We start from the raw sequence: 114,769 nt of genomic DNA on the forward strand, positions 1-114,769 counted from the left end.
CGGTGATCCGCTCCCGGTGCTCGCCGTTCGGCACCACCACGAGGAAGCAGCCCGAGCCGGGCCGCAGCGCCGCCGGCACGTCCAGCAGCGCCGCGCCGCGTACCAGGACCGCCGCCAGGTCCCGGTCGGCGAGCCGGATGCCGAGGCAGTGCCGGCGGACGTGCCGGCCACCCGCCAGCAGCGCGGCCCGCCAGGCCGCCGCGGCCAGCCGGGGCCGCCACAGCCGCCGCGGCGCCGAGGCGCCCGGGAACGGCCCGCCGAGCAGCTCCCGGCGGCCCTGCCGCCAGCCCGCGGTCAGCAGATTCGCGTACGCCGCCCGGTGCTGCGGCGGCACCGACAGCCGGTGCAGCTCGTAGCGGCGGCGCAGGCCACCGGTGGTCAGCTCGTGCTCCACCGGCACGTCGAGGCGTCCCAGCAGCTGCCGCATCCGCTGCGCCGCGTCCTCGCGGTTGAACTCGGCGATCCCGCCCCGGTGCGGTCCCGAGTCGAGACGGCGGACGTCGGCGGCCGGCGGCGGCGTGCAGCGCACCATGCAGGCGACCTCGAAGGCGTCGGTCAGGGTCAGCCAGTCCAGCGGCGGCGGCGACGGGCGCGGGCGGTCGAGCAGCGTGGTGAGCATCGGCGCGGCTCCTCGGTCAGAGTCGGGGTACCTCTACCGTCGCTGCCGAGCGCCGGACCGGGAACCGATGCGCCCCAGCCTTGAGCAAAATTTGCGGGAAGCCCGCGGCTCAGAGTTCGGTGACCACCAGGTCGACCTGCCGGGGCCGCCCGGCCGCCCGGGGCGCCTCCTCGACCGTGTACTTCAGCTCCCGCAGCGCCCCCACCAGCGCGTCGGCGGTGCGCGGCCGGGCGTCGGCGAGCAGCAGATCCCGCACCAGCCGGCCCTTCGTGGCCTTGTTGAAGTGGCTCACCACCGACCGGGTCGGCGTGCCGTCCACGATCCGTTCGTGCAGCACCCGTACCGTCACCGTGCGTTCGGCGAGCGCGCCGCGCGGCGTCCAGGTGGCCGCGTACGCGCCGGAGCGCAGGTCCAGCACCGGGCCGCGTCCGGCGGCGGGCTCCAGCACCGGGCCGAGCGCCTCCCGCCAGTACGCCGACAGCGCGCCGAGCCCCGGCAGCCGCGCCCCGATCGGGCAGCGGTACGGCGGGATCCGGTCGGCGAGGCGTACCGCGCCCCACAGGCCGGAGCTGATCAGCACCTGGCGGCGGGCCGCCCGCTGTGCCTCGGGCGGCAGCGTGTCCAGTCCGAGCGCCTCGTAGAGCACGCCGGTGTAGAGCCGCCCGGCCGGTGCGGTGGCCGCCTCCCGCAGCCGGGCGTTGCGCCGCAGTTCGCCGCGCTGCCCCTCGGTGAGGCCCAGCGCGGTCCGGGCCACCGTCTCGTCCGGCCCGGCGCACAGGTCCACGAGCGCGGTCAGGACCGCCTCCCGGGCCGGGTTCAGCTCGGTCAGGGACAGCCGGGACAGGTCCAGCCGGCGGCCGGTGCCGGCCTCGGCCTTCCCCTCGGACGGGGGCAGCAGGATGAGCACCGGCACAGCGTACGGGCCGGGCTCAGCGCCACGGCCGCACGGCACGGTCGGGGTGGTACACGCGACTGCCGCCCACCTCGGCCACCACCGCCGCGTCGGCGCGGTCGCCCAGCAGCCGCCGCAGTGTGCGCTCGGCGGGGGAGCCGACCGCCACCACGTACCCGGGCCGTTCCGCGCGCGCCACCCGCTGCCAGTACGCCGGATAGCGGTTCTGCCCGGGCGAGAGCGCGCCGTCGAGCACACCGCAGGCGACGGTCTCCCCGGTGTTGAAGATCAGCCGGTTGCAGGTCCAGTAGTCCCCGTACACCTCGTGCAGGCCGGCCTCCCGCACCGTGTCGGCCAGGCGGCGGGCGGTGCGCTCCTCGTCCCGTACGCCCGGCACGCCGCCCAGGAACGCCACGGTGCCGGCGACCGTGGCGGCGGCCAGCCCGGCCAGCACCACCGCCGCCGTGGCGCCGCCGAGCCGGGCCGCCCGTCCGGCGGTGCCCCGCACCGCGCGCGCGGAGGCCAGCCAGAGCGGCCACAGCACGGCCGGCAGCGAGATCTGGAGCACCGACAGGTAGCGGGCGTTGCCGAGCGGGTCGGTCGCGGCGAGCGGGCTGCGCACGTACGCCAGAAGTGTCAGCGCCGCGCCCACGACCAGGGCGAGGATCGCCACGGTCCGGACCCGCGCGGCGTGGTCGGCGGCCCGGCGGTACGCGCGCAGCCCGAGCGCGGCGGCGGCCACCAGCAGCACCGGGTAGAGCACGCCGAACCACTGCGCCCAGCGCGCGCAGCCGTCCATCGGGCACATGCCCGACGCCAGCGGCACCCCCTCCAGCAGCCCGCCGCGCAGCCGCTCGGCGAGCGACGGCGCGACCCCCTCCTTGGTGCTGATCTCGCGGAACACCGACAGCGAGTCCTGCCCCGGTGGCGCGACGAGGTTGTCCTTGACCACCGGGGCGATCCCGGCCAGGAAGCCCACGACCAGCAGCACGCCCGGCCAGCCGATCAGGTCCCGGGGCGCCGCCACCGCGAGCACCACCGCCGCGACCAGCAGGTACGGCGCGATCAGCCAGTCCGACCACAGCGCCAGCCCGGCGAGCAGCCCGAACGCGCCGGTGGCCAGCCAGTGGTGCCGGATCCGCCGGTCGGCGAGGGCGACCGCGAGCAGCAGCATCGCCAGCACCGCCGGCTTCACCTCGGGACGGCCGCCGACAACTGTGAGCTGGTCGCGGACCACCCGCTCCGAGCCGAGCGCCAGCAGGCCCACCACGGCGACCGCCAGCCAGGGGGAGAACAGGCTGCGGGTCAGCCGGTACGCCAGCCACAGGAAGACCGCGAAGAGCGCGAGCAGCGGCAGCCGCAGTACCGGCCAGCTCGGCCCGGCCCAGCCGACCAGCGGCGCGGCCAGGTACGACTCCAGCACGCCCATGTAGCGCTGGCCGTAGAGGAAGACCGGCCGCTCGTCACCGGCGGCGATGTGCAGCGCGGCCAGGCCGAACGTGGCCTCGTCGCTGTTCGACGCGGGCACCGTGAGCAGTGTCAGCACCAGCCGGTAGCCGACAGCCGCGGCGCCGAGCAGCAGCGCCACCAGCGCCGGCGCGTCCGGACGCGGCCGTACCCGGTCCCGCTTCGTCGTCGACACGACCAACGCCCCCGTCGTCGTCCCGACCGAAGTCTGTCACGGCGGCGCCCGGCCTTTGGGCGGATCGGCGCGGATCACTCGCGTGGCCCGGCCGGGCTGGTTGTGGCACTGTTGCCGTGTGCCACCCACACCACCGGACCAGCTGGCCGTACCGCAACTGCACCGCGCCGCGCGCTTCGAGGACGCCGTGCACGGCCTGGTGGAGCGCCGGTTGCGGCGCACCGGGTGGCAGCCCAACATCATCGCGTACGCGGGCTACGGCGCCCCGGGCTGGGCGCGCGTGCTCTGCCGGGTGCTGCTCGGGCGTCCGGACACGCGGCGGCGGGGCCGGCTGGACAAGGTGCGGGGCTGGCGCAGCTTCGCCACGCTGCCCGCCAAGCACGTGAAGGTGACGATCGAGGCCGACGGCGTGCGCCAGGAGGTGACCGCCGACCGCAGCGGCTTCGTCGACACCGTGATCGAGGCCGACTTCACCCCGGGCTGGGGCTGCGTACGCCTCAGCGTCGCCGACGCCGAGCCGGTGGAGGCCCTGGTCCGCGTCCTCGACCCGGCCGTCCGGTTCGGCATCATCTCCGACATCGACGACACCGTCATGGTGACCGCGCTGCCCCGGCCGCTGCTCGCCGCGTGGAACACGTTCGTGCTGGACGAGCACGCCCGCACGGCGGTGCCCGGCATGGCGGTGCTCTACGAGCGGCTGGCCACCGCCCACCCGGGCGCGCCGGTCTTCTACCTGTCCACCGGCGCCTGGAACGTCGCGCCGACGCTCACCCGGTTCCTGTCCCGGCACCTCTACCCGGCCGGGCCGCTGCTGCTCACCGACTGGGGGCCGACCGCCGACAGGTGGTTCCGCAGCGGCCGGGAACACAAGCGGGCCACGCTGGCCCGGCTGTCGCGGGAGTTCCCCGAGGTGCGGTGGCTGCTGATCGGCGACGACGGGCAGCACGACCCGGAGATCTACCGGGAGTTCGCCGCCGCGCACCCGGACCACGTGGCAGGGGTGGCGATCCGGCAGCTGTCGCCGACCCAGTCGGTGCTCGCCGGCAGCCTGCCGGCACCGGCGGGCCGTTCGTCATCCGGCCCGATAGGCCAGAAGTGGCTCAGCGCCCCCGACGGCGCCGGCCTCTGGAAGCTCCTCCGAGAAGCCGACCTGGTCTGACCTTCTTTTGCTTCTCCGCGTCGATCATGAGGTTGACCGCCTTGTAGAGATCCACAACTGCCGTCAACCTCATGATCGGCGCGAGCGGCACGTGCGCACCTCGCCGACTGTCACGGCGTCACCACGATCTTGCCCGCCGCCGTTCCCTTCTCCAGATACCGGTGCGCCTCGATGATGTCGTTCAAGGTGAACACCCGGTCCACCATCGGTTGCAGCACGCCGGTGCGGACACCAGCGGCCAGGAACGCGGCGACGCGCCGGGCGGTCACCGGGTCGACCATGTCCGCAAAACTCATGTAGCGATAGATGGTCAGTGACGGATTCGCCGGGAACGACGCCGGGCGCGGGTCCAGCCAGCCCACCGTGGCCAGGGTGCCGCCGAGCTTCGCAGCCAGCGACAGCTCGGCCAGGCCCGGGCCCATGACAGCGTCCAGGATGATGTCGGCGCCCGTCCCACCGGTGTGCCGCCGGGTGGCCTCCCCGATGTCCTCCCGGTCGGTGGCGATCACCGCGGCGGCTCCGGCGGCCAACAGGCTCTCCACTTTGGCGCTCTGCCGGGTGACCGCGATCGGCACGGCGCCGATCTGGTTGGCGATCTGGATCGCGGCCCGCCCGACACCGCCCGACGCCGCGGTGATCAGGACCTGGTCCCCGGGCCGCATCCCGGCTCTGTCCACCAGCGCGCCGTAGGCGGTGAAGTACGACACCCAGAGCGCCGCCGCAGCGACTGGCTCCAGCCCGGCGGGCCGTGGCACCACCCGGTCGGCCGGCAGCACGGTGTACTCAGCGTACGCACCCCTGGTCTCGAAGTCGGGTATCGCACCGAGGATGACCGGGTCGCCGACGGCCAGCCCGGTCACCCCGGACCCGAGCGCGTCGATCACACCGGTCCCCTCGACGCCCAGCCGCGCGCGCGGCAACGGCACGGGCTGCGGGGACTGACCGGCCCGGACCATCTGGTCGAGCGGGTTGACCGCGAAGGCTTCGATCCGTACGCGTACCTCGTCGGCCGCGGGCTCGACGACCGGCTCATCGATGACGCGCAGCACGTCCGGACCGCCGGTCTCGTCGAACACGACTACTCGTGGCATGAATGGCTCCTTGTGTTCCTGAAGGGCTTCATCGCACAACGCTACGGAGCCGATAGGAACCCGCTGGTACCTTTTGACTTTGTGCACGACACTCCGGGCCAGGTCTTCCTCGCCGATTGCCCCACCCGCCTGGCCGTCGAGATCATCACCGAGAAGTGGGCGGTGATCGTGCTGTTCGCACTCAGCCTGCAACCCCGACGCCCCGGCGAGCTGGCCCAACTCATCGGCGGCATCTCCCACAAGGTCCTCACCCAGACTCTGCGCCGCCTGCAGGCATACGGCCTGGTCGTACGCCACGCCTACGCCGAGGCGCCCCCACGCGTCGAGTACAGCCTCACCCCACTCGGGCAGACCCTGGTCGAGCCGATCAAGGTTCTCACCGAGTGGGCTCGGGACAACGGCGCGGCGATCATCGACTTCCAGGAACAGAACGAGCGCTGAACCGGCCCAACCCCACCGAAGACGCTGTCTGTCGGTATGCGACACATCGTGTCACCAGCAGCCGCACCTCAACCGCGCGAAACAGGGGCTAGGAGCCAGAGCACGCCCAGCGGCGGCACCCGTAGCGCCACCGACGCGGGCAGGCCGTGCCAGGGGATGCTCTCGGCGTGCACCTCACCCAGGTTGCCCACGCCGGAACCGCCGTAGTGGTGGGCGTCGGTGTTCAGCGCCTCTGCCCACGTGCCGGCCGCCGGCAGGCCGATCCGGTAGTCCTCCAGCGGGGTCGCGGAGAAGTTCGCCACGCACACCAGCGTCTGCCCGTCCGGGGCGATCCGGATGAACGAGACCGTGTTGTTTGCGACGTCGTCCCCGGCGATCCAGCGGAAACCGGCCGGGTCGGTGTCCTGCGCCCAGAGCGCCGGGCTCTCCCGGTAGACCCGGTTCAGGTCGGCCACCAGCCGCTGCACGCCGGCGCGGGCCGGATCGTGGGTCAGGTACCAGTCGAGGCCGCGCTCCTCGCTCCACTCCCTGTCGTCGGCCAGCTCGCAGCCCATGAACAGCAGTTGCTTGCCCGGGTGCGCCCACATGTACGCCAGCAGCGCCCGCACCGTCGCCAGCCGCTGCCACGTGTCGCCGGGCATCTTGCCGGCGAGGGAGCCCTTGCCGTGCACCACCTCGTCGTGGCTGATCGGGAGCACGTAGTTCTCGCTCCACGCGTACGCCAGCGAGAACGTGAGCTGATGGTGGTGGTGCTGCCGGTAGATCGGGTCCTTCGAGGTGTAGAGCAGGGTGTCGTGCATCCAGCCCATGTTCCACTTGAACCCGAACCCGAGCCCGCCCTCCGAGGTCGGCTTCGTGACGCCGGGCCAGGCGGTGGACTCCTCGGCGATCATGAGTACGCCCGGGTGGTGCCGGTAGACGGTGGCGTTCACCTCCTGGAGGAACGCGATGGCCTCCAGGTTCTCCCGGCCGCCGTGCACGTTCGGCGCCCACTGCCCGTCGGAGCGGGAGTAGTCCAGGTAGAGCATCGAGGCGACCGCGTCCACGCGCAGCCCGTCGATGTGGAACTCGTCGAGCCAGTACAGCGCGTTGGCGACGAGGAAGTTGCGCACCTCGTTGCGGCCGAAGTCGAAGACGTACGTGCCCCAGTCGGGGTGCTCGCCGCGACGCGGGTCGGGGTGCTCGTACAGCGGGGTGCCGTCGAAACGGGCGAGCGCCCACTCGTCCTTCGGGAAGTGCGCCGGCACCCAGTCCAGGAGTACGCCGATGCCGGCGGCGTGCAGCCGGTCCACCAGGTGGCGGAAGTCGTCCGGGTCGCCGAACCGGGCGGTCGGCGCGTAGTAGCCGGTGACCTGGTAGCCCCACGAGCCGCCGAACGGGTGCTCCATCACCGGCAGGAACTCCACGTGGGTGAAGCCCATCTCCAGCACGTACGCGGTGAGCTGCTCGGCCAGTTCCCGGTAGCCGAGGCCGGGCCGCCAGGAGCCCAGGTGCACCTCGTACACGCTCATCGGCTCCTGGTGCGGCGCCTGCCGGGACCGGCGCGCGAGCCAGTCCGCGTCGCCCCACTCGTACCGTGACTCGTGCACCACCGACGCGGTGGCCGGCGGCACCTCGGTGCGCGCGGCCATCGGGTCGGCCTTGTCCCGCCACCGGCCGTCGGCGCCGAGGATGCGGTACTTGTAGCGGCTGCCCACCGGCAGGCCGGGCACGAAGATCTCCCACACGCCGCTGGATCCGAGCGACCGCATCGGCCACCCGTCGTCCGGCGCCCAGCCGGTGACGTCGCCGACCAGCCGCACGGCGCGGGCGTTCGGTGCCCAGACGGTGAACGCGACGCCCTCGTCGAACACGCGGGCGCCGAGCGCCGCCCAGAGCCGCTCGTGCCGGCCCTCGCCGATCAGGTGCAGGTCGAGGTCGCCGAGCGTGGGCGGATAACGGTACGGGTCGTCGTGCGTCGTGCCGTCCACCTCGACCCGGTAGTCGAGCACCTCACCGGGGAGGACCGCCTCGAAGACACCGGCGTCGTGCACCCGCTTCATCGGGTGCCGTTCGCCGTCGGCGAGCACCGCCACCTCGCCCGCGCCCCGGCGCAGCGTCCGGATCGTGGTGCTCCCGTCGGCCGGGTGCGCGCCGAGCACGGCGTGCGGGTCGTGTACCTCGCCGGCGATCAGCTGGTCCATCGGGCGTCGTCCTTGTCGGCCGGTGCGGTCGGGGCGGTGCCGCCGGAGAGGTCGGCGGGTACGTCTTCCACTGTGAGGTCGGGCGCGGCCGGCTGCTCCGGTTCGGCGGGGGCCGGTGCGGCCGGGCGGCGCACGGTCAGCACGTGCGCCGGTTGCAGGTACGGGTCGAGGCGTACCGCGTTGCGCTGCCCCCAGTCGTACTCGGCGCCGGTCAGCTCGTCGCGCACGGTGAACCGCTCGTGCCAGTCCAGGCCGAGCGCCGGCATGTCGAGCGTGGTGTTGCCCCACTGCACCTCGCGGGAGTCGAACGAGCAGACCACGATCACCGTGTTGCCGGTCTCGGGGTCGTGCTTCGACCAGCACAGCAGCGCCGGGTTGTCGATGTCGTGGAACCGCAGGTTGCGCAGCCGGTGCAGGGCGGGGTTGTCCCGGCGTACCCGGTTCAGCGTGGTGATGAACGGCGCCAGCGACCGGCCCTGCGCCAGCGCGGCGTCCCAGTCCCGGGGCCGCAGCTCGTACTTCTCGTTGTCGAGGTACTCCTCGGCCCCCGGGCGCGCGACGTGCTCGAACAGCTCGAACCCGGCGTACATGCCCCAGGAGGGGGACAGCAGCGCCGCCAGCACCGCCCGGATCTTGAACATCGGCGGGCCGCCGTGCTGCAACGACGAGTGCAGGATGTCCGGCGTGTTGGGCCAGAAGTTCGGCCGCATCCAGTCGACCGAGGCGACCAGCTCCTCGCAGTACTCCCGCATCTCGGCCGCCGTCGTGCGCCAGGTGAAATAGGTGTACGACTGGGTGAAGCCGATCTTGCCGAGCCCGTGCATGATCGCCGGCCGGGTGAACGCCTCGGCCAGGAACAGCACGTCCGGGTCGACCTTCTTGACCTCGGCGATCAGCCAGTGCCAGAAGTCGAACGGCTTGGTGTGCGGGTTGTCGACCCGGAAGATCCGGATGCCCTCGCCGACCCAGTGCAGCACCACCCGCAGCACCTCGGCCCGGATGCCCTCCGGGTCGTTGTCGAAGTTCAGCGGATAGATGTCCTGGTACTTCTTCGGCGGGTTCTCCGCGTACGCGATGCTGCCGTCGGCCCGGGTGGTGAACCACTCCGGGTGCTCGGTGACCCACGGGTGATCCGGCGCGCACTGCAACGCCAGGTCCATCGCCACCTCCAGCCCCTGCTCGGCGGCGGCCGCGACGAAGTCGCGGAAGTCCTCCGGCGTACCCAGATCGGGGTGGATGGCGTCGTGGCCGCCCTCGGCCGCGCCGATCGCCCACGGCGAGCCCACGTCGTCCGGCCCGGCGGTGAGCGCGTTGTTGCGGCCCTTGCGGTTCACCCGGCCGATCGGGTGGATCGGCGGCAGGTAGAGCACGTCGAAACCCATCGCCGCGACACCCGGCAGCCGCTGGATCGCGGTGGCGAACGTGCCGGAACGCGCGGGCGCGTCGACAGTGGCCGCTATCGCGCCCTCGGAGCGGGGGAAGAACTCGTACCAGGCGGAGAAGAGCGCCCGGGGCCGGTCCACCCACAGCGTGCGCTCCTCGCCGGTGGTGACCAGCTCGCGCACCGGGTGTTCCCAGAGCAGGTCGGCCAGATCCAGCGCCGCGCTCACCCGCCGCGGCAGGTCCAGGTCGTCGTCGGCCAGGGCCCGCACGGCTTCGCGTACGCGAGCACGGTCGGCCCTCGGCACCAGGTCGAGCGCGGCGGTCAGCACCCGTAAGCCTTCGGCCAGGTCGTTCGCCAGCTCGGCCGCGCCCTGGCCGGCGGCGAGCTTCTTGGTGACCGCGTTCTGCCAGGTGAGGTACGGGTCTCCGAACGCCTCCACGGCGAAGCGCCACAGGCCCACCGCGTCCGGGCGGATGGTGGCGTGCCAGCGGTCCTGGCCGGGCTCGCCGGGGCGCATCCGGGTGAACGGGCGGGCCGCGCCGTCCGGGCCGAGCCAGACCACGTTGCACCCGAGCGCGTCGTGGCCCTCGCGGTAGGCGCGCGCCGACACCGGTACGACCTCGCCGACCACCGCCTTGGCCGGGTAGCGACCGCAGGAGACGACGGGGGAGACGTCTTCGATCGGGAACCGTCCAGTCACCCGCTCAACCTACTGCGCGAGATCCTCTCGCGCTCGGTTGCGCGCTGCTTCCACGGCGACGCGCCCGCCCGGGTGGGCGGGCCTGCCGGGTCAGCGCCGGGCCCGCCACGCCTTCGCACGCCGCATGTAGCGCAGCACCCCGGCCGGCCCGGTGGAGACGGGCCAGTCGTCGGTGCGGAAGTAGGCGTCCGAGCCGCCGTCCAGGAAGATCACCGACCCGCAGAGGAAGTCGGCGGCCGGCGACAGCATGAACGCCACCCACTCGCCGACGTCCGCCGGCCTGCCGCGCCCGCCGATCGGCACCGGCAGCCCTTCGACCGCCTCCTTCTCGCCCCGGGCGATCTGCTCCTCCAGCAGCGGGGTGGCGATGATGCCGGGGGCCAGGACGTTCACCCGGATGCCGGCGCCGGCCCACTCCGGCGAGATCGCGGCGCGGCGTGCCCACCGCGTCACCGCCAGCTTCGAGCTCGCGTACGCGAACGGCGCCGAGCGCTTGCCGAAGCGCCCCACCACCCGCAGCGCCCGGTCGGCGTCGCGGTCGAGCAGGGCCCGTACGGCGCGCTCCGGCACCATCGGGGTGAGCGTGACGGAGTTCGAGCCGAACACCACGACCTTGCTGTTGCCGGCGGCGGCCAGCGCCGGTCGCCACGCCTCGAGCAGCTCCACCACGCCGAAGAAGTTCACCTGCTGCACGAGCCGGTCCCGGCCGGGGATGCCGCCGAGCCCGGCGGCGCACACCGCCCCGTCGAGCCGCCCTCCGGCGCGCTCCAGCACCTCGGTGGCCGCCGCCGCACGCCCGGTCGGCGTGGAGAGGTCGGCGACGACCTCCACGTCCCGCAGGTCCACGCCGACGACGGTGTGCCCGTCGCGCCGCAGCCGCTCGGCGGACGCCCGGCCCATGCCCGAGGCTGCGCCGGTCACCGCGTACGTACCCATGTCGGTTCCTCTCCGCTTCGCCGGCGGTCGGTCCGGGTCGGCCCCGTGCGTCTGCCGGATGCTGGCACGCCGGGCGGGCCCGGGTGCGACAAAACCGTGCCTATTCCGCCGTCCGGCGGCCCTCGGCCCGGTCGGCGGCGGGGAGCTTGCCCGCCGCGTGCCGCCCGACGATGTAGCCGTAGACCAGGCCCTGGCCGATGGTCGCCCCGGCCCCCGGGTAGGTGCGGCCGAAGGCGTTGGCGGCGGCGTTGCCCATCGCGTACAGCCCGGGGACCGGGGTCCCCTCGTCGGACAGCGCCCGTCCGAGGCCGTCAGCCCGGATCCCGCCGCAGGTCCCGAGGTCGGACAGGACGACCCGGACGGCGTACAGGGTGCCGGCCAGGGGCCGCAGGTTCGGGTTCGGCGTCACGGTCGGGTCGCCGTAGTAGCGGTCGTACGCGCTGGCGCCACGCGCGAAGTCCTCGTCGACGCCGGCGGCGGCGAGCTGGTTGAACCGCGCCAGGGTGGCGCTCAGCGCGTCGGCGTCCACGCCCATCGACCGGGCGAGGTCACCGGGGGTGTCCGCGCGGTGCGCGATGCCCGCCGCGTACCAGGACTTCGGCAGCGGGGCGCGGGGGAAGTGCGTGCCGGCGAAGACGTAGCTGTTGCGGTACCGCTGGTCGAAGACCAGCCACATGGCCGGCAGCGTCGCGCTCTCGCGGGCGAGGCCGAGCACCCGCTGCCCGAACGTCATGTAGTCGCAGGACTCGTTGACGAACCGGCGGCCCGTGCCGTCCACCATGAGCGACCCGGGCAGGGAACGCTCGGCGAGGAGCACCGACGGCGCGGCGTCGCCGACCGGCGCGACAGCGGGGAACCACCACGCCTGCTCCATCAGGTCGGTGCCGGCACCGGCCTCCTGGGCGGCGCGGATCCCGTCGCCGGTGTTGCTGTCCGCGCCGAGGCTCCAGTCGCCCAGGTCGCGGTGGTGGTGGACGTGCCGCAGCGGCAGGTCGTGGTCGAAGCCGCCGGTGGCGAGCACGACACCCCGCTCGGCCCGTACGGCGAACGTCGTCTCCCCGTGGCGCAGTTCGGCGCCGACGACCCGGTCCCCCTCGACCAGGAGCCGCTCCAGCGCCGTTTCGGTCCAGACCGGGATGCCGGCGCGGCGGACGCCGGCGAACAGGCCGGCGGCGATGGCCTGGCCGCCGGCGGCATACTCGCGCCCGAGCGCGAGGCCGCCGAGGCCCTGGGCGAGGCGGCTCACGATGCGGGGCAGCGCGCGAACCGGGGTCTTCGCCATCAGGTTGAGCCACTTGTAGTCCGCGCCGGTGACCGGCATGGGCACTGGCGCGGAGAGGACGGCGGGACGCAGCCGCGCGCGGTCGGCGCCGAGGACCTTCAGGTCGAGCGGGCGGCACTCGCAGCTGCGGCCCTCGGCGGTGCCGCCGGGCAGCTCCGGGTGGTAGTCGGAGTAGCCACGGGCCCAGAGGAACCGCATCGGGGTGGTTCGCGTGAGCATCTCGATAGTGGCGGTGCCGTGCTCCAGGAAGCTGCGCCAGCGCTGCTCGGGCGCGGAGCCGTCCACGAGGGCCTCCAGGTACGCCGCGCCGCGCTCGGGCGTGTCCCCGGAGCCCTCGGCGGCCAGCACGGGATTGGCGGGGATCCAGAAGGCGCCGCCGGAGCGCGCCGTGGAGCCGCCGACCCAGCGCGACTTCTCCACGACCACGACGGAGAGGCCGGCCTCGTGGGCGCTGAGCGCGGCGGCGAGGCCGGTGCCGGAACCGATCACGACGAGGTCGACCGAGGTCGGCCGGGGCTGCCGGGGTACGGACATCGGGGGGACTCCTTGCTACGGGGCGACGACGGGCCGGGTACCGGCGGCGACGAGCGCCGCCGTCCCCTCGGCGTCCAAGGGGCAGTGGGTGCCGGTGAAGATGCTGGCCGCGCAGAGGTTGCAGTGGGTACAGCGCGACCGGGTGGCGGCGTCGCGGCTGATCTTGTTGATCAGATCCGGCTCCCGGAGCAGGGCGCGGGCCATCGCGACGTACTCGAAGCCGTCGCTCATGGCCGTGCGCATCCCGTCGAGATCGGTGACGCCGCCCAGCAGGATCAGCGGCATCGACAGCTCGCGACGGAACTGGAGCGCGAGGTCGCGGAAGTAGAGCGGCTGGTAGGGGTAGTCGCGGAACAGGAACCGGCCGAACGTCTTCATCCCCAGCCGCAGCAGCGGCGGCTGGGGCGCGGCCATCGCCGACAGCGGGATGTCGCCCCGGAACAGGAACATCGGGTTGAGCAGCGAGGACCCGCCGGTGAGCTCCAGGGCGTCCAGGTGCCCGTCAGCCTCCAGCGTCCGGGCGAACGGGATCGACTCGTCGAGGTCGAAACCGCCGGGCACGCCGTCGCGCATGTTCATCTTGGCGATGACGGCCACGTCGTCGCCGACGGCCTCCTTGACGGCGGCCAGGATCCGGCGCGGGAACTCGGCGCGGTTGGCCAGCGCACCGCCGAACTCGTCCCGGCGCCGGTTGAGCTTCGGCGACAGGAACGATCCGGCGAGGTAGGTGTGGCCCAGGTGCACCTCGACGGCGTCGAAGCCCACCTCGCGCGCCGCCGCGGCGGCGCTGCCGTGTGCGGCCACGACGCGGTTGATGTCGTCGTGCGTCGCGGCGCGGTCGAAGCCCATCGCCAGGGGGTTGAACCGCGCCGACGCGGCGAGCGAGGGCAGCCCGTTCGAGCGGGAGTTCGCCACCGGCCCGGCGTGCCCGATCTGGGCGCTGACCTTGGCGCCGGTGGCATGCACCGCCTCGGTCAGCCGCCGCAGCCCGGGCAACGCCTCGGGCCGCCAGTAGACCTGGCCCCGTTCGGTGCGCCCCTCGGGCGCGACGGCGAGGTAGGCGACAGTCGTCATGCCGACGCCGCCGCGGCCCACAGCGGTGTGGTACTCGATCAGGCGGTCGGTGACCAGGGCGTCCGGGGTCGCCCCCTCGAAGGTGGCGGACTTGATGACCCGGTTGCGCAGGTGCACCGGACCGAGGGTGGCGGGGGCGAGCGGGTCGGGAATCGGGCGCGTGGTGGTCACGGGGCTTCCTCGGGTGTGGTGATGCGGATGTCCAGCAGACGCAGCAGGGCGTCGACGGCGTGGGCGGGCGAGCCGTCGGGGCCGCCGCGGGCCCAGTCGTACAGCGCGGCCTGGGCCGCCTCGCGGTACGCGGTGGCGACGGCGTGGCAGATCGCGCTCGGCGCTCCCGGCCGGCGCCGGGCGATCTCCCGGGCGAGGGCCTCGGTCCAGGGCGCGTAGGCGCGGGCGGAGGCTTCCGCCAGTTCGGGTTCCTCGGCGACGACCCGCATCCAGTACCCGCCCGCGCTGAGCACGAGCGCGTCGTCGGAGACGGAGGCGACGACGGCGGCGCGCAGCGCGTCGGACAGCGGGACGTCGAGGGGCAGCGCGCGGAACGTCTCGGTCAGCCGCCGCGTGGCGGCGGGCACCCCCACCCAGGCGAGGGCGGCCTTGGACGGGAAGTGCCGCATCAGGGTGCGGGCGCTGATCCCGGTGGCCGCGGAGAGGTCGTCCCAGCCGGTGGCGCCGTAGCCGCGCTCCGCCCAGAGCCGCAGGGCCGCGGTGCCGACCGCTTCGGGATCGAGCACCGTGGGCCGGCCCCGTCGGCGCTGCGCGGGCGGGGTGTCCGAGGCCATGCGACCAGTGGAACATTTTTGGCGGGAACCGTCAATAATCGGTGACCGGCCGGCGACGTGACCGCCCGCTCCGCCTCTAGCTCGCCCGCTGCGCGACGAACACGAACTCCCGATCGGGGCGATCAGACGCCTGCCGCACGTCGAGCACCCGGTATCCGGCGGCGGTCAGGCTCGACTCGACCTCGTCGCGGTCGCGGAACCGCAGCGTCGAGTCCGACGTGACCACCGCTCCGTCGCGCAGGAACCGGTACGTGAAGCGGAAGGAGACGAACGGCAGGTCGATCGCGGTGACCCGGAGACGCCGTTCCACCCGCCCGATGCCCGGGACGGCTCGGATGACCGGACCGGTGTCCGTCGCCCACTCCTCCCAGGCGCGATGGCCGGGGCGCCGGGTCTCGAAGACGAGATGCCCCTGCGGCCGGAGCGCGGCGTGGATGCTCCGGAGCGTCAGTCCCCAGTCGGCATCGGTCAGGAAGACCTGCGCCACGTTCCCGGTCATCGTGGCCAGGTCGGCGTCGAGCGCGGGCAGCGCCGTGGCGTCGCCGTGGATCCAGTGGACCGGGCCGGCCCCGTCCTCGGCCCGCGCGACGTCGAGGGACGCCCCGGCCGGGTCGACGCCGACGACCGCGTGCCCGTGCCGGGCCAGCAGGACCGCCAGCGACCCGGTCCCGCAGCCCACGTCGAGCACTGTGCGCGCGCCCAGCTCACGGGCGAGCGCGAGGTAGGCGGCCAGGTCGTCCCGGTCGGAGTCGAAGGCGTCGTAGACCGGCGCGAGGCGCGGATGGGCGAAGATCGCATCGGGCACCCGACGACTGACTTCCTTACACGCCCACCGAGCGGTACACCTCGATCGTCTGCTCGGCGATCGCCTGCCAGGAGAAGTGCTCCACGGCCCGCCGCCGCCCCGCCGCCCCGAACGCCGCGATCCGGTCCGGGTCGGCCAGCAGCTCGTTCATGCGCGCGGCCAGGTCGGCCACGAAACGCTCCGGGTCCAGCGGCGTGCCGGAGCCGTCGCCGGCCTGCTCGATCGGCACCAGCAGCCCGGTCTCGCCGTCGGCCACCACCTCCGGGATGCCGCCGGTGGCGGTCGCCACCACGGCGGTCTCGCAGGCCATCGCCTCCAGGTTGACGATGCCCATCGGCTCGTAGACGGACGGGCAGGCGAAGACCGTGGCGTGGGTGAGCACCTGGATCACCTCGTGCTTGGGCAGCATCGCCGCCACCCAGACCACCCCGGACCGGGTCGCCCGCAGCTCCGCCACGAGCCCCTCCACCTCGGCGGCGATCTCCGGGGTGTCCGGCGCGCCGGCCAGCAGCACGAGCTGGGTGTCGGCGGGCAGCTCCCGGGCCGCCCGCAGCAGGTACGGCAGGCCCTTCTGCCGGGTGATCCGCCCGACGTAGACAACGCTGGGCCTCCCCGGGTCGATGCCGAGCCGGTCGAGCACGTCGGTGCCCGGGTCCGGGGCGTACTGCGCGGTGTCGATGCCGTTGTAGACCACGCGTACCCGGTCGGGGTTCACCGCCGGGTACGCGGTGAGCACGTCGCGGCGCATGCCCGCGCTCACCGCGATGATCGCGTCGGCCGACTCGAACGCGGTCCGCTCGCACCAGGAGGAGAGCGCGTACCCGCCGCCGAGCTGCTCGGCCTTCCACGGGCGCAGCGGCTCCAGGCTGTGCGCGGTCACCACGTGCGGCACCCCGTGCAGCAGCTTCGCGGTGTGCCCGGCCAGGTTGGCGTACCAGGTGTGGCTGTGCACCACGTCGGTGCCGGCCGTACCGGCGGCCATCTCCAGGTCGACGCCCATGACGCGCAGCGCGGCGTTGGCGCCGGCGAGCGCGGCCGGCTCGGCGTACGCGGTCACGCCCTTCTCGTCGCGGGGCGCGCCGAAGCAGTGCACCCGCACGTCGGCGAGCCGGCGCAGCTCACGGGCGAGGTATTCCACGTGCACCCCGGCGCCGCCGTACACCTCCGGCGGGTACTCGCGGGTGAGCAGGTCGACGCGCATCGGTGCCATGCCCGCACCCTAGTGCAGAGCGCCGCGTCGCACGCGGTGGCAAGTGTGGGCGTCCGAGTGGTGAAGTCGGTTCGAGGTGGTTAGCGTCTGAGCATGGCTGCCAAGGTGCTCGCGATCGTCCTGGCCGGCGGGGAGGGCAAGCGCCTGATGCCCCTGACGACCGACCGGGCGAAGCCCGCCGTCCCCTTCGGCGGGATGTACCGCATGGTCGACTTCGTCCTGTCCAACCTGGCGAACGCCGGCTTCCTCAAGATCGTCGTGCTGACCCAGTACAAGTCGCACTCGCTGGACCGCCACATCACCAAGACGTGGCGGATGTCGACGCTGCTCGGCAACTACGTCACGCCGGTGCCCGCGCAGCAGCGCCGCGGCCCGTGGTGGTTCGCCGGCTCGGCCGACGCGATCTACCAGAGCTTCAACCTGATCAACGACGAGCAGCCCGACTACGTGATCGTCTTCGGCGCGGACCACATCTACCGGATGGATCCCCGGCAGATGGTCGAGGACCACATCGCCTCCGGCGCCGGGGTGACGGTGGCGGGCATCCGGCAGCCGCTGTCGACGGCCGACCAGTTCGGCGTGATCGAGGTCGGCGAGGACGGCAAGCGTATCCGCGCGTTCCGGGAGAAGCCCACCGACGCGGTCGGGCTGCCGGACGCGCCGGACGAGATCTACGCCTCGATGGGCAACTACGTGTTCACCACCAAGGCGCTGTGCGAGGCGGTCGAGCGCGACGCGGCGGACAAGACGAGCAAGCACGACATGGGCGGCAGCATCATCCCGATGCTCGTCGAGCGCGGCGAGGCAAACGTCTACGACTTCAAGGACAACGAGGTGCCCGGCAGCACCGACCGCGACCGCGGCTACTGGCGGGACGTGGGGACGCTCGACTCGTTCTACGACGCGCACATGGACCTGATCAACGTGCACCCGGTGTTCAACCTCTACAACTTCGAGTGGCCCATCTACACCGAGCAGCCGCCGTACCCGCCGGCCAAGTTCGTGCACGCCTGGGGCGAGCGGGTGGGCCGCGCGGTCAGCTCGATGGTCTCGCCCGGCTCGGTGATCTCCGGCTCGCTGGTGGAGAACTCGATCGTGGCGCCGAAGGTGAAGGTGCACTCGTGGGCGCACGTCGACGGCGCCGTGCTGATGGAGGGTGTCCAGATCGGCCGCCACGCGGTCGTCCGGCGCGCGATCCTGGACAAGAACGTCCACGTCCCGGAGGGCGCCGAGATCGGCGTCGACCTGGAGAAGGACCGCCAGCGCTACACCGTGTCCGACAACGGCATCGTCGTCATCGGCAAGGGCCAGCGCGTCGAGCCCTGAGCAGTCCCCACCGCATCACCGAGGAGGATCCCGCAGTGGCCCACCCCCGTGCCGGCCAGCCCGCCCGGCCCGCCGACCTGGTCGACGTGCCCCGGCTGGTCACCGCCTACTACGCCGAGCACCCGGACCCGGACGACCCGGCGCAGCAGGTCTCCTTCGGCACCTCCGGGCACCGCGGTTCCAGCCTGCGCAACGCGTTCAACTCCGACCACATCCTCGCCGTCACCCAGGCGCTCTGCGACTACCGGCGCGAACAGGGCCTTTCCGGGCCACTGTTCCTCGGCCGGGACACCCACGCGCTCTCCGCGCCCGCCGAGGCCGACGCGCTGGAGGTGCTCGCCGCCAACGACGTCACAGTGCTGCGCGACAGCCGCGACGGCTACACCCCGACCCCGGCGGTCTCGCACGCCATCCTCACCCACAACCGGGGGCGCACCAGCGGCCTCGCCGACGGCATCGTGATCACCCCGTCGCACAACCCGCCGTCCGACGGCGGGTTCAAGTACAACCCCACCCACGGCGGGCCCGCCGACACCGACGCCACCAAGTGGATCCAGGACCGCGCGAACGCCATCCTCGCCGCCGGGCTCAAGGAGGTGAAACGCATCCCGTACGCGCGGGCGCGCGCCGCCGCGACCACCGGGGAGTACGACTTCCTCGCCCGGTACGTCGACGACCTGCCCGCCGCGCTGAACATCGACGCGATCCGCGACGCCGGGGTGCGCATCGGCGCGGACCCGATGGGCGGGGCGAGCGTGGCGTACTGGGGCGAGATCGCCGAACGGCACCGCCTCGACCTCACCGTGATCAACCCGCTCGTGGACCCGACCTGGCGGTTCATGACGCTCGACGGCGACGGCAAGATCCGGATGGACTGCTCCTCACCGAACGCGATGGCCTCGCTGATCGCCGCCCGGGACGACTACGCGGTCTCCACCGGCAACGACGCCGACGCCGACCGGCACGGCATCGTCACGCCCGACGGCGGCCTGATGAACCCCAACCACTACCTGGCCGTGGCGATCGGCCACCTGTTCCGTACCCGGGAGCAGTGGGGCCCGGCCGCGGCGGTGGGCAAGACGCTCGTCTCCTCCTCGATGATCGACCGGGTCGCGGCCGACCTCGGCCGCCCGCTGCTGGAGGTGCCGGTCGGGTTCAAGTGGTTCGTGCCCGGCCTGCTCGACGGCACCGTCGGCTTCGGCGGCGAGGAGAGCGCCGGGGCGTCGTTCCTGCGCCGCGACGGCGGCACCTGGACCACCGACAAGGACGGCATCCTGCTCTGCCTGCTCGCCGCCGAGATCATCGCCACCACCGGCCGGACGCCCAGCGAGCACTGGGCCGAGCTGGCCGACCGGTTCGGCGCGCCCGCGTACGCCCGGATCGACGCCCCGGCCGACCGGGCGCAGAAGGCCGTCCTGGCGAAGCTGTCGCCGGAGCAGGTCACCGCCACCGAGCTGGCCGGTGAGCCGATCGCCGCGATCCTCACCACCGCACCCGGCAACGGCGCCGCGATCGGCGGGCTCAAGGTGACCACCGAGTCGGGCTGGTTCGCCGCCCGCCCGTCCGGCACCGAGGACGTCTACAAGATCTACGCCGAGTCGTTCCAGGGCCCGGAGCACCTGGCCCGGATCCAGGAGGAGGCCAAGGCGCTTGTCGACGGCGTGCTCGCCACCGCCTGACCCGGCTCAGCGGGGCGGGGGCAGCTCCCGGCGGTTGAGCTGCTCCCGCAACCCGTCCGGCAACAGCTCCCGCAACTGGTCCGGCAGCAGCGGCAGGTCCAGCAGGCTCAGTTTGAGCTGGTTGCGCTCCTGGTAACGGCGGGGGTCGAGGCGGACCACCCGGCCGGCGTCCTTGACGTACCGGATGTGCACCGAACCCTCCGTCGCCGCCTGCCGGATCAGCAGCCCGTCCATCTCCACCGCCACCGGCGCCGAGTCCGCGCGCAGCTCCAGGTGCACCGTCTCGTGCGCGGAGAGCAGCACCGAGCGGGAGATCCCGGCCATCGGCGCGGACGGCGTCACCACCATCGCCTCCGTGGCCGGTGAGATCAGCGGTCCGCCGGCGGCATAGCTGTACGCGGTCGACCCGGTCGGCGTGCTCACCACCAGCGCGTCGCACCGGTAGTAGCCGTACCGCTGGCCGTCCACCGCCAGGGTGGCCGTGACGAACCCCGCGCCGGGCTGCCGGACCAGGGCGATGTCGTTGAACGCCACCACGTCGTCACCGCAGACGTCGCAGGCCAGGCAGGCGTGCGACTCGACGGTGAAGTCGTGCTCCACCAGCCGTTCCAGCGCCCGGGGCAGGTCCGGCGGCTCCACCTCGACCAGGAAGCCGACCCGGCCCAGGTGCACGCCGAGCACCGGCTTCGGGTCGCGGACGGCCATCCGCAGCGCGCCCAGCATGGTCCCGTCGCCGCCGATGCTGATCAGCGCGGCACAGCGGTCGGCCAGTTCGTCCGCGGCGACCGCCTCCACCGACGCCGGTACCCGCGCCCGGTCCTCGGCGCGTACCGCGAGGGTGATCCGGTGCCGGGCGGCCCAGTCCGCGATGATCCCCACCACCTCGGAGACGTCCCGGGTGGGGTGCAGCACCAGCCCCAGCACGTCACCCGCCACCGCTACAGCTCACCACACCGGGACCGGACCAGGACCGGAGCGGGCGGCGGTGATCCGAAATCCCCCTTTGGGGTGGTAGCGGCCACTATGGTGTGAACATGCCGGTCCCGTATGGTGTCCAGTCGATCGTCCCCGCCGCCGGCGTGGGAGTGCCGTCCCGTGCGGACGCGCCGGGTCTCCGGGTCCGCCCGGCCACCGTCGCGGACGCGGAATGGCTGGCCGAGGTCAGCCGGTCGTCGTTCGCGCGGCATCTGCACGACTACCTGACCTCGGCCCAGCCCGGCGTCGGCCGGTTCTGGGAGGTCGTGCTCGCACACCCGCAGTCGTTCCCCGGCCGGTGTTTCCTGGTGGCCGAGGACCAGGACGGCCGGCGGCTGGGCTTCGCCGACCTGACCCGGGTCGAGCCGGGCCTGGCGCACCTGTCCTACATCTGCGTGGTGGAGGCCGCCCGTGGCCGTGGCGTCGCCCGGGAACTGCTGCGCGCGTACGCCCGCGCCCACCCCGACCTGCTGTCGATGCGGCTGGACGTGTTCGCCGACAACGCCCCGGCCCGCGCGCTCTACGACCGGCTCGGGTTCGCGGGCGACTCCACGACCACGTGGTGGGTCGCCGACCTCGCGCTCGGCGGGGTCGCGCCCGCAGCCGACGTCCGCTTCGACGGGCTGCACGCCGCCCGGGCCTGGCTCGACACGTACGGCTTCGGTGAGCTCACCGTCGTCGCCGGAGACGCCACCCACGTGCTGGGGCGGCCGAGCCCGCGGGTGCTGCGGTGCTTCGACCCGGCGACGCTGCGACGGCCGGCGGTGGTCGCAGCCGTGGTCCGGGCCTTCCCCGGCATCGACCGCGTCCTGGTCATGACACCCGGCGAGGACGCGCCGCCCAGCGCGGTCGGCCCGCTGCGGGCCGTCAACCGCTCGCTCAGGATGTCCACCTCCGAGATCCGCGCCAGACTGGAGCTTCCGTGACGCAGACGATCCCCAAGACCGCCACCGACCCGGGTGCCTTCCGCACGCCGAGCCTGTTCTACCGGGCGGCCCGGGAGGGCATGCGCGACCTGCTCGCCCAGCCCGAGGTCTGGCGCGGCGACCGGCGCGACATCCTGCTGCCGTCGTTCATCGGCTGGTCCGCCAACGAGGGCAGCGGCGTCTTCGACCCGGTGACCGAACTCGGGCTCGACCCCGGCTTCTACGACCTGACCGAGGACCTCGCCGTTGACCTGTCCTCGCTGGAGGCACGGCTCGCGGACCGTCCCTACGACGTCGTGGTGGTCATCCACTACTTCGGCCGCACCGAACGGGCGATCGGCCGGATCCGGGAGCTGACCGACAGGCACGGCGCGCTGCTGCTCGAGGACCTCGCACACGCGTGGTTCACCCACGCGCTCGGCGGTCCGGCCGGCCGCACCGGCGAGGTCTCGCTCTACTCCCTGCACAAGATGCTGCCGATGCCCGGCGCACGCGGCGGGATGATCACCTACCGCGACCCGGGGCGGCTCACCGGTCAGCGGGAGACCGAGCCGGACCTGTCCCGGCACGTGCTCGACCACGACACGCTGGGCATCGCCGTGCGGCGGCAGGAGAACTTCCGCGCCCTCACCGCGTTGCTGCGCGACCTGCCCGAACTCGGCGGCGCGTTCGAGCTGATGTGGCCCGAGCTGGCGCCGGACGACGCCCCGCAGACGCTGCCGGTGCGGATCCTCGGGACCGGCCGGGAGAACCGCGACCATGTCTACGCCGAGATGAACCGCGAGGGCTTCGGCATGGTCAGCCTCTACCACACGCTCATCGAGCAGTTGCGCGATCATCCGTCGATGGCACGGCTGTCCCGGCGGATCATCAACTTCCCCGTACACCAGGACGTCGCACCGGCCGACTACCCGGCACTGGTCGCGAGCTTCCAGCGGGCGCTGGGCACACTCCCTGAGCGCGGCGCGCTCGCACCGGCCGCACGTCCGGCGGCACCGGCCCAGAGCGGCGCTGCGGCGCCGCGACCGTCCGGCGTGCCCACCGGCTCGGCCTGACCGCGTGTCGGTGCCCGCCCGTGCCGGGCGGGCACCGACGGGCTCAGCGGACGCCGGTGAGGCGCCGTTCCTGGTCGAGGTCGAGCATCTGCGCCGACGGGTCGACCGCCACGCCGGACGCGCGCAGGACCTTGCCCGCCGTCCGCGCGAGGATGCGCAGGTCGAGCCAGAGGGACCAGTCGAGAACGTAGCGGACGTCGAGTTCCAGGCGCTCGGTCCAGGCCAGGTCGTTGCGACCGTTGACCTGCGCGAGCCCGGTGATGCCCGGCCGGACCTCGAACCGCTTGCGCTCCCGGTCGGTGTACCAGGGGTCGTAGCGCAGCAGCAGCGGCCGGGGACCGACCAGGCTGAGGTCGCCCCGGAGCACGTTGACCATCTGCGGCAGCTCGTCGATGCTCAGCCGCCGCAGCGTCCGGCCGACGCCCCGGCAGCGGACCCCGTCGGGCAGCAGCCGGCCCTCCGCGTCGCGGTCGTCGGACATCGTCCTGAGCTTGAGGACCCGGATGCGGCGCTCGTACCGGCCGGTGCGTTCCTGGCGGAAGAAGACCGGGCTGCCGAACTGGGCCAGGACGAGCAGCGCGGCGACCGCCACCACCGGCGCGGTCACCACGAGCACGACGAGCGCCACGGTGATGTCGAGGAGCCGCTTGAGCCGTAGCTCGATCGACCGCCGGCCGGGGCTCACCGGGAGTGCGCCTTCCCGGCGGCCTGCGGGGCGTACTCCCCGGGTGGTCCGCCGACGCCCGCGGCGTACTCGATGACCTCGGCCATCCGCACCGCGGAGATCCGGTTGTCGAAGTGCCGGTGCGACCGCTCGCGGGCGCGTACGCCGCGCTCGGCGAGCCGCCCGGACCGGAACTCGGCGTACGCGTGCTCGATGGCCTCCGCCAGGGCGGCCGGGTCGTCCCGGGGAACCACCCACCCGCAGCTCTCGTCCACCGTCTCCGGCAGCCCGCCGGCGTCGCTGACGATGCTGGGAACGTCCAGCAGTGCCGCCTCGGGCGGCGCGCCGTGGCCCTCGCTCAGTGACGGGCTGACGCTGAGGTCCGCCGCCCGGTAGTAGGGCCGCACGTCGTCGGCGGTGTCGATCCAGCGGACGGAGTGGTCGTCAGCGACCCCGAACCGGCGGATCAGCTCCTGCCGGTGGTCCTCGCCGGCCTGGTCCGAGCCGCCACCGACGAGCATCAGCACCGCCTCGGGGTGCCGGGACCGGATCTCCTGCCACGCGGCGAGCAGGACGTCGTGGCCCTTGAACGCGCGGTCCCGGTGGGCGGCGAGCTTCCGCGGGGGATAGACGTACGCCACCATGATCACGACGAACTGGTCCGGGCTCAGCCCGAGATCCGCCCGGCACTTCGCCCGGGCCTCCGCCCGCGTCGCCGCCGTGTCGTCCGGCAGGTCCGCGGTCGCCCAGGCCAGGTTGAGCCCGCTGGTCACGGCCGGCCGGCGCGCCGCCGGTACGCCCAGCTCGCCGTAGAGGCGGGAGGTGTAGCGGGTGCCGCAGATGATCGTGCGGTCCAGGCGCCAGAGCAACCGCTCGACCATCCGGACCGCCCGCGACTCCAGGAACGCGGGGCCGGCGACGAACTGCACCCGAGCCAGCGGCAGGCCGACAGTCGCGAGCCGCGCGCCAAGCGTGGCCGCGTACAGGTGGTGGTAGAGCACCTGGGGGCGCAGACGGCGGACGAGGCGGCGCAGCCGCCACAGCTCGGACAGCGTGCTCAGGCTGGGCCGGAAGCGGAACGAGAACGGCGACGCCACCGTCCGGATCCCGGCCTCGGCCAGGCGGTCGTTCAGGCGCCCGCCGGGTGGGCAGATCACCACCACCTCGTGGCCGCGATCCCGCAGGGCGCAGGCCTGCGGGATGGTCCAGAGTCCGCCGTAGTTCGTCTTGACGATGACGGCGACGCGCAGTGACCGGCGCCCGGGCGGGTCGCCGGCGACGCCGGACCGGGGATCGTGCCTCACGTGTTCGCCTCCAACAGTCGGCGCGACGTCGTTCGCCGCTCCACCCAGGGCAACGAGCTTTGTGGTGTTTAGTAACCAACGTCGGATTCTCTCGTTGGCCCTGCGGAGAGAGCACCGGCGAGCGGTAGGAGCGCACGTGAGAGTCGTCGTCACGGGGGGCGCCGGTTTCATCGGTTCCAACCTGGTGCGGGCCCTGTCGGAAACGGGCCGGGTCGCCGAGATCGTCGTCGTCGACGACCTCTCCACCGGGTCGGTGGAGAACCTGCGCGGGCTGCCGGTGGAGCTGCTGATCGGGACCGTCCTGGACCCCGCGCTGCTCGACCGCGCGATGGCCGGCGCGTCCAGCGTGGTCCACCTCGGAGCCCTCGGCTCGGTGCCCCGCTCCATCGACGACCCGCTGCGCAGCCACCACGCGAACGCCACCGGCACCCTGACCGTCCTCGACGCCGCCCACCGCAACGGCGTCCCGCAGTGCGTGCTGGCCTCCTCGTCCTCGGTGTACGGCGCCAACCCGGTACTGCCACGCCAGGAGGGCCTGCGGCCCATGCCGGTCAGCCCGTACGCGGTGTCGAAACTGGCCACCGAGGCGTACGGGATCGCCTTCGCCAACTGCTACGGCATGGCGGTCCTGCCGTTCCGCTTCTTCAACGTCTTCGGACCGAGGCAGGCGGCGAACCACGTGTACGCCGCGGTGGTCCCGCGGTTCGTCACCGCCGCCCTGGAGAACCGGCCGTTGCAGGTGCACGGCGACGGGCGGCAGTCCCGGGACTTCACCTACGTGGGCAGCGTGACCTCGGTGATCGTGGACGCTGTGCTGCGGCAGGTGGCGGCCCCGGACGTGGTGAACCTCGCGTTCGGCGCGCGCATCTCCCTGCTCGACCTCATCGCCGAACTGGAGACCGTGCTGGGGCGGACGCTGGACGTCGTGCACGTGCCGGCGCGGCCCGGTGACGTCCGCGAGTCCCAGGCCGACCACACACGACTGCGCGAGCTGTTCCCGGCCGCGTCGCCGACGCCCTTCGCCGAAGGGCTGCGGGCTACGGTCGAGTGGTTCCGGTCGGGGGAGGCCCTGACAGCAGGCGCCGTGCCGGCGCAGGGGCAGTCCGTCAGCGCGCCTCTTTCCTGAGGCGTATCACACGCAGCGTGCTCAGGGCGGCCCGTCGTTGAGACGGCGGCGCCAGAGCCGCGGGCATCCTGTCCGCCGCTTTGACCGTCACGCTGGACAGCCGCGACTGCTCCCGGCACCGCCGGCCCCCGGTCCATCGAAGGTGCACGTGCGCCGGCGTTCGGCCCGACTACCCCGATGTCCGGGCCGGATGGCGGGGGGTGTCGGTCGACGCGAACGTCGGCTCCCGCCGCACAGCGGCGTGCATCGGAGCTGGCATGGTGCCGCCCCGCACGAATCCCAGACAGATGACGGCGTAGAAGACGGCACCGTACAGAAGGGTGTTGAGGAAGGTGATGCTCTCCCCGCGGAAGCCGTACATCCAGTCGACGGTGTAGAGGATGCTCGCGTAGGCGAACACGTGCCCTCGTCCGGCTCGGAGGAGGATCAGCCGGTGGCCGAGGGTGATCGCGGCGAAGACGAACGGGATGCCCACCAGGCCGAAGTTGAGGTACGCCTCGGCCGTCAGGGAGAATCCGTAGCCCGACGTGGATCCGGGGGCCCACTGGTCGACGAGCCAGTTCATGAGCATGGGACGATCCGGCACCAACGCTGACGGCAGTAGGGCGAGTAACGCCTCCGCATAGCTCTGGCCCGGCCACAGTCGGAGGCTGCTGTCGCCGTATGTCATGACGTAGGTGTCCACGAACATCGTGGAGCCCTCGTTCAGGGCCTTCCCGATGTTCAGTGTGCCCCCGCTCCGAACAGCGCTGAGGTAGGTGGCCGCCACGGCGAAGGCGACGCCGGCCAGTCCGAACTTCGGGGGAATGCGCCTCCGCTGGAGCAGAAGAATGTGCATCGCCACGGCGAAGGCGACGAAGAGGAAATCGCGTTCGTTCGTGGCCAGGCAGTAGACCACGTAGAGGCCGAAATTCAACCAGTACGGCAGTCGCGCCGAGGGCACCGCCCTGGTCAGGAAATAGAGCGAGCAGGCACAGATCTCGAGAGCGAGGTAGCGGTAGTGCAGCGGACCGGCGAGCTGGATCCGTTCGAGTTTGTTGCCGGTGATCATCGCCGGACCGCGCAGCAACAGGATGACGGCCGCGTAGGACGCCATGGTGTAGAGCGCCGCCGGAACCAGCGCGTTCTTCCGCGGTGAGCGGAGTACAGACAGGTCCGGCAGTCGCTCGCGGATCGGCATGAGGAGGGCCACCGCCGCTACGCCGGCGAGGGCCAGCAGTAGCGCGAGGCAGGCCTCATTGATCTTGTCCGGGATGATGCCCACGTAGATCTCATTGCCGAGGGCGTAGTTGATCGCCGGGCCGAGGCCGAAGAAGATGAAGTAGGCGAAGAGGTAGGGCAGGAAGTCGCTCCGCCCTGATCGGAGGAAGACGGCGAGCAACATCGCCGCGCCGAGGGCGAGGGACAGCCAGACCACCAGGCTCGTGCTCAGTTCCACGGAGTCTCCAACTTGGTGCGCGACCGGTGCGACGCGTGTCGTGCAGCGGGTCGACTTCGGACTGCCGGCGGCGAGAACGCCGGCGCGTGACTGTGGCGCCCAGCGGGCACTACGGCGCAGCGACCCCACCTCTCGAAGTGGCAGGTGTGCGCGAAGGATCGGCGACGAATGCAACAGTTCACGACGTTCCAATGCCCCAGTGGCTCGCCGTCAATGATGCACCATGACGTCTTCTCCGGGGCGCTGACGCCAGAACAGCACAAGATTGATTTTCGAAACTCGAATGAATCGCCGGGCCTCCCGTCTTGTCGAATATTCTTCGTGCCGCCGACTCGGCGAAAATTGCCTCCATCTGCTGGATCACGCCCTGTGCCGCGCCGTGGCTGACAGATCGGCGGGCATCGCGAGCGCGTGGCGGAACATCACCACTTTCAGCACTGCCTCACATCCGAGTGCCGCAACCAGTGCCCAGGCCGCCCCGGTCAGGCCGTGGGCCGATATCAGGGTCAGGCTGACGACCACGTTGACGACAAGCATGGTGAGGCTCGCCGCGAGTTGCCGGCCGAACTTGCGCGTCGCGGAGATCGCGCTGTTGAGGAAGAACAGCGCCCCGCTGAAGCCCACCGAGACGGCGAGGATCGCCAGCAGGTGGCCCTGCTGCGCGTAGGTGTCTCCGTAGACGAGCCGAAGTGCCGCATCCCCTCCGAGCAGCGCGCCCACGACGGCGCCCGCCCCCAATGCGAGGGACCCGAGGACGAGACGGGAGGTCAGGGTGGACAGGGCGCGGAGGGCGCCGCGGGAGTAGAGCTCCGACATCTTCGGCAACGCTGTCTGGGCGATGCCGGCGAAGAGAATGTTGGTGACCACGGTGGCGTAGGCCACGACTGCGAAGATGCCGAGAGCGCCGGTGCCTGATCGGTGTTCCAGGAGGTAGCGGGGCACGTTGCCGCTGAAGGAGTTCAGCCCGGATGCCAGGCCGACGGGTAGCGCGATCCGCACCAATGTGCCGGCCCTTCGGATTCCTCCCGGCGGCGTGGGACGGGGTGTGGGCGACGGCCCGCCCGGTTCCAGACGGCGCGCAGCCCACCGGCAGTAGAGCAGGGAGCCGAGCGTCGAGCCGGCGACGGATCCCGCGGCGGTCCAGGCGATGTCTCGGGTGAGGCTGAGCAACGCCGCCATGAGTAGCAAGGTCGCGACATTATTCATGATCATCGAAGTGGCGATCAGCCGCATGCGCAGCAGTTGTTGGAATCGGCCGCAGTAGATGTCGCCGACGCCGTCGATGGCTTTGGCGATTCCGATGAGCATGATCACTGTGCCGTCGCCCGAGCCACGAGTGGCAGCGATGACGCCGACAGCGGTCACCGCCACCACCATCGCCGCGGTCCGGAGACGTAGGTACTCCCGAAAGGCGAATCGCCCGGACGTGTCGGTCACCAGCACGACCCGCAGTCCGAGACTGGCCAGAAGAATCACCGGTGCGGTGGCGGCGAGGCCGAGTGCGTACTGGCCCACCATCGTGGGGCTGCCGAAACGGGCCAGCAGGGCGATGATCCCCCACTGGGTGACAGCGCTTCCGAACAGGCCGAGCAGGTTCCAGGCAACGTTGCTGGTCTGACCGGGAAGGCGTAGGCGGACCCGGCGGGGGGCCGGCCTAAGCGGTTGCGCGGTGGTCTCCACGATCGCCGGCTCGTCGGTGGGGCTCTGGCTACGGGCCACGGTTGTCTCCCGACGTGGTTCGCGTCGGACCGTGCCTGCCGAATCGGCTTCCGGAGGCCGACGTGAGCCGCGGATCATCGAGCGGGTTCCCGACCGGCCCGTTCGGCGGATCGGTCACCTGCGCCGAGCTGGCTGCGGACCAGCGGGCGCCGGCCGGGACATGCCCCGGATGGCACTCTCGGTCGCTTCCCGGACCGAGCGGTAGAAGTCGGCGCGGCGCGGCGTGAGAACGTCCCGCGAGTAGCGCCTCGCCCGGTCGAGGTTGCGACCGGAGGCCGACGCCATCCGCTCGGGATCGCCGATCATTCGGCGCACGGCCTCCGCCAGGGCGTCCGGGGAGTTCGGTTCCACCAGATCGTCGGGGGGTAGGAGCTCGGGGATTCCGCCGACTCGGGTGCCGAGCGCCGGCAGCGCCCGGGCCATGCCCTCGATGAGCGCCTTGGGGAGGCCCTCGGTCCGGGAGGGCATCACGATGACGTCGGCCTCGTCGAGCCGAGCGTGCAGCGGTTCGCCCGGAGCAACCCAGCCGGCGAAGGTCACCCGCTCTGTCACGCCGTGCGCGGCGGCCAACCGCTCCAGATCGGGTTGGTACCGGCCGCCGCCGAGGTGCGTCAGCCGGACACGGACGCCGGACGCGGCCAGGCGGGCCACCGCCAGGATGAGGCAGTCGATGCCCTTGTACAGCTGGTCGAGGGTGCCGACGCTCACCAGGTGGGCCTCGGCGGTGCGACATCGGGCGACCGGACGCGGAGCGGCGACGAAGGCGGTGGGCGGAAGGTCGATGGTGGAGATCGCGGCGGTCACCGCGTCGGGGGCGGCTGGATAGCGGCTCTGGAGGTGCTGCTCCGTCACGTAGGAGACGGCTGCGGCCGATCGGCAGTTCCGGCGTAGCTGGGTGCTGAACTTCTGCCGCAGCAGCGGGCGCAGCGGATGGCTGAGGACACCGGGCCCGAGCACGTCGTACGGATCCCCGATGACCTCCAGCGCGTAAGGCAGCCCTTTCCGGCGGCGGTCCCGGGCGAGCAGGGATCCGAACGCGGACGGCGCCCGCACGATCACCGCGTCGGACGGCCCGGCCGCGGCGGCGACGGCCTGGCCGATGCGCCGGCGTTGCCGGAGGTACTGCCGGGATCCCAGGTAGTGCGGCAGGGCGTGAACGTCGACCTGAGGTCCGTCGACGCGCACCATCCCCTCGGGGACGCTGTCCTGGTTGGCGATCCGAGCCATGATCCGGACCTCGTCGAAGGCGCTCAGGTAGCGCTGCCAGAAGCCGTAGCCGGGCACGTACATCGTCCACACCCGCCCGTCCGGCGTCCGGACGAGTCGGGACTCCGTGCTGACGACAACCCTCATTGACGGAAACCTCCAAGAGCGGGCCGTGGCCCGGCGGGGTGGGAGCAGTTCCTGGCCGAGACGTCGCGCGTCGCCGGGAAGCGGTCAGCGCTTGGCGAGGAAGCTGCCGAGCGTGTCGAAGAGTCGCTCGGCGGCCCCGCCGACCAGGGTCGACCCGCTCGGCAGTGAGATGCCGGTGGCGAAGAGCCGGTCCGCGGCGCCGGTCACGACGGCTTCGCGGCCGAGGTGGGCCGGCTGTCGATGCATCGGCTTGAACATCGGGCGGCTTTCGATGTCATGACGCGCGAGGTGCTCGGCCAACTCGTCCGCCCGCCACCCCGCCTCGCTGGGCTCGACGATCAGCGAGGTGAGCCAGCAGTTCGATCCGGGATCGCCGTCACCGAGGATGCGTGTGCCCGGGACGGTGGCGAAGAGTTCGGCGTACCGCTTCCGGATCGCCCGGCGGCGCTCGATCATGCCCGTCAACCGTCGTAGCTGTGCTCGCCCGAGAGCGGCGAGCAGGTTGCTGAGCCGGTAGTTGTAGCCGATCTGCTGGTGCTCGTAGTGTGCGACCGGCTCTCGGGCCTGGGTGGCGAGATGACGCGCACGCTCGATCAGGGACGCGTCGTCGGAGATCAGCATCCCACCGCTCGACGTGGTCATGATCTTGTTTCCGTTGAAGGAGAAGACCCCCACCTGGCCGAAGGTGCCGGCATGCCGGGCGTTCCGGGTCGCGCCGAGAGCCTGTGCGGAATCCTCGACGAGCGGCACCCCGAACTCGGCGCAGACCGGCGATATCCGCTCGTAGTCGGCGCAGGAGCCGTTGAGGTCCACCGTCACCACGGCCGCCACTCGGCGTCCCTGCGCCCGGAGCCTGCCGAGCAGCGGTGGCAGCAGGCCGGGGTCGAGGTGGCCGCTGGCGGCATCGCAGTCCACGAAGATCGGTTCGGCGCCGGTGTAGGTCACGACGTTGGCGGTCGCTACGAACGTCATGGTGGGCACCACGACCACGGAACCCGGGCCGGCGCCGGCCACCGTCAACGCGAGGTGAAGGGCGGCGGTGCCGGAACTCACCCCGACCGCGTGCCCACCACCCACCCGCTCGGCCACTTCACGTTCGAAGGCATCGAGATCGGGCCCGGCGGGCGCGACCCAGCCGGAGCGGACCGCCGAAAGGATCAGTGCTTCCTCGGTCGGACCGACATCCGGCGGGGAGAGGTATATGCGTCCCAGGCTTCTCGCCCCGTCCTGGCGCGGAGCGGATCGAGCTGCCAATGGATGGTTCTGGGCCACGGTGCTGGTCTCCGTCACGAAGGTGAATGCTTCGGGCAGCACGCTGGGAAGCGTTACCACACGTGAATCGGGCCGTTGCGACGTCGGTCGCGCCCGGTCCATTGGTTCAACGTGCCGGCGGAGGTGGCGTTACGGTGTCCGGACGGATCGCGTCGGCGTACCCCTCGGAGGGCTCAGCGGGCATCGGGCAGACTGCTGCGGTACTCGGGGAAGAACTCCGAGGAGGCCGACCACGCCGGATCCCGCCGCATGCCCTCCTGCCGATGCGCGGAACACAGCCGTCCGTACGTCTGCTCGTCGATCACCCTCGTGCCGAGGTGGAACGGCACCAGCCCTCCGGGGGCGAAGGCCCGCTTGTACCGGAAGATGCCGTCGCCGGGGGTGTAACCGCCACCCAGGACGAACCTCGTCCGGCCCCGGGCGCGCCCCCACCGGCAGACTTCGACCTTGAGTAGATCGTTGGGCCGGAGATCGAAGGCGGCCTGGTCGGTGCCGCCGAGATACGAGTAGAGACTCAGTGCGGACACCAGCACCAGTTCCGTGGAGATGACCTTCCCCTCGTGGATCGCGTGGAAGAAGGCGAACTGCCCCGGCAACTCGTCGACGATCCGGGCGAAGAAGTCACGGGGGAAGTAGTAGCCACTGGCAGCGGCCCGCCGGTCCATGGTGCTCTCGTAGATGCCCACGAAGTCGTCGAGCCGCGCGCCGTCGAGGTCGACCTCGACAGTCACTCCGTTCCGGCGGGCCTTGTTGACGTTCTTCCGCACCTTGTGGTCGAACTCCCGCCACATGTCCTCGTCGCTGGTCCGCAGGTCACGCACCACGTTCAACTGCTTCTCCTGGACCGGGCCCGGCGGGGAGAGCCGCTCGTCCTCGAACAGCGACAGTCGGGTGACCTCGGACACCACGTGGCGGCGGGCGCAGAAGGCGTCGAACGACTCCCAGAACTCCTTGGCCTCCCGCTCGTCCGTGTCCTCCTGGAAGGCGCCGCCGTAGCCGTACGGACTGGTGATGTCGTGATACCGGCCAGGTGGCAGGCCCAGGTGCGGCGCGTCGACCGGGCGGAGCAGGAACGGATACAGCACGAAACCGTGCTCGGTCCGGGCGTACGCGGCCAGCGGCTCGTCCTGCGGCCCGGCGAACAACCGGAGGTAGGCCGGGTGGGCGAAGACCTCACGCCGGTCCCAGTCCCGGTGCAGAGCGCGCCAGCGCTCGTCGTCCGCCGGCTTGCGGGCGTCCAGGATCTCCAGTCGCATCTGCGCTCCCCGTCGCCTGGCCACGGCCGCCCCGATGGCGGCCGGCCACGTGTCGTCCGCTCTGGGTAACGAGGATCGGCCGGGACGGTGTCGACAGGGGCCGGGCCGGGTCAGGGCCAGTCGTCGCCCGCTTCGAGGCGCGCGCCGAGCAGCGCCGTCAGCGGAAGGGACTCCCCGTCGCGCCCGCCGCGGCCGATGACGAGTGACGGCGTGGACGGCTCCGGCCGGGCGCCGAGCAGCCGGGCGCGCAGCCCGGCCGGCACGGTCAGCAGGTAGTAGCGGCCCTCGGTGTCCACCGCCCGGCTCCGGGCCCGGTCCACATACCAGCCGACCAGCGGGGTGCGGTAGCGGCCGCGTCCGCTGTAGGGCGTGGCCACGAGCCGCTCGGTGCGCAGGCCGCGCCGGGCGGCCTCGGCCGCGAACCGGGCGACCAGCTCCGCGGCCTCGGCCTGCTCCGCGGCGCGCTGCCGGGCGTCGGCCTCGGCGTGCGCCCGCACCGCGTGGCGTCGCCGCTCCCGCCACCGCTCGTCGTCGTCGGCACCCACGACCGCGAGGGTACGCCCACCGCCGCGCCCGCCCGACCCGGCCGCTCCCGGGCCGGGCGGAGAAGGCGTGCCGGGCCGTCGCGCGACCACCTGCCGCCCTCGCGTCGATCGTCTAGAGTGCTGACGTCCGTCGCGCCCATCGAGGAGCCTGGTTCGTGCTGCACATCCGGGTGATCGCACCAGCGGACCGCACGTCCGACATCGCCGACATGCTTGCCGCGGACCCCGGCGTGACCCACCTGGTGGTGTTGCCGGGCGCGGCCCGTCAGCCGGCCGGCGACTACCTCACCTGCGACGTGGTCCGGGAGAGCGCCGACGGTGTCCTGCGCCGGCTGCGGGAGATGGGGGTCGAGGCGCGCGGGGCGATCGCCGCCGACGACGTGGAGCTGACCCTCTCGGCCGCCGCGGACCGGGCCGCCGAGGCGGCCCCGGGCCACGGTGACGACGCGCTGATCTGGGACGAGGTCGCCGCGAAGACGGGTGAGCAGACGGTGCTCACCGGCATCTTCCTGGCGCTGATCGTCGTCGCCACCATGATCGCCGGCATCGGCGTGCTGCTCGACCAGCCCATCCTCATCGTCGGCGCGATGGTCGTCGGCCCGGAGTTCGGCCCGCTCGCGGCGCTCTGTGTGGCGCTGCTGCGCGGCAAGGGGGGTGTCGTCGTCCGGTCGGTGCAGGCGCTCGTGGTCGGCTTCGTGGCGGCGATGCTCGCCACCGTGGTCAGCACCTGGGCGCTGGACGCGGCCGGTCTGGTGAGCCGGGAGATGCTGCTGGCCGAGCGGCCGTTGACGGACTTCATCTGGCGCCCGGACGCCCTGTCGTGGGTGGTCGGCCTGCTCGCCGGCATCGCCGGGATGCTGTCGCTGACCTCGAAGAAGTCCGGCTCCCTGGTCGGCGTCCTGATCTCGGTGACCACCGTGCCGGCGGCCGCGAACGTGGCGGTCGCCGCCGCGTACGGCGTCTGGCACGAGGCGGCCGGTTCCGCGCTCCAACTGGTCGTCAACCTGGCCGCCATCGTGCTGGCCGGTCTGCTCACGCTGCTGGTCCAGCGCTCCTGGTGGCGGCGTGTGGCGCGGCGGTCCCGGCAGCCGGTGCCCCGCCAGCGGGCCGACCGTGACCCGGCGTCCGCCCGGACCGATCCGTCGTCGGGCGGGCACCGGCCGAGCTGACTCGTTCGTGACGTCAGCCCGACCGGCGGCCGCAGACCGTCAGGCCAGACCGGCGCGGCGCAGCGCCTCCGCCATGGCGTCGTTCACCGGCGCCGCCGATCCGCCACCTCGTCCCTGCCGCTGCGACGGGCCACCGCGTGAGCCGCCCCGCTCACCCTGGCCGCCACGCCGGGCGCCGGCGTCGCCGCGCTGCCCGCCGCGGTCACCGCGCTGCCCGCCGCCGTCGCCGCGCTGCCCGCCACCGCGCCGGCCGCCGCGCTCCTCGCCGCCCGGACCCCCGGCGGCGGGACGGCCGCCGGCCGGCGCCTCGTCGTCCAGCCGCAGCGTCAGCGAGATCCGCTTGCGCGGCACGTCCACGTCGAGCACCCGGACCTTGACCACGTCGCCGGACTTCACGACGTCGCGCGGGTCCTTGACGAAGGTGTGCGACATGGCCGAGACGTGCACCAGTCCGTCCTGGTGCACGCCCACGTCGACGAACGCGCCGAACGCGGCCACGTTCGTCACCACGCCCTCCAGCACCATGCCGGGCGTCAGGTCGCTGATCTTCTCCACGCCCTCGACGAACGTCGCGGTACGGAACTCCGGACGCGGGTCACGGCCCGGCTTCTCCAGCTCGGCCAGGATGTCGGTGACGGTGGGCAGGCCGAACGTCTCGTCGACGAAGTCGGTCGCGCGCAGGCCGCGCAGGATGGCCGACTTGCCGATCAGCGCCCGCAGGTCCTGCCCGGTGGAGGAGAGGATGCGGCGCACCACCGGGTACGACTCCGGGTGCACGCTGGAGGAGTCGAGCGGGTCGTCGCCGCCGGGGATGCGCAGGAAGCCGGCGCACTGCTCGAACGCCTTCGGCCCGAGCCGGGGCACCTTCTTCAGCTCCGCCCGGGTGCGGAACGGCCCGTTGGCGTCGCGGTGCAGCACGATGTTCTCGGCCAGCCCGGCGCCGATGCCGGACACCCGGGTGAGCAGCGGCGCGGAGGCGGTGTTGACGTCCACGCCGACCGCGTTGACGCAGTCCTCGACCACCGCGTCGAGCGAGCGGGACAGCTTCACCTCGGACAGGTCGTGCTGGTACTGCCCGACGCCGATCGACCGCGGGTCGATCTTCACCAGCTCGGCCAGCGGATCCTGGAGGCGGCGGGCGATCGACACCGCGCCGCGCAGCGAGACGTCCAGGCCGGGCAGCTCCTGCGAGGCGTACGCGGAGGCGGAGTAGACCGACGCGCCGGCCTCGGAGACCACCACCTTGGTGAGCTTCAGCTCGGGGTGCCGCTTGATCAGGTCACCGGCGAGCTTGTCGGTCTCCCGGCTGGCGGTGCCGTTGCCGATCGCGACCAGCTCGACGCCGTGCGCGGCGGCGAGCGTGGCGAGCGTGTGCAGCGAGGCGTCCCACTGCCGGCGCGGCTCGTGCGGGTAGATGGTGTCGGTGGCGACCACCTTGCCGGTGGCGTCGACCACGGCGACCTTCACGCCGGTCCGCAGGCCCGGGTCGAGGCCCATCGTCGCCCGCGCCCCGGCGGGCGCGGCCAGCAGCAGGTCACGAAGGTTGGTGGCGAAGACCCGCACGGCCTCCTCCTCGGCCGCCTGCCACAGCCGCATCCGCAGGTCCGCGCCCAGGTGGATGAGGATCCGGGTACGCCAGGCCCAGCGCACCGTGTCGGCCAGCCACCGGTCGGCCGGACGCCCCTGGTCGCTGATGCCGAAGCGTCCGGCCACGGCGGCCTCGTACCGGCTCGGCCCGGTGGCGTCGGCGTCGCCGTCGGCCTCCGGGTCCATGGTCAGCTCCAGCACGCCCTCCTTCTCGCCGCGGAACACGGCGAGGATGCGGTGCGAGGGCAGCTTCGGGTACGGCTCGGCGAAGTCGAAGTAGTCGGCGAACTTCGCGCCCGCGGTCTCCTGGCCGTCGCGTACCCGGGAGACCAGCCGGCCCCGCGACCACATCTGCTCGCGCAGCGTGCCGATCAGGTCGGCGTCCTCGGCGAAGCGCTCGATCAGGATGGCCCGCGCCCCGTCCAGGGCGGCCGCGGCGTCCGCGACGCCCCTGTCCGGGTCGGCGAACCCGGCGGCGACCGCCTTCGGGTCCTGCGCCGGGTCGGCCAGGAGCGTGTCCGCGAGCGGCTCCAGCCCGGCCTCGCGGGCGATCTGCGCGCGGGTGCGCCGCTTCGGCTTGTAGGGCAGGTAGATGTCCTCCAGGCGGGACTTGGAGTCGGCGGCGAGGATCTGCGCCTCCAGCGCCTCGTCGAGTTTGCCCTGACTCCGGATCGACTCCAGCACCGCCGCGCGGCGCTCGTCCAGCTCGCGCAGGTAGCGCAGCCGCTCCTCCAGCGTGCGCAGCTGCGCGTCGTCGAGCAGGCCGGTGGCCTCCTTGCGGTAGCGGGCGATGAACGGCACTGTGGCGCCGCCGTCGAGCAGCTCGACTGCCGCCCGCACCTGCCGTTCGGCGACGCCGAGTTCCTCGGCGATCCGCTGGTGCACAGACTGGGTCACGATCTGATCCGCCTTCTCGGGTGGGTTCCGTCGTGCATTCTGCCGGTTGCCGTCGTACGCGCCGCACCGGCCGGACGGCGGGGCGGGCCGATATCCCGAAAACGGACTTCCGGCCCCAGAAACCCCTCTAGCCTCCAATCAGGTGATTTCCTACGGTTGTCTGGAGCCCGGGTGAGCGCTGAGAAAGTGGTCGTCATCGGTCAGGGGTACGTCGGCCTCCCGCTGGCCATGCGGGCCGTCGAGGCCGGCTTCGACGTGGTCGGGCTCGACGTCGACGCCGACCGGGTCAAGCGGCTCGCCTCCGGCGAGTCCTTCGTGGAGGACATCCTCGCGGACCGGCTGGGCCGGGCGCTCGGCAGCGGTCGCTACCTGCCGAGCACCGAGTACGCCGACGCCGAGGGTTTCGACGTCTGCGTGATCACGGTGCCGACGCCGCTGCGCGACGGCACGCCGGACCTGAGCTACGTGGAGCAGGCCGGGCGGGGCATCGGCCCGTACGTGCGGCAGGGCAGCACCGTGGTGCTGGAGTCGACGACCTACCCGGGCACCACCGAGGAACTGCTGCGTCCGCTGCTCGAGACGGCCAGCGGGCTGCACGCGCCCGGCGACTTCCACCTCGGGTACAGCCCGGAACGCATCGACCCCGGCAACCCGACCTGGCGGCTGGAGAACACACCGAAGGTCGTCTCCGGCGTGGACGAGCCCTCGCTGGAGCGGGTGGACGGGTTCTACCGCCGGATCGTGGACCGGACCGTGCCGGTGCCCTCCACCCGGGTCGCGGAGCTGACCAAGCTGATCGAGAACACGTTCCGCCAGGTGAACCTCGGCCTGATCAACGAACTCACTGTGCTCTCCCACCACCTGGGCATCGACGTCTGGCAGGCGATCGACGCCGCGGAGACGAAGCCGTTCGGGTTCATGCCCTTCCGGCCCGGCCCCGGGGTCGGCGGACACTGCCTGCCGATCGACCCCTGCTATCTGTCCTGGCAGGTCAAGCGGCGTCTGGGCCGCCAGTTCCGGTTCATCGAGCTGGCCAACGACGTCAACCACGAGATGCCCGAGCACGTGGCGCAGCGGGTGATGACCGGCCTGAACCGCACCGGCCGTGCCGTCAAGGGCGCGCGCCTGCTGATGCTCGGCCTGGCGTACAAGAAGAACACCGGGGACATGCGGGACTCGCCGGCGGTGGACGTCGCCCGGCGGTTGTGCGACCTCGGTGCCGACGTCCGCGCCGCCGAGCCGTACGCCGAGGCGCACCAGATCCCGGGTGGGGTGCTCGTCGTGCCGCTGACCGAGCAGGAGGTCGACGCGGCCGACGCGGTGGTCGTCGCGACCGACCACGACGTCTTCGACTACGAGATGGTGTCCCGGCGGGCCCGCTACGTGTTCGACGCCCGCAACAGGTGCTCCGGGCCGGTGGTCGAGCGCCTCTAGGCACACCCTGCCCGGCCCGCCGCCGGCTGCGCTAGCGTGGCGATCATGGAGGCACCTGCGGATCCGCGGGCCCGGCGGCTGTTCGGCGGCAGCGCCCGGGCGCTCGGCGACCTGGCCGCCGGCCCGTTCCGGGCCGACCGGGACCGGATCGTCGGCTCGCCGTTCTTCGCCCGGCTGGGCGGCGTGACCCAGGTGATCAGCCCGGGCGGGTCCGGGCTGCTCGTGCACAACCGGCTCACCCACAGCCTGAAGGTGGCCCAGGTGGCCCGGGCGATCGCCGAGCGGCTCATGGCCGACCCGGCGCACCGGGACCTGCTGGACAAGCTCGGCGGCTGCGACCCGGAGGTGGTGGAGGCCGCCGCGCTCGCGCACGACCTCGGGCACCCGCCGTTCGGGCACCTGGGGGAGCGGGTGCTCGACCGGCTGGCCCGGCAGCGACTCGGGCTGGCCGACGGCTTCGAGGGCAACGCCCAGTCGTACCGGATCGTCACCAGCACCGAGATCCGTGGCGCGGCGACCACCGGGCTGGACCTGACCGCGGCGGTCCGGGCCGCCATGCTGAAGTACCCGTGGACCCGGCTGGACCATCCCGACCCGCACCCGCGCCACCTCGAACCGGCGCCCCGGGGCGCGGCGGCCCCGCCGGAGGACCCGGAGAGCGGTTCGGTGAAGTTCGGCGCGTACCGCACCGAGCTGGACGACCTGCGCCAGGCACGGGAGCCGTTCGCCGGGCGGATCCCGGACTGGCAGCAGACGCCCGAGGCGTCGGTGATGGACACCGCCGACGACATCGCGTACGCGATCCACGACGTGGAGGACTTCTACCGCGTCGGGGTGCTGCAGCAGGGCACCGTGGCGGCCGAGCTGATGGCCTGGCAGCGCGAGTGCGGGCACCTGCGGTCGATCACCGCCTCGGCGCTGGAGGCGGCGGGCCGGCGGCCGGGCGCGGCGATCGAGCGGCTGCGCCGGCAACTGCACCGCAAGGACGGCTGGATCGCCGACGACGAGGCGTTCGCCGCCGCTGTCGAGCACGTCCGCGAGGAACTGGTGGAAGGGCTGCTCGCGCTGCCGTTCGACGGCTCGATCGAGGCGGAGCAGTACGTGGCCCGGTTCTCCGCCCGCTGGTCCACCCGTTTCGTGGACGCCATCACCGTGACGCCGGACCCGGACGTCCGCTCCGGGTACGTGCTGCTGGCGAAGGCGCAGTGGCACGAGGTGCAGGTGCTCAAGTTCGTGCACCACCGGTTCGTGCTGGCCCGGCCGGACCTGGCCCTGCACCAGCGCGGCCAAGCCCGGCTGCTGGGCACACTGGTGGAGGCGCTCTGGGAGTGGCTGCTGGACCCGGACGAGGAGTCGCGGCTGCCGCGCCGGCTGCACGACCTGGTGGAGCTGGCCGAGGCGGAGCTGCACCCGCGGACCCCGGACCGGATCGGCCGGGCCCGGGGCCGGGCGATCATCGACTTCGTCGCGCAGCTCACCGACGGTCAGGCGGTGGCGATGCTCGACGCGTTGTCGGGCCGCTCGGGCGCGCTGTGGACGGACGCCTTCGTGCTCTGAGCCGGCCGAGAGCACGACGGCGACCACGCCACCCAGGGGTCGCGCCGGGTCAGGCGACCGACTGCCACCAGCCGTCCACCGCCGGCGGCTCGTCGACCACCACCCGCTCGCCGGGCCGTGGCACTGCGAGCCGCACGTCGCGCGCCTTCGCCTCGGCCCAGAGCCGGTCCACCGGTTCGGACCAGTCGTGCAGGGCCAGGTTGAACGTGCCCCAGTGCACCGGCACCAGCAGTCCGCCGCGCACGTCGAGGTGGGCGGCGACCGCCTCCTCCGGGAACATGTGGATGTGCGGCCACGCCCTGTCGTACGCGCCGATCTGCATGAGCGTCAGGTCGAACGGGCCGTGCTCGGCGCCGATCGCGGCGTACCCGTCGAAGTAGCCGGAGTCGCCCGTGTAGAAGACCTTCCGGTGCGCACCGGTGATCGTCCAGGAGCTCCACAGCGTGCCGTCGCGGCGCAGCCCGCGCCCGGAGAAGTGCTGCGCGGCGGTCGCGGTGAGCGTCAGCCCGCCCGCCCGGTGGCTCTCCGACCAGTCCAGCTCGACGATGCGGTGCTCGGGTACGCCCCAGCGGGCCAGGTGGGCGCCGACGCCGAGCGGCACCACGAACGGCGCGGACTGGAGGTCGGCCAGCGCGCGGACGGTCTCCATGTCGAGGTGGTCGTAGTGGTCGTGCGAGATCAGCACCGCGTCGAGCGGGGGCAGGTCGGTGAGCCGGACCGGCGGCTCGTGGATGCGCCGGGGGCCGACCAGCCCGGACGGGGAGCACCTGTCGCTCCACACCGGGTCGAGCAGCACCCGGTGCCCCTCGATCTCGACGAGCGTGGAGGCGTGGCCGTACCAGACGACGTTCAGCTCGCGGGCCGGGTCGGCGGCCGGTGCGGCACCGGGGCGCAGCAGCGGCACCGGGCTGCCCGGCCGCCGCTTCTGCTTACCGAAGACCAGCTCCCGGAGCAGGTTGCGGCCCGGGTCGGCGACCATCGTGGCGCTGGCGCCGGCCGGGTTGTGGAACGTGCCGTCGCGGAAGCGCGGTGACCGGGCCGCCCGGTCCGCCCGGGCGCCGGTGAGTCGGCCGCCGAGCTGGGCGGGCACGTCCCGCGCCGCCCAGGCCAGCCCGGCGACGGCGGCCAGCCCGGCGAGCTTCCACACCCGCCCGCCGCGCGTCCGGTCCGGTTCCCGCCCCGTTGGTTCCCGCATACTCGTCCCTCCGCCGTGTCCCGTCGTACACGGTAACCACCGTCGTCCCGGTCCGCCCGCGCGACGTCCCGCCCACGGGACGGCCCGCCCCCGCACGGCAGCCACCCACGCGGCGGTCAGGGCAGCCGGCGGCGTACTGCGGACGCCACAGTCGCCGCGCGTCCGCCCACAGCCCGGACCACCTGGGACACGTCGGGCAGCCACCCGCCCCGGACCGCCTCACCGGCCGGGTTCGGCGTGAACACGATGCCCTCGTGCGCGGCGACCGGCTGCCGGGTCAGCCCGGCCAGGCGCATCAGCGGCCCGACCAGCACGTCGTACACGCCGGGCAGGACGGTGAAGCCGAAGCGCATGACCACGTTGAGCCGCCCCACCGACACCTCCCGGCGCGGCCGGTCGAGGCAGTGGACGATGGCCCGCGCCACCCGTTCGGGCGAGGCGATCGGGGGCGGCGGCCGTCCGATCCGGCCCAGGTAGTTGGCCGCCTGCCGGTAGACGGGCGTGTCGACGCTGCCCGGGTTGACCAGGCAGATCGCGACGCCCGGCGTCTCCCGCGCCTCCTGCTGGAGCGTGCGGGCCAGTCCCTGCAGGCCCCACTTGGCCGCCACGTAGCCGCTCATGTAGGGCGCGGTGATGTGCCCGAGCACCGAGCCGGTGAGCACGAGCGTGCCGCCGCCGGCGGCCCGGAACCGGCGCAGCGCCTCCCGGGCCACCCCGGCGGCGGCCAGCAGGTCGGTGCGGACGACCTGCTCGAACACCTCGGCCGGGGTCTCGTCGAAGCGGCCGTAGGACATCACCGCGGCGGTGTGCACCCAGGCGTCGACGCGGCCGTACTCGGCCCGCGCCGCGTCGGCCAGCGCGGCCACCGCGCCGGGCTCGGTCACGTCCGTCGGTACGGCGATCGCCCGCGCACCGGCCGCCCGGCACTCGTCGCGTACCTCGTCGAGCGTCGCGGGGGAGCGGGCCGCGAGGACCAGCCGGTCCCCGCGGCCCGCCAGCTCCCTGGCGGTCGCCCGGCCGATCCCGCTGGTCGCGCCGGTGACGACCACCGTCCGGGTCACGGCGCCAGCACGACCTTGACGCAGCCGTCCTCCTTCTTCTGGAACATCTCGTACGCGCGCGGCGCGTCGGTCAGCGGCAGCCGGTGGGTCCGCAGGTCCTCCACGCCCAGCGGGTCGTCGTCGCGCTCCAGCAGCGGGATGATCTCGTCGACCCAGCGCCGCACGTGGCACTGGCCCATGCGCAGCTGGATGCCCCTGTCGAACATCTCCATCAGCGGCATCGGGTCCTGCTCGCCGCCGTACACGCCGGAGATCGACACGGTGCCGCCGCGCCGCACGGCCTTGAGCGCGGCGTGCAGCACCACGAGCCGGTCCACGCCGGCCTTGTCGGTCATCGCCTGGGCCAGTTTGTCCGGCAGCAGCCCGGCGGCGGTCTGGGCCATCTTGCCCAGCGGCGCGCCGTGCGCCTCCATGCCGACGGCGTCGATCACCGCGTCCGGGCCGCGCCCGTCGACCAGGTCGATGAGCGTGCCGGGCACGTCGTCGAGCTGGCTGACGTCGAGCACCTCGATGCCGTGGCGGCGGGCCATCTCCAGCCGCTCGGGCACCAGGTCCAGCCCGATCACGCGGCCGGCGCCGAGGTGGCGGCCGATCCGGGCGCTGAACTGCCCGACCGGGCCGAGCCCGAACACGGCGAGCGTGCCGCCGGGCGGGGTGTCCGCGTACTTCACCGCCTGCCAGGCGGTGGGCAGGATGTCGGACAGGTAGAGCCAGCGCTCGTCCGGGCCGCTGTCCGGGATCGTGATCGGGCCGAACTGGGCCTGCGGCACGCGTAGGTACTCGGCCTGGCCGCCGGGGATCGAGCCGTACAGCGAGGTGTAGCCGAACAGGGACGCGCCCTTGCCCTGGCTGGTCACCTGCGTGGTCTCGCACTGCGCGTAGAGCTGCCGCTCGCACATCCAGCACGAGCCGCAGGAGATGTTGAACGGGATGACCACGCGGTCACCCTTCTTGAGCCGGGTCACGCCGGACCCGACCTCCTCGACGATGCCCATCGGCTCGTGCCCGAGGATGTCGCCGGGCTTCAGGTACGGCCCGAGCACCTCGTACAGGTGCAGGTCGGAACCGCAGATGGCGGTCGAGGTGATCCGGACGATCGCGTCGGTCGGCTCCTCGATCCGGGGGTCCGGGACGTCCTCGACGCGAACGTCCCGCTTGCCGTGCCAGGTCAGTGCCTTCATGCCTGTCTGTCCCCTCTCCGGTGCCGTCCATCGGACTGCTACCCGGCAGGGGGCCGTTGAATCGGCGGCGGCGGTCACCGTGGCGTGAGGTCGACCGTCAGGGCGATGGTGCTGGTGCTGGCCGCGGTGACGGCGAGGGCGCCGATGTCGAGGCGGCGGCCGGTGCGGTCGGTGACGGCGCCGGCCGCGAGCCGCAGGCCGGCGACGGGCGTGCCGAGCGCCGCCGACGCGGCCTCCAGCAGCCGCCGCCGGGCCACCGCCACGGCGACCCGGACCGGGGTACGGGTTCCGACCGCCGGATGGGGTGCGCCACGCGTCCGGCCCGCTGCCGGCCGTGGCGGTGGCACACGGACGCGCCGGCGCGGCACGGACAGCCCGTCGGCGATCAGTTCGGCGGCCGAGGTGTCGCCGTCGTACCGGTCCGGCGGCAGCGTGAACGACACGGTCCCGTCCGGGTCGACCTCGACGGAGATGAGCGCCGCCCCGGGCAGGGCCGCGGCCGTCATGATCTCGCCGAGGCCGAGCAGCCCGGCCACGTCCGGCGACGGCGTCCGGGCGGCGCCCGGGTACGCCGCGGTGAGTTCGGCGGCGGCCACGAGGACCGGCGCGGCCAGCACGTAGCCCAGGAACGGGGGGAGGGGCGCGGTCATGGTGCTCACCCGGGCGCTCGTCGCCGCAGCCGGGGACGGGAGGCGCCCCGGCTGCGACGCGGTGGTCAGAACTCGCGGTTGCCGAGCGGGATCTCGATGTTGATGGACTGCCCCTCGGACAGGAACAGCAGGGCGAGCTTGCGGAGGAACTCGTCGAACAGCCAGTAGCACTCCGGTGCGAGCGGGAACGGCAGCAGCGCCTCCCGGACCGCGATGAACGGGCCCCAGCTCGTCCGCAGCAGCGTGTCCCAGAGCAGGTCGCGCGGGATCTCCAGCCAGTTGGCGATCTGGTTGCCGAGCATGAACCGGGTGAACGAGCCGAGGATGGGCTTGCTGAGCAGCCCGGCGTCGATCTCCCTGCCGAGGCCGAGCAGGATGTCGGCGAGCGCGTTGCCCTCGCGGGTGGGTGCCAGGATCGGGTCGAGGACCTCGCTGGCCTGGGCGTTCGCCTCGCTCCACGTGGCCGGGATGTACTCGTCCCTGATGCCGAGCATGTGCGCGGCCACCTGCCACAGGTGCAGGAAGGCGGTCGACTCGGCGGCGGGGATCGGCACCCGCCAGTCGGTCAGCTTCCGCATGACCGTGGTCGGCAGGCTGTGCCAGGTGACCATCAGGTCGCGCTGGCTGATCGGGATGTCCTCGGGTGCGACGTCGGCCCACTCGGGCGACTGCGGCAGGAGGTGACGCACGCCGGCGTGCGCCATCCGGGTCTTGACGGCGGTCACGATCATCGAGCCGTCGGGCTGGTACGCGTTGGCGGTGCCGATGTCGTATCCGAGCTTGGCGGTCTTGGAGATGCGGTCCTTCATGTCCGCGCCGCCCTTGGAGTAGTAGACGGCGCGCGCCTCCTTCGGGATGACGGTGCTCATCATGCCGCTGGCCAGGCCGTAGAGCACGCCGAGGTAGAGGCCGCGCTTCTCGTTGAAGCGCACGGCGGTGGCCAGCTTGCCCTGGTCGACCCAGGACGGCAGCACGCGTGCGCGTTCGATGAACTGGCGCACGTCCGCCGGGAGGCCGGACGGCAGCGGCTGGCCGTTCTTCGTCCACGTCCGCAGCAGTTGGTTGACCAGTGGTGCGTCGCCCCGGTCCAGGAGCGAGGCGACGAGCGGGTCGGCCTCCTCGTCCCACACCCAGCGCGGGTCCACGCCCGCCCCGGCGCCGGCCACCGATCCCTTGGGCGACCAGGTCCACGCCGATCGCGCCTGTGCCGGCGCGGCGACGCTCAGCGCGCCGAGCGCGCCCAGTGCTCCGCCGGCCTTCAACATCTTGCGTCTGCTTACCGGTTCCACGTTCACTCCTCGGGGTCGAGGCCGCTGATACGGTGAAACGAATGTTGCGCCCGTGTATCACATGAGAGCACGTGGTAACGGTGTCCACAAGGCTCACGATGACAACTGTCGATGGATCAAGAAGAGGGGAGCCCACCGTGGCGGTGGTCGAGGGGATGCTGTCGGGCAGGGTCGCGTGGGTGACCGGAGCCAGTCAGGGCGTCGGCGCGGCGATCGCCGAGGGGCTGGCCCGGGCCGGCGCGTCGGTGATCCTCCAGTCCCGGCGGCCGGACGCGCTGGACGAGGTGCGGGACCGGATCGCGGCCGGCGGCGGCACGGCGGAGGTGGTCGCCGGTGACGTCGCCGACGAGTCGGCCGCGAACGCCGTGGTGGCCCTGGCGCGGCGGCGGTGGGGGCGGCTCGACGTCCTGGTCAACAACGCCGGCATCAGCCCGGCGCTGCACCGCAGCGAGCGGCTCAGCCTCGGTGACTGGCAGCAGGTGATCGACACCAACCTGTCCGGGGTGTTCGTCTGCGCCCGCGCGGCCGGCGCGCTCATGGTCGAGCAGGGCGCGGGCAGCATCGTCAACATGTCCTCCGTGCACGGTCAGGTCGGCTTCCCGCGCCTGGCCGCGTACAGCGCCAGCAAGGGCGGCGTCGAGCAGCTCACCCGCACGCTGGCGCTGGAGTGGGCGGCGGCGGGCGTGCGCGTCAACGCGGTGGCGCCCGGCTATCTGGAGACGCCGATGACCGAGGGGCTGCGGGGCCACGAGCAGTGGTCGAAGCGGCTGCGCGACCGCATCCCGATGGGGCGGTTCGGCCGTCCCGAGGAGGTGGTCGGCGCGGTGCTGTTCCTGGCCTCGGACGCCGCGAGCTACGTCACCGGCAGCGTGTTGCACGTGGACGGTGGCTGGACCGCGCAGTGACCGGCGGGCCGTTTGGTTAGTCCGCGTTCGTCGCCAGGTTGCCGTTACGACGCTATACCGCGCCAGATCGCGGCCACTCCTTCCCAGAAAGTTAACCCTCGTTTACAGTGCTGCCATCGGCTGCGGAACCCGCGCGGGCACCACGGCGAGGGGTGCGGCCAGCCCTGCCACCACCAGGCCCGGTTGCGTGTGAAGGAGTAGCCCATGGACCCCGCCGACGTCCTCGCCGAGGACTGCGCCAAGAAAGCCGCCGACCTGACCGTCCCGGCGCTGCTGCACCGCAACGCCACCGAGCACGCCGACCGGCCCGCGCTGACCACGCTCGGCCGGGACGACACCCGCACCTGGGCGCAGCTGCGCGACGAGGTCGCCGAGCTGTCCGCCGGCCTGGCCGAGATCGGCCTGGAGACCGGGCGGCACATGCTGATCATGATGTCCAGTCGCACCGAGCACTGGCTGGTCGACCTCGCCGCGGTCCACCTGGGCGCGGTGCCGTCCACGATCTACCCGACGCTCAGCGCCGAGCAGATGCGCTACCTGGCCCGGCACAGCGCCGCCCAGGTGCTCGTGCTGGAAGGGCCGGCCGAGCTGGAGCGCTGGCGGCCGATCCTGGCCGACCTGCCCGACCTGCTCCGGGTGGTGCTGGTGGACGAGCCCGCCGAACCGGCTACCGAGGCCGTGCCGCTGTCCCGCGTGCGTACCCTCGGCCGGGCCGCGCGTGAGGCGGACCCGGACGCCTTCGAGCGGCGCTGGCGCACGATCCGGCCCGAGCAGCCGGTGACGCTGCTCTACACGTCCGGGACGACTGGTAACCCGAAGGGCGTCGTGCTCAGCCACCACAACGTGATCTACCAGGCGGTGGCGCTGGAGGCGATGGTGTCCGTCCCGGACCACGCGCCGACCGTGGCCTACCTGCCGCTCGCGCACATCGCCGAACGGTTCCTCGGCATCTACAACCCGATCTACCGCGCCGGGCACGTGACCATCTGCCGCGACGCCACGCAGCTCGTCGCGGCGCTGCGCGCTGTCGGTCCCGCCTCGTTCTTCGGGGTGCCGCGGGTCTGGGAGAAGATGGCCGCCGGCGTCCAGGCCCACCTGGCCACCGCCGAGCCCGCGGTCCGCGCCGCCGTCGCCGCCGCGAGCGCGGTGACCCTGGAGGCGTACGAGCTGCGCGCGGCCGGAGAGCCGGTGCCGGACGAGCTGGCCGCCCGGGTGGCGCAGGCCCGGGACACCGTGCTGCGGCCGTTGCAGGCCACCCTCGGCCTGCAGAACATGACCTGGCCCGGCAGCGGCGCCGCCCCGATCCCGGTGGACGTGCTGCGGTTCCTCGCCGGGCTCGGCGTCGACGTGCTGGAGGTGTGGGGTCTGACCGAGACCACCGGCACCGCCACCCTCAACACCCCCGACCGCTTCCGCACCGGCACGGTCGGTCGCCCGAACGTGGGCATGGAGGTACGCCTCGCCGACGACGGCGAGGTTCTCGTCCGGGGTCCGCTCGTGTGCTCCGGCTACCTGCGCGAGGACGGCACCGTCGAGCCGGTCGTCGACGCGGACGGCTGGCTCGCCACCGGCGACGTCGGGACGCTCGACGACGACGGCTTCCTCACCATCACCGACCGCAAGAAGGAACTCATCATCACGTCCAGCGGGAAGAACATCTCGCCGGCGCAGATCGAGAACCTGCTGCGGGCGCACCCGCTCATCGGCCAGGCGGTCGCGATCGGCGACCGGCGGCCGTACGTCACGGCGCTGATCGTGCTGGACGAGGAGGTCGCGCCGCAGTGGGCGCGCACGCACGGCGTCAGCGAGCCGCAGCTGCCCACGCTGGCCTCGGACCCGGTGCTGCTGGCCGAGATCCAGGCCGCCGTGGACGCGGCGAACGCGCGCCTCGCCCGGCCGGAGCAGGTCAAGACGTTCCAGGTGCTGCCGTCGGCGTGGACGCCGGAGTCGGGCGAGCTGACCCCGACGCTGAAGCTACGGCGCCGGGTCATCGTCGACCGGTACGGCGACCGGATCGACACCCTCTACCGGCCGGGCGACGCGGTGGCGGAGCCCGTCACGGAGTAGCGCCGGGTCGATGCCGGGCGGGGGTGGCGGCGCGCCGAGGTCGGCGGGCCGGTACCCCCGCGGGTAGCCGGGATAGGTGCGGTTGCGCGGCGCGCGGGTCAGCCGGCTCACGGTCCGCGCGGGCAGCAGCCGCACCACGGCGGCCCGGGCACGCAGCGCGCCGCCGACCAGCGCGGTCAGCGGTCGCGGCGCGGCCGGCAGCCCGAAGGCGGTGCGCATCTCGGGCGATAGCAGCGCGCGCACCGCGAGCCGCGCGGCCGGGCGCAGCGGCGCCGGGTACCAGGACGCGAACAGGTCCAGCGTGTACGCCGCGACCCGCTCGTTGCTCGGCGTACGGCGGAACGTCTCCCGCTCGTACGCGTCCTTGAACGCTCGGAACGCGTCGAAGTCCGCCGGGACGTCGCGGATGCCCATGCGCGCGCCGACCGCGCGGTAGTAGTGGAACGCGGCCAGCCGCTCGTGCTCGTGCAGTGGGCGCCAGCCGTACCGGTCCAGCCAGTCGATCGGCTCGTAGACGAACGTGGACAACACGTACCGCATGTCGTCGTTCGAGATCGCGAACCGGCCGTGCGCCCGGTTGACCACCCGCAGCGCCTCCCGGCCGCGCGGTGAGTCGTAGCCGTGCTCCAGCATCTCGGCCATCAGCAGCGCGGTGTCGTCGTAGCGCTGCTGCGCCCGCAGCCGGAACTCGCCGGTCGCGTCGAGCAGCGCGGAGATGCTCGGCACGCAGTACGTCCGCAGCAGCGCCAGCTCCAGCGCCCGCTGGTAGTCGAAGGGGAACTCGTACCCGGCGGAGAGCCGGTAGATCTCGTGGTGGTCGCGGACCGGATCGAGCGTCTCGATCCGGCGCAACCAGCGGTACCGCCCCTCACGAGCCATCGCCACCACCCCCACCGTCCACCCTTGCCGATGCAGTCAAGCTCCTCTATGTTAATAGAAAATCACATCCCCGGATAACTCGAAACCTGCTTGTGCGCACCTCACGGGCCGGTGTTCAGGGCGATGTCCGGTCGAAACCGGGAAGTGGTGCTAATGGAGAATCTCAGTAGACGAAGCGTCCTGACGCTCGGCGCCGCGCTGGGACTGGTAGCGGTGGCGGACGCCCCGAAGGCGTGGGCGTGGTCGTCGTCCGGCTCGATCGCCGGGACCGACACGGTCACCGACCCGTGGGACGTCTGGGACGACGACACCGACCCGCTCGTCGCCTCGCTGCTGGACGCCGGTCAGATCCCGGCGGTGAACACCGCGTTCGCGTCCTGGATCCGCAACGGCGACGCGCTGCCGGCCGGCCTGCCCCCGGCGCTCACCACCTACCTGCGGCGCGTCAACACGCTGCCGTCCTGGGCCGACCAGGCCAAGCTGGAGCGCGCCGCCCAGTTCAACAAGCGCATGAGCATGTACCTGTTCCTGCTCTACGGCCTGGGCAGCGGGATCATGAGCACGGTGATCCCGCGCGAGGCCCGCAACGTCTACTGGTCCGAGGGCGGCGCGGACATGAAGTCGCGCGCCGCGAAGACCTTCACCTACGGCTACGACCTGAGCGCCCCCGACGCGTTCAAGGCCACCGGCAGCTTCGTGGTCACCTCGCACAAGACGCGGCTCACCCACGCGGCCGTACGGCACCTGCTGCCGCAGTCCGCGCCGTGGCGCGGCGTCACCGACCACCCGATCCCGATCAGCAACGGCGACATCCTCATCACCTTCCACAGCCTCGGCACGTACGTGCACCGCAAGCTGCTCGACTGGCGTCGCTGGGGGCTGCGGATGTCGGCCGCGGAGGAGGAGGCCTACCTGCACATGTGGCAGGTCGCGCTGCACCTGCTCGGGGTCCGCCACGAGTTCATCCCGAACAGCTGGGCCGCCGCCGAGGAGCAGTCCCGGTACGCGCTGTCCCCGCTCCTCGCGCCGACGCCCGAGGGCATCGACCTGGCCGACATCCTGCTGAACCTGACGTCCTCGGTGGACCTGGGCGTCACCCGGGGGTTCCAGCGGGAGTTCGCCCGCTACGTGCTCACCGACCGGATCGGCGACTGGCTGCGGCTGCCCCGCGACTACATCTCCCGGGGCGTGATCGAGGCCGGCTGGCCGACGTACGTGATGTTCCGCGAAGGGCTCTCGCCGCTCATGCCGGAGACGTTCGGCCTGTTCGACAGGTTCATCCGCGGGCTGGCGATGCTGTTCCTCAACAACGGCTCGTCCGCGTCGCACACCCCGATCACGATCCCGGTCATGAACCGGCCGGGCACCTGAGGCGCGTGCGGCTTCACAGCGTCAGGGCGCCGGTGACCAGCGCGGTCACCGCGTCCCGGTGGCCGGGCGAGTCCTGCCAGCGCAGGGCCCGCCCGGCCTCCACCGCCACGCCGAAGCCGGCGTGCACGAGCAGCCGGGCCTGCCGCCGGTCCAGGTCCGGCCGGACCGCCCGCAACTGCTGCTCCCAGACCGCGATGTGCTCCCGCTGGGCGAGGATGAGCGGACGCCGGACGTCGTCCGGAAGCCCGGCCACCTCGGCCTCGGCGACGCTGTTGAGGGTGTTGTGCTCGAAGCAGTAGGCCACGTACGCCGCCGCCAGCGCGACCACCGCCTGACGAGGATCGGCCGCCCGCTGGAGGCTGCGGTCCACGGCCTGGGCGAGCAGTTCCGCCGCCTGGAGGCAGGCGGCCACGAGGATGTCCACCTTGCCGGGATAGTGGCGGTAGATCGCGGACGGCGCGAGCCCCACCGCCTGGGCGATCTGCGCGTTGGTGACGGTGGCGAACCCGTCCCGGGCGAACAGCGGCACGGCCGCGGCCAGGATCTCCGCGCGCCGGGTCCGGGGCACCGGCTGGGCGGGTAGCTCGACCAGCCGCGCCGTCCCGGCGGCGGTCGTCGGGTCGGTGGCCACCACCCGCATCGCGGACCGGAGCACCAGATCCTCGATCCGGCGCTGGGCGATCGAGGTGTGGTGCATGGTCACCGAGCCGATCACCCCGAGCGCGGCCACCGCCCGCAGGCGCTCGTCGGGCAGCGGGTACTCCCGCCGTACCATCTCGGTGACCCGGCCCACGACGTGGCCGAACTTCGCGCGGAGCAGGTGGCGGTCCGCGCGCCCGAGGTAGCGGGCCTCCCACCGGTAGATGCCGCCGGAGGCGCGGTGCGCGACGGTGACCCGGGTGAGGGCCAGCAGCACGTCGGCCAGCGCCGCGTCGGGCGGCCACTCGTCGACGACCCCGACCAGGTTGTCCACCATGACGTTGGCGCACTCGGCGAACAACGCGTACTTGTTCGGGAAGTGCCGGTACAGCGCCGGCGCGCTGATGCCGACCGCCGCGGCGATCTCCTCCATGGACGCGCCGTGGTAGCCGCGCTCGCTGAACACCTGCCCGGCCGACTCCACGATGACCTGCCTGCGGTTGCGTGGCCGGGTGGCCGCGGCCGGCCCGGTGGTCACCGGACCGTCCGGGCGGACGCGGACGGGCACAGGACCATAGGTGTCAGTCAACCACAGCGGTTCACGCCGCCCGCGCCCTCGCGATGACGCCGCTCAGGCGTGCAGCACGGCGAGCGCGAGCCGGGCGGTCCAGGTGTCGTAGCCCGCGGTGCGGTCGAAGCGGCCGAGCCGTCCGACGTCGGTGACCACGTTCAGCGCGGCGTGCACGAGGACGCGGGCGTCGCCGGCCGGCAGGTCCGGCCGTACCGCCCGGACCAGGCCCACCCACTCCTCGACGTGCAGGCGTTGCGCGCCGCGCAACTCGTGGCGGTCCCGGTCCGGCAGGTTGTTGTTCTCCGCCAGGTACACCGCGACCAGGTCGCTCTGGCCGAACGCGAAGTCGACGTAGGCCCGCACCACCCGGTGCAGCGCGTCGGCCGGGTCGCTCGCCTCGGCGATCGCCGCGGTGGTGGCACCGGTCAGCCGGTCGGTGGCCCGGTAGTAGGCGGCCGCGAGCAGGTCGGCCTTGCCGGGGAAGTAGCGGTACACGCTGGACGCCTGCATGCCCGCGGCACGGCCGATGTCCTCGACCGCGACGGCGTGGTAGCCGTGCCTGTGGAACAGCCGCATCGCCTCGATCAGCAGCAGCTCGCGGCGCGACGCCGGGCGCACCGGCCCGGTGGCGGGCGTGTCCCGCGGCGCGGGATCGCGCCGGGGCGGCACCGTGGGCGCGTCGGTCCGCAGCAGCGTCCAGGCGACGCGGGTGAGCAGGTGCTCGGTGTCGGCGCCGGCGGTCCGGTACGTGGTCACGCTGCCGAACGCGCTCAGCGCCGCGTTCACCAGCAGGTCCGCCTGCGCGGCGGTCAGATCGGGGCGCAACTCGCGCAGCGGCGCGGCGACGCGGCCGACCAGCGTGGCCATCGAGACGGCGAACTCCTGCCGGTGCTCGGGCGTCAGGTAGCGGCCCTCCCACTGGTACAGCCCGGCCACCCGCCGCCTGCTCACCGCGACCTCGGCGAGCGCGCGCAGCAGTTCGTCGAGCAGCCCGTCCGCGCTGCTCGCCGCCGGCTGCTCGGTCGCGGCGAGCAGGGCGCCGACGACCTCCCGGGTGGCGTGCACGAGGATCGCGTACTTGTTCGGGAAGTGCCGGTAGACGGCCGGCCCGCTGATGCCGACGGCGGCGGCGATCTCGTCCACCGAGACGCCGTGGTAGCCCCGCTCGCAAAACAACTCGGCGCCGGCGAGCGCGATCCGGGCCTTGCGGTCCTTTGGTCGTCTGACCGGTGCCGGGGCGGTGTCGCCTGCTGCTCGTCGCACCCGTACACGTTAGCGCTCCCTCGCGTGCCCCAGGTGACACCCCTCGGCGGTTCTCGTCGCCCAGGTTCGGAGCCGGACAGCGCCTGACGCTTCTTGACAAGCGGCGGCAGGCTCAAGAAAAGTTAGGCGAAATTCGCATGCGGTGAGCGATGAGGAGCTTGGCATGACGACCGATGCGTTCATCTACGACGCGTTGCGCACGCCGCGCGGGCGGGGCAAGCCGACCGGATCGCTGTACGGGGTGAAGCCGGTTTCGCTGATCACCGGCCTGATCGAGGAGACCCTGCGGCGGATGCCCGGCCTCGATCCGGCGCTGATCGACGACATCGTGCTCGGGGTGGTGTCCCCGCTCGGCGACCAGGGCGCCGACATCGCCCGGACCGCCGCCGTCGCCGCCGGCCTGCCCGACACGGTGGCCGGCGTACAGCTCAACCGCTTCTGCGCCTCCGGCCTGGAGGCGGTGAACATCGCCGCGCAGAAGGTGCGCTCCGGCTGGGAGGATCTCGTCCTCGCCGGTGGCGTCGAGTCGATGTCGAGGGTGCCGATGGGCTCCGACGGCGGGGCGTGGGCGCTCGACCCGGAGGTCAACTTCACCACCGGGTTCGTGCCGCAGGGCATCAGCGCCGACCTCATCGCCACCATCGCCGGCTTCGACCGGGAGACGGTCGACGCATACGCGCTCCAGTCGCAGGCGCGGGCCGCGAAGGCGTGGGCCAACGGCTACTTCGCCCGGTCAGTGGTGCCGGTCCGCGACCGCAACGGGCTCACCGTGCTGGACCGGGACGAGCACATCCGGGCCGACTCGACGGCGGAGAGCCTCGGCGCGCTGCGCCCCTCGTTCGCCGAGATCGGCGAGAAGGCGGGCTTCGACGCGGTCGCGTTGCAGAAGTACCACTGGGTCGAGCGCATCGAGCACGTCCACACGGCGGGCAACTCCTCCGGCATCGTCGACGGCGCCGCGCTCGTCACGATCGGCAGCGAGGCGGCAGGCGCCGCCGCCGGTCTCACCCCGCGCGCCCGCGTCGTGGCCACCGCGCTCAGCGGCGCCGACCCCACCATCATGCTGACCGGCCCGGCACCGGCCGCCCGCAAGGCGCTTGCGAAGGCCGGTCTCGGCGTCGACGACCTCGACCTGGTCGAGATCAACGAGGCGTTCGCCGCGGTGGTCCTGCGGTTCGTCGCCGACCTCGGCCTGAACCCGGACATCGTCAACGCCAACGGCGGGGCGATCGCGATGGGCCACCCGCTCGGCGCGACCGGCGCCATGATCCTCGGCACGCTCGTCGACGAACTGGAACGACGCGGCGGCCGCTACGGCCTGGCCACGCTCTGCGCGGGCGGCGGCATGGGCATCGCGACCGTGATCGAACGAATCTGAGGAGCACGAATGGCAAACACCATCCGGTGGGAGCACGGCGACGACGGCATCGTGCTGCTCACCCTCGACCACCCCGGCCGCTCGGCGAACGTGATGAACGCGGAGTTCGGCGAGAGCCTGGCGGCCACCGTGGACCGGCTCGAAGCCGAGCGTGACCGGATCACCGGCGTGATCGTCACCTCGGCCAAGAAGACGTTCTTCGCCGGCGGCGACCTGGAGACCCTGGTGCGGCTCACGCCCGCCGACGCCGAGGCGTCAGCGGCCGACGCGGCCGCGCTCAAGCAGGCCGTACGCCGGCTGGAGACGCTCGGCCGCCCGGTCGTCGCCGCCGTCAACGGATCGGCCCTCGGTGGCGGGCTGGAGCTGGCCCTGGGCTGCCACCACCGCATCGTGCTCGACGACCCGGGCATCGAGATCGGCTTTCCCGAGGTCACGCTCGGCCTGCTGCCCGGCTGCGGCGGCGTGGTGCGTACCGTCCGGCTGCTCGGCGTCACCGCCGCGCTGACCGACTGGCTGCTGCGCGGCCAGCGCCGCCGGCCGCAGGACGCGCTCGCGCACGGGCTGGTCGACGAACTCGCCGCCGACCGGGACGCCCTGATGGCCGCCGCCCGCGACTGGATCGCCGCCCACCCGGACGCGACCCAGCCGTACGACCGCAAGGGCTACCGGATGCCCGGCGGCACCCCGTCCAGCCCCGGGCTCGCGATGCAGTTGCCGGCCATGCCCGCGCTGCTGCGCAAGCAGCTCAAGGGCGCGCCCTACCCGGCGCCCCGCAACATCCTCGCCGCCGCCGTCGAAGGTGCCCAGGTGGACCTGGACACCGCGTTCGTCATCGAGGGGCGGTACTTCACCGAGTTGGCCACCGGCCAGGTCGCCAAGAACATGATCAAGGCGCTCTTCTTCGACCTCCAGACCGCCCGGTCCCGCACCGCCGGAGGCGACCACGAGCCGGTACGCAGCGTCGCCGTCGTCGGCGCGGGCATGATGGGAGCCGCCATCGCGTACGTCTGCGCCCGCGCCGGGATGCGGGTGGTGCTCAAGGACGTCACCGCCGAGGGTGCGGCGCGCGGCAAGGCGTACTCGGCGGGCCTGCTCGACAAGGCGGTCGCCCGGGGCCGGTCCACGCCGGAGAAGCGGGACGAGATCCTGGGCCGCATCCACGCCACCGGCGACCTCGCCGATCTGGCCGGCGTCGACCTCGCGATCGAGGCGGTCTTCGAGGATCCGGCGCTCAAGCACAAGGTGTACGCCGAGATCGAGCAGGTGGCGCCGGACGCGCTCATCGCCTCCAACACCTCCACGCTGCCCATCACGCTGCTCGCCGAGGGCGTCAGCCGGCCGGAGGAGTTCGTCGGACTGCACTTCTTCTCCCCGGTGGACAAGATGCCGCTGGTCGAGGTGATCCGCGGGGAGCGGACCGACGAGGCCACGCTGGGCCGCGCGCTGGGCGTCGTCCGGCAGTTGCGCAAGACGCCGATCGTGGTCAACGACAGCCGGGGCTTCTTCACCAGCCGGGTGATCGGGACGTTCACAAACGAGGGCGTGGCGATGCTCGCCGAGGGCATCCCGGCGGCGACCATCGAGCAGGCGAGCAGCCAGGCCGGGTATCCCGCGCCGGTCCTCGCGCTGATGGACGAGCTGACCCTGACCCTGCCCCGGAAGATCCGGCAGGAGACGGCCGCGGCCACTGTGGCCGCCGGAGGCACCTGGACGCCGCACGCGGCCGACGCGGTGATCGACCGGATGATCGACGAGTGCGGCCGGACCGGACGCTCCGGCGGCGCTGGCTTCTACGACTACCGTGACGGGAAGCGGGCCGGGCTCTGGCCGGGGCTGCGGGAGCAGTTCGGCGGCACGAACCTGGACACGCCCTTCGAGGACCTCAAGGAGCGGATGCTCTTCATCGAGGCGATCGAGTCGGTGCGGTGCCTGGACTCCGGCGTGCTGACCTCGGTGGCCGACGCCAACGTCGGCTCGATCCTGGGCATCGGCTACCCGAGCTGGACCGGCGGCGTCCTGCAGTACGTCAACCAGTACGACGGCGGGCTGCCGGGCTTCGTGGCCCGTGCCCGGGTGCTGGCCGAGTGCTACGGCGAGCGGTTCGACCCGCCGCCGCTGCTGGTCGCCATGGCCGAGCGGGGCGAGCGGTTCGAGTAGCGGCGGTCAGAGCGCGGCGGCGAGTCGCTGGGCGTTCATGTACGCGATGGCCTCCACGGAGATCATCGGGTTGACGCCCAGCGACCCCGGGAAGGTCGACGCGTCGGCGAGGACCAGGTTCGGGACCTCCCACGTCGCGCCGTCCGGCCGGGCCACCGACGTCGCCGCGCTGCCGCCCATCCGGGCCGCGCCCATGATGTGCAGGGCGGCCATGGCGACCTGCCCGGGCGCGGTCCCCAGCGTCTCGACGTGCCGGACGAACTCGTCGATGGAACCCGTGCCGCGTTCCCAGACCGGGCCGCGCTGGTGTCCGGACCAGAGCCGCAGCGCTCCGGCCGCCTCGACGATCCGGGCCGCGCCGGCGATCCCTGCTCGCAGATGGGCCGCGTCGTAGGGGGACAGGCGGCAGTGCACCACCGGCTCGCCGTCGCGGCCGACCCGCACCTCACCGCTGTCGCGGTCGCGGGTGATCACGCCGACCCCGCCGAGGTGCGGCAGCGCGCGCATCCGGTCCAGATGTGCCCGTCCGCCTGTCCAGCTCATGAACGACACAGCGGTGGCCGGGTTGGTGGCGGCGGTCTCGTAGATGACGCCGTAGCCGCGGCCGTCGAGGTCGGCGTGTTCGGTGGAGTACCGGGTCTGCATCCCGCCCTCCCACGGCCGGACCTCCTCGGCGAACACGCCCCACACGCCGGTCGCCGGATGCAGGTGCAGGTGCCGGCCGATGTTGGGGTTGGTGAGCCCGGAGCGGCGGAGCAGTGCGGGTGTCTGCACGCTGCCGGCCGCGACCACCACGGCGCGGGCGCGTACGGCGACCGGGTGGCCGTCCGCGGTGTGGCCGGTCACGCCCGTCGCCCGGCCCGCTTCGACGGTGACGGTCCGCACGTCGACGCCGACGACGAGCCGCGTACCGGCGCGCTCCGCGTCGGCCAGCCAGGTCTTCGTCGCGGACCGTTTGGCGCCGATCCGGCAGCCCAGGCCGCAGCGCCCGCACTCGACACCGGTGTCGCAGCCGTCGACGTTGCGGGGCATCTCGTCGACGTGCCAGCCCAGGCGGTTCAGTCCGCGCTCCATCAGCGCGTCCCGGGAGGAGATCCGGCCGTGCTCGCGGTTGACGCCGAGCCTCGACCACACCGCGTCGAGGCAGCTGTCGTACTCGTCGGTGGCGAACTGCGGCACGCCGAGCGCGGCCCACTCCTCGCGTACCCGGGCCGGGGTGGGGAACGACGTGGTGTAGTTCACCACTGTGCCGCCGCCGAGGCACTGCCCCTGGAGGAGGCTGAGCTGGCCCTCGGCGGTGGCGGCGGGGCCCGGGGCGTAGAGCCGGGACAGTCCGGACAGCTCCCCGCCGTCGAAGTCCCGGTCGTCGTAGTAGCCGCCCTTCTCGACGACGACCACGTCCAGGCCGTGCCCGGCGAGGACCGCGGCGGCAGTGCCGCCGCCGGCGCCGGATCCGACGACGACGACGTCGCAGTCCAGTGTGGCCGGCGCGGACGGGCGGACCGGGGTCAGCGGCGGCGCGGGCGCGTCGGCCCGGACCCCGAGCGGTCCGGGATAGCCGATGGCGTCCCACACGGGCGAGTGCCCGGCCGGCCCCGGCGTCAGGTAGTAGGAGAGGGTGGCGGCGCCCTTGAGTGCCTGGAACAGCGCCCGTTTGGCGGTGACCCGCGAGTGGGCCAGCGCGAGCAGCGTCTTCTCCCGGCGCTCCTGCGACTGCCGGGAGAACGGCTGCGCGCAACCGCCGAGGACGAACTGGGTGGCGGGGGAGTCCCACCGGTCCAGCAGCCGCAGGAACTGCCGGACCTCGGCGGCGCGCGGATTGTGCAGGACGAGTGCGGCCATCACCTCGGTCGCGCCGAGCCGGCTGGCAGACGGGATCCCGGCGCCGTCACCCGGCGCGAACGTGTCGCAGATGCTCGCCAGGGCGGCGCGCTGGCGGTCGGACAGGTGCACGGTGCCTCCGATCGACCGAGGGGCCGGGTGGGTCAGGACATCTGCTCGGACAGGCCGTACGTCTTGGCGATGATCTCGCGCTGGATCTCGCTGGCGCCGCCGTACACGGTGGACACGATCGCCGAGCGGACCAGGCGCTCCATGTCGAACTCGGTGGTGTAGCCGTACCCGCCCATCATCTGCATCGCGTCCAGCGCGACGCGCCGGGCGGTCTCGGTGGCCTTGAGCTTCGCCATCGAACTCTCCCGGGGCAGCACCGTGTCCGGCGCCCTGTCGACCGTCGCGGCGGTGTCGTAGACGAGCAGCCGGGCGCACTCGATCTCGGTGGCCAGGTCGGCCAGGCGGTGCCGGATCACCTGGAACGACCCGATCGGCCGGCGGAACTGGCGGCGGTCCTTCACGTACGCCACCACGTCGTCGAACGCGCGCCGGGCGATGCCGAGCACCACGCTGGCGAGGATCAGGCGTTCCATGTTGAGCCCGGCCATCAGCTGCCGCCAGCCGTGGTCGACCCGGCCGACCACCGCGTCGACGGGCAGCAGGCAGTCGGTGAAGTAGAGGTCGTTCACCTCGCGGCCGCCCATGGTGTCGATGCCGGAGACGGTCAGGCCGGGCGCGCCGGCCGGGACCAGGAACATGGTCAGGCCCTGGTGGTCGCCGGCCCGGCCCGAGGTGCGCGCGACGAGCAGGATGTGCTCGGCCAGGTGGGCGTTGGAGCACCACGTCTTCTGCCCGTTGACCACCCACCCGTCGCCGCGCCGCTCGGCGCGGCAGCTCAGGTTCGCCACGTCGGAGCCGGCCTCGGGCTCGGACATCGCGACCGCCTCGACCACGCCGCGGGCCACGCCGCTGAGGATCAGCTTCTTCTGCTCCGGCGTGCCGAACCGCTGGTAGGTGGCGGCGACGATGATCGAGGTGGTGAAGCCGCCGATGGGCGCCATCGCCCGGCTGGTCTCCTCCAGGAACAGGCACAGCTCGGTCATGCCGGCGCCGCCGCCGTCGAACTCCTCCGGCAGCGACAGGCCCAGCCAGCCGAGGTCGGCCATCTTCCGGTACAGCTCCGGGCTGTGCGGTTCCCGCCCGCCGTCGGTGAGACGGTGCCGTTGCTCGCGGGTGCCGACCTCGCGGCGGCAGAAGTCCCGCACCGCCTCGACAAGTGACAGTTGCTCGTCGCTCCACTCCACCGCGGTACCTCCAGCGCATCGTGAGGGATTGACAGCAAGGCTAAACTATCGAATATCAAATGTCAGGAGGCCGCCGATGACGTCCCTCGTTGAGCACCCCCGCCGGCTGCGCGTCGTCGACCCGGTGACAGGTGAGCACCGCGCCGACTACGACATCGCCGACGACGACGCCGTGCGCGCCGCCGTGACGCGGGCCCGCGAGGCGGCCGGCTGGTGGGCCGGTCTGGACGCCAGGCAGCGCCGCCGCCACCTGCTGGCGTACAAGGCGGCGGTCGCGGGTGGCATCGAGGAACTGGCCGGCATCGTCCGGAGCGAGACCGGCAAGAGCCTCGCCGGGGCCCAGCTCGAGGTGATGCTCGCGGTCGAGCACCTGGACTGGGCGGCCCGGCACGCCGCACGGGTGCTCAGGCGACGGTCGGTCCCCTCCGGCATGCTCGCGTTCAACCAGGCCGCCTCGGTCGAGTACGTGCCGTACGGCGTGGTCGGCGTGATCGGGCCGTGGAACTACCCCGTCTACACGCCGATGGGTGCGGTGTCGCACGCGCTCGCCGCCGGCAACGCGGTGGTGTTCAAGCCCAGCGAGTTCACCCCGGGCGTCGGGGTGTGGCTGGCCGAGCGCTGGCACGAGCTGCTTCCCGAGCACCCGGTCCTCCAGGTGGTCACCGGCGACGGCACGACCGGCGCCGCGCTGTGCCGCGCCTCGGTCGACAAGATCGCGTTCACCGGGTCGGCAGCGACCGGGCGCGCCGTCATGGCCGCCTGCGCCGAGAGCCTGACGCCGGTGGTGATCGAGGGCGGCGGCAAGGACGCGCTGATCGTCACCGCCGACGCCGACCTCGACGCGGCAGCGCAGGCGGCGGTCTTCGGCGGACTGGGCAACGCCGGGCAGACGTGTGCCGGCGTCGAGCGCGTCTACGTCGAACGGTCCGTCTACGAGCCGTTCCTGGCCACGCTCACCGAGCTGGCGCGGCAGGTGCGGCCGGGTGCCGAGCCGGACGCGGCGTACGGGCCGATGACCACGCCCACCCAGCCCGAGGTCGTGCGGCGCCACGTCACCGACGCGCTCGACCGGGGCGGCCGGGCGGTGGTCGGTGACGCCGCTTCGGTGCGGCCCCCGTTCGTGGAGCCGGTCGTGCTGACCGACGTGCCCGAGGACAGCACCGCCGTCACCGAGGAGACGTTCGGCCCGGTGCTCGTGGTCAACCCGGTGGCCGACGCGGACGAGGCGGTACGCCGCACGAACGCAACCAGCTACGGGCTCTCCGGCTCGATCTTCACCCGGGACCGCCGTCGTGGCCTGGCGCTCGCCGGGCGGCTGCGGGCCGGCGCGGTGTCGGTCAACTCGGTGCTGGGGTACGCGGGCGTGCCGTCACTGCCCTTCGGCGGTGTGGGCGACTCGGGGTTCGGCCGGGTCCACGGCGCGGACGGCCTGCGCGAGTTCAGCCGGGCGCGATCGGTGACGTGGCAGCGGTTCCGGCCGCTGATCGAGGTGATGACGCTCCAGCCGTCCGCCTCCGCCATGAAGCGCTCGCTGGCGATGTTCGCGTGGCGTCATGGCCGCCGGTGACTCACTCGTTCCACACGCCCAGGCCGTCGAGGTGCTTGACCAGCCGTTCCGCGCCGTCGGTGAAGTGCCGGGCCATGACCGGCCGGACGGCCTCCGGGTCGCGGGCTTCGAGCGCGTCGAGCAGCGCCTCGTGATCGGCGATCATGCCCGCCCGCCACTCGGGGTCGGCGGCGTAGAACCGCGACGGCGTGTAGCGGGTCACGGTGCGCAGCAGCCAGGACAGCTTGCGCGCGTCGGCGAGCCGGTTGATCCGGCGGTGGAACTCGTATTCGAGCTGCTCCACGCGGCTGACCTGCCGGGCCTGGGCGGCGCGGCGCAGCCGCTCGTGCTGCTGCCGCATGTCGTCGAGCTGGTCCGGGGTGATGCCGGTGGCGACCCGGGCGGCCAGCTCACCGGCGATGTGGCCCTGGAGGCTGAACACGTCGATGATGTCCTGCCGGGACAGCGGCGCCACCACGTGCCCGCGGCGCGGTTGCAGCTCGACCATGTCCTCCGCGCGCAGCATCAGCAGCGCCTCGCGTACCGGCGTGATGCTCAGCCCGGTCTCCTGGGCGACCTCCTCCAGCCGGATGCGTTCGCCGGGGCGCAGCTGGCCGGACATGATCCGGTCGCGCAGCAGACTCGCCACGGTCTCGGAGAGCTGGGGCTGAGAGACGTTCTGGATCCTGCCGCGGTCCGCCACCAGCTCAGGGTATCAAATGTCAAATGTCAGAACAGGAGCGCCGATGAGCTCGACCGTGCCGGAGTCCGAACCGGCCGGCGCCGGACTGCGGGCCGCCACCAGCGACGGCGTGCGCACCATCTGGTTCGACCGGCCCGACCGGCGCAACGCGATGTCGCTGGAGATGTTCCGCGACTACTACGCGGCCCTGGTGGCGGCGGACGCCGACCCGGAGGTCCGGGCGGTCGTGGTCACCGGCTCCGGTGACTGGTTCTGCTCCGGCGCCGACCCGGAGGCGCTCGCCGCGCTGCTCGACGAACGCAACCGCGACCTGCTCGCCGGCGAGTTCGGCTTCCCGCCGCACCTGCCGCTGACGCTCGGCACCCCGATCGTCGCCGCGATGAACGGCGGCGCGGCCGGCCTCGGCCTGGTCCACGCGCTCTACGCCGACGTGCGGTTCATGGCGGCGGAGGCGCGCCTGTCCACCTCGTTCAGCCGGCTCGGCCTCGTCGCCGAGTACGGCAGCGCCTGGCTGCTGCCCCGGCTGATCGGCGTCGGCGCCGCGCTGGACCTGCTGCTGTCCGGCCGCAAGGTCGACGCCGTGGAGGCGTTCCGGATCGGACTTGTGCAACGCGTGCTCCCGCGCGACGAGGTGCTGGCCGAGGCACAAGCCTATGCCGCGGCCCTGGCCGAGCACTGCTCACCGGCGTCCATGGCGGTGATCCGGCGACAGGTGTTCTCCGGTCTGGAGACCGGCGCGGCCGAGGCCGCCGCCGACGCGATCCGGCTCATGGTCGAGTCCCTGGCCGGCGCCGACTTCGGCGAGGCCCTGCTCAGCCGGGCCCAGGGCCGCGCACCCCGCTTCGCCCCACGGGCCGGCGCGTGAGCGGGCCCCTGGACGGCGTCCGGGTCGTGGAACTGGCCGGGATCGGACCCGGCCCGTTCGCCGCCATGCTGCTGGCCGACCTCGGCGCCGACGTGGTCCGGGTCGACCGGCCGGAACCCGGCGCGCTCCCGGCCGGTGACCCCGCGCGGAACCTGCTCAACCGGGGCAAGCGCTCGATCGTGGTGGACCTGAAGCACCCCGACGGCGCCGAGGTGGTCCTCGCGCTGGCCGGCCGGGCCGCGATCCTGATCGAGGGCTGGCGCCCCGGCGTGGCCGAACGGCTCGGCGTCGGACCGCAGGCCGCGCTGGCCCGCAACCCGGGCCTGGTGTACGGGCGGATGACCGGCTGGGGCCAGGCCGGGCCGCTGGCCCGCGCCGCCGGCCACGACATCGGCTACATCGCCGTAGCCGGGGCGCTGCACCCGATCGGCCGCGCCGGCGGGCCGCCGCAGATCCCGCTCAACCTGGTCGGCGACTTCGGCGGCGGCTCGCTCTACCTGGTCGTCGGCATCCTGGCCGCGCTGCACGTCGCCGCCGCCACCGGCCGTGGGCAGGTCGTCGACGCCGCCATCGTGGACGGCGCGGCCCACCTCACCACCCCGTTCGCCGGGATGCTCGCGCAGGGCACCTGGCGACCCGAGCGGGGCCGCAACCTGCTCGACGGCGGCGCGCCGTTCTACGACGTGTACGCCACCGCCGACGGAGGGCACATGGCGGTGGGCGCGCTGGAACCGCAGTTCTACGCCGAACTGCTGCGGCTGCTCGGACTCGCAGGCACGGACCTGCCGGCACAGCACGACGTGGCCGGATGGCCGGTGCTGCGCGCCCGCTTCGCCGAGGTGTTCGCCGGCCGTACCCGCGACGAGTGGACGGCGGTGTTCGACGGCACCGACGCCTGCGTCGCGCCGGTGCTGTCGCTCACCGAGGCGCCGGGCCACCCGCACCTGGCCGCGCGCGGCACGTACGAGGAGCACTTCGGCGTCCGGCAACCGGCCGTGGCGCCCCGCCTGTCCGCGACACCCGGCCGGGTCGGCGGCCCGCCGCCCGCGCCCGGCGCGGACACCGAGCCCGTCCTCACCGACTGGGGACTGGGCGCACACCTACCGCGGTGGCTGGACGACGGCGTCGTCGGCCGGAAGCAGGGAGCGCACTGATGCGTATCGGGACGACACTGGCGTACGCCGCCGACCCCCGTGGCGGCGCCGACGACGTGGCCGCCTGGGAACAGGACGGCCTGGACGTGGTCTGGGTGTCCGAGGCGTACGGCTTCGACGCGGCCACGGTGATGGGTTACCTCGCCGCCCGGACGAGCCGCGTGCACATCGGCTCCGCGATCCTGCCGATCTTCTCGCGTACCCCGGCTCTGCTGGCGCAGACCGCCGCGGGCCTGGACGCGATGTCCGGTGGCCGGGCCATCCTCGGCCTCGGTGCCTCCGGACCGCAGGTGATCGAGGGATGGCACGGCGTCGCGTACGACAGGCCGCTGGCCCGCACCCGCGAGGTGATCGACATCTGCCGGCGGGTGTGGCGGCGCGAGACGCTGACGAACGACGGCCTCTACCGGCTGCCGCTGCCGCCCGGCGAGGGCACCGGGCTGGGCAAGCCGCTGAAGATCCTCACCCACCCGGTCCGCGACCGCATCCCGATCCACGTGGCGAGCCTCGGCGACCGGAACGTCCGGATGACCGCCGAGATCGCCGACGGGTGGCTGCCGTTCCTCTACGACCCGCAGCGCGCCGGCGACGTCTGGGGCGCCGCGCTGGCGGCCGGCCGGGCGAAACGGTCCCCTGATCTCGGGCCGCTGGAGGTGGTGGCCGGCGGGCCGCTGGCGATCGGCCCGGACGTGACCGGGCTGCGCGACCTCGCCCGGCCGCTGATCGCCCTGTACGTGGGCGGGATGGGCGCCAAGGGCCGCAACTTCTACCACGACCTGCTGTGCCGCTACGGCTACGAAGCCGAGGCCGACCGCATCCAGGACCTCTACCTGGCCGGCCGCAAGGCCGAGGCCGCCGCCGCGGTGCCGGCGGAACTGCTGGAACGCACCAGCCTGATCGGACCGGAGAGCTACGTGCGCGATCGGGTCCAGGAGTACCGCGACGCGGGCGTGACGATCCTCAACGTCGCGCCGCTGGGCGAGGACCCCCGGGGCCTCGTCGCCGCCGTCGCGGACATGGCCCGGTAGCGCAGGGGAGGAGCCGACACACATGGACCGCGCGATCTTCACCGCCGACCACCTGGCGTTCGCCGAACTGGTGCGCGCCTTCATCGACAAGGAGATCACCCCGCACCACGAGCGCTGGGAGGCCGACGGCATCGTCGACCGCGGCGTGTGGCGGGCCGCCGGCGCCGCCGGACTGCTCGGCTTCTTCGTCGACGAACGGTACGGCGGCGCCGGGGTCACCGACCGGCGCTTCCACGCCGTCCTGACCGAGGAACTCGCCCGGGCCGGTGCGAGCGGGCCCGCGTTCGGCCTGCACAACGACATCATCGGCCCGTACCTGACCGACCTGACCACCGAGGAGCAGAAGCAGCGCTGGCTCCCGGGCTTCTGCTCCGGTGAGATCGTCACCGCCATCGCCATGTCCGAGCCCGGCGCGGGCAGCGACCTGGCGGGCATCACCACCACAGCGGTACGCGACGGCGACGACTGGGTCCTCAACGGGCAGAAGACGTTCATCAGCAACGGCATCCTGGCCGACCTGGTCGTCGTGGTGGCCCGGACCGATCCCGGTGCCGGACGGCGCGGGATCAGCCTGCTCGTGGTCGAGCGCGGCATGCCCGGGTTCGAGCGCGGCCGCAACCTCGACAAGCTCGGGCAGAAGGCGCAGGACACCGCCGAGCTGTTCTTCTCCGACGTCCGCGTACCAGCGGCCAACCTGCTCGGCACGGAGGGCAAGGGCTTCGGCTACCTGATGCGCAACCTGCCGCTGGAGCGGCTGTCGATAGCCGTCGCGGCGCTCGCCGGCGCCGAGACGGTGTTCGCGCAGACGCTCGACTACTGCAAGCAGCGCCAGGCGTTCGGCCGTCCCATCGGCAGTTTCCAGCACAACCGGTTCGTGCTCGCCGAACTCGCCACCGAGCTGCGCCTGGGCCGGGTCTTCGTCGACAACTGCCTGGTCGCGCCGGACCTCACCGCGGAGACGGCGGCGATGGCGAAGTGGTGGTGCACCGAGTTGCAGCAGCGCGTCGTCGACCGGTGCCTCCAGCTGCACGGCGGCTACGGCTACATGCGCGAGTACCCGGTGGCCCGCGCCTACCTGGACGCCCGCGTCCAGACCATCTACGGCGGCACCACCGAGATCATGAAGGAGGTGATCGGCCGGTCACTCGGCCTGTGAGCCGGGCTCCAGCATGGGTACGAGGAAGCGACGGGCCATGGTCCGCAGCTCGTCGGCGTCGTCCAGGTCGATGACGTGGCTCGGGGTGAGCAGGAACGAGCAGGACAGCCGGGTCATCAGCTCGGCCACCACCTCCACGTCGACTGTGGCGGCGATGGTGCCGGCGCGCTGCTCGCGCCGCAACTGCCCGGCGACGAACCGCTGCACGGTGGCGAGCGTGCGCCCGCCGTCGCTGATCATCGAGGGGATGAGCACGTCCGGTTCGACGCTCATCAGCCCGCCGATCAGCGGGTTGCGGCGGATCGCGTCCAGCGCGCTGACGAAGCCCAGCACCACCCGGTCGCCGACCGTGGCCGCCTGCTGGATGTCGACCAGGAACCGGTCGAAGTAGCGCCGGAACTCGCGGCGGACCACCTGCTCGACCAGCCGGTCCTTGGTGGCGAACCGGCGGTACGCGGTGATCCGGGAGACGCCCGCCCGGCGGGCCACGTCCTCCATCGTGGAGCGGCGGATGCCCATCCGGCAGAACTGCTCGTAGGCCGCGTCCAGGATCCGGGTGGCCACCTCGTCGCTGTCGTCGGCGCTGTGCAACGCCTCGGTGAAGGCGCGTTCCAGCAGCGACTCGGGCCGGTCGGCCGGTTCGTCGTGACCCGCCTCGGGGGAGGACGCCTGCGCGGGAGCGGTCCGGGCCATGGGTGCCCTCCCGGGAGAGACGGTGACGCGGTTGACGCTTCACCGTACCAATCGCCGGGGCGTACCCCCGTGCAAGCGCGACCGCCGCGCCCCCGATGCGGGGCGCGGCGGTCGCGTCTGTCGTGCGGTGTCCGGTCAGGAACCGGAGCGCTTGGCGGTCGCCTTCAGGTAGTCCCGGTTGAGGCGGCCGATGGTGTTCAGCGGGATGCCCTTCGGGCAGGCCGCCGCGCACTCGCCGATGTTGGTGCAGCCGCCGAAGCCGGCCTCGTCGTGCGCGTCCACCATGCCGATCACTCGGGTGTAGCGCTCCGGCTGGCCCTGCGGCAGCAGCGAGAGCTGGGTGATCTTCGCGGCGGTGAACAGCATGCCGGAGCCGTTCGGGCAGGCCGCCACGCAGGCGCCGCAGCCGATGCAGGCAGCCGACTCGAACGCGGCGTCCGCGTCGGCCTTCGGCACCGGCACCGAGTGCGCCTCCGGGGCGCTGCCGGTCGGCGCGGTGACGTAGCCGCCGGCGGCGATGATCTGGTCGAACGCGTTGCGGTTGACCACCAGGTCCTTGACGACCGGGAAGGCCCGGGCCCGCCACGGCTCGATGTCGATCGTGTCGCCGTCGGAGAACTGCCGCATGTGCAGCTGGCAGGCGGTGGTGCCGCGCTGCGGGCCGTGCGCCTCACCGTTGATCATGAGGCTGCACATGCCGCAGATGCCCTCGCGGCAGTCGTGGTCGAACGCCACCGGCTCCTCGCCGTCGAGGATCAGCCGCTCGTTGAGTACGTCGAGCATCTCCAGGAAGGACATGTCCGGGGACACGTCCTGCACCGGGTAGGTCACCATCCGACCCTTGTCCTCGGGGCCGGTCTGGCGCCAGATGCGCAGGGTCAGGTTCACTTGTAGCTCCGCTGCGTGGGGTGGACGTATTCGAAGGTCAGGTCTTCCTTGTGCAGCACGGGCTCACCGGTGCCGGTGAACTCCCAGGCCGCCACGTAGGCGAACCGGTCGTCGTCGCGCTGCGCCTCGCCGTCGGGCGTCTGGTGCTCGGCCCGGAAGTGGCCGCCGCAGGACTCCTCGCGGTGCAGGGCGTCGATGCACATCAGCTCGGCCAGCTCGAAGAAGTCGGCCACCCGGCCGGCCTTCTCCAGCGACTGGTTGAGGCCCTCGCCGTCACCAGGCACGCGCACCCGCTGCCAGAACTGCTCGCGCAGCGCGCGGATCTCGTCGATCGCCTTGCGCAGCCCGGCCTCGGAGCGCTCCATGCCGCAGTGCTCCCACATGATCTGGCCCAGCTCGCGGTGGAACGAGTCCACGGTGCGGTCGCCGTTGATCGCCAGCAGCCGCTTGATCCGGTCCTCGACCTCGGTGCGCGCCGCGACCGCCTCGGGGTGGCTGGCGTCGACCTTGTCCAGCGAGCTGGAGGCCAGGTAGTTGGCGAGCGTGTTCGGCAGCACGAAGTAGCCGTCGGCCAGGCCCTGCATCAGCGCCGAGGCGCCGAGCCGGTTCGCGCCGTGGTCGGAGAAGTTGGCCTCACCGATCACGAACAGGCCGGGGATCGTCGACTGGAGGTCGTAGTCGACCCAGAGGCCGCCCATCGTGTAGTGCACGGCGGGGTAGATCCGCATCGGGACCTCGTACGGGTCCTCGCCGGTGATCCGCTCGTACATCTCGAAGAGGTTGCCGTACTTGGCCTCGATGGCCTTGCGGCCCAGCCGGTTGATCGCGTCGGCGAAGTCCAGGTAGACGCCGAGGCCGGTCGGGCCGACGCCGCGTCCCTCGTCGCACACGTTCTTCGCGGCGCGGGAGGCGATGTCACGGGGGACCAGGTTGCCGAAGGACGGGTAGATCCGCTCCAGGTAGTAGTCCCGCTCGTCCTCGGGGATGTCCCGCGGGCTGCGCTGGTCGCCCTTGGCCTTGGGCACCCACACCCGGCCGTCGTTGCGCAGCGACTCGCTCATCAGGGTCAGCTTCGACTGGTGGTCGCCGGAGACCGGGATGCAGGTCGGGTGGATCTGCGTGTAGCAGGGGTTCGCGAAGTACGCGCCCTTGCGGTGCGCCCGCCAGGAGGCGGTGACGTTGCAGCCCTTGGCGTTGGTGGAGAGGTAGAAGACGTTGCCGTAGCCGCCGGAGGCGAGCACGACCGCGTCGGCCATCTCGGTGCTGATCTCGCCGGTGACCATGTCGCGGACCACGATGCCGCGCGCCCGGCCGTCGACGATCACCAGTTCGAGCATCTCGTGGCGGGCATTCATCTCCACGTTGCCCAGGCCGATCTGCCGCTCCAGCGCCTGGTACGCGCCGAGCAGCAGCTGCTGGCCCGTCTGGCCCCGGGCGTAGAAGGTGCGCTGCACCTGCGCGCCACCGAAGGAGCGGGTGTCCAGCAGGCCGCCGTACTCGCGGGCGAACGGCACGCCCTGCGCCACGCACTGGTCGATGATGTTCACCGACACCTCGGCCAGCCGGTGCACGTTCGACTCGCGGGAGCGGAAGTCGCCGCCCTTGACCGTGTCGTAGAACAGGCGGTGCACCGAGTCGCCGTCGTTGCGGTAGTTCTTGGCGGCGTTGATGCCGCCCTGCGCGGCGATCGAGTGGGCCCGGCGCGGGCTGTCCTGGTAGCAGTAGGACCGCACCTGGTAGCCCTGCTCGGCCAGCGTGGCGGCGGCGGAACCGCCGGCCAGGCCGGTGCCGACCACGATCACCGTCATCTTCCGGCGGTTGGCCGGGTTGACCAGCTTCATCTCGAAGCGGTGGCGGTCCCACCGCGCCTCGATCGGGCCGTCCGGGGCCCGGGTGTCGGCGATCGGGTCGCCCTCGGTGTAGAGATCCATGTCAGGACACCAATCCGGTGATCACGGCGAACGGGACCAGCAGGTAGCCGCCGACGAGCGCGACGGCGAAGACGAGCGCGGCGATCCGGGCCCGGCGCTCGCCCTTCGGCGTCTGCTGGCCGAGGCTGCGGAACGCGCTGAAGGCGCCGTGGCGCAGGTGGAAGCCGAGGGTCACGAGCGCGAGGGTGTAGAAGAGCGTGACGTACCAGCGCTCCGGCGCGAAGTCGGCGACCACGTTGCCGTACGGGTTGGCCGGGTCGCCCTGCGGGTTCAGGTGACCCGTGGTCAGGTCGAGGATGTGGTAGATCACGAAGAGCAGGATGATCACACCACCCCAGCGCATCGTGCGGGCCGCGTAGTTCACGTGGATCTTGCGGCGGTGCGCGTACCGGACCGGGCGGGCGGCCCGGGACCGCATCGCGAGCACGGTGGCCGCGCCGATGTGCCCGAGGACGGCGACGGTGAGCACGGTGCGCTGGATCCACAGGAACCACGTCGTCGGCAGCAGCGGCGTGCCGATGTCCCGCAGCCAGTGCGCGTAGTGGTCGAACGACGTCTCACCCGTGAAGATCTTCAGGTTGCCGAGCATGTGCGCGATCAGGAACAGCACGAGGATGATGCCCGTCACCGCCATGACGGCCTTGAGGCCGACGTTCGAGCGGATGGGCGACCGAGTTTTCGTGATTACCACGCGGTCGACGCTAGGAGCACTTCGATCAGGCGTCCAATGCATCGAAATCGCAGCGTTGATAGCCGTAAGCTATGTAGATGCAGCTCCATCAGCTTCGGTACTTCGTGGCGGTCGCCGAAGTACGACATTTCACCCAGGCAGCCGATCTTGTCGGCATAACCCAGCCCTCGTTGAGTAAGCAAATTCACGCGCTGGAGACCGACCTGGGGGCCCCGCTGTTCGAGCGGGTAAGGGGCAACATCACACTGACCGCGGCAGGTGAGGTGCTGCTGCCGCTGGCCAAGCGGATCCTCGCCGACGTGGAGACCGCCACCCGCGAGGTGCAGGAGCTGGTGGGGCTGCGCCGGGGCCGGGTCCGGCTCGGCGCCACACCCAGCCTCGCCACCTCGCTCGCCCCGCCGGTGCTGCGCCGGTTCCGCGACGCGCACCCCACGATCGACCTGCGCGTGGAGGAGGGCGGCTCGCAGGACCTCGTCCGTGACCTGCTCCGCGGCGACCTCGACCTCGCCCTGATCATCATGCCGTCGGCCGGCACCGACCCGGGGCTGCGCGCCGACCCGATCCTGCGGGAGAGCCTGGTGGTCGCCTCGGTCGACCCGCTGCCCGGCGCCTCGGAAGCCGGGGAGCTGCGCATCACCGACCTGCGCGACCAGCCGCTCGTCATGTTCCGCGAGGGCTACGACCTGCGCGACGCCACGCTCCAGGCGTGCCGGGCGGCCGGGTTCGAGCCGACCCTGTCCGTCGACGGCGGGGAGATGGACGCCGTGCTCAGCTTCGTCGAGGCCGGGCTCGGCGTCGCGCTGGTGCCGGGCATCGTGGTGGCCCGCCGCGCCGGCATCCGGGTCACCCGGCTCGTCCCGCCCGGCGTCCGCCGGACCATCGCGGTGGCCCGCCGCCGCGACGTGGTGCCCACCCACGCCGGGCGCGAGCTGCGCCGCATCCTCCTGGAGTACGTCCACGACGCCACCGCCACCGCCGAACTCCCCCCAGGCGTAGAGCCCCTCTGACCCGCCCCTCTCCCGCCGCCCCTCTCCCGCGCGATCTTGCAGTTTCGGCCCCGGCGAAAGGTGCGAATGCCACTGCGCGGGGGCACCAAGTGCAAGATCGACGGGGCGAGGGCGGGGCGGGGGCGGGCGGGTCAGCGGGACTCGGCGTCGTCCATGGCTCGGTAGATGCGCTGCTCGGAGACCGGGTAGGGGGTGCCCAGGGCCTGGGCGAAGACGTTCACCCGCAGCTCCTCGATCATCCAGCGGATCTGGCGGACCGCCGCCTCCTGACGGCGGGCCGGCGGCAGCGCGGCCAGCATGTCCTGGTACTCCTTCTGCACCACCGCGACCCGATCCTGCTGCTGCTTGTCCCGCTGCGGGTTGCCCGGCAACCGGTCCAGCCGCCGCTCGATCGCGGTCAGGTAGCGCAGCACGTCGGGCAGGCGCGCGTACCCCGTCTCGGTGATGAAACCCTTGTGCACCAGGCCGGTGAGCTGGTTGCGGATGTCGGCCAGCGCGGCCACCACGGCGAGGTTGCGGGTGGCGCCGAGCCGCTGCTCCACCGCGTACGCGGACGCGAGCACCCGGCGCACCCGCTCCATCACCTCGACCACGGTGTCCACCAGATCGGCCCGCACCCTGTCGCGCAGCGCGGCGAAGCCCTCGGCGTCCCAGGCCGGGCCGCCCGCGTCGTCGATCAGCTTGTCGATCGCCGCGCCGGCCGCGTCCTCGATCAGCTCCGGCACGCTGCCGTGCGGGTTGCGGGACAGCGCCAGCTTCGCCTCGTTGCTCAGCCGCCCCTGGAGGAACTTCGCCGGTGACGGCATCGTCAGCCGCAGCAGCCGCCGGGTTCCCGCCCAGTGCGCGGCCTCCTGCTCGGCGGCGGAGTCGAACACCTTCACCCCGACCGTCGCGCCCTCGTCCACCAGCGCCGGGTACGCGGTCACCGCGAAGCCGGCGCGGACCTGCTCGATGGTGCGCGGCAGCGCGCCGATCGACCACTCGGTCAGCCCGGTACGGGCCACGTCGGGCGCGGCGGCGGCCACGACCTGGCGTACCTCCTGGCGCAGCTCGCGTTGCAGCGCCGGCAGGTCCTTGCCCTCGGCGACCGGCTTGTCGTCGTCGCCGAGCACCCGGAACGTGACCCGCAGGTGCGGCGGCAGCCTGCCCAGGTCCCACGCGTCCGCCGGAACCGTCACCCCGGTCATCCGGCGCAGCTGCCGGGTCAGCGCGGCCAGCAGCGGCTCCTCGCCCGGCGTGATCGCGGCGAGCGCGGCGCGGGCGTAGTCGGGCACTGGCACGAAGTTGCGCCGTACCGGCTTGGGCAGCGACCGGATCAGCGCGATCACCAGTTCCTCGCGCAGCCCCGGCACCTGCCAGTCGAAGCTCTCCGCCGGCACCTGGTTGAGCAGCGGCAGCGGGATGTCCACGGTGACGCCGTCGGTGGGCACGGTCGGGTCGAACGTGTACGTCAGCGGCAGCGTCACGCCGTCGGCCCGCCACTCGTCCGGGAAGTCCTCCTCGTCCACCCCGCCCCGGCCGTCGTTGACGAGCAGCTCGCGGGTGAACGTGAGCAGGTCGGGCCGCTCCCGGCGGGTCTTCTTCCACCACGAGTCGAAGTGCCGGCCGGAGACCACGTCGGCGGGGATCCGCTGGTCGTAGAAGGCGAAGATGGTCTCGTCGTCGACCAGGATGTCGCGGCGCCGGGCCCGGTTCTCCAGCTCCTCGATCTCGGTCAGCAGCTTCTGGTTGTCCCGCCAGAACTGGTGGTGGGTCTGCCAGTCGCCCTCGACCAGGGCGTGCCTGATGAACAGCTCCCGGCTCAGACCTGCGTCGATCCGCCCGAAGTTCACCTTGCGGGAGGTGACGATCGGGATGCCGTACAGCGTGACCTTCTCGTAGGCCATCACCGCGGCCTGCTTCTTCTCCCAGTGCGGCTCGCTGTAGCTGCGCTTGACCAGGTGCTGCGCCAGCGGCTCGACCCACTCCGGCTCGACCCGCCCGGCCACCCGCCCCCACAGCCGGGACGTCTCCACCAGCTCGGCCGCCATCACCCAGCGCGGCGGCTTCTTGAACAGCGCCGAGCCGGGGAAGATCGCGAACTTCGCGCCTCGCGCGCCCAGGTATTCGTGCTTCTGCGCGTCCTTGAGGCCGAGGTGCGACAGCAGGCCGGGCAGCAGCGACTGGTGCACCTTCGGGGTGTCGATCTCCTCGGGCAGGTCGGCGCCGGCGCCGCGCCGGCCCTCACCCTTGTCCGAGGTACGCAACACCTGGCGCAACTGGCTGACGATGTCCTGCCACTCGCGTACCCGCAGGTAGTTGAGGTATTCGGACTTGCACATCCGGCGGAACGCGCTGGAGGACAGCTCCCGCTGCTTCTCCCGCAGATAGCGCCACAGGTTCAGGTACGCGACGAAGTCGGACTCGGAATCGGCGAACCGGGCGTGCGCCTGGTCGGCCTGGGCCTGCTTGTCGGCCGGGCGTTCCCGCGGATCCTGGATGGACAGCGCGGCGGCGATCACCACGACCTCGGTGGCGCAGCCGTTGCGCTCGCCTTCGAGGACCATCCGGGCCAGCCGGGGGTCGACCGGGAGCTGGGCCAGCCGCCGGCCCAGTGCGGTGAGCCGCTTCGCCGGGTCGGTCTCGGCCGGGTCGAGCGCACCCAGCTCGTGCAGCAGGTTCACGCCGTCGGTGACGTTGCGCCGATCCGGCGGGTCGATGAACGGGAACGCCGCGACGTCGCCGAGCCCGATCGAGGTCATCTGGAGGATGACCGAGGCCAGGTTGGTCCGCAGGATCTCCGGGTCGGTGAACTCGGGGCGCGAGTCGAAGTCCTGCTCGTCGTAGAGGCGGATGCAGATGCCGTCCGAGGTACGCCCGCAGCGGCCCTTGCGCTGGTTGGCGCTGGCCTGCGAGACCGGCTCGATCGGCAGCCGCTGCACCTTGAGCCGGCTGGAGTAGCGGGAGATCCGGGCGGTGCCCGGGTCCACCACGTACTTGATGCCGGGCACCGTCAGCGAGGTCTCCGCGACGTTCGTGGCCAGCACCACCCGGCGGTTGGAGTGGGCGGCGAAGACCCGGTGCTGCTCGGCGGTGGACAGCCGGGCGTACAGCGGCAGGATCTCGGTGCCGAGCAGCGACCGCTTGGACTGCACCAGCTTGCCCAGCGCGTCGGCGGTGTCGCGGATCTCCCGCTCGCCGCTGAGGAACACCAGGATGTCGCCGGGCCCCTCGGCGGCCAGTTCCTCGACCGCGTCGCCGATGGCCTGGATCTGGTCCCGGACGTTCTCCTCGTCGGCCTCGTCCTCCTCCTCGGCCTCGGTGACCTCGACCAGCGGCCGGTAGCGGACCTCCACCGGGTACGTGCGCCCGGACACCTCGACCACCGGCGCCGGGTTGCCGTCGGCGTCGGCGAAGTGCTTCGCGAACCGGTCGGTCTCGATGGTGGCCGAGGTGATGACGACCTTGAGGTCGGGCCGGCGGGGCAGGAGCTGCCTGAGGTACCCGAGGATGAAGTCGATGTTGAGGCTGCGCTCGTGCGCCTCGTCGATGATCAACGTGTCGTACTGCCGCAGCATCCGGTCGGTCTGCAACTCGGCCAGCAGGATGCCGTCGGTCATCAGCTTGACCAGGCTGTTGTCGCCCACCTGATCGGTGAAGCGCACCTTGTAGCCGACCACGTCGCCCAGCTCGGTGCCGAGTTCGTCGGCGATCCGGTCGGCGACCGTCCGGGCCGCCAGCCGGCGGGGCTGGGTGTGCCCGATCAGGCCGGTGATGCCGCGCCCCAGCTCCAGGCAGATCTTGGGCAGCTGGGTGGTCTTCCCGGAGCCGGTCTCACCGGCCACGATCACCACCTGGTGGTCACGGATCGCGGCGGCGATGTCGTCCCTGCGCTCGCTGACCGGCAACTGCGGCGGGTAGATGATCGCCGGCACGGCCGCGCGGCGCGACGCCAGCCGCGCCTCGGCCCGGGTCACCTCGGCCGCGATCTCGGCCAGCGCCGCCTCCCGCCGCTGCGGGTCGCGCAGCCGGCGCACGCCGTCGAGCCGCCGCTGGATCCGGCGCTGATCGCGGAACATCAGGGGAGCGAGGCGGCGGTGCAGGTCGCGGGCGGTCTCAGGGGCGGCGGGTACGGCTGGATTCTGCATGTCGTCGCCAAGGATAGGCAGCCGCGCGGCGGACCGCCCCCGGGTTACCGGCGCTGGGCGTGCCCTCCCTGGTGCGGCGGTCCCCGCCGGATAAAGTTGCCGCCGACGAGGCCGACGGACGAGGCCGACGAGGGGCGGGGATGATCATGCGGGACACCGACCGGGCGCTCGTGCAGGCCGCCACCGCCGTCGCGAAGCTGCGCTGCCGCAGCGACAACCACACCGTCGCCGCCGCCGTACGCAGCACCGACGGCCGGGTGTTCAGCGGCGTGAACGTCTACCACTTCACCGGCGGCCCGTGCGCCGAGGTGGTGGCCCTCGGCGCCGCCGCGACCCAGGGCGCGGGCGAGCTGGAGGCGATCGTCGCGGTGGGGGACCGGGGCCGGGGCGTCCTCCCGCCGTGCGGGCGCTGCCGTCAGGTGCTGCTCGACTACTTCCCGTCGATCAAGGTGATCGTCGGCCCGCCCGACGGGCTGCGCGCGATCCCGATCACCGACCTGCTGCCCGAGACGTACGTCTGGTCCGACCAGCAGGTCGAGGTGCCGGTCGCCGCCCGCGCCGGGGTGTGGCCGACGCCTGTGGTGCCGGGCAGCCGGCAGGCACCGGAGGACTGACGGCCCGGGGCGCGGCGAGCCGCGACGCTCAGTCGCCGGCCGCGGCCTCCAGCATCGAGCGGGGGACCGGCACCTGCTCGAAGCGGACCTGACCCTCCGGCACCATCCAGCTGCTGACCTGCGCGACGAGTCGTCCCGCGCGGACCGCCGGGTCGTTCGCGTACAGCTCCCGGGCCATCTGCGGATCCACCGACAGCACCACGAAACCGCGGACGCGCCCGTCGTCGCCGTCCAGGAACGGTCCGGCCGCGAGCACCGCGCCCTGCTCCACCAGCCCGGCCTGGTGCGCCAGGTGGGCGTCCTGGATCCGGTCGAGGGCGTCCTGCGGCAGGTCCGGCGCGTCGTCCGGGCGGACCAGGAGCACCACCGTGTGCCTGTCGAATCGCATGCCCTCAGGCTAGGGGCTGCCGGGCGCGCAGTGCCCGGATCGACCAGTCCAGTACCGGCGCCAGGCTCTCGGGCGGCGGCCAGCCGTTGACCACGGAGAGCAGCTCCAGGTACCGCTCCCGGCGAGGGTCGTGCGCGGTCCGCAACCGGTCCAGCATCCGCCGGCGCAGGTCGGCGTCGTCCGGACGGCCGCAGAGCCGCGCGTACCGGCCCGCCGCCCGGGCCAGGATCGGATCGGCGTCCGGCGAGGCCGGCTCGACGCCGTCGGCGAGCGCCGGGGCCACCTCCTCCCGGACCACGGCGACCACGTCCCGGCGTACGCCCTCGGCGCCGTCCCGGTCCGCCGCGTGCTGCTCGGCCAGCCGGCGCAGCCCGGCCCGGAACTCCGGGTCCTGAGCCAGCTCGGCCAGTTCCACCCACGCCTCGACCTGGGCGTCGTCCGGATCGTCCGGCAGCTCCGGTGTGAGCGACCGCCTGATGCCCGCGAACCCCGGATCGGGCAGGCCGCCGAACGCCGCGTCGAGGAACTCGTCGACCAGCCGCCGTCGTTCCCGCGTGGCCAGGCCGGCCAGCCGGTGCAGCAGGTCGGCCTCGGACGGGGAGGCTCCGCGCCGGGCGATCACCGTGAGCACCGCGCGGCGCGTCCGCAGCAGGCGGATCTGCGCGGTCAGCGCGTCCGCGTGCGCCGCGGCGACCTCGGCCAGGCTGACCTCCCGCGCCACCACCCGGCGCACGGTGGGCAGGTCCACGCCCAGCTCGCGCAACGTCCGTACCAGGTCGAGCCGGGCCACCGCCGCCGCGTCGTAGCGGCGGTGGCCGGCCGGTCCCCGGTCGGTGGGCGGCACGATGCCGCGGTCGGACCAGAACCGGATGGTCTTCACCGGCAGCCCGGTTCGCCGGGCCAGGTCACCGATCGAGTAGCGCTCCGCACCGTCCATGGCATCCACCATCGTTCCTCCACCTGGTGGAGGCGCAACCCGCTTAGGTACGCCTTACCAGGTCAGCTAAGGTAAGGCGCACCTAATCGGAAGGCGAAGCCCTCTCGTGACCACCGTCGCCGTCCGGCCCGCGCGGGCCGGGACTCCCGTCCGCCGCGGCACCGTCCGCCGCGTCGCGGTCACCGTGGCGGCGGCGCTCCTGCTCCTGCTGGCGTTGCTGGCCAGCCTCGCGCTCGGCAGCCGGCACCTCCCCGTCGACCAGGTGTGGCACGCGCTCGTCTCGCCGGACGGCGGCGACGCCACCACAGTGGTCCGGGAACTGCGGCTGCCGCGTACCGCCCTCGGGCTCGTCGTCGGCCTGGCGCTGGCACTGGCCGGGGTGCTGTTCCAGGCGGTCACCCGCAACCCGCTGGCCGAGCCGCGCATCCTCGGCATCAGCGCCGGGGCGTCGTTCGGCGTGGTGCTGGCCATCGCCGTGTTCGGGGTGGGCACGCTCGCCGGGTACGTCTGGTTCGGCATCGCCGGCGCGCTGCTCGCCGGACTGCTCGTGTTCGCCATCGCCAACCGCACCCGCGAGGGCGCCAGCCCGGTCACCCTCGCGCTCGTCGGCGCGGCCCTCGACGCCGGTCTCGGCGCCATCGTGTACGCGCTGCTCAGCATCGACGCCCGCACGTTCGAGGAGTACCGCTTCTGGGTGGTCGGCGGGCTGACCGGCCGGGGCGTCGGCGTGGCCGGGCAGGTGCTGCCGTTCGTGGTGGCCGGGGTGGTGCTGGCCGCGCTCGCCGCCCGCGGACTGGACGCGCTCGCGCTAGGCGACGACGTGGCCCGGGGACTCGGGCACCGGGTCGCGCTGGTGCGGCTCGCCGCCGGGGCGGGTGGCGTGCTGCTCACCGGCGCGGCGGTGGCCGCCGCCGGGCCGATCGCCTTCGTCGGGCTGGCGGTGCCGCACCTGGCCCGGGCGCTGGTGGGCGCGGACCAGCGGTGGACGCTCCTGGTCGCCGCGTTGCTCGGTCCGGCGCTGCTGCTCGCCGCCGACGTGGCCGGTCGCCTCGTCGCCCCGCCCGGCGAGATCCCGGCCGGCATCATCACCGCCCTGCTCGGCGCCCCGCTCCTGGCCTTCCTGGTCCACCGAGCCAAGACGGTGACGACATGACCACCCCCACCCCCACCCCCACCCCCACCCCCGGCTCCCGCGATCTTGCACTTGCCGCCCCGACGAAGGGGGCATTCCGGGCACCCGAGGGGCCCGAAGTGCAAGATCAACGGGGTGGGGTGCGACGGCTGCGGGGGCGTGGAGTGCTGCGGGTCGGGGCGGTGGTGGTGCCGTTCCGGTGGCGGCCGCTTGTCGTGGCGGTCGTGCTGTTCGTGCTGCTGTGCGCTGCGGTGGTGGTCAGCCTGTCGCTGGGTACGCCGTACGTCGCGCCGGTGGACGTGGTGCGGTCGCTCTCCGGCGCCGGTACGCCGTACGACCTCGTGGTGCGCGACCTGCGACTGCCTCGCGCGGTCCTCGCGGCGGTGGCCGGTGCGGCCTTCGGTGTGGCCGGCACGCTGATCCAGAGCGTCGCCCGCAACCCGCTCGCGAGCCCCGACGTCATCGGTGTCACCCAGGGCGCCGGGCTGGCCGCGACGATCGCGCTGACCAGCGGCGCGGCGGCGGTGCTGGTGGCGCCGGCGGCGCTGCTCGGCGGCCTGGCCGCCGCGGTGGCGGTGTTCGCGCTCGGCGCCCGGCACGGCCTGGCGGCCCAGCGGTTCGTGCTCGCAGGCGTGGCGGTGGCGTTCGCGTTCCGGGCGCTGATCGAGGTGGTGATGCTCACCGCCGACCCGATCGACGGGCTGCGCGCGCAGATCTGGCTGATCGGCACGCTCGCCGGCAAGGGATGGAGCGAGGCGGCGTGGATCGCCGGCACGCTCGCCGTGCTGCTGCCGGTGCTGCTCTGGGCCGGGTGGGCGCTGCGCAGCAGCGCGCTCGACGACGACACCGCGCGGGGGATCGGCCTGCGGCCGGTGGCCCGGCGCATGGGGCTGGCCGGCACCGGTGTGCTGGCCGCCGCGATGGTCACGGCCCAGGTCGGCGCCGTCGACTTCGTGGCGCTGGTGGCCCCGCAGGTGGCCCGCCGGCTGGTCCGCGCCGAGCGCCCGCCGCTGCTGTGCGCCGCGCTGCTGGGCGCGTTGCTGCTGGTCCTCGCCGACCTGGGCGCCCGCCGGCTGCTGGCGCCGACCCAACTGCCGGCCGGCGTGCTCACCGCGGCGATCGGCGGGCCGTACCTGATCTTCGTGCTGCTGCGCACCCGAGGGAGGCGGTCGTGACCGCGCTGCTGTCCACCCGCGACCTGGTCGTCGGCTACGAGGGCCGCACCGTGCTGGACGGACTGGACCTCGACCTGCCGGCCGACACGTTCACCGTGATCGTCGGCCCGAACGCCTGCGGCAAGTCGACGCTGCTGCGCACGATGGCCCGGCTGCTCACGCCCCGGCGCGGCGCGGTGCTGCTGGACGGCGCGGCGATCCGCGACCTGCCGACCCGGGACGTGGCCCGGCGGCTCGGCGTCCTGCCGCAGAGCCCGCTGGTGCCCGAGGGGATCACCGTGGCCGACCTGGTCGGGCGCGGCCGGCAGCCTTACCAGCGCTGGTGGCGGCAGTGGTCGGCCGAGGACGGGCGGGCGGTCGAGGAGGCCATGCGGCTGGCCGACGTGAGTGCGCTCGCCGACCGCCCGGTGGACACGCTCTCCGGCGGGCAGCGCCAGCGGGTGTGGATCGCCATGACGCTGGCCCAGGACACCGACGCGCTGCTGCTGGACGAGCCGACCACGTTCCTCGACCTGGCCCACCAGGTCGAGGTGCTGGACCTGCTGCACCGGCTGCGCGCCGAGCGCGGCCGGACGGTGGTGGCCGTGCTGCACGACCTCAACCAGGCCGCCCGGTACGCCGACCACCTGATCGCCATGCGCGACGGCGCGGTGGTGGCCGCCGGCGAGCCGCGCGAGATCCTCACCGCGGACCTGGTCCGCGACGTGTTCGGACTGGACTGCGTGGTCGTGCCCTGCCCGGTCAGCGGCGCCCCGCTCGTGGTGCCGGCCCTCACCCAGGGCGCCCCCACCCAGGCCCCGCACACACAGACCTCGGCCGTTCCGGCCGTCACGCCGGCTCCGGCCGGCGCCCCCGTCGGCGACGCCTGAGCGCGCCGACCCGCACCACCGAAAGGAACCTGATGCGTCGTCTCGCCGTCGCACTCACCGCCGCCCTCGCTCTCGGCGTCGGCCTCACCGCATGCGGGGAGAGCGACCCCGTCGCCGGCACCGGCACCGGGGAGACCCGGGAGATCACCCACGCCATGGGCACCACGAAGGTGCCCGCCGAGCCCAAGCGCGTGGTCGTGCTCGACACCGACAAGATCGACACCGCGCTGTCGCTGGGCGTCACCCCGGTCGGCGCGGCGACCGCCGGTGAGGCGAAGAGCTGGCCCACCTACTTCGGCGCGGACAAGCTCGCCGGCATCACCGAGGTCGGCGTGCTCACCGAGCCGGACCTGGAGGCGATCAACGCGCTCAACCCGGACCTGATCCTGGGCAGCAAGTTCCGCCAGGAGAAGTTCTACGACGAGCTGTCCAAGATCGCCCCGACCGTGTTCACCGAGAAGGTGGGCATCACCTGGAAGGAGAACTTCCTCCTCGACGGCGCGGCGCTGGGCAAGGAGCAGCAGGCCAAGGACCTGCTGGCCGAGTACGAGAAGCGGGCCAAGGACTTCGGCGCGAAGCTCGGCGACGCCTCGTCCCGCAAGGTCTCCATCGTGCGCTTCATGCCGACCGAGATCCGCCTGTACGGGCCGGACTCGTTCTCCGGCATCGTCGTCGGCGACACCGGCCTGGGCCGCCCCGAGCGGCAGATGCTCGCCGGCAAGGAGGACAAGCGGATGGACCGGGTCAGCCCGGAGCGCATCGCCGAGGCCGACGGCGACGTGGTGTTCGTGACCGCGTACGGCGAGAAGGCCGCCGCCGAGCAGGCCAAGGTCACCGGCGGCACGCTGTGGAAGGGCCTGTCCGCGGTCAAGGCCGGCAAGGCGCACGTGGTCTCCGACGAGATCTGGATGACCGGCATCGGCGTGGGCGCCGCCAACAAGATCCTGGACGACCTGGAGAAGTACCTGGCCGCCTGAGCCCCGAATCACCCGCGCCCGTCCAGCCCCACCGGGCCGGACGGGCGCGGGTGTGTTCTCAGGCCGCCAGTTGCCAGAGCAGGAACGCGTTGAGCGCCACCACGAACGCCGTGATCGCCACCGCGGCGGCGGTGGTGGCCCTGCGGTTGACCAGGCTGCCCATCAGGTCCCGGCGGCGCGTGAACATCACCACCGGGATCAGCGCGAACGGGATGCCGAAGCTCAGCACCACCTGGGACAGCACCAGCGCGCGGGTCGGGTCGACGCCGATCGCGAGCACCGCCAGCGCGGGCAGCAGCGTGATCATCCGGCGGACCAGCAGCGGGATCCGGCGGCGCAGGAAGCCCTGCATGATGATCTCGCCGGCGTACGTGCCGACGCTCGTGGAGGCGAGGCCGGACAGGAGCAGGGCGACCGCGAAGCCGACCGCCGCCGCCGTGCCGAGCGTGGCCGCGAGCCCGGCGTGCACGCCTTCGAGGGTGTCGGTGCCGGGGATCGACGTGCCGTGGAAGCTACTAGCGGCGACCAGCAGCATGGCCAGGTTGACCGCCCCGGCGACGCCCAGCGCGATCAGCACGTCGATTCGCAGGCCCTTGGCGATCAGCCGCCGCTGCGCCTCGCCCTCGGCGGGCAGGCGGTTCGGCGTCAGTGCCGAGTGCACGTAGATGACGTGCGGCATCACCGTCGCGCCGAGGATGCCGGCGGCGAGCAGCATGCTGTCGGTGCCCTGCATCCGGGGCAGCAGCCCGGCCGCGGCGTCGGACACGTCCGGTTGCGCGCTGACCAGGTTGACCGCGAACGCCAGCACGATCACGCCGAGCAGCACCGCGATGGCGATCTCGAACGTCCGGAAGCCCCTGGCCCGCAGCGCCAGGATGGCGAACGAGGCGGCGCCGATGATCAGGCCGCCGGGCAGCAGCGGGACGCCGAGCAGCAGGTACAGCGCGACCGCCCCGCCGATCACCTCGGCCAGGTCGGTGGCCATGGCGACCAGTTCGGCCTGCGCCCACATGACCCGGTTGAGTGGCCGGGGCAGGTGTTCCCGGCACAGTTCGGGCAGGCTGCGCCCGGTGGCCAGGCCGAGCTTGGCGGTGAGCGTCTGCACCAGCATGGCGGCCAGGTTCGCCGCCACGACCACCCAGACCAGGAGATACCCGTACCGGGCGCCGGCGGTGGAGTTGGTGGCGAAGTTGCCGGGGTCGACGTAGGCGACCGCCGCCACGAACGCGGGCCCGAGCAGGATGAGGCGGCCGCGTACCGGGCGCGGGGCGCGGGCGGTCCGTAGCGGCGGTACGACAGGCGAGTCGTTTGTTACCACTGTTGCTCCTCGACGACGACGGACGACTGACGACGGGCGGCTGACGGCGAACGGCGGGGCGGCGGCAGGGACGGGGTCAGGCGGGCTCGTGCCGGGCGGTCGACGGACGGGCGGCCGGCGCCGGGCCGCGCTCCAGCACGTCCGCGAACGGGACAAGCGCGGTGAGGGCGGCGAGCGCGGCGACGGCGGGCAGGGCCAGGCCGGCGCCCACCGCGGCGAGCGTGAGCAGGGCGAGGACGGTCGTCCTGGTGCGGTTGGACGGGGACATGACGACTCCCGGACGGGTGCGGCGCGGAGGACGGATACGCCGGGCGGCCCGGCGCGGGCGAGGTCAGGTGAACGTGTTCGCCACGGTGGTGGCGACGGTGCCGGCCATCCCCGGGTTGGTGCCGTACAGGCGCGGGTCACCGGGGGCGAGCACCGGCTCGGGGGCGTGCGCGCGCGGGCTGCCGTCGAAGCGGAACTCGCCCTTGCCGTCCGGCGCCGGACCGGACGCCCACCGGCCCTCGGCCGCGTCCCGGCCGGGGGAGAAGTCCAGGTACGCGTAGCTGAACTCCTCGGTGAACCCGGGCGAGTCGGGGAAGGCGTCCGGCACCGGCATCTCCTCCAGGCCGTCCTCCTTGAGCTGCTCGACGGCCGCCATCCACATGTTCTGGTGCATGGTGTCGCGGGCCAGCAGGAAGCGCAGCATCTGCTTGACGCCGGGGTCGTCGGTCATGTGGAACAGGCGTGCCACCTGGAGCCGGCCCTGGGCCTCGGCGGTGACGTTCAGCTGGAAGTCGGCCATCAGGTTGCCGCTGGCGGTGATGAAGTTGCCGTTCCACGGCACGCCCGAGCTGTCGACCGCCAGGGCGCCGCCGCCACCGTGGATGAAGTGCGCCGGGTTGGACCCGCCGTAGATCGCGCCGACCATCGGGTTCGCCTCGGCGGCCTCGTCCAGCGACAGCGGCGCGTTCTCCAGCAGCCGGGTGATCATCGTGGCGATCATCTCGACGTGGCCCATCTCCTCGGTGCCCACGTCGAGCAGCAGATCCTTGTACTTGCCGGGCAGCCGGCAGTTCCAGCCCTGGAACAGGTACTGGTTGGCGACCGTCATCTCACCCCACTTGCCGCCGAGGACCTCCTGGAGGCGGCGGGCGAACGCGGCGTCCGGCCCGTCCGGCTTGGCCTCGAACTGCAGGCCCTTCATGTGCGTGAACATCGCGCCTCCTCCGGCTCACCGGTGCGGTCCGCTCCCGGGTGCCCGCTGCGGCGGCCCGCCGGGGCCGACCCGTGTCCCGGACGGGACAGGCCGCACCGGCACCGGCAGCCGGACGTCCACGGCCAGCCCGCCGCCGCGAGGACGGCGGGCGCGCACCGTCCCCCCGTACACCTCGGCGAGCCCGCGCACGATCCACAGCCCGAGGCCGTGCCCGCCTGCCGAGGGGACGGGCCGGGCCAGCGCCGCGCGCAGCGCGGGGCACGGTCCGCCCCGGTCGACCACGGACAGCGTCAGCGTGGGCCCGCGCGTCGCGGCGCGGACGACGATCTCCCCGCCGGCCGGGCCGTGGCGCCGCGCGTTGTCCACCAGGTTGGCGAGGATCTGCCGGACGTGCTGCTCGGGCACGGGCAGGCCGGCGGCGGCACGGCCGATCCGGGTGCGCAGCCGGTCGCCCGCGGCGGCCACCGCCGGACCGACGACCTGGGCCAGCGGGCGGCGGCGCGGCCCGTCCGGGTCGTCCCGGAACTCGCGCCCACCCAGGTCGTCCAGCAGCGCCCCCAGGTGTACGGCGTGCTCGTGCGCCAGCGCGGCGATGGCCCGCCGGTCCGGCGTGGTCAGTGACGGCTGCTCGGCGAGCGCCCGGGTGAGCGCGGTCAGCGCCCGCACCGGGGTGCGCAGCTCGTGGCAGAGCACCCGGATCGGCAGCGACTCGTCCGGGTCGTCCGGGTGTCCCCACGAGGTCATGGACTCCACAGCCATGCCGGGTTGTTCCCGACGGTTACTCGCATATGCCACTAACCTGGTCCCGGAGGAGGAAAGCAGACATGGGCGACGGCAGCGTCCGGCTCGCGGTGGTGGACGACCATCCGCTGTTCGTCCGAGGGCTGGAACTGCTGCTGTCCGCCACCGCCGGCGGCCGGGCCCGGGTCGTCGGCTCCACCACCGACGCCGCCGGCGCCGCCGCGCTCGTCGCCCGGTGCGTACCCGATCTCGCGCTCGTGGACCTGCACATGCCACCGCCCGGCGGCCCCCGGGCGATCGCCGCCATCCGCCGCACCAGCCCGCGGGTCCGCATCCTCGCCATGTCCGGCTCGGACGATCCGGCGCCGGCGGTGGAGGCGCTGCGGTGCGGCGCCGAGGGTTACCTGCCCAAGACCAGCGAGCCCGAGGATCTGCTGCCGCCGCTGCTGGCCGTGCTGGACGGCTGGGCGGTGATGCCGGGCGCGCTGCTGCGGCGGCTGGTCGGGCCCGCCCGGTCACCCGGACTCAACCTCGACGACGAGGAACGCCGGCTGCTGCGGGCGATAGCGACCGGCGAGGGCGCGGTGACGATCGCCGAGCGGATGCACGCCTCGGAGCGGACGGTGAAGCGGATGACCGCCGCCCTGCTGCGCAAGCTGCGGGTGAGCAACCGGGTGGAGGCCGCCGCGCTGGCCGGGCGGGCCGGCCTGCTGGACGAGCGCCCCGACAGGTGAGGCGGCCGACCGGCCGTGATCCTCTCCGGCGGGTGAGGCGCCGACCCGGCAGCGACCCTCTCCGGCGGGTGGCCCGGCACGGCGAACGGCCGCCCCGGGGGAGCGGGACGGCCGTTCGGTCGGGTGGTGCTTCGGTTCGCCGGACGGGGTCGCGGCGGTCGGTCAGGCGGCGGTGGACCAGATGGCGCGGAACGCGGCCGCCTCACCGGCCAGCCACTGCTCGATCTGCTCGGGCTTCACGTCGGCGGGCATCCGGTGCGCCTCGCCGCGACGCACGTCGACCAGGACCGGCTCGGCGTGCGGCAGCACCGCGTCCATGTGCCGGGCCATCAGGTGCAGCGTGGCGAGCGTGGCCTCCTCGCTCGGCGGCGCCTCGTCGAAGTGCAGCCGGATCGCCTCGGCCCGGCCGTCGGCGTACCGGACGCCGAACTGCGGGTTGATCTTCACGGGCAGGTCGCCCAGCATCGCCAGGGCGTCGCGGGTCTGGGCCAGGTCGACGCCGGCCGGCTCGCCGAGCGACTGCAGCCAGCGGGTCGCGCCCGGCACGAGCGCCTCGTAGAGCGGACGCCAGCGCGGCTTGACCAGGTCGGCGACCTGCGCGAGGTGGGTGCCGCCGGTGTGGAAGGCGACGTCGGCCTTGAGCGCCTTGACGAACTGGCCGTGCGGGTTGAAGCCGTGCCGGCTGGCCCGCTGCCGGCGCAGACCGCCGACGAAGGTGGCTTTCGTGGGGCCGGTGCGGTCGACGTACCGGGTGAATCCGAGGAGGGTGGCGTAGGGGGTGACAGGGGTCGCGGAGGTGGGCGCAGTCACGAGCATCCTCCCAGGTCAGCAGCTCGATTAGTACATACATTCTAATCGACGGGTCTGACATCGCCCAGGGTGCGAAAGGGGCATTGTCGATCCGTTCGCCGACGGCCCGCCGATCCGGACGGGACACCGCGCGATCGATCCGTCCCCTAGAGTGCGGTTCTTCCACACCTCTCTTCCGGAGTACCCATGCGATCCCTCACGGCCCGATGGCCCCGCCTCGCCGCCACCGCGGCGCTGCTGGCCACGACCGCGCTCTTCGCCCCGTCGACCCCGGCGCACGCCGCCGACGAACTGCCCGACCTGTTCGTGTCCTTCACCAGCGACCCCGTCGCGGAGATCGACAACAGTGGCACCACGATCGGGATGTACGTCTACAACTACGGCCAGGCCGACGCGACGGCGGTGACCGTCACGCTCGACCTGGGCAAGCTGTCGTCCGACGTGGTCGCCTCGGTGCCGGACTGGAACGACTCCTGCAAGCTCGCGGCGGGGAAGGTCACCTGCACCATCGGTGGCCTGGTGGCCGGCCAGACCGATGTCATCTACCCGCTCTCGCTGGCCAGCCGCACCGGTGCGGCCCCCGGTGACGCCGGTTCGGTCGGCGTGACCATCGCCGGCGCGCAGGACGACGCCAACCCCGGCGACAACACGATCAGCTTCCCGGTTACGATCCGCGCCTCGGGCCCCGATCTGGTCGCCGCCGCCGACGACCTGAACGACAAGTCCAAGCCGGTCGGTGAGGGCGACCGGGTCCCGCTCTACAGCGGTGTGCTCAACGAGGGCGACAGCCCGGCGACCGACTTCACCGTCCGGGTCGACCTGCCCACCGGTGCCACCTTCGTCGAGCGGTACAGCGACTGCACCTACGTCGGCTACTACCCGAAGGCCAGCGGTCCGCCGTACGTCTACGGGCCGAGCCAGGTCACCTGCACGGTGCCGCTGACGCTCAAGCCCGGCGAGGGGCTGCTGCTGTTCGACGACGAGACGGGCGAGTCGCTGTTCAACATCACGTTCGGCCGCAACCTGCCGGGCCCGGACGAGAACTACGCCCTGTTCAGCACCGCGCTGGCCGGTGAGGCGGAGGCGGCGAAGAAGGCCGCGGCGACCAAGGGCAGCGGCCCGTCGTTCGCCACCGCCGCCGAGAAGCTCCACGCCAAGGCGGTCAAGGCGGGCCAGGCCCGCAAGTCCGTCGTGGAGCGCGAGCTCGACGAGTCGGACAACTACGCCGACTTCCGGTTCTGGAGCAAGAAGAACAGCCTCGACGTCGCCGTCACCGCCGCGCCGGTGAAGGGGGCGGTCGGCCAGACCGTCGACCTCACCTACGAGGTCGTCAACCACGGCCCGTCCGACGGCGGCGGCCCTGGTGTCCTCATCACCGCGCCGAGCGGCACCGTCCTGCTGCCCAGCGAGTGGTGCTACACCGACGGCCAGCCGGGCAAGACGCTGCCCGAGTCGGCGAAGCTGCGGTGCAACTTCGAGAGCGAGTTCCCCAGCGTCGCCTCCGGCTACGGCCGGATCAAGTCCACCGTCCGACTGAAGATCAAGTCGACGCCGGGTGCCGACGGCACGATCGTGGTCGACGGCGCCACGTCCTCGACCGAGTCGAAGCCGGCGAACAACACCGCTCGCATCGTCGTCGCCGTCGGCAACGGCGGCCCGGGCGCTGGTGGCTCCGGCGACGGCAGCGGTGGCACCGGCGGCGGCCTGCCGATCACCGGCGCGCCGGCGGCCACGCTCGCCGGTGTCGGCGCCGCCGTGCTCGCGGCCGGCGCGGTCCTGTTCGTCGTGTTCCGTCGTCGTCGCGTGGCGTTCCAGGCCCCGCGCGACTGACCGGACCCGATCGCGGGGGCGGAACCGGACCGGTTCCGCCCCCGCGGCGTCCGTCAGCCGGACGCCGCTACAACTGACCGACGTCGGTGATCCGGACCGCCGCCGCGCCGATCTCGTCCGAGGCGGCCAGGTCGATCTCGGCGCTGATGCCCCAGTCGTGGTCGCCGTCCGGGTCGTCCAGGATCTGCCGTACGGTCCACCTCTCGCGGCCCTGCTCGATCATCAGCAGCGCCGGCCCGCGCGCGTCCGGCCCCACCCCGATCGCGTCGTACGTCTCGAAGTACGGCTCCAGCGCGTCGGCCCAGGCGTCGGCGTTCCAGCCGTCGCCCGCGTCCAGCTCGCCGAGCAGGTCCCAGCGCCGCAACGCGGCCAGCTCGACGCGCCGGAACATCGCGTTGCGCACCAGCACCCGGAACGCCCGCGCGTTGCGCGTCACCGCCGGCGGCCGGTCGTCCAGCGAGGCGGCCACCTCGGCCACGTCCGACGGGTTGCGCAGCCGCTCCCACTCGTCGATCAGGCTGGAGTCGACCTGGCGGACCAGCTCGCCCAGCCACTCGATGAGGTCGACCAGTTCCTCGGTCTTCGCGTCCTCGGGGACGGTCTGCCGCAGCGTCTTGTACGCGTCGGCGAGATACCGCAGCACCAGCCCCTCGGAGCGGGACAGCCCGTAGAACTGGACGTACTCGGGGAACGTCATGGCCCGCTCGTACATGTCGCGGACCACCGACTTGGGGGAGAGCTGGTGGTCTGCCACCCACGGGTGGCCCTGCCGGTACATCTCGTACGCGGACTCCAGCAGCTCGGCGAGCGGCTTGGGCCAGGTCACCTCGTCGAGCAGTTCGAGGCGTGCCTCGTACTCGATGCCCTCTGCCTTCATCGCGGCGACCGCCTCGCCGCGGGCCTTGAACTGCTGCGCGGACAGCACCTGGCGGGGGTCGTCGAGGATCGACTCGATCACGCTGAGCACGTCGAGTGCGTACGACGGGGACTCCCGGTCGAGCAGTTCGACGGTGGCCAGCGCCAGCGGTGACAGCGGCTGGTTGAGCGCGAAGTCGAGCTGGAGGTCGACGGTGAGGCGTACCCGGCGGCCGGTCTCGTCCGGCTCGGGCAGCTCCTCGACCACGCCGCCCGCGCACAGCGCCCGGTAGATGGCGATGGCCCGGCGGATGTGCCGGCGCTGCGCGGCCGGGTCCTCGTGGTTGTCGGTGAGCAGGTGCCGCATCGAGGCGAACGCGTCGCCGGGGCGGCCGATCACGTTGAGCAGCATCGAGTGGCTGACCTGGAAGCTGGAGGTGAGCGGTTCCGGCTCGGCCTCGACGAGGCGCTGGAACGTCGGCTCGCCCCAGCCGATGGAGCCCTCCGGCGGCTTCTTCTTCACCACCTTGCGGCGCTTCTTCGGGTCGTCACCGGCCTTCGCGAGCGCCTTCTCGTTCTCGATCACGTGCTCGGGGGCCTGCACCACGACCCGGCCCAGCGTGTCGAACCCGGCGCGCCCGGCCCGGCCGGCGATCTGGTGGAACTCGCGGGCCTTGAGCAGCCGGGTGCGGGTGCCGTCGTACTTGCTCAGGCCGGTGAACAGCACGGTACGGATCGGCACGTTGATGCCGACGCCGAGCGTGTCCGTACCGCAGATGACCTTGAGCAGGCCGGCCTGGGCGAGCGTCTCGACCAGGCGGCGGTACTTCGGGAGCATGCCGGCGTGGTGCACGCCGATGCCGTGGCGGACCAGCCGGGACAGCGTCTTGCCGAAGCCGGAGGTGAACCGGAAGTTGCCGATCGCCTGGGCGATCATGTCCTTCTCGGCACGGGTGCAGACGTTCACGCTCATCAGCGCCTGGGCGCGTTCCAGCGCGGCGGCCTGAGTGAAGTGCACGACGTACACCGGGGCCTGCTTGGTCTCCAGCAGTTCCTCGAGCGTCTCGTGCAGCGGCGTGGTCGCGTACGAGAAGAGGAGCGGGACCGGCCGCTCGGCCGAGCGGACGACGGCGGTCGGCCGCCCGGTGCGCCGGGCCAGGTCGTCGACGAAGCGGGTGGTGTCGCCGAGCGTGGCGGACATCAGCACGAACTGGGCCTGCGGCAGCTCGATCAGCGGCACCTGCCACGCCCAGCCGCGGTCCGGCTCGGCGTAGAAGTGGAACTCGTCCATGATCACCTGGCCGACGTCGGCGCGGCGGCCCTCGCGCAGCGCCAGGTTGGCCAGGATCTCCGCGGTGCAGCAGATGATCGGCGCGTCCGCGTTGACGCTGGCGTCGCCGGTGAGCATGCCGACGTTCTCCGCGCCGAAGACCTCGCAGAGCGCGAAGAACTTCTCCGAGACGAGCGCCTTGATCGGCGCGGTGTAGAAGGTCGTCCGGTCGTCGGCCAGCGCCGCGAAGTGCGCCGCGATCGCCACCAGGCTCTTGCCCGAGCCGGTCGGCGTATTCATGATCACGTTCGCGCCGGAGACGATCTCGATGACCGCCTCCTCCTGATGGGGATAGAGGTCCAGGCCGCGCTCGGACGCCCAGGAGGCGAACGCGTCGTAGAGGGTGTCGGGATCGGCGGTCTTCGGCAGCGCGGCGGTGAGAGTCATGGCGGCTCCCATCGTGCCTGGATCACACCACGCCGCGCCAACCGGGTTCAGCGCCGCCGGTGGATCAGGTCGAAGACCTCCCGGCCCGCGGTCAGCGCGCGCCGCTCGAACTTCGTCACCGGGCGGTGCGCCGGACGGGGCGCGTAGCCGCCGTACACGTCGACCAGCTCCGGGTCGGCGGTGAGCGTCTCGCGCATCGACTCGGCGTACTCGGCCCAGTCGGTCGCGCAGTGCAGCGTGCCGCCCGGCGCCAGCCGGGACCGCAGCAGCGCCACGTGCGCCGGCGCGATGATCCGCCGCTTGTGGTGCCGGGTCTTCGGCCACGGGTCGGGGAAGAAGACGTGCACGGCGTCCAGGCAGCCCTCCGGCATGGCCCGGACCAGGTCCAGCGCGTCGCCCTCGGCCACCCGGACGTTGTCCAGACCGTGGCGTTCCACCAGGTCGAGCAGGTTGGCGATTCCCGGCGTATGGACCTCGACCGCCAGATAGTGTCGGTCCCGGTCGGCCGCCGCCATGGCGGCGGTGGCGTCGCCCATGCCGGAGCCGATCTCCAGCACCAGCGGCGCCCGTCGTCCGAACAGCGTCGTCGGATCGCACGGCCCGTCGAGGGCGGCGATCTCGAGGCCGTACGCGGGCCAGAGCCGGGTGAGCGCGTCGCGCTGCCGCTCGCTCAGCCGTCCGCGACGCGGATGGAAGGTACGGATGCGGCCGGCGGCGATGTCGGGGAGGGTCACAGCGACCCGAGCCTACGCGACCCGGATCGGATGTGATGTGCGGCCGGGGGTGAGAGGATTCATCCCGTACGCCGGGAGGGGTCATGGGGTCGTTCAGGGTACGTGAGGCGCTGCTGGTCGCGGTCGCCGCGTGCGCCGCCCCGCTGGTCGGCGCGCTGTCCGCCCAGGCCGCGCCGCGCGCCGCCGAACCGGTGCCGGAACAGCCCCCGGCCGACGTGATCTTCGTGGAGGTCACCCCGGGCACCGTCTCGCCCGGCTACCTCGTCGGCATCCGGGCGAGCTGCCGGAACAACACCGTGCCGGCGATCGTCACCTCGGACGCGTTCGGCAAGATCCAGGTGCAGCCGCAGCGCGGCCTGCTCACCGCCTCGCCGATGGTCCACGAGCGCACCCGGCCCGGCAACTACCGCGTCAAGCTGGAGTGCCCGGGCGGGGAGACCGCCTCCACCATGCTCCAGGTGGTCAAGCAGGGCCAGCCCACCCGGCAACCGCCCCAGCCGAGCCATCTGCCCAGCCGCGGTCCGGCGACCGGATTCGGCGGCACCGCCGGCTCCGGGCTCGGCGGCCTGCTGGTGCCGGTGGGGCTGGCGGTGACAGTGGTCGGCGCCGGGCTCGGCGTGGCCGCGTCCCGCCGGCAGGCCCGCGGCGCCGCCGGACGCTGAGGCCGGTCATGGCCGAGCACTTCGTTCCGCCGCCCGCCGGAGCCCGGCGCGGGTCGCGGCCGTGGATGCCGCCGCCCGCCGCGTCGCGACCCTGGTATCCGCCCTCGGCCGATCCGCCGGCCCTGCGCCCGGGGCCTGCAGGCCCGCCGCCGGTCGAGCCGCCGGCGTCGTCGGGTGGGCGGGACCGGGGCCGGGGTCCCTGGTCGAAGCCGCTGGCGGTGGTGCTGGTGCTGGTCGGGGTGTTCGCCACCGGGGCCGGGCTCGGGCGCACGGCCGGTCCGTTCGACTTCGCCGACGCGTCGACCGAGTCGAGCCGGTCGAACGGGTCGGGCGCGGTGGCCCCGGCGAGTGCCGCCGCCCCGGCCCGGAAGCCGGCGAGCCGGCCGGTACGCCTGGCCGTGCCCGCCATCAAGGTCAACGCGCCGGTGACCCCGGTCGGGCAGGCGAAGGACGGCTCGGTGGACGTACCGCCGCTGACCGAGCACGACCAGACCGGCTGGTACGACAGGGGATCGGTGCCCGGCGACCCGGGCCGGGCGATCATCGTGGGTCACGTCGACACCAAGAGCGGTCCGGCCGTGTTCTACCGGCTGCGCTCGCTCAAATCCGGCGCGCGGATCCAGGTGACCCGCGCGGACCGCAGCGTGGTGACCTTCAAGGTGGACAGCGTCGAGTACTTCGACAAGTCGAACCTGCCGGCCGCCCGGGTCTACGGCGACTCGGGTCCGGCCGAGCTGCGGCTGATCACCTGCGGCGGCGAGTGGGTCGGCGGCCGTACCGGCTACCAGGACAACGTGATCGTCTTCGCATCCCTGGCGAGCTGACCGCTACCCACCGCTCTCGCTCCCGCCCTCACTCCGGCGATCATGAGGTTGGCGGCGACAAAACGGACGCGGAGCGCCGTCAACTTCATGATCGACGGGGAGAGCCGGGGGCGGGCCGGGGCGGGAGAGGGTGGGTCAGGGCTTGGCGGGGACCTGCTGGACCACCTCGAACTCCAGCAGGGTGGCGCCGGTGGCGACCGGCTTGCGGGGTTCGCCGCCCTCGGCGTGCGCGGCCCGGGACGGGCCCTGCGCCCACGCCTGATAGGCCTCCTCGCTCTCCCAGCGCGTGTACACGAAGTAGCGGGTGTCCCCGGCGACCGGGCGCAGCAGCTCGAAGCCGAGGAAGCCGGGGGAGTTCTCCACCGCGCCGGCCCGGGCCGCGAACCGCTTCTCCAGCTCCTCGCCGGCGCCGGACGGGACGTCGATCGCGTTGATCTTCACGACAGCCATGTGTCCACCCTAACCAGCGCCGCGCTCAGAACGTCTCGACGACCGGTGCCAGGTCCGCGTCGACCACGATCGGGGCGTGGTCGGACGGGCCCTTGCCCTTGCGGGCCTCCCGGTCCACGTACGCGGAGCGGACCGCCCGGGCGAACGACGCGCTCGCGTACACGAGGTCGATCCGCATGCCCTTGTTCTGGTGGAACATCCCGGCCCGGTAGTCCCAGTACGTGAACGGGTGCGGCCCCTTCATCGGCGTCGGCACCACGTCCTCCAGTCCCAGGTCACGCAGCGCGGCGAGGGCGGTCCGCTCGGCCGGGGTGACGTGGGTGGAGGTGACGAACAGCGCCGGGTCCCAGACGTCGGCGTCGGTGGGCGCCACGTTGAAGTCCCCGCAGACGGCCACCGGCAGCGCGCCGGCCACCTCCGGTTCCAGGGCGTCGCGCAGCGCCGCGAACCAGGCCAGCTTGTACGCGTAGTGCGGGTCGTCCGGCGCGCGGCCGTTGGGTACGTACACCGACCAGACCCGCAACCCGTCGCAGGTGGCCGAGATGGCGCGGGCCTCGGGATCGGGGAACCCGGGTTCGCCCGGGAAGCCGACGGCCACGTCGGCCAGCCCGACCCGGGACAGCACGGCGACGCCGTTCCACCGCCCGTCGCTGTGGCTGGCCACCTCGTAGCCCAGCTCGCCCACCTCGGCGACCGGGAACGCCCCGTCGGGGCACTTGGTCTCCTGCAGGCACACGACGTCGGGTTTCGTGGTGGCCAGCCAGTCGAGCAGCCGGGGCAGGCGGGCCTTCACCGAGTTGACGTTCCAGGTCGCCAGGCGCATGTCCCCAGCCTGCCGCATCGCCGCCCGCCCCGCCCGGTCAGCGCTCCGGGGTGTCGCCGGGGCGGGTCTGCTCGGCGAGGAAGCGTTCCAGCTCGGCGCCGAGTTCGTCGGCGGTGGGCAGCGGCCCGGTCTCGCCGGCGAGCAGGCTCTTCTCGCCCCGGCCGCGGGCGAACGCGTCGTACTGCTCCTCCAGCGCCTGGACCAGCGTCGCCGCCTCCTCGGTCTGGGTGACCTGGCGGTCGATCTCCACCCGGACCGCCTCGGCGGCGGTCCGCAGCGCCTCCACCGGCAGCAGCAGGCCGGTGCTGCGGGACACCGCGGACAGCAGCGCCTCGGCGGCGGCCGGGTACTCGGCCTGGGCCACGTAGTGCGGCACGTGCGCGGCGAAGCCGAGGGCGTCGCGCCCCTGCTCGCCGAGGCGGTACTCCAGCAGGTGACCGACGCCGGCCGGCACCTGCACCTTCTGCAGCCACGGCTCGTGCCCGGCGATCAGTTCCTTGCGGGTGGCGTGCGCGGTGACGCCGCTGGGCCGGGTGTGCGGCACCGCCATCGGGATCGAGTTGAGCCCGACGGTGAGCCGGACGTCGAGGCGGGCGCTGAGCCCGGCGACGGCGGCCACGAAACGCTCCCACTGCAGGTCCGGCTCGGGGCCGGTGAGCAGCAGGAACGGGGTCTCGTCGTCGTCGCGCAGCAGGTGCAGCTCCAGCGCCGGGGCGTCGTAGGACTCCCAGTGGTCCTCGACGAACGTCATCACCGGGCGGCGGGAGCGGTAGTCGAAGACCTGGTCCACGTCGAAGCGGGCGACGACCTGGGCGTCGAGCGAGGTGAGCAGCTGTTCCCGGGCCAGCCGGGTGGCGTTGCCGGCGTCGACGAAGCCGGTGAGCGCCTGGATCAGCACCGGCTGGCCGAGCTCGGGCAGCTCGTCGGTGAGTTCGTAGAGCTCGTGTGGATCGAGCACCGGTGGGTCCTCCCTGTCGACGCGTGCGGGGGAGCGCCGAGCGCGCGGACTCCCCGGTTCGGCAAACGTACCGGGGTGGGTGGTCCATTCCGTTACGGCCACGTCCGATGCCCGGATGATGATCACGATTCGGCTACGCCCCGGTCCGGCGACCCATATCCGGATCGTCCGAACGGACGAGTTAGTCGATCATCGGGCGGGACCGGGAGGTCTGCGGCGTTCCTGCCCGCGCCGCCGCGCGCGCCGTCGCCCGGGTGATTGGTCCGGTTCCCGAGGTCCGTGGTCCGCCGGCCCGCGCTGGGGCGGGCCGTCCGCTTCGGAACGGCCAAAGTGTGGCGAGGGCCACCCTTTCGGCCTGGGTGATCCCGGTTTGCCCCGCCTAGCCTCGTCGGATGCGTAACGACGGCAACCTCGACGACCCGTTCGGCTCCGGCCGCCCGGCTGACCGTTCGGACGATACCCCCTCCACCAACCGTTCGACGATGCTCCAGGGACTCTTCCGGCGTACCCGCTTCTGGGCACCCATGAACCCCCGGCCCGGCCGGACGAAGCTGGCGGTCGCCACCGGCGCGGCCTGCTGCCTCGGCCTGGTCGGTGTCAGCCAGGCCGGCTTCGGCGCTCCGGACCGCGCCGCCGCCCCGGCGCCCTCGGCGGAGGTCGCCGAGCGCGCGGAGGTCGACCCGGCCTCCCGGGCCATGACCCGGCCGAGCACCGCCCCCGCCAGCCCCAGCGCCACCCCGTCCGCGACGGCGAGCCCGAAGGCGACCCCCACGGCCAAGGCCACACCGAAGAAGACGGTCCGGCAGATCGTCCCGGTCGCCGGCCTGGACCGCACCCAGATGAACAACGCCAAGAAGATCGTGCAGGCCGGCAAGGAGATGGGCATGCCGCGCCGCGCCCTGGTCATCGCGGTGGCGACCGCCATGCAGGAGAGCACCCTGCTCAACTACGCCAGCGGCGTGCTGCCCGAGTCGCAGAACTACCCGCACCAGGCGATCGGCTGGGACCACGACTCGGTCGGGCTGTTTCAGCAGCGCCCGAGCAGCGGCTGGGGCACCGTCGAGCAGCTGATGGACCCGGAGTACGCGACGAAGGCGTTCCTGTCCGCGCTGGCCGAGATCCCCGGCTGGCAGAGCCTGCCGCTCTCGGTGGCCGCCCAGGCCGTGCAGATCTCGGCGTTCCCGGACGCGTACGCCCAGCACGAGTGGCGCGCCGGCGAGGTGGTGGCCGAGATCCTGGGCTGACCCGGACGGGTGGTTGCGGAAGGGCTGATTCGGGTATCAGAGGGCTTGCCGGTCCCAGGTACACATGAAGGGGACCGCGGGACGGGAGGACCCTCATGTCGCTGATGCAACGGATCACCGCCTTCCTGCGGTCGCCGCGGGGCCAGCAACTGGTCGACCGCGGCCGGCGTGAGATGTCGAAGCCGGAGAACCAGGCCCGGCTGCGGCAGATCGCGACCCGGCTGCAGTCGCGCCGGCGCTGACCCGCGTCACCCCCGCCGCACGAGCCTCCGGAGCCCTTCGTGACCGACCCCGCCCCCGTCGACGGGGAGCCCAACGCCGTCCCCACCGCCCCCGTCCCGCCGGTGGAGGTGCCCGAGGCGCCACCGGCCAAGCTGTGGGACCGGATGCGGGAGGACCCGCAGTACGCGCCGGAGCACCTGGCCCTGGAGGCCGTGCGCCGGCTCGGCCCGGAGGCCGCGCAGTGGGCCGCCCGGGAGCGGGCGCTGCGGCCGGACGCCCCGCCGGAGCACTTGGCCGACCAGGCGGTCCGCAAGTTCGTCAACCACGCCCGGCTCTCCGGTGCGGTGTCCGGCGCGGCCGGGCTGCCCGGCGCGGTGATCGACGTGGGCGTGCTGGCCTGGACCCAGGCCCGGCTGGTGCTGCACGTCGCGGCCGCCTACGGCGTCGACCCGGCCCACCCGGACCGGGCCACCGACCTGCTGGTGCTCCAGCGGGTGCACAAGGTCGCCGAGACGGCCCGCCTCGCGCTGGGCGTGGCCGCCGGCCGGGAGCGGGCCGGTGCGCTGTTCGGCTCCGCCGGTGACCGGGCGCTGGGCCGGGTGATGCTCCAGCTCGGGGTACGGCTGGCCCGGATGGCCGGGGTGCGTGCCGCCAAGCGGATGTTCGCCAAGGTCGTGCCGGGCGCCGCGATCGTGCTCGGCACCTGGGCCAACTCGTCGGCCACTAAGGAACTGGCCGACCGTACGCGTGCCCTCTACCGCGCCGCCGGTCCCCGGCAGCTACCCGGCCCGCGTCAGCCCTGACCAGCGGGAGGCGTTCCAGGCCACCTCGGCCAGCCGGCCCTGCCCGGTCGCGTTCGGGTGGAACCAGTCGAGCGCGTTGACCTGGTCCAGGTCGAAGCGGTGGCGGTGCACCGCGCCGCCGTCCCACCGGCAGCGTGACCCGTACGCCCGGCAGGCGGCGCGCAGTTGCCCGTCGTACGCCTCGATCCGGTCCCGGACGCGGGCCCGGCGGGCCACTGGGGCGGGTGCGGTCGACGTGGCGCCTGCGAGCAGCGACGGGCAGACGCCCCGCGACCAGGCCCGCACGGCGCGGGGCTCGGTGTGCCCGATCTGCCAGAGCCGGTACAGGTCCGGGATGCTGACCACCAGCACCCGGGCCTTCGGCCGGCCGTCGCGCAGCACGCCCAGCGCCGCGTCGACCTGGTCACGGAAGGTGGCGACCGGCGTCATGTCGTCGACGTCGCCCCGGCAGGCGTCGTTCGCGCCGATCAGCACGGTGACCAGGTCGGCCTTGTCGCGTACCGCCGACCGGGCCTGGCCGGTCAGCGCGGCCGCGCGGGCCCCGGGCACGGCCCGGTTGTACGCCCGCAGCCCCGGCGCGTCGGCGCGCAGCCGCCGGTAGAGGCTCTCCACCCGCAGGCCGTCCCCGGTCGACCAGGAGTTGCGTTCGCAGCTCACCAGCACCAGGCAGGAGCCGTAGCCGGTGCTGACCGAGTCGCCGAGCGCGACCAGCACCCGGGGTTCGCCGGGGGCGGGTGTGCCGGAGGGCCGGGGTGACGCCTCGCCGGAGCCGTCACAGGCGAGCGCGACGAGCGCCGCCAGGCAGGCCAGCGCGGCGATCCAGCGTCTCATCGGTCCCCCGTCCGGCGGCGGCAACGGGCGCGTCGACCCTATGCCCCGGCGGGGTCCCGGTGGCGGTTCTGTCGGCTATCAGGCATCGACCACTGTCGTTCACATCTGTCGTGTCGGCGCAGGCCGGCCGTGCAGCCACCGGTGCAGCGCCCGGGTGATCCGGGGCAGCACCAGGTAGGTCATCAGCGGGGTGAGCACGAGCGTCATGAGCAGCGTCCGGCCGGCCAGCGGCACGCCGGCGAGGAACCGGGTGGTCAGCAGCGTGGCGGCCAGGCTGAGCGGGAAGAACGCCAGCCAGATCGTGACGGCCTGCTTCCAGCGCGGCGGCGCGGCCGGCTCCGGCTCGCCGAACGTCTCGACCACGTGGTCCACCGGCGGGTCGAACCAGCCCTCGATGCCGGTACGCCGCTCGACCCGGGTGTGCTCGACGATGCCCTGCGCCGAGCCGAGCCACCAGCGCCGCTGCGGCGAGTCCTCCCAGTCGCGCAGCGTGTCCGCGTCGGCGAAGCGGTACATCACGTGCCACTCGCCCGAACCGGGGGCGCTGCGGACGAAACCGGCGCCGAGGAAGCCGGGGAAGCTCTCCGCGAGCGCCGTCCCGGCCCGCATCCACGCCACCACCTCGTCGGTACGCGCCGGGTCGGCGCGCCGGGACACGGCGACGGTCACGGGTACGGCCTGCGTCGTGGTCATGCCATCCTCTCCACCGTCCGCGGGATCTCCGCCGGTACCGGCGCACCGATGTAACGCACCCGCTGTCCGGGCGCATCCGGCGCCTGCCCGCCGGGTGTCCCGGATCACCGGCGTTCCCGCGCCGGCCGGTTATCCCCGCCCGTGCCGGGGTAGGCCCCAGGAATGACCCGATCACAGCCCCGCCGTGCCCGCGGCACGGTCGGCCACGCGAACAGCGCCCTGAACCTGCGGCTCGCGCTCGCCACGTTCGGTCTGGTCGTGATGACCGTCTTCGCGGTGCTCGCGTTCGCCGCGGACATCGCCTGGCTGGGTGTCGTCTGCGCGCTTCTCGCCGTGGTGGCGGTGGTCGACCTGGTCGTGATCCAGCGCCGCCGCGCCGCGCGCCGCCGGGAGGAGCCGGGCGTGCGGCACTCGCTGTTCGAGTGACAGGAGTACGAGATGCCCATCGCCACCACCAATCCCGCCACCGGACAGGTGCTCAAGACGTACGAGGCGATGTCGGACGAGCAGATCGACGCCGCGATCGAGCGGGCCGACCTCGCCTTCCGGCAGTTGCGTGACACCACGATCGCGCAGCGGGCCCGGTGGCTCCTCGCCGCCGCCGACCTGCTCGACGCCGAGCGTGACGAGACGGCCCGGCTGATGACCACCGAGATGGGCAAGACGTACGCCGCCGCGAAGGCGGAGGTCACCAAGTGCGCCACCGCCTGCCGCTTCTACGCCGACAACGCGCCCCGGATGCTCGCGGACGAGCCGGCCGACGCCGCCGCGGTCAAGGCGAAGCGGGCGTACGTGCGCTACCAGCCGATCGGCCCGGTGCTCGCGGTGATGCCGTGGAACTTCCCGCTGTGGCAGGTGATGCGGTTCGCCGCCCCGGCCCTGATGGCGGGCAACACCGGCCTGCTCAAGCACGCCTCGAACGTGCCGCAGACCGCGCTCTACCTGGAGGACCTGTTCCGCCGGGCCGGGTTCCCCGAGGGCGCGTTCACCACGCTGCTGGTCGGCTCCGACGCGGTCGACCGGATCCTCAGCGATCCCCGCGTGCGCGCCGCCACGCTCACCGGCAGCGAGCCGGCCGGCCGGTCCATCGCCCAGATCGCCGGCCGGGAGATCAAGAAGACGGTGCTGGAGCTGGGCGGCAGCGACCCGTTCGTGGTGATGCCCTCGGCCGACCTGGACACCGCCGCCGAGGTCGCCACGACGGCCCGCTGCCAGAACAACGGGCAGTCCTGCATCGCCGCGAAGCGGTTCATCGTGCACACCGACGTGTTCGACGCGTTCGCGGAGAAGTTCGCCGCCCGGATGGCGGCGCTGCGGGTCGGCGACCCGATGGACGACGGCACCGACGTCGGCCCGCTGGCCAGCGAGCGCGGTCGCGACGAGGTGCACGCCCAGGTCACCGACGCGGTGGACCAGGGCGCGACGGTGCTCTGCGGCGGCGAGAAGCCGGCCGGGGGCGGCTGGTACTACCCGCCGACGGTGGTCACCGACCTGCGCCCGGAGATGCGGATGTGGTCCGAGGAGGTGTTCGGGCCGGTCGCCGGGCTCTACCGGGTCGGCTCGTACGACGAGGCGATCGCTGTCGCCAACGGCACCAGCTTCGGCCTCGGCTCCAACGCCTGGACCAACGACCCGGCCGAGCAGGAGCGCTTCGCCGTCGACCTGGACGCCGGCAACGTGTTCATCAACGGCATGACCACGTCCTATCCGGAGCTGCCGTTCGGCGGTGTGAAGAACTCGGGGTACGGCCGCGAGCTGTCCGCCGCCGGCATGCGCGAGTTCTGCAACACCAAGACCGTGTGGATCGGCGAGGGCGAGGCCGGCGCGGGCGCCGGCGCGCACTCCGAGTAGACGCGATTGGCCGGACGCCGTCACGGGTAGGAGTGCCCACCATGACGGCGTTCGGCTTCCACGCATCCCACGAGCAGATCCACCCGGCCCGGCTGCTGGAGGCGGTGATCCACGCCGAGCGCGCCGGCTTCGACGCGGCCATGTGCTCCGACCACTTCTCGCCGTGGAGCGAGCGGCAGGGCCAGTCCGGGTTCGCCTGGTCCTGGCTCGGTGCCGCGCTCCAGGCCACGAACCTGTCCTTCGGCGTGGTGAACGCGCCCGGCCAGCGCTACCACCCGGCGATCATCGCGCAGGCCATCGGCACGCTCGGCGCCATGTACCCGGGCCGGTTCTGGGCCGCGCTGGGCACCGGCGAGGCGTCCAACGAGCACATCACCGGCGACGTCTGGCCGCGCAAGGACATCCGTACCGCCCGGCTGCGCGAGTGCGTCGACGTGATCCGGGCGCTGCTCGCAGGCGAGGAGGTCAGCCACGACGGCCTCGTCACCGTCGACCGGGCGAAGCTGTGGACCCGGCCGGAGGAGCCGCCCGCGCTCGTCGGCGCCGCCGTCAGTGTCGCCACCGCGCGCTGGTGCGCCGAGTGGGCCGACGGGCTGATCACCGTCAACGCGCCGGTCGAGCACCTGCGGCGGATGATCGACGCCTACCGGGACGCGGGCGGACGCGGCCCGCTGCACCTCCAGGTGCACGTGAGCTGGGCGCCCGAGCAGGAGCAGGCCGAGGCGATCGCGTACGAGCAGTGGCGCAGCAACGTGTTCGCGCCGCCGGTCTGCTGGGACCTGGAGACCCCCGAGCACTTCGACGTGGCGAGCGCCGACGTGCCGATGTCCAAGGTCGCCGAGACCGTGAACGTCTCCGCCGACCTGGGCCGGCACATCGGCTGGCTGGAGGAGTACGTGGCGCTGGGCTTCGACCGGATCGCGCTGCACCACGTCGGGCAGGAGCAGCGCGCGTTCATCGACACGTTCGGCGCCGAGGTGCTGCCGAAGTTGCGCTCCGCCGCCTGATCACACAGCACCCCGTCGGCGCTTAGGCTCGTCGTTCGTGGATGCTCTGTTCGAGGTCGTGGTCTTCCTGGCCATCGCGACCTTCGGTGCGGCGCTGGCCCGCCGGCTCGGCCTGCTCGCGCCGATCCTGCTGGTGGTGCTCGGCCTCGCGCTGTCCTACCTGCCGTTCTTCCCGCACGTGCGGCTGGACCCGGACCTGGTGCTGGTGGGCATCCTGCCGCCGCTGCTCTACGTGGCGGCGCTGGAGACGTCGGTGCCGGCGTTCCGGCTCAACCTGCGGCCGATCCTGCTGCTCGCCGTCGGGCTGGTCGTCTTCACCGCGTTCGCGGTGGGCACCGTCGTGCACTGGTTCCTGCCCGAGCTGCCGTACGCGATCTGCCTGGCGCTCGGCGCGGTGGTGGCGCCGCCGGACGCGGTCGCCGCCACGGCGGTGGCCCGGCGGGTCGGCCTGCCCCGGCGGGTCGTCACCATCCTGGAGGGCGAGAGCCTCGTCAACGACGCCACCGCGCTGGTGCTGCTGCGGGTGGCGATCGTCGCCGCGACCGCCACCACCGGCGGCGTCGGCGTCGGCGACGTGGCCCGCGAGGTGGTCGTCGCGGCCGGCGGCGGCATCCTGGTCGGCCTGCTGGGCGTGGTGGTCTTCGGCTACCTGCACAAGCGCATCACCGACCCGGTGCTGGACAACGCGCTATCGCTGATCGTGCCGTTCGCCGTGGTCTTCGCCGCCGAGGAGATCCACGCCTCCGGCGTCGTCGCGGTGGTGGTGACCGGCCTCGGCATCGGGCACAAGCTGCCCACGCTGCTGTCTGCCGCCTCCCGGCTGCAGGTGACCGCGTTCTGGCGGCTGATCCGGTTCCTCCTCGAAGGACTGGTGTTCCTACTGGTCGGCCTGCAACTGCCGGAGGTGGTCCGCGACCTCGACGAGCCGTTCGGCTCGCTGGCCGCGATCACCGCCGCGGTGCTGGCCGCCGTCTTCCTGTCCCGGTTCGTCTGGGTGTTCCCGGCCACCTACCTGGCCCGGCTGGTGCCCCGGATCCGGCAGCGCGACCCGGCGCCGCCGGTGCAGTTCCCCGTCGTCATCGGCTGGGCCGGCATGCGGGGCGTGGTGACGCTCGCCGCCGCGCTGGGCCTGCCGCTCACGCTCGCCGACGACGCGCCGTACCCGCGTGCGCTGCTCATCTGGCTCGCCTTCGCGGTGATCGTCGCGACGCTGGTCGGGCAGGGCGCCACGCTGCCCTGGGTGGCCCGGCGGCTGCGGCTGCCCCCGGACGACCCGGTGCAGGACGCGCTGTCCGCCGCCGGGGTGCAGCAGCGGGCCAGCCGGGCCGCCCGGGAACGTCTCGACGAGCTGGCCGAGGGCGCGCCGGAGGCGGTGGTGGAACGCCTGCGCGGGCTGACCACCTCCCGGGCCAACCTGGCCTGGGAGCGGCTGGGCGGCACCGAACGGGAGACCCCCTCCCAGGCGTACGCCCGCCTGCGGCAGGAGATGATCGACGCGGAGCGGGAGGTGTTCCGGGCCGCCCGCGACTCCGGCCAGATCCCGGAGGAGGTGCTCACCCGCGCCTACCGTGATCTGGATCTGGAGGAGTCCATGCTGCGACAGGAGGTCGTCGAATGAGCTGCCAGCACCTGGCCGAGGCGGGCACCGCCGAGCCCGGCACCACGACCGAGTGCCCGGACTGCGTGGCCATCGGCAACCCGGACTGGGTGCACCTGCGCGCCTGCCTGGACTGCGGGCACGTGGGCTGCTGCGACTCGTCGCCGTACCAGCACGCCACGAAGCACTTCGAGTCCACCGGGCACCCGGTGATGCGGTCGGTCCAGCCGGGGGAGTCGTGGCGCTGGTGCTTCGTGGACGAGGAGATCGGCTGACTCAGCCGACCCGGCGCTCCAGCACCTGCCCGGTCCACGTCGGGCGGCCCGGCCGTTCCACCGTGAACGGTTCGGTGGCGGTGAACCCGCAGCGCTCGTAGAACCGCACGAGCGCCCGGTCGGGGCTGCGGAAGCAGTCCACCCGCAGCAGGCCGACGCCGCATTCGCGGGCCAGCTCCGCCGCGTACGCCAGCAGCCGCGCCCCGACCCCGCGCCCCGCGTACGCCCGGTCGGTGACCAGCAGGTTCACGTACAGCTCCGGCTCGGTGGCGGGCGGCACGTACTCGGTCGCCGCGCCCACCACCAGCGCGCCCGCCACCGTCGCGTCGATCTCGGCGAGGTACAGGCCGTCCCCGGCGGCCCACGCCTCTGCCTGGGCGATGCGGCGCGGGTCGATCGACGCCGGCTCGGTGCCCCACTGGTCGGTACGCCCCAGTTCGGTCAGCCAGGCGGTGGCGCTGTCGAGCAGCCGCAGCAGCGTGGGCGCGTCGCCGGGTCCACCCGGGCGGATCGTGATGCTCTGCCGGTCGGTCATTCCGCCATGCTGCTACACGCGGCTCACCCCGGCACACCGGCGGGCCGGGTCTCCGGTGCCCGCCGGTTCGCGATCGCCCGCCCGGCCAGCGCCGGGGTGGCCAGCCCGGCGGCGGCGAGGATCCCGCCGAGCACCAGCCAGCCGAGCGGCCCGCCACCGAGCACCAGCAGCGTGAGCAGGCCCCGGCCGAGCGCCTGGGCCAGCCCGGCGAGCAGGCCGTCCGCGCCCTGGTAGGCGCCGATCGCGCCGGGTGGGGCCAGGTCGTAGGCGAGGCCCGCGCCGGCCGCACCGTGCCACAGGTCGCCCACCGTCCACACCGCGGTCGCGACGAGCAGCAGGGCGACCGCCGGGAGCACCGGCAGGGCGGCCGTCGCCGCGTACAACGGTGTGGCCGCCGCGAGCACGAGCCCGGCCCGGCGCAGCTTCCGCGCGGCCGGCGTGGCCCGCTCGGCGCCCCGGCTCAGCCGGACCGCGAGCAGCACGGTGAGGACCGTGTTCGCCAGCAGCACCGCCGACACCACGGGTGGCGGCGCGCCGGCCCGGTCCACAGTCCACAGCGGCACGACGAGCACGAGCACCGTCACGTGCGTGCTGAGCACCGCCGACGCGCCGCTCACCGCGAGGAACCGCCCGTCCCGCAGCGGCCCCCGTCGCGTGCCGGTGGTCGTCAGCGGTCCGTCTGTCGCCCCCGACGCAGCGACCCGGCCCGGGTCGGCTGTTCCCCGCGTACCGGTTGACCCGTGCGGGCCGGCTGACCCGTGCGCCGCGTCGGCCGGCCGCGTGGCGGCGACGGGCTGCGGTGGCAGGCGCAGCAGCAGCGCCGCCGAGAGCAGGTAGCTGGCCGCGTTGCCGACCACGAGCACCTGGTAGGCCCGGTGCGTGTCCACCGCGAGCGCGATCCCGGCCAGCGCGGTACCGACGGTGATGCCCAGGTTCGCCACCGCGCGCAGCGTCGCGAACGCGTGCACCCGGCCGTCCGGGCCGCCCACCGCCGCGACGAGCGCCGCCCGTACCGCCAGGTTGCCGGCGGCGAGCAGCGCCTCCGGCACCGCCACCGCCAGGAACGCCGGGAACGAACCGACCAGCAGGTACGCCAGCGCGGCGACCGCCTGACCCACCTGGAGGACGGCCCGGAGCGTACGCGGATCCCACCTGTCCGCCAGTGCGCCCAGCGGCACGCTCGCGGTCAGCCCGACCAGTCCGGCGACGGTCAGCCCGGCGCCCACCGAGGTGGCGGAGAGACCCACGTCCCGGGTCAGGTAGAGCGCCCCGCCCGCCAGCCACAGCCCCGCGCCGACGGTGTTGACCAGCGTGGCGTACGCGAGCGTGCGCAGCGGCCCGGGCGGCGGGAGCGGCGAGACGCGTCCCATCAGCGGGGTTCGTCCGGCGCCATGCGGTCGACGCTAGACGTGGGCCGGGCGGTAGCGGTGCCCCGGAACCGGCGACGCCCGTCACAACCGAGGGCTCGGCAGGGAGAAGCCCCGTGACGCGCGGCCGCCAGCTCCTGCGGGACGAGCTTCTGAACGTCATGCCTCTCAGTCATGAATATGCCTGAGAGGCATGACGCCGGAGTGGCAACTCTTCTGTTCCGGGGCGACACGCCGCTCCCGGGAGGGCGTGTTAACCGGTCGACCGCCGGCGCGGGTCGTGCCACGATCGCGCGGTGCCCGCCTCCGTGACCGCCCTGCTGCGCCGGCAGTTCGACCTGACCTGGGCGCTCGCCGAGTACCACCTCGACCGGCTGGAGCCGGCGGACTTCCTCTGGGAGCCGGCCGCGCTCTGCTGGACCATGCGCCGGGACCCGGCGGGCGGGTGGAGGCCGGACTGGGCCGACACCGAGCCGGATCCGGTGCCGGCCCCCACGATCGCGTGGCTGACCTGGCACGTCGGCTGGTGGTGGTCGGTCGCCGCCGACCACGTGCGGCGGCGGCCGGCGCGGGAACGCGACGACATCCGCTGGCCCGGACCGGGCGCGGAGACGGTGGCGTGGCTGCGGGAGCTGCGGTCGGAGTGGACGGACACGCTGGACGGGCTGACCGAGGCCGGCCTGGACCGGCCGTCCGCGTACCCCTGGCCCGCCGACGCCGGGCTCACCGTCGCGGACCTGGCCGCGTGGGTGAACGCCGAGCTGATGAAGAACGTGGCCGAGATCGGCCAGCTCCGGCTGCTGCGCGCGGCGGGGCGGGGGGCTTGAGCCGGGCCGCGCTCAGTGGGCACCGCCGAGGTTGAGCACCACCACCCCGGCGATGACCAGGCCCGCCCCGACCACCTTCGTCACGCTCAGCGGCTCACCGAGGAACGCCGCGCCGATCGCCATGATGGCGGCGGTGCCGAGGCCGGACCAGACCGCGTACGCGACACCGACCGGGATGTCCTTCACCGCGAGGGAGAGCAGCCCGAACGCGGACAGGTACGCCACGGCGAGGCCGAGCGTCGGCCAGAGCCGGGTGAAGCCGTCGGTGGCCTTGAGCAGACTGGTGCCGATCACCTCGGCGGTGATCGCGCCGAGCAGGAACAGGTACGCCATCGCAGGACCGTACCCGGTCCTGCGATGGCGCCCGGTCAGCTCGGTCAGCTCGGTCAGGAGACCGTGCAGGCCTTTCCGTTCAGGGTGACCAGCCCCGGATCCGGGTTGGGGAACCGGGAGGCGGTCCCGTTGAAGCCGAACGTGGTGGACGCGCCCGGCGCCAGCTTCGCGTTCCAGGACAGGTTCTTCGCGGTGACCGTGGCGCCGCTCTGGCCGAGCTGCGCCGACCACGCGTGGTCGACCTTCTGGTCGCCGAGGAAGGCCCAGCGCAGGCTCCACCCGTTCACCGCCGTCGTGCCGGTGTTGCGCACCGTCACCTGGGTGGTGAAGCCGGACGGCCAGCTCCCGTGCGTGGTGTAGGTGACCGCGCAGGATGGCGCCGGCACCGCGCCGGCGTCACCCTGGTCGGCCAGGAACGACGCGAGCCACGCCAGCGCCGAGTTCCAGTTGATCGCCACCTCGTTCGTCGCGTACGAGTTGATGTCGTCGACGTAGCAGAACATCGGCGCGCACCCGGCGAGCAGGTTCGCCGCGAACGGGTCCTGGAGCGCGGCGTTCGGGCCACCGGCGAGCGAACCGGCCGGCGGGCGCGGCAGGTCCGGGTTGAGCTGGTGGGCGAAGATCCGGCTGTGCTGGTTGCGGGCGTGCTGCTCGCCCCACCCTGTCACGTACGACATGTTCAGCGCGTTGCGGCCGAACAGGTAGTCCGCGGCCTGCACCGCGCCGTCCCGGTACTTCGCGTCCCGGCTCAGGTCGAACGCGGTGGCGAGCACGATGGCGTTGTTCACCAGGTTGCTGTTGCTGCCCCAGACGTACGCGTCGGCGCTGCCCGGGAACGGCAGCCCGTACGCCTGGCCGGCGATCGTGGCCAGGTAGCTGTCGGCGGCGGCGGTGATCGACTCGCGGATGCGGGTCTTCTCCGCGGCGGGCAGCGTGTTCGGCACGGTGGCCAGGTCGAGGCGGCCCAGCGCGGCCACGCTCTGCCAGCCGAACGCACCGTTCGGGGCGAACACGTCGGCGGTGTGCAGCGGCGAGCCGGTGACGTCGGCCAGGTACGCCTTGTCGCCGGTGGTCAGCCACAGCTCGGCAGCGGCCCAGTAGAACTCGTCGGTGACGTTCGTGTCGTCGTACGCGCCGCCGCCGGTGCCGTCGCTGGCCGAGGCGTAGATCGCCGGGTGCGCCTTGGCCGCCGCGTACGCGGTCTTCGCGGCGGTGCCGCAGCGCGCGGCGAACGCGGCGTCGTACGGGGCGTACAGCCGCTGGCACTGCGCCGCGACGGCGGCCAGGTTCAGCGTGGCGGCGGTGGACGGCGCGTGCAGCTCACGCGGCTGCGGGTCGTCCTGGGGCTGCAGCGGCAGGCCGGTCCAGTTCCGGTCGTGGATCTTGTGGTGGACCATCCCGGCCAGCGGCTTGCCCGCCGGCACCTGCATGCGCAGCAGGAACTCCAGCTCCCAGCGGGCCTCGTCGAGCACGTCCGGCACCTCGTTGCCGCGCTCGGGCAGCCGCAGCGTGGAGTCGCCCAGGGCGGCGCCGCCACCGGCGGTCTCGGCCGTCTTGGTCCGCTCGAACGTGCTCAGCAGCTGGTAGGCGGCGATGCCGCCGTTGACGACGTACTTGCCGTGGTCGCCCGCGTCGTACCAGCCGCCGCGCACGTCCAGCGAGTAGTCGCAGACGCCGGCCTGGCACGGCACGTCGGTGTCACCCTGGTTCGGCGCGACGCCGAGGTGGCCGGCCGGGCGGGCGTACTCCTCGCCGATCAGGTCGCCGTCGATCTCGATGCCGCTGCGCTGCGCGTAGAAGAACTGCAGCGAGTCGGCGCGCAGCCGGTCGTAGAGCGCGCCGGAGATGTCGAACGGGTGGCTGGTCTCGCCGTCCACGGTCAGCGTGTAGCCGGTGCCCGGCGTGCGGTACACGGAGAAGTCGACGGTCTGCACGTTCTGCGCCGAGGCGGCGTCGGTGCCGCGCGGCGTGGTCTGCCCGCTGGCTACCACCGCGCCGCCGGCCGACTGGAGCTGCCAGGGCAGCGCGTCGGTGGCCTCGGTGACCACTGTGGCGTGCTTCGGCCCGCCGGGCAGGTAGCCGACCTGGTTGACCCGGACCCGGGGCCCGGTGTCCGGCTCGTACGGCGGCGCCGGCTCCCCGCCGCGCAGCGACACGTTGTCCAGGCAGAACGTCTGCGCCTGGGCGCTGCCGCCGACCTGGAAGATCAGCTGGGCGGTGGGGTTGTCGGCCGGGGAGGTGAACGTGGTGGTGACGTGCTTCGCGGTGCCGGTGGCGGTCGCGTCGACGCTCGCGTACGTGGTGTAGGGGGCGCTGCCGAGCTGGAGCACCGCCTTGACGGCCGCGCCGGGGGTCGCGGAGACGTCGAAGGACAGCTCGTACTCGGCGCCCTGGGTCAGCGGCACCGCGTCCTGGCCGATGCCGGCGTCCCACGGGTTGGCGGTACCCGCCGCGACGGAGGTGCAGAGCCGGCCGTCGACGACCGCGAGGTCGCCGGTGCCGTAGGAGAACCAGGGGGAGACACCGGCGCTGAAGTCGCCGTTGCGCAGTTGTTCGGGGGCGTCCGGCGGCACCTCGGCGCTCGCCGGACCGGCGGTGAGGCCGGTGAGCGCCAGCGTGGTGGCCGCGAGCGCGGCGAGCCGACGACGGGATCGGGTCACGGAGGTTCCTTCCGTGCTCGGGGGTGGTGGGGAGACCGGGAGCTGGGAGCGCTCCCAATATCAGCCCGATGTTTCCACCGCGTTCCGTGGCTGTCAATCGATCCGGCCCGATGAGGCGCGCGCGCCCGGGCGCGGCGCGATTCGGCGCGCCACGTACGATGTCAGTGATCTCCTAGAGACATCCGAGCCCTCGACCTGGCAGGCTGCGACCCATGACCCTGAAGCTTCGTTCCGTCGGAGCGAGCGACCGTGGGCTGATCCGCAGCGGTAACCAGGACGCGCAGCACGCGGGCGCCTGGCTGGTCGCGGTCGCCGACGGCATGGGCGGCATGGCGGCCGGCGACCTGGCCAGCCGCATCGCCATCGACGCGGTAGCCCCGCTGGACGTGGAGACGCCGGAGGACGCGCTCGTCGCCGCGCTCCAGGGCGGGATCGAGCTGGCCACCGCGCGGATCCGCCAGGCCGTCGAGGAGGACCCGGAGCGTCAGGGCATGGGCACCACGCTCACCGCGCTGCTGTTCGCCCGTACCGGCAGCTGCCTCGCGCTGGCACACGTCGGCGACTCCCGGGCCTACCTGTACCGCGAGGGCGTGCTCAAGCAGGTCACCCGCGACGACACCTTCGTGCAGATGCTCGTCGACCAGGGCGTCATCACCGCCGAGCAGGCCAGCAGTCACCCCCGGCGGGCGGTGGTGACCCAGGCGTTGCAGGGTGACGAGGTCTCCCCGTCGTACGCCACCATGGTGCCCCGGGCCGGCGACCGCTGGCTCCTGTGCAGCGACGGCCTCTCCAACGTGGTCCGCGCGGACACGCTCACCGAGGTGCTCAGCGAGCAGCCGGAACGCGACGCCTGCGCGGCCCGGCTGATCGACCTGGCGTTGCGGGCCGGCGGCCCGGACAACATCACCGTCGTGATCGCCGACATCGTCGAGGAGTAGCCCTCACCGCCGCCGCGGGGCGGCCCTTCGGGTCGGCTCGGCGGTGGTCGGGTCCTCCGGCCACGGATGGCGCGGGTAGCGTCCGCGCAGCTCCGCCCGTACCTGCTGATAGCCGGTGCGCCAGAACGAGGCCAGGTCGGCGGTGACCGCCACCGGCCGCCCGGCGGGGGAGAGCAGGTGCAGCAGCACCGGCACCCGCCCGTCGGCGATGCGCGGCACGTCCCGCCAGCCGAACGTCTCCTGGAGCTTGACCGCCAGCACCGGCGCGGCCGGGTCGGCGTAGTTGACCCGGATCCGCGAGCCGCTCGGCACCTCCAGGCGCTCCGGGGCCAGCTCGTCCAGCCGCGCCGCCTGCCGCCAGTCCAGCAGCCGCCGCAGCGCCGCCGCCACGTCCACCCGGCCGAGGTCGGCCCGGCGCCGGGCACGGGCCAGCTCCGGTCCCAGCCAGACGGGCGCCTCAGCGAGCAGCGCCGCGTCGGAGACGTCCGGCCAGTCGTCGCCGAGCGCCTGGCGGCAGAACGCCAGCCGGCGGCGCAGCCCCGTCGCTTCCGGCGTCCAACGAAGCAGGCCCGGCCCCTCCTGCCGCAGCCCGTCCAGCAGCGCCGCCGCGACCAGCTCCGGGTCCGGCGCGGTGAGCGGCCGGTCGACCAGCTCGACGGCGCCGAGCCGGACCACCTCGCGGGCCACCACGTCCCCGCCGGACCAGGCCACCTCCCGCCCGGTGTCCAGCAGCGCCGCCCCTGCCTCCCGGGCGGTCGCCTCGTCGATGGGCGCGGCCAGCCGCACCCGGGCGGCGGGCGCGCCGGGGGAGCGGTCGGCCACCGCGACGGCCAGCCACGCCGCTCCGGTCAGCCCCGACCCGGGCGCCAGCTCCGCGGCGGTCCCGCCGGCCATCAGGTATGCGGGCCCGCCCGGCCGCCGTGCCCGGGCCAGCCGTTCCGGGTACGCCAGTCCGGCGAGCAGCCCGGCGGCCAGATCGTCCGGCAGGCGCGCCCGCTCGTTCCCCGCCGACCGTCCGCCGCTCCCGCTGCGGTGCGGCGTCGAGTCGGCGCGCGTGCCGGCGGGGTGACGGTCGGCGGGCAGGGCGGCGCGCAGGCGGCGTACCTCGGCGCGCCAGCGGGCGGTGGCGGCCGGGTCGGTGCCGTCGCGCAGCCGGCGCCAGCGGGCGGGCAGGTCGTCCCCGGTCCCGCCCAGCGTGTCCTCGCCGAGGATCGCCACCACCTGGGCGGCCCGGTCGGCGCCGACCCGGGGCGCGCCGTCCAGCAGCGCCCGCGCCAGCCGGGGATGCGTGCCCGCCGCCGCTACCGCCCGTCCCCGCGCGGTGATCCGGCCGTCGTGGTCCACCGCGCCGAGCGTGGTCAGCGTCTCCCGCGCCACCGTCAGCGCGGCCGGCGGCGGTGGGTCGGGCAGCGCCAGCCCGGTGCCGTCCGGTGTGCCCCAGGCCGCCAGCTCCAGCGCGAACCCGGTCAGGTCGGCGGTGGCGATCTCCGGTTCGGGCTGCGGGGCGAGCCGCTCGTGTGTCGCCTCCGACCAGCAGCGGTAGACCGCGCCGGGCGCCTCCCGTCCGGCCCGGCCGGCGCGCTGGGTGGCCCCGGCGCGCGACACCGGCACCGTGATCAGCGCGCCCAGCCCTCGGGCCAGGTCGGTGCGGGGCACCCGGCTCAGGCCGGCGTCCACCACCACCCGGACGCCGGGGACGGTCAGGCTGCTCTCCGCCACCGCCGTCGCGAGCACCACGCGCCGCCCGGCGGCGGGGGTGAGCGCCGCGTCCTGGGCGGGCCCGGGCAGCCGTCCGTGCAACGGCAGCACCGCGATGTCGCGGAGGCCGGCCAGGCGGCGCGCGACGGCGCCGATCTCACCCGCGCCGGGCAGGAAGACGAGCACGTCACCGTCGCGTTCGCGTAGCGCCCGGCGGACCGTGGCTGCCACGTGATCGAGCAGTGCCGGGTCGACCCGGCCGGCGCCGGGCGGCGTCACCGGACGCGGCGGCGGCGCCCACACCCGCTCGACCGGGTGCAGCGCGGCCTCGGCGCGTACCACGGGGGCGGGGTCGCCGGCGCCGAGCAGCGCCGCGAACCGGTCGGTCTGCGGGGTGGCCGACATCGCCAGCAGCCACAGGTCGGGGCGCAGCGTCGCGCGGGCCTCGACGCTGAACGCCAGCGCCAGGTCGGCGTCGAGGTGCCGCTCGTGGCACTCGTCGAGCAGTACCGCGTCCACGCCGGGCAGTTCCGGGTCGTGGTGCAGGCGGCGGACCAGCAGACCGGTGGTGACCACCTCGACCCGGGTGCGCGGCCCGGTCCGGCGCTCGCCGCGCACCGCGTACCCGATCCGGTCGCCGACCCGCTCGCCGAGCAGGGCGGCCATCCGGTGCGCGGCGGCGCGGGCGGCGACCCGCCGCGGCTGGGCGATCACCACGCGGCCGGGGACCGCGTCGGCGACCGCGAGCGGCGCGGTCGTGGTCTTGCCGGTGCCCGGCGGCGCCACCAGGACGGCGGCGCCGCGCTCGCGCAGCGCGCCGACGAGCGCCGGCAGGACCGGGCGGACCGGCAGGTCGAGCGGGATGTCGGCGAGCACGGCCCCACTCTCGCACCGCGCCGCCGGACGGTCCGCGCTGCCCCCGGAACGCGGAACGGCCCGGCCGGCGCACCGCCGACCGGGCCGGGTGGCCGCCGCGCCGGGTCCGCCGACCCGGCTGCGGCCCCCTTGCTAGTACGTTCCGTCGAGCTGACCGCGCAGCTTGGTCAGGGCCCGGGCGAGCAGCCGGGACACGTGCATCTGCGAGACGCCGATCTGCTCGGCGATCTGCGACTGGGTCAGGTTGCCGTAGAAGCGCAGCGTGAGGATCTTCTGCTCGCGCTGGTCGAGCGTGGCGAGCGCCGGGCCGAGGGCGACGCGCATCTCGGCCAGCTCGAACTCGCCGTCCTCGCCGCCGAGCAGGTCGCCCAGCTCGGTGGCCCGCTCGCCGTCGCCGGTCGGGGTGGACAGCGACACCGCGTTGTAGGCGCGGGCGCCCTCCAGGCCCTCCAGCACCTCCTCCTCGGTGAGCTTGAGGTGGGCGGCGATGTCGGCGACCGTGGGCGACCGGCCGAGCGTCTGGAGCAGCGTGCTGTTGGCGTCGGAGATCGCCAGGCGCAGCTCCTGGAGCCGGCGCGGCACCCGGATGTCCCAGGTGCGGTCGCGGAAGTGGCGCTTCAGCTCGCCGATGATGGTGGGGATGGCGTAGCCGGCGAAGTCGACACCGCGCGACGGGTCGAACTTGTCGATCGCCTTGATCAGGCCGATCGCCGCGGTCTGCGCCAGGTCGTCGTTCGGTTCGCCCCGGCCGCTGTAGCGGTGGGCCAGGTGGTTCGCCAGCGGCAGCCACGCCTCGATGGCGCGATCGCGCAGCGCGGGCCGCGACGGGTGGCCGGCGGGCAGCGCGGCCATCGCGGCGAGCAGGTCGGCGGCGCTGTCGGTGAGCGAGCGGGGGTCGAGCTTCGCGGAGCCGGCCGGCGTGGTCGCCGGGGCGCTGGTCGTGGGAGCGGTCATGGGTGGGTCCTCCCTGCACCTCGTCCACGGAAGAAAAAAGACGTGACGCTCAGGTTTAGGTGTCGGTAGTACGTTCGGAAGCCACCATAGCCCGATCGTGCTGCGGAAATCTAGCCGAAAGTACGATGTACTTAAGGTGTAAGCAGCCATGAAAGGCGTGAGCCGGTTGATATCGCGCTCGCCGGGGTGGTGGGGCGGCGGTGACCGGTCGGCCCCGGTCGTACCCCGATCGGTCAACGAAGAATCCGACAGGTGGTCGATGTGTCGGCTTTCTGTCGTTGTCCCGCCGACGGGACCGCCCGTAGCGTCCGTAGCGACACGTCAACGGAGGCACCGTGCTGGATCCCGCCGCGCCGCAACTCGTCATCAACGCCCGGACGCTGCTGTTCAGCTGGCTCCCGGCGGATCCCGGCGCGGTCGAGACCCTGCTGCCCGCCGGTCTGCGCCCGCACCCGCAGCGTCAGGTGTTCGTCAACCAGTACGTCGTCGACGACGAGACGCAGACCTCCGGCTTCGGCGCGTACTCGCTCACCTACCTGGGTGTCTCACTGGCGGACATGGATCCGCCCGACGGCGAGACGCCGGGTGGCTGGTGGACGCACTATCTCGCCTCCAGCGAGCGGGTCCGGCGGTACGCCGCCGCGCGGGGCGCGCCCGCCGCCGCCGGGGAGACCCGCCTCGACCTGCGGGGCGGCCGGCTCACCGCCGAGACCCGGGCCGCCGACGGCACGCTGCTGATCCGGGTCACCGCCCGGGTC

The 114,769-nt window shown here is 73.2% G+C and carries 99 protein-coding genes (2 of these 99 cut by a window edge); 41 read left to right on the forward strand and 58 right to left on the reverse strand.

From position 1 onward, the window contains the following. The 3 genes from CLT75_RS02130 to CLT75_RS02140 form a co-directional block, all read right to left on the reverse strand. Positions 1-619 carry the 5' portion of a hypothetical protein gene (locus CLT75_RS02130; protein WP_013474740.1) on the reverse strand. It extends 29 nt beyond the left edge of the window, so 619 of the gene's 648 nt are visible here — the first part of the coding sequence; its start codon is at positions 617-619; its stop codon lies off the left edge, out of view. A 109-nt stretch (positions 620-728) separates the two neighbouring features. After that, entirely contained in the window at positions 729-1,532 is an 804-nt protein-coding gene (gene yaaA / locus CLT75_RS02135) for a peroxide stress protein YaaA (protein WP_135243881.1), read from the reverse strand. A gap of 16 nt (positions 1,533-1,548) precedes the next feature. After that, complete coding sequence (locus tag CLT75_RS02140) at positions 1,549-3,153, reverse strand: hypothetical protein (RefSeq protein WP_135239230.1); 1,605 nt, start codon at positions 3,151-3,153, stop codon at positions 1,549-1,551. Positions 3,154-3,271: 118 nt separating this feature from the next. On the opposite strand from CLT75_RS02140, the gene CLT75_RS02145 reads away from it, so the two are divergent. Then, complete coding sequence (locus tag CLT75_RS02145) at positions 3,272-4,312, forward strand: App1 family protein phosphatidate phosphatase (protein ID WP_486485036.1); 1,041 nt, start codon at positions 3,272-3,274, stop codon at positions 4,310-4,312. 110 nt (positions 4,313-4,422) lie between these two features. Here CLT75_RS02145 and CLT75_RS02150 read toward each other — a convergent pair whose 3' ends face one another. Further along, positions 4,423-5,403, reverse strand: a complete 981-nt coding sequence (locus tag CLT75_RS02150; protein WP_135239232.1) for a zinc-dependent alcohol dehydrogenase family protein — start codon at positions 5,401-5,403, stop codon at positions 4,423-4,425. Between the two features lie 81 nt (positions 5,404-5,484). Here CLT75_RS02150 and CLT75_RS02155 point away from each other — a divergent pair, with 81 nt between their 5' ends. Then, entirely contained in the window at positions 5,485-5,844 is a 360-nt protein-coding gene (locus CLT75_RS02155; protein ID WP_135239233.1) for a winged helix-turn-helix transcriptional regulator, read from the forward strand. Positions 5,845-5,912: 68 nt separating this feature from the next. On the opposite strand, the gene glgB is transcribed toward CLT75_RS02155, so the two are convergent. The 8 genes from glgB to glgA form a co-directional block, all read right to left on the reverse strand. Further along, entirely contained in the window at positions 5,913-8,027 is a 2,115-nt protein-coding gene (glgB, locus tag CLT75_RS02160; RefSeq protein ID WP_135239234.1) for a 1,4-alpha-glucan branching protein GlgB, read from the reverse strand. Continuing rightward, on the reverse strand, positions 8,015-10,111 hold the full coding sequence (locus tag CLT75_RS02165) for an alpha-1,4-glucan--maltose-1-phosphate maltosyltransferase (RefSeq protein ID WP_135239235.1): 2,097 nt from the start codon (positions 10,109-10,111) through the stop codon (positions 8,015-8,017). The genes glgB and CLT75_RS02165 overlap by 13 nt, the downstream gene beginning before the upstream one ends. Before the next feature lie 90 nt (positions 10,112-10,201). Beyond that, complete coding sequence (locus CLT75_RS02170) at positions 10,202-11,047, reverse strand: SDR family oxidoreductase (RefSeq protein ID WP_135239236.1); 846 nt, start codon at positions 11,045-11,047, stop codon at positions 10,202-10,204. A gap of 100 nt (positions 11,048-11,147) precedes the next feature. After that, positions 11,148-12,863, reverse strand: coding sequence for a 3-ketosteroid-delta-1-dehydrogenase (locus tag CLT75_RS02175; protein ID WP_135239237.1), 1,716 nt, complete (start codon positions 12,861-12,863; stop codon positions 11,148-11,150). A gap of 15 nt (positions 12,864-12,878) precedes the next feature. Further along, positions 12,879-14,108 carry an NADH:flavin oxidoreductase gene (locus tag CLT75_RS02180; protein ID WP_135239238.1) on the reverse strand — a complete coding sequence of 410 codons (1,230 nt, stop codon included), beginning with the start codon at positions 14,106-14,108 and terminating at the stop codon, positions 12,879-12,881. After that, a complete protein-coding gene (locus CLT75_RS02185) occupies positions 14,105-14,722 on the reverse strand; it encodes a TetR/AcrR family transcriptional regulator (RefSeq protein WP_135239239.1) in 618 nt (205 codons plus the stop codon). Before CLT75_RS02185 ends, CLT75_RS02180 begins: the two co-directional genes overlap by 4 nt. Before the next feature lie 76 nt (positions 14,723-14,798). Next, positions 14,799-15,527, reverse strand: a complete 729-nt coding sequence (locus CLT75_RS02190; protein WP_135239240.1) for a class I SAM-dependent methyltransferase — start codon at positions 15,525-15,527, stop codon at positions 14,799-14,801. A gap of 16 nt (positions 15,528-15,543) precedes the next feature. Continuing rightward, positions 15,544-16,737 (reverse strand): glycogen synthase, encoded by a 1,194-nt coding sequence (gene glgA / locus CLT75_RS02195; RefSeq protein ID WP_135239241.1) that lies wholly within the window; start codon positions 16,735-16,737, stop codon positions 15,544-15,546. Between the two features lie 93 nt (positions 16,738-16,830). Between glgA and glgC the strand changes: the two genes are divergently transcribed. Both glgC and pgm read left to right on the forward strand, forming a co-directional pair. Next, positions 16,831-18,063, forward strand: a complete 1,233-nt coding sequence (glgC, locus tag CLT75_RS02200) for a glucose-1-phosphate adenylyltransferase (protein WP_135239242.1) — start codon at positions 16,831-16,833, stop codon at positions 18,061-18,063. Between the two features lie 35 nt (positions 18,064-18,098). Next, the gene (gene pgm, locus CLT75_RS02205; protein ID WP_135239243.1) at positions 18,099-19,742 is read left to right on the forward strand and encodes a phosphoglucomutase (alpha-D-glucose-1,6-bisphosphate-dependent); all 1,644 of its coding nucleotides are present in this window, start codon (positions 18,099-18,101) and stop codon (positions 19,740-19,742) included. Between the two features lie 6 nt (positions 19,743-19,748). Here the strand turns inward: pgm and CLT75_RS02210 are convergent, their stop codons facing one another. Then, entirely contained in the window at positions 19,749-20,678 is a 930-nt protein-coding gene (locus CLT75_RS02210; protein ID WP_135239244.1) for an NAD(+)/NADH kinase, read from the reverse strand. Between the two features lie 98 nt (positions 20,679-20,776). On the opposite strand from CLT75_RS02210, the gene CLT75_RS02215 reads away from it, so the two are divergent. Continuing rightward, the gene (locus CLT75_RS02215) at positions 20,777-21,643 is read left to right on the forward strand and encodes a GNAT family N-acetyltransferase (RefSeq protein WP_135239245.1); all 867 of its coding nucleotides are present in this window, start codon (positions 20,777-20,779) and stop codon (positions 21,641-21,643) included. Then, complete coding sequence (locus CLT75_RS02220; RefSeq protein WP_135239246.1) at positions 21,640-22,698, forward strand: DegT/DnrJ/EryC1/StrS family aminotransferase; 1,059 nt, start codon at positions 21,640-21,642, stop codon at positions 22,696-22,698. The genes CLT75_RS02215 and CLT75_RS02220 overlap by 4 nt, the downstream gene beginning before the upstream one ends. Before the next feature lie 43 nt (positions 22,699-22,741). Here the strand turns inward: CLT75_RS02220 and CLT75_RS02225 are convergent, their stop codons facing one another. Together CLT75_RS02225 and CLT75_RS02230 are read right to left on the reverse strand one after the other, a co-directional pair. Next, a complete protein-coding gene (locus CLT75_RS02225) occupies positions 22,742-23,383 on the reverse strand; it encodes a sugar transferase (protein WP_135239247.1) in 642 nt (213 codons plus the stop codon). Continuing rightward, entirely contained in the window at positions 23,380-24,666 is a 1,287-nt protein-coding gene (locus CLT75_RS02230) for a glycosyltransferase (RefSeq protein WP_135239248.1), read from the reverse strand. The genes CLT75_RS02225 and CLT75_RS02230 overlap by 4 nt, the downstream gene beginning before the upstream one ends. A 136-nt stretch (positions 24,667-24,802) precedes the next feature. Between CLT75_RS02230 and CLT75_RS02235 the strand changes: the two genes are divergently transcribed. Continuing rightward, positions 24,803-25,792: an NAD-dependent epimerase/dehydratase family protein gene (locus CLT75_RS02235; protein ID WP_135239249.1), complete on the forward strand. Its 990-nt coding sequence runs from the start codon at positions 24,803-24,805 to the stop codon at positions 25,790-25,792. Positions 25,793-25,961: 169 nt separating this feature from the next. Here the strand turns inward: CLT75_RS02235 and CLT75_RS02240 are convergent, their stop codons facing one another. The 6 genes from CLT75_RS02240 to CLT75_RS02265 form a co-directional block, all read right to left on the reverse strand. Then, positions 25,962-27,230 (reverse strand): hypothetical protein, encoded by a 1,269-nt coding sequence (locus CLT75_RS02240; RefSeq protein ID WP_135239250.1) that lies wholly within the window; start codon positions 27,228-27,230, stop codon positions 25,962-25,964. A 360-nt stretch (positions 27,231-27,590) separates the two neighbouring features. Next, the gene (locus tag CLT75_RS02245) at positions 27,591-28,949 is read right to left on the reverse strand and encodes an oligosaccharide flippase family protein (RefSeq protein WP_167796863.1); all 1,359 of its coding nucleotides are present in this window, start codon (positions 28,947-28,949) and stop codon (positions 27,591-27,593) included. Between the two features lie 114 nt (positions 28,950-29,063). Next, the gene (locus CLT75_RS02250) at positions 29,064-30,302 is read right to left on the reverse strand and encodes a glycosyltransferase (RefSeq protein ID WP_135239252.1); all 1,239 of its coding nucleotides are present in this window, start codon (positions 30,300-30,302) and stop codon (positions 29,064-29,066) included. 84 nt (positions 30,303-30,386) lie between these two features. Then, positions 30,387-31,616, reverse strand: coding sequence for a DegT/DnrJ/EryC1/StrS family aminotransferase (locus tag CLT75_RS02255; protein ID WP_486485037.1), 1,230 nt, complete (start codon positions 31,614-31,616; stop codon positions 30,387-30,389). A gap of 131 nt (positions 31,617-31,747) precedes the next feature. After that, positions 31,748-32,830, reverse strand: coding sequence for a GNAT family N-acetyltransferase (locus CLT75_RS02260; RefSeq protein ID WP_135239254.1), 1,083 nt, complete (start codon positions 32,828-32,830; stop codon positions 31,748-31,750). Between the two features lie 110 nt (positions 32,831-32,940). Further along, positions 32,941-33,375 (reverse strand): hypothetical protein, encoded by a 435-nt coding sequence (locus CLT75_RS02265; protein ID WP_135239255.1) that lies wholly within the window; start codon positions 33,373-33,375, stop codon positions 32,941-32,943. A gap of 155 nt (positions 33,376-33,530) precedes the next feature. On the opposite strand from CLT75_RS02265, the gene CLT75_RS02270 reads away from it, so the two are divergent. Further along, positions 33,531-34,544, forward strand: coding sequence for a DUF389 domain-containing protein (locus CLT75_RS02270; protein WP_135239256.1), 1,014 nt, complete (start codon positions 33,531-33,533; stop codon positions 34,542-34,544). A gap of 39 nt (positions 34,545-34,583) precedes the next feature. Here CLT75_RS02270 and CLT75_RS02275 read toward each other — a convergent pair whose 3' ends face one another. After that, positions 34,584-37,028, reverse strand: a complete 2,445-nt coding sequence (locus CLT75_RS02275) for a Tex family protein (RefSeq protein ID WP_135239257.1) — start codon at positions 37,026-37,028, stop codon at positions 34,584-34,586. A 171-nt stretch (positions 37,029-37,199) separates the two neighbouring features. Between CLT75_RS02275 and CLT75_RS02280 the strand changes: the two genes are divergently transcribed. Together CLT75_RS02280 and CLT75_RS02285 are read left to right on the forward strand one after the other, a co-directional pair. After that, positions 37,200-38,462 (forward strand): nucleotide sugar dehydrogenase, encoded by a 1,263-nt coding sequence (locus CLT75_RS02280; protein ID WP_135239258.1) that lies wholly within the window; start codon positions 37,200-37,202, stop codon positions 38,460-38,462. Positions 38,463-38,507: 45 nt separating this feature from the next. Beyond that, positions 38,508-40,019: a dGTP triphosphohydrolase gene (locus CLT75_RS02285; RefSeq protein ID WP_135239259.1), complete on the forward strand. Its 1,512-nt coding sequence runs from the start codon at positions 38,508-38,510 to the stop codon at positions 40,017-40,019. A 49-nt stretch (positions 40,020-40,068) separates the two neighbouring features. Here CLT75_RS02285 and CLT75_RS02290 read toward each other — a convergent pair whose 3' ends face one another. The 5 genes from CLT75_RS02290 to CLT75_RS02310 form a co-directional block, all read right to left on the reverse strand. Beyond that, complete coding sequence (locus tag CLT75_RS02290; protein ID WP_135239260.1) at positions 40,069-41,214, reverse strand: MBL fold metallo-hydrolase; 1,146 nt, start codon at positions 41,212-41,214, stop codon at positions 40,069-40,071. Positions 41,215-41,330: 116 nt separating this feature from the next. Beyond that, positions 41,331-42,275 (reverse strand): SDR family NAD(P)-dependent oxidoreductase, encoded by a 945-nt coding sequence (locus CLT75_RS02295; protein ID WP_135239261.1) that lies wholly within the window; start codon positions 42,273-42,275, stop codon positions 41,331-41,333. Further along, positions 42,272-43,456: a zinc-dependent alcohol dehydrogenase gene (locus CLT75_RS02300; protein ID WP_091423722.1), complete on the reverse strand. Its 1,185-nt coding sequence runs from the start codon at positions 43,454-43,456 to the stop codon at positions 42,272-42,274. Before CLT75_RS02300 ends, CLT75_RS02295 begins: the two co-directional genes overlap by 4 nt. Before the next feature lie 74 nt (positions 43,457-43,530). Continuing rightward, positions 43,531-44,106 (reverse strand): isoquinoline 1-oxidoreductase, encoded by a 576-nt coding sequence (locus CLT75_RS02305; protein ID WP_135239262.1) that lies wholly within the window; start codon positions 44,104-44,106, stop codon positions 43,531-43,533. Positions 44,107-44,171: 65 nt separating this feature from the next. Beyond that, on the reverse strand, positions 44,172-45,371 hold the full coding sequence (locus tag CLT75_RS02310; protein ID WP_486485038.1) for an oxygenase MpaB family protein: 1,200 nt from the start codon (positions 45,369-45,371) through the stop codon (positions 44,172-44,174). A gap of 179 nt (positions 45,372-45,550) precedes the next feature. Here CLT75_RS02310 and CLT75_RS02315 point away from each other — a divergent pair, with 179 nt between their 5' ends. Both CLT75_RS02315 and CLT75_RS02320 read left to right on the forward strand, forming a co-directional pair. Then, positions 45,551-46,300, forward strand: a complete 750-nt coding sequence (locus CLT75_RS02315; protein ID WP_486485326.1) for an SDR family NAD(P)-dependent oxidoreductase — start codon at positions 45,551-45,553, stop codon at positions 46,298-46,300. A 204-nt stretch (positions 46,301-46,504) separates the two neighbouring features. After that, on the forward strand, positions 46,505-48,367 hold the full coding sequence (locus CLT75_RS02320; protein ID WP_135239265.1) for an AMP-dependent synthetase/ligase: 1,863 nt from the start codon (positions 46,505-46,507) through the stop codon (positions 48,365-48,367). On the opposite strand, the gene CLT75_RS02325 is transcribed toward CLT75_RS02320, so the two are convergent. Beyond that, positions 48,275-49,246 carry an oxygenase MpaB family protein gene (locus CLT75_RS02325; protein ID WP_135239266.1) on the reverse strand — a complete coding sequence of 324 codons (972 nt, stop codon included), beginning with the start codon at positions 49,244-49,246 and terminating at the stop codon, positions 48,275-48,277. The genes CLT75_RS02320 and CLT75_RS02325 overlap by 93 nt on opposite strands. Before the next feature lie 153 nt (positions 49,247-49,399). Between CLT75_RS02325 and CLT75_RS02330 the strand changes: the two genes are divergently transcribed. Further along, a complete protein-coding gene (locus tag CLT75_RS02330; RefSeq protein ID WP_135239267.1) occupies positions 49,400-50,617 on the forward strand; it encodes an oxygenase MpaB family protein in 1,218 nt (405 codons plus the stop codon). Positions 50,618-50,630: 13 nt separating this feature from the next. Here CLT75_RS02330 and CLT75_RS02335 read toward each other — a convergent pair whose 3' ends face one another. Next, positions 50,631-51,794, reverse strand: coding sequence for a TetR/AcrR family transcriptional regulator (locus CLT75_RS02335; protein WP_199733106.1), 1,164 nt, complete (start codon positions 51,792-51,794; stop codon positions 50,631-50,633). Between the two features lie 93 nt (positions 51,795-51,887). Beyond that, positions 51,888-53,090: a TetR/AcrR family transcriptional regulator gene (locus CLT75_RS02340; RefSeq protein ID WP_135239269.1), complete on the reverse strand. Its 1,203-nt coding sequence runs from the start codon at positions 53,088-53,090 to the stop codon at positions 51,888-51,890. A 163-nt stretch (positions 53,091-53,253) separates the two neighbouring features. Here CLT75_RS02340 and CLT75_RS02345 point away from each other — a divergent pair, with 163 nt between their 5' ends. Beyond that, positions 53,254-54,468, forward strand: coding sequence for an acetyl-CoA C-acetyltransferase (locus tag CLT75_RS02345; protein WP_135239270.1), 1,215 nt, complete (start codon positions 53,254-53,256; stop codon positions 54,466-54,468). Between the two features lie 9 nt (positions 54,469-54,477). Further along, positions 54,478-56,625 carry a 3-hydroxyacyl-CoA dehydrogenase NAD-binding domain-containing protein gene (locus CLT75_RS02350; protein ID WP_135239271.1) on the forward strand — a complete coding sequence of 716 codons (2,148 nt, stop codon included), beginning with the start codon at positions 54,478-54,480 and terminating at the stop codon, positions 56,623-56,625. Between the two features lie 6 nt (positions 56,626-56,631). Here CLT75_RS02350 and CLT75_RS02355 read toward each other — a convergent pair whose 3' ends face one another. Both CLT75_RS02355 and CLT75_RS02360 read right to left on the reverse strand, forming a co-directional pair. Next, a complete protein-coding gene (locus tag CLT75_RS02355; RefSeq protein ID WP_135239272.1) occupies positions 56,632-58,578 on the reverse strand; it encodes a GMC family oxidoreductase N-terminal domain-containing protein in 1,947 nt (648 codons plus the stop codon). A 32-nt stretch (positions 58,579-58,610) separates the two neighbouring features. After that, complete coding sequence (locus CLT75_RS02360) at positions 58,611-59,762, reverse strand: acyl-CoA dehydrogenase family protein (RefSeq protein ID WP_135239273.1); 1,152 nt, start codon at positions 59,760-59,762, stop codon at positions 58,611-58,613. 76 nt (positions 59,763-59,838) lie between these two features. On the opposite strand from CLT75_RS02360, the gene CLT75_RS02365 reads away from it, so the two are divergent. Then, complete coding sequence (locus CLT75_RS02365; protein ID WP_135239274.1) at positions 59,839-61,329, forward strand: aldehyde dehydrogenase family protein; 1,491 nt, start codon at positions 59,839-59,841, stop codon at positions 61,327-61,329. A 1-nt stretch (position 61,330) separates the two neighbouring features. Here CLT75_RS02365 and CLT75_RS02370 read toward each other — a convergent pair whose 3' ends face one another. Further along, the gene (locus CLT75_RS02370; protein ID WP_135239275.1) at positions 61,331-62,011 is read right to left on the reverse strand and encodes a GntR family transcriptional regulator; all 681 of its coding nucleotides are present in this window, start codon (positions 62,009-62,011) and stop codon (positions 61,331-61,333) included. A 43-nt stretch (positions 62,012-62,054) separates the two neighbouring features. Here CLT75_RS02370 and CLT75_RS02375 point away from each other — a divergent pair, with 43 nt between their 5' ends. The 4 genes from CLT75_RS02375 to CLT75_RS02390 are packed head-to-tail and all read left to right on the forward strand — an operon-like array spanning position 62,055 to position 66,214. After that, entirely contained in the window at positions 62,055-62,876 is an 822-nt protein-coding gene (locus CLT75_RS02375; RefSeq protein WP_135239276.1) for an enoyl-CoA hydratase-related protein, read from the forward strand. Further along, the gene (locus CLT75_RS02380) at positions 62,873-64,030 is read left to right on the forward strand and encodes a CaiB/BaiF CoA transferase family protein (RefSeq protein ID WP_135239277.1); all 1,158 of its coding nucleotides are present in this window, start codon (positions 62,873-62,875) and stop codon (positions 64,028-64,030) included. Before CLT75_RS02375 ends, CLT75_RS02380 begins: the two co-directional genes overlap by 4 nt. Then, the gene (locus CLT75_RS02385) at positions 64,030-65,058 is read left to right on the forward strand and encodes an LLM class F420-dependent oxidoreductase (protein ID WP_135239278.1); all 1,029 of its coding nucleotides are present in this window, start codon (positions 64,030-64,032) and stop codon (positions 65,056-65,058) included. Before CLT75_RS02380 ends, CLT75_RS02385 begins: the two co-directional genes overlap by 1 nt. Before the next feature lie 22 nt (positions 65,059-65,080). Beyond that, positions 65,081-66,214 (forward strand): acyl-CoA dehydrogenase family protein, encoded by a 1,134-nt coding sequence (locus tag CLT75_RS02390; RefSeq protein WP_135239279.1) that lies wholly within the window; start codon positions 65,081-65,083, stop codon positions 66,212-66,214. Here the strand turns inward: CLT75_RS02390 and CLT75_RS02395 are convergent. The 4 genes from CLT75_RS02395 to CLT75_RS02410 form a co-directional block, all read right to left on the reverse strand. Next, positions 66,200-66,907, reverse strand: a complete 708-nt coding sequence (locus tag CLT75_RS02395; protein WP_013285328.1) for a TetR/AcrR family transcriptional regulator — start codon at positions 66,905-66,907, stop codon at positions 66,200-66,202. The two genes, CLT75_RS02390 and CLT75_RS02395, sit on opposite strands and share 15 nt — an antisense overlap. Before the next feature lie 135 nt (positions 66,908-67,042). Continuing rightward, positions 67,043-67,795 (reverse strand): succinate dehydrogenase/fumarate reductase iron-sulfur subunit, encoded by a 753-nt coding sequence (locus CLT75_RS02400; protein ID WP_013285329.1) that lies wholly within the window; start codon positions 67,793-67,795, stop codon positions 67,043-67,045. Further along, positions 67,792-69,726 (reverse strand): fumarate reductase/succinate dehydrogenase flavoprotein subunit, encoded by a 1,935-nt coding sequence (locus tag CLT75_RS02405; RefSeq protein ID WP_135239280.1) that lies wholly within the window; start codon positions 69,724-69,726, stop codon positions 67,792-67,794. Before CLT75_RS02405 ends, CLT75_RS02400 begins: the two co-directional genes overlap by 4 nt. Before the next feature lies 1 nt (position 69,727). After that, positions 69,728-70,411, reverse strand: coding sequence for a succinate dehydrogenase cytochrome b subunit (locus CLT75_RS02410; RefSeq protein ID WP_135243882.1), 684 nt, complete (start codon positions 70,409-70,411; stop codon positions 69,728-69,730). 83 nt (positions 70,412-70,494) lie between these two features. Between CLT75_RS02410 and CLT75_RS02415 the strand changes: the two genes are divergently transcribed. Next, positions 70,495-71,424 (forward strand): LysR family transcriptional regulator, encoded by a 930-nt coding sequence (locus tag CLT75_RS02415; RefSeq protein ID WP_013285332.1) that lies wholly within the window; start codon positions 70,495-70,497, stop codon positions 71,422-71,424. A gap of 131 nt (positions 71,425-71,555) precedes the next feature. On the opposite strand, the gene hrpA is transcribed toward CLT75_RS02415, so the two are convergent. Further along, entirely contained in the window at positions 71,556-75,551 is a 3,996-nt protein-coding gene (gene hrpA, locus CLT75_RS02420) for an ATP-dependent RNA helicase HrpA (RefSeq protein WP_135239281.1), read from the reverse strand. 146 nt (positions 75,552-75,697) lie between these two features. Between hrpA and CLT75_RS02425 the strand changes: the two genes are divergently transcribed. After that, the gene (locus CLT75_RS02425; protein ID WP_486485039.1) at positions 75,698-76,165 is read left to right on the forward strand and encodes a cytidine deaminase family protein; all 468 of its coding nucleotides are present in this window, start codon (positions 75,698-75,700) and stop codon (positions 76,163-76,165) included. A gap of 28 nt (positions 76,166-76,193) precedes the next feature. Here CLT75_RS02425 and CLT75_RS02430 read toward each other — a convergent pair whose 3' ends face one another. Continuing rightward, positions 76,194-76,553, reverse strand: coding sequence for a YciI family protein (locus CLT75_RS02430; RefSeq protein ID WP_013285335.1), 360 nt, complete (start codon positions 76,551-76,553; stop codon positions 76,194-76,196). 4 nt (positions 76,554-76,557) lie between these two features. Beyond that, the gene (locus CLT75_RS02435; protein ID WP_135239283.1) at positions 76,558-77,490 is read right to left on the reverse strand and encodes a MerR family transcriptional regulator; all 933 of its coding nucleotides are present in this window, start codon (positions 77,488-77,490) and stop codon (positions 76,558-76,560) included. A 106-nt stretch (positions 77,491-77,596) separates the two neighbouring features. Between CLT75_RS02435 and CLT75_RS02440 the strand changes: the two genes are divergently transcribed. The 4 genes from CLT75_RS02440 (at position 77,597) to CLT75_RS02455 (ending at position 81,643) form a co-directional block, all read left to right on the forward strand. After that, complete coding sequence (locus CLT75_RS02440) at positions 77,597-78,643, forward strand: FecCD family ABC transporter permease (RefSeq protein WP_135239284.1); 1,047 nt, start codon at positions 77,597-77,599, stop codon at positions 78,641-78,643. A gap of 119 nt (positions 78,644-78,762) precedes the next feature. Further along, positions 78,763-79,797: a FecCD family ABC transporter permease gene (locus CLT75_RS02445; protein ID WP_486485040.1), complete on the forward strand. Its 1,035-nt coding sequence runs from the start codon at positions 78,763-78,765 to the stop codon at positions 79,795-79,797. Further along, the gene (locus tag CLT75_RS02450) at positions 79,794-80,666 is read left to right on the forward strand and encodes an ABC transporter ATP-binding protein (RefSeq protein WP_135239285.1); all 873 of its coding nucleotides are present in this window, start codon (positions 79,794-79,796) and stop codon (positions 80,664-80,666) included. Before CLT75_RS02445 ends, CLT75_RS02450 begins: the two co-directional genes overlap by 4 nt. Positions 80,667-80,698: 32 nt before the next feature. Then, complete coding sequence (locus CLT75_RS02455) at positions 80,699-81,643, forward strand: ABC transporter substrate-binding protein (RefSeq protein ID WP_135239286.1); 945 nt, start codon at positions 80,699-80,701, stop codon at positions 81,641-81,643. Positions 81,644-81,701: 58 nt separating this feature from the next. Here the strand turns inward: CLT75_RS02455 and CLT75_RS02460 are convergent, their stop codons facing one another. The 4 genes from CLT75_RS02460 to CLT75_RS02475 all read right to left on the reverse strand — a co-directional run bounded on the left by CLT75_RS02460 (position 81,702) and on the right by CLT75_RS02475 (position 84,921). Further along, complete coding sequence (locus CLT75_RS02460; protein ID WP_135239287.1) at positions 81,702-82,961, reverse strand: Nramp family divalent metal transporter; 1,260 nt, start codon at positions 82,959-82,961, stop codon at positions 81,702-81,704. 76 nt (positions 82,962-83,037) lie between these two features. Next, positions 83,038-83,229 carry a hypothetical protein gene (locus tag CLT75_RS02465; RefSeq protein ID WP_135239288.1) on the reverse strand — a complete coding sequence of 64 codons (192 nt, stop codon included), beginning with the start codon at positions 83,227-83,229 and terminating at the stop codon, positions 83,038-83,040. A gap of 63 nt (positions 83,230-83,292) precedes the next feature. After that, the gene (locus CLT75_RS02470) at positions 83,293-84,162 is read right to left on the reverse strand and encodes a manganese catalase (RefSeq protein WP_135239289.1); all 870 of its coding nucleotides are present in this window, start codon (positions 84,160-84,162) and stop codon (positions 83,293-83,295) included. A 15-nt stretch (positions 84,163-84,177) separates the two neighbouring features. After that, positions 84,178-84,921 (reverse strand): sensor histidine kinase, encoded by a 744-nt coding sequence (locus CLT75_RS02475; protein WP_135239290.1) that lies wholly within the window; start codon positions 84,919-84,921, stop codon positions 84,178-84,180. Positions 84,922-84,986: 65 nt separating this feature from the next. Between CLT75_RS02475 and CLT75_RS02480 the strand changes: the two genes are divergently transcribed. Further along, positions 84,987-85,637: a response regulator transcription factor gene (locus CLT75_RS02480; protein ID WP_135239291.1), complete on the forward strand. Its 651-nt coding sequence runs from the start codon at positions 84,987-84,989 to the stop codon at positions 85,635-85,637. Between the two features lie 162 nt (positions 85,638-85,799). Here the strand turns inward: CLT75_RS02480 and CLT75_RS02485 are convergent, their stop codons facing one another. Next, positions 85,800-86,447 (reverse strand): hypothetical protein, encoded by a 648-nt coding sequence (locus CLT75_RS02485; protein ID WP_043325072.1) that lies wholly within the window; start codon positions 86,445-86,447, stop codon positions 85,800-85,802. A 186-nt stretch (positions 86,448-86,633) separates the two neighbouring features. Here CLT75_RS02485 and CLT75_RS02490 point away from each other — a divergent pair, with 186 nt between their 5' ends. Further along, on the forward strand, positions 86,634-88,277 hold the full coding sequence (locus CLT75_RS02490) for a peptidase (RefSeq protein WP_135239292.1): 1,644 nt from the start codon (positions 86,634-86,636) through the stop codon (positions 88,275-88,277). A 67-nt stretch (positions 88,278-88,344) separates the two neighbouring features. Here CLT75_RS02490 and CLT75_RS02495 read toward each other — a convergent pair whose 3' ends face one another. After that, positions 88,345-90,849, reverse strand: a complete 2,505-nt coding sequence (locus CLT75_RS02495; RefSeq protein WP_135239293.1) for a DEAD/DEAH box helicase — start codon at positions 90,847-90,849, stop codon at positions 88,345-88,347. Between the two features lie 47 nt (positions 90,850-90,896). Further along, positions 90,897-91,583 (reverse strand): tRNA (guanosine(46)-N7)-methyltransferase TrmB, encoded by a 687-nt coding sequence (trmB, locus tag CLT75_RS02500; RefSeq protein ID WP_135239294.1) that lies wholly within the window; start codon positions 91,581-91,583, stop codon positions 90,897-90,899. Positions 91,584-91,666: 83 nt separating this feature from the next. Here trmB and CLT75_RS02505 point away from each other — a divergent pair, with 83 nt between their 5' ends. Continuing rightward, a complete protein-coding gene (locus tag CLT75_RS02505; RefSeq protein WP_135239295.1) occupies positions 91,667-92,245 on the forward strand; it encodes a hypothetical protein in 579 nt (192 codons plus the stop codon). Between the two features lie 8 nt (positions 92,246-92,253). Further along, a complete protein-coding gene (locus CLT75_RS02510; RefSeq protein WP_486485041.1) occupies positions 92,254-93,069 on the forward strand; it encodes a class F sortase in 816 nt (271 codons plus the stop codon). 135 nt (positions 93,070-93,204) lie between these two features. Here the strand turns inward: CLT75_RS02510 and CLT75_RS02515 are convergent, their stop codons facing one another. From CLT75_RS02515 to CLT75_RS02525, 3 genes are read right to left on the reverse strand one after another with little or no spacing between them, the layout of a single operon-like run. Beyond that, positions 93,205-93,519 (reverse strand): antibiotic biosynthesis monooxygenase family protein, encoded by a 315-nt coding sequence (locus CLT75_RS02515; RefSeq protein WP_018784922.1) that lies wholly within the window; start codon positions 93,517-93,519, stop codon positions 93,205-93,207. A 25-nt stretch (positions 93,520-93,544) separates the two neighbouring features. After that, a complete protein-coding gene (locus CLT75_RS02520) occupies positions 93,545-94,342 on the reverse strand; it encodes an exodeoxyribonuclease III (protein ID WP_135239296.1) in 798 nt (265 codons plus the stop codon). Between the two features lie 37 nt (positions 94,343-94,379). Further along, on the reverse strand, positions 94,380-95,300 hold the full coding sequence (locus tag CLT75_RS02525; RefSeq protein WP_135239297.1) for a proteasome assembly chaperone family protein: 921 nt from the start codon (positions 95,298-95,300) through the stop codon (positions 94,380-94,382). Positions 95,301-95,692: 392 nt separating this feature from the next. Between CLT75_RS02525 and CLT75_RS02530 the strand changes: the two genes are divergently transcribed. The 3 genes from CLT75_RS02530 to CLT75_RS02535 all read left to right on the forward strand — a co-directional run bounded on the left by CLT75_RS02530 (position 95,693) and on the right by CLT75_RS02535 (position 97,569). Next, entirely contained in the window at positions 95,693-96,544 is an 852-nt protein-coding gene (locus CLT75_RS02530; protein ID WP_135239298.1) for a peptidase M23, read from the forward strand. 95 nt (positions 96,545-96,639) lie between these two features. Further along, positions 96,640-96,786, forward strand: coding sequence for a hypothetical protein (locus tag CLT75_RS32515; protein ID WP_166456378.1), 147 nt, complete (start codon positions 96,640-96,642; stop codon positions 96,784-96,786). A 39-nt stretch (positions 96,787-96,825) separates the two neighbouring features. Then, a complete protein-coding gene (locus tag CLT75_RS02535) occupies positions 96,826-97,569 on the forward strand; it encodes an EcsC family protein (RefSeq protein ID WP_135239299.1) in 744 nt (247 codons plus the stop codon). Here the strand turns inward: CLT75_RS02535 and CLT75_RS02540 are convergent. Both CLT75_RS02540 and CLT75_RS02545 read right to left on the reverse strand, forming a co-directional pair. Further along, entirely contained in the window at positions 97,546-98,400 is an 855-nt protein-coding gene (locus CLT75_RS02540) for a GDSL-type esterase/lipase family protein (RefSeq protein WP_135239300.1), read from the reverse strand. The two genes, CLT75_RS02535 and CLT75_RS02540, sit on opposite strands and share 24 nt — an antisense overlap. A 99-nt stretch (positions 98,401-98,499) precedes the next feature. Beyond that, positions 98,500-99,093: an antibiotic biosynthesis monooxygenase gene (locus tag CLT75_RS02545; protein WP_135239301.1), complete on the reverse strand. Its 594-nt coding sequence runs from the start codon at positions 99,091-99,093 to the stop codon at positions 98,500-98,502. Between the two features lie 162 nt (positions 99,094-99,255). On the opposite strand from CLT75_RS02545, the gene CLT75_RS02550 reads away from it, so the two are divergent. The 5 genes from CLT75_RS02550 to CLT75_RS02570 are packed head-to-tail and all read left to right on the forward strand — an operon-like array spanning position 99,256 to position 103,823. Beyond that, a complete protein-coding gene (locus CLT75_RS02550; protein WP_013285356.1) occupies positions 99,256-99,519 on the forward strand; it encodes a DUF6343 family protein in 264 nt (87 codons plus the stop codon). Between the two features lie 12 nt (positions 99,520-99,531). After that, entirely contained in the window at positions 99,532-100,944 is a 1,413-nt protein-coding gene (locus CLT75_RS02555; protein WP_135239302.1) for an NADP-dependent succinic semialdehyde dehydrogenase, read from the forward strand. 32 nt (positions 100,945-100,976) lie between these two features. After that, complete coding sequence (locus CLT75_RS02560; protein WP_486485042.1) at positions 100,977-101,951, forward strand: TIGR03885 family FMN-dependent LLM class oxidoreductase; 975 nt, start codon at positions 100,977-100,979, stop codon at positions 101,949-101,951. A gap of 37 nt (positions 101,952-101,988) precedes the next feature. Next, entirely contained in the window at positions 101,989-103,569 is a 1,581-nt protein-coding gene (locus tag CLT75_RS02565) for a Na+/H+ antiporter (RefSeq protein WP_135239304.1), read from the forward strand. Continuing rightward, complete coding sequence (locus tag CLT75_RS02570) at positions 103,566-103,823, forward strand: UBP-type zinc finger domain-containing protein (protein WP_135239305.1); 258 nt, start codon at positions 103,566-103,568, stop codon at positions 103,821-103,823. Before CLT75_RS02565 ends, CLT75_RS02570 begins: the two co-directional genes overlap by 4 nt. A 1-nt stretch (position 103,824) precedes the next feature. Here CLT75_RS02570 and CLT75_RS02575 read toward each other — a convergent pair whose 3' ends face one another. Both CLT75_RS02575 and CLT75_RS02580 read right to left on the reverse strand, forming a co-directional pair. Next, entirely contained in the window at positions 103,825-104,358 is a 534-nt protein-coding gene (locus tag CLT75_RS02575) for a GNAT family N-acetyltransferase (protein WP_135239306.1), read from the reverse strand. 23 nt (positions 104,359-104,381) lie between these two features. Next, positions 104,382-105,728 (reverse strand): MFS transporter, encoded by a 1,347-nt coding sequence (locus CLT75_RS02580; RefSeq protein ID WP_135239307.1) that lies wholly within the window; start codon positions 105,726-105,728, stop codon positions 104,382-104,384. Positions 105,729-106,021: 293 nt separating this feature from the next. Here CLT75_RS02580 and CLT75_RS02585 point away from each other — a divergent pair, with 293 nt between their 5' ends. Further along, positions 106,022-106,552 carry a DinB family protein gene (locus CLT75_RS02585; RefSeq protein WP_135239308.1) on the forward strand — a complete coding sequence of 177 codons (531 nt, stop codon included), beginning with the start codon at positions 106,022-106,024 and terminating at the stop codon, positions 106,550-106,552. A 12-nt stretch (positions 106,553-106,564) separates the two neighbouring features. Here CLT75_RS02585 and CLT75_RS02590 read toward each other — a convergent pair whose 3' ends face one another. Then, complete coding sequence (locus CLT75_RS02590) at positions 106,565-106,885, reverse strand: DMT family transporter (RefSeq protein WP_120570628.1); 321 nt, start codon at positions 106,883-106,885, stop codon at positions 106,565-106,567. A 53-nt stretch (positions 106,886-106,938) separates the two neighbouring features. Continuing rightward, entirely contained in the window at positions 106,939-109,545 is a 2,607-nt protein-coding gene (locus CLT75_RS02595) for a glycoside hydrolase family 9 protein (RefSeq protein ID WP_135239309.1), read from the reverse strand. A gap of 212 nt (positions 109,546-109,757) precedes the next feature. Here CLT75_RS02595 and CLT75_RS02600 point away from each other — a divergent pair, with 212 nt between their 5' ends. Next, on the forward strand, positions 109,758-110,483 hold the full coding sequence (locus CLT75_RS02600) for a protein phosphatase 2C domain-containing protein (protein WP_135239310.1): 726 nt from the start codon (positions 109,758-109,760) through the stop codon (positions 110,481-110,483). Positions 110,484-110,486: 3 nt separating this feature from the next. Here CLT75_RS02600 and hrpB read toward each other — a convergent pair whose 3' ends face one another. Next, on the reverse strand, positions 110,487-113,057 hold the full coding sequence (hrpB, locus tag CLT75_RS02605) for an ATP-dependent helicase HrpB (RefSeq protein ID WP_135239311.1): 2,571 nt from the start codon (positions 113,055-113,057) through the stop codon (positions 110,487-110,489). Between the two features lie 132 nt (positions 113,058-113,189). After that, positions 113,190-114,011, reverse strand: coding sequence for a SigB/SigF/SigG family RNA polymerase sigma factor (locus CLT75_RS02610; protein ID WP_135239312.1), 822 nt, complete (start codon positions 114,009-114,011; stop codon positions 113,190-113,192). Positions 114,012-114,346: 335 nt separating this feature from the next. On the opposite strand from CLT75_RS02610, the gene CLT75_RS02615 reads away from it, so the two are divergent. After that, on the forward strand, positions 114,347-114,769 hold the 5' portion of the coding sequence (locus tag CLT75_RS02615; protein WP_135239313.1) for a hypothetical protein. The gene runs 315 nt beyond the window's last position; only the first 423 of its 738 coding nucleotides appear in the window; the start codon lies at positions 114,347-114,349; its stop codon lies beyond the right edge, outside the window.

This window comes from Micromonospora sp. CNZ285 (assembly GCF_004637285.1).

Excerpts from the sequence above, each read along its gene's own strand:
- CLT75_RS02390 (WP_135239279.1), top strand. The coding sequence starts at position 65,081 with ATGGACCGCGCGATCTTCACCGCCGACCACCTGGCGTTCGCCGAACTG.
- glgA (WP_135239241.1), bottom strand. The coding sequence starts at position 16,737 with ATGGCACCGATGCGCGTCGACCTGCTCACCCGCGAGTACCCGCCGGAG.
- CLT75_RS02590 (WP_120570628.1), bottom strand. The coding sequence starts at position 106,885 with ATGGCGTACCTGTTCCTGCTCGGCGCGATCACCGCCGAGGTGATCGGC.
- CLT75_RS02580 (WP_135239307.1), bottom strand. The coding sequence starts at position 105,728 with ATGGGACGCGTCTCGCCGCTCCCGCCGCCCGGGCCGCTGCGCACGCTC.
- CLT75_RS02175 (WP_135239237.1), bottom strand. The coding sequence starts at position 12,863 with ATGTCCGTACCCCGGCAGCCCCGGCCGACCTCGGTCGACCTCGTCGTG.
- glgC (WP_135239242.1), top strand. The coding sequence starts at position 16,831 with ATGGCTGCCAAGGTGCTCGCGATCGTCCTGGCCGGCGGGGAGGGCAAG.
- CLT75_RS02430 (WP_013285335.1), bottom strand. The coding sequence starts at position 76,553 with ATGCGATTCGACAGGCACACGGTGGTGCTCCTGGTCCGCCCGGACGAC.
- CLT75_RS02320 (WP_135239265.1), top strand. The coding sequence starts at position 46,505 with ATGGACCCCGCCGACGTCCTCGCCGAGGACTGCGCCAAGAAAGCCGCC.
- CLT75_RS02600 (WP_135239310.1), top strand. The coding sequence starts at position 109,758 with ATGACCCTGAAGCTTCGTTCCGTCGGAGCGAGCGACCGTGGGCTGATC.
- CLT75_RS02350 (WP_135239271.1), top strand. The coding sequence starts at position 54,478 with ATGGCAAACACCATCCGGTGGGAGCACGGCGACGACGGCATCGTGCTG.
- CLT75_RS02215 (WP_135239245.1), top strand. The coding sequence starts at position 20,777 with ATGCCGGTCCCGTATGGTGTCCAGTCGATCGTCCCCGCCGCCGGCGTG.
- CLT75_RS32515 (WP_166456378.1), top strand. The coding sequence starts at position 96,640 with ATGTCGCTGATGCAACGGATCACCGCCTTCCTGCGGTCGCCGCGGGGC.
- CLT75_RS02470 (WP_135239289.1), bottom strand. The coding sequence starts at position 84,162 with ATGTTCACGCACATGAAGGGCCTGCAGTTCGAGGCCAAGCCGGACGGG.
- CLT75_RS02405 (WP_135239280.1), bottom strand. The coding sequence starts at position 69,726 with ATGGATCTCTACACCGAGGGCGACCCGATCGCCGACACCCGGGCCCCG.
- CLT75_RS02495 (WP_135239293.1), bottom strand. The coding sequence starts at position 90,849 with ATGACTCTCACCGCCGCGCTGCCGAAGACCGCCGATCCCGACACCCTC.
- CLT75_RS02435 (WP_135239283.1), bottom strand. The coding sequence starts at position 77,490 with ATGGACGGTGCGGAGCGCTACTCGATCGGTGACCTGGCCCGGCGAACC.
- CLT75_RS02575 (WP_135239306.1), bottom strand. The coding sequence starts at position 104,358 with ATGACCGACCGGCAGAGCATCACGATCCGCCCGGGTGGACCCGGCGAC.
- CLT75_RS02530 (WP_135239298.1), top strand. The coding sequence starts at position 95,693 with ATGCGTAACGACGGCAACCTCGACGACCCGTTCGGCTCCGGCCGCCCG.
- CLT75_RS02325 (WP_135239266.1), bottom strand. The coding sequence starts at position 49,246 with ATGGCTCGTGAGGGGCGGTACCGCTGGTTGCGCCGGATCGAGACGCTC.
- CLT75_RS02505 (WP_135239295.1), top strand. The coding sequence starts at position 91,667 with ATGGGGTCGTTCAGGGTACGTGAGGCGCTGCTGGTCGCGGTCGCCGCG.
- CLT75_RS02425 (WP_486485039.1), top strand. The coding sequence starts at position 75,698 with ATGCGGGACACCGACCGGGCGCTCGTGCAGGCCGCCACCGCCGTCGCG.
- CLT75_RS02515 (WP_018784922.1), bottom strand. The coding sequence starts at position 93,519 with ATGGCTGTCGTGAAGATCAACGCGATCGACGTCCCGTCCGGCGCCGGC.
- CLT75_RS02330 (WP_135239267.1), top strand. The coding sequence starts at position 49,400 with ATGGAGAATCTCAGTAGACGAAGCGTCCTGACGCTCGGCGCCGCGCTG.
- hrpA (WP_135239281.1), bottom strand. The coding sequence starts at position 75,551 with ATGCAGAATCCAGCCGTACCCGCCGCCCCTGAGACCGCCCGCGACCTG.
- CLT75_RS02185 (WP_135239239.1), bottom strand. The coding sequence starts at position 14,722 with ATGGCCTCGGACACCCCGCCCGCGCAGCGCCGACGGGGCCGGCCCACG.
- CLT75_RS02305 (WP_135239262.1), bottom strand. The coding sequence starts at position 44,106 with ATGACCGCGCCCCTCCCCCCGTTCCTGGGCTACGTGCTGGCCGCGCCG.
- CLT75_RS02455 (WP_135239286.1), top strand. The coding sequence starts at position 80,699 with ATGCGTCGTCTCGCCGTCGCACTCACCGCCGCCCTCGCTCTCGGCGTC.
- CLT75_RS02260 (WP_135239254.1), bottom strand. The coding sequence starts at position 32,830 with ATGCGACTGGAGATCCTGGACGCCCGCAAGCCGGCGGACGACGAGCGC.
- CLT75_RS02375 (WP_135239276.1), top strand. The coding sequence starts at position 62,055 with ATGAGCTCGACCGTGCCGGAGTCCGAACCGGCCGGCGCCGGACTGCGG.
- CLT75_RS02150 (WP_135239232.1), bottom strand. The coding sequence starts at position 5,403 with ATGCCACGAGTAGTCGTGTTCGACGAGACCGGCGGTCCGGACGTGCTG.
- CLT75_RS02385 (WP_135239278.1), top strand. The coding sequence starts at position 64,030 with ATGCGTATCGGGACGACACTGGCGTACGCCGCCGACCCCCGTGGCGGC.
- CLT75_RS02555 (WP_135239302.1), top strand. The coding sequence starts at position 99,532 with ATGCCCATCGCCACCACCAATCCCGCCACCGGACAGGTGCTCAAGACG.
- CLT75_RS02285 (WP_135239259.1), top strand. The coding sequence starts at position 38,508 with ATGGAGGCACCTGCGGATCCGCGGGCCCGGCGGCTGTTCGGCGGCAGC.
- CLT75_RS02490 (WP_135239292.1), top strand. The coding sequence starts at position 86,634 with ATGCGATCCCTCACGGCCCGATGGCCCCGCCTCGCCGCCACCGCGGCG.
- CLT75_RS02520 (WP_135239296.1), bottom strand. The coding sequence starts at position 94,342 with ATGCGCCTGGCGACCTGGAACGTCAACTCGGTGAAGGCCCGCCTGCCC.
- CLT75_RS02300 (WP_091423722.1), bottom strand. The coding sequence starts at position 43,456 with ATGAAGGCACTGACCTGGCACGGCAAGCGGGACGTTCGCGTCGAGGAC.
- CLT75_RS02315 (WP_486485326.1), top strand. The coding sequence starts at position 45,551 with ATGCTGTCGGGCAGGGTCGCGTGGGTGACCGGAGCCAGTCAGGGCGTC.
- CLT75_RS02310 (WP_486485038.1), bottom strand. The coding sequence starts at position 45,371 with ATGTTGAAGGCCGGCGGAGCACTGGGCGCGCTCGGCGCGCTGAGCGTC.
- CLT75_RS02570 (WP_135239305.1), top strand. The coding sequence starts at position 103,566 with ATGAGCTGCCAGCACCTGGCCGAGGCGGGCACCGCCGAGCCCGGCACC.
- glgB (WP_135239234.1), bottom strand. The coding sequence starts at position 8,027 with ATGGACCAGCTGATCGCCGGCGAGGTACACGACCCGCACGCCGTGCTC.
- CLT75_RS02545 (WP_135239301.1), bottom strand. The coding sequence starts at position 99,093 with ATGACCACGACGCAGGCCGTACCCGTGACCGTCGCCGTGTCCCGGCGC.
- CLT75_RS02480 (WP_135239291.1), top strand. The coding sequence starts at position 84,987 with ATGGGCGACGGCAGCGTCCGGCTCGCGGTGGTGGACGACCATCCGCTG.
- CLT75_RS02345 (WP_135239270.1), top strand. The coding sequence starts at position 53,254 with ATGACGACCGATGCGTTCATCTACGACGCGTTGCGCACGCCGCGCGGG.
- CLT75_RS02290 (WP_135239260.1), bottom strand. The coding sequence starts at position 41,214 with ATGCGGGAACCAACGGGGCGGGAACCGGACCGGACGCGCGGCGGGCGG.
- CLT75_RS02475 (WP_135239290.1), bottom strand. The coding sequence starts at position 84,921 with ATGGCTGTGGAGTCCATGACCTCGTGGGGACACCCGGACGACCCGGAC.
- CLT75_RS02395 (WP_013285328.1), bottom strand. The coding sequence starts at position 66,907 with ATGGCCCGGACCGCTCCCGCGCAGGCGTCCTCCCCCGAGGCGGGTCAC.
- CLT75_RS02550 (WP_013285356.1), top strand. The coding sequence starts at position 99,256 with ATGACCCGATCACAGCCCCGCCGTGCCCGCGGCACGGTCGGCCACGCG.
- CLT75_RS02415 (WP_013285332.1), top strand. The coding sequence starts at position 70,495 with ATGCAGCTCCATCAGCTTCGGTACTTCGTGGCGGTCGCCGAAGTACGA.
- CLT75_RS02365 (WP_135239274.1), top strand. The coding sequence starts at position 59,839 with ATGACGTCCCTCGTTGAGCACCCCCGCCGGCTGCGCGTCGTCGACCCG.
- CLT75_RS02250 (WP_135239252.1), bottom strand. The coding sequence starts at position 30,302 with ATGAGGGTTGTCGTCAGCACGGAGTCCCGACTCGTCCGGACGCCGGAC.
- CLT75_RS02465 (WP_135239288.1), bottom strand. The coding sequence starts at position 83,229 with ATGTCCCCGTCCAACCGCACCAGGACGACCGTCCTCGCCCTGCTCACG.
- CLT75_RS02540 (WP_135239300.1), bottom strand. The coding sequence starts at position 98,400 with ATGAGACGCTGGATCGCCGCGCTGGCCTGCCTGGCGGCGCTCGTCGCG.
- CLT75_RS02510 (WP_486485041.1), top strand. The coding sequence starts at position 92,254 with ATGGCCGAGCACTTCGTTCCGCCGCCCGCCGGAGCCCGGCGCGGGTCG.
- CLT75_RS02170 (WP_135239236.1), bottom strand. The coding sequence starts at position 11,047 with ATGGGTACGTACGCGGTGACCGGCGCAGCCTCGGGCATGGGCCGGGCG.
- CLT75_RS02610 (WP_135239312.1), bottom strand. The coding sequence starts at position 114,011 with ATGACCGCTCCCACGACCAGCGCCCCGGCGACCACGCCGGCCGGCTCC.